The sequence below is a fragment of the Gordonia alkaliphila genome (assembly GCF_023017165.1).
GTDB lineage: Bacteria > Actinomycetota > Actinomycetes > Mycobacteriales > Mycobacteriaceae > Gordonia > Gordonia alkaliphila.
In genome coordinates this window covers 2580396-2695738 of sequence record NZ_JALKBW010000001.1, presented here as the reverse complement: position 1 = coordinate 2695738, position 115343 = coordinate 2580396, and the positions used below count along the sequence as shown (strand labels likewise).

The 115343-nt window shown below is 69.2% G+C and carries 89 protein-coding genes, 3 tRNA genes, 2 rRNA genes and 3 pseudogenes (1 of these 97 only partly in view); 33 read left to right on the top strand and 64 right to left on the bottom strand.

Translation table 11 applies throughout. The features are described from left to right. Positions 1-12: 12 nt before the first annotated feature. Positions 13-237, bottom strand: coding sequence for a DUF3618 domain-containing protein (locus MUG78_RS12195; RefSeq protein ID WP_246995152.1), 225 nt, complete (start codon positions 235-237; stop codon positions 13-15). 135 nt (positions 238-372) lie between these two features. Here MUG78_RS12195 and bcp point away from each other — a divergent pair, with 135 nt between their 5' ends. Both bcp and MUG78_RS12185 read left to right on the top strand, forming a co-directional pair. After that, a complete protein-coding gene (gene bcp, locus MUG78_RS12190) occupies positions 373-846 on the top strand; it encodes a thioredoxin-dependent thiol peroxidase (RefSeq protein WP_246995150.1) in 474 nt (157 codons plus the stop codon). Between the two features lie 9 nt (positions 847-855). Continuing rightward, positions 856-1488 carry a TetR/AcrR family transcriptional regulator gene (locus MUG78_RS12185; protein WP_246995148.1) on the top strand — a complete coding sequence of 211 codons (633 nt, stop codon included), beginning with the start codon at positions 856-858 and terminating at the stop codon, positions 1486-1488. 14 nt (positions 1489-1502) lie between these two features. On the opposite strand, the gene acpS is transcribed toward MUG78_RS12185, so the two are convergent. Both acpS and MUG78_RS12175 read right to left on the bottom strand, forming a co-directional pair. After that, on the bottom strand, positions 1503-1892 hold the full coding sequence (acpS, locus tag MUG78_RS12180; RefSeq protein WP_246995145.1) for a holo-ACP synthase AcpS: 390 nt from the start codon (positions 1890-1892) through the stop codon (positions 1503-1505). Then, positions 1889-11097: pseudogene (locus MUG78_RS12175) on the bottom strand (fatty acid synthase subunit beta domain-containing protein). Before MUG78_RS12175 ends, acpS begins: the two are co-directional and overlap by 4 nt. 294 nt (positions 11098-11391) lie before the next feature. Between MUG78_RS12175 and MUG78_RS12170 the strand changes: the two are divergent. The 4 genes from MUG78_RS12170 to MUG78_RS12155 all read left to right on the top strand — a co-directional run bounded on the left by MUG78_RS12170 (position 11392) and on the right by MUG78_RS12155 (position 13910). Further along, on the top strand, positions 11392-12183 hold the full coding sequence (locus tag MUG78_RS12170; protein WP_246995143.1) for an LppX_LprAFG lipoprotein: 792 nt from the start codon (positions 11392-11394) through the stop codon (positions 12181-12183). Positions 12184-12211: 28 nt separating this feature from the next. Continuing rightward, on the top strand, positions 12212-12604 hold the full coding sequence (locus MUG78_RS12165) for a DUF4189 domain-containing protein (RefSeq protein WP_246995141.1): 393 nt from the start codon (positions 12212-12214) through the stop codon (positions 12602-12604). A gap of 131 nt (positions 12605-12735) precedes the next feature. Further along, entirely contained in the window at positions 12736-13182 is a 447-nt protein-coding gene (locus MUG78_RS12160; RefSeq protein ID WP_246995139.1) for an HIT family protein, read from the top strand. Beyond that, positions 13179-13910: an NAD-dependent protein deacylase gene (locus tag MUG78_RS12155; RefSeq protein WP_246995137.1), complete on the top strand. Its 732-nt coding sequence runs from the start codon at positions 13179-13181 to the stop codon at positions 13908-13910. Before MUG78_RS12160 ends, MUG78_RS12155 begins: the two co-directional genes overlap by 4 nt. Positions 13911-14034: 124 nt before the next feature. On the opposite strand, the gene MUG78_RS12150 is transcribed toward MUG78_RS12155, so the two are convergent. Further along, positions 14035-15771, bottom strand: coding sequence for a DEAD/DEAH box helicase (locus MUG78_RS12150; RefSeq protein ID WP_246995136.1), 1737 nt, complete (start codon positions 15769-15771; stop codon positions 14035-14037). Between the two features lie 154 nt (positions 15772-15925). On the opposite strand from MUG78_RS12150, the gene MUG78_RS12145 reads away from it, so the two are divergent. The 3 genes from MUG78_RS12145 (at position 15926) to MUG78_RS12135 (ending at position 20197) form a co-directional block, all read left to right on the top strand. Continuing rightward, positions 15926-17713 carry an AMP-dependent synthetase/ligase gene (locus MUG78_RS12145; protein ID WP_246995134.1) on the top strand — a complete coding sequence of 596 codons (1788 nt, stop codon included), beginning with the start codon at positions 15926-15928 and terminating at the stop codon, positions 17711-17713. A gap of 98 nt (positions 17714-17811) precedes the next feature. Then, a complete protein-coding gene (gene opgC, locus MUG78_RS12140) occupies positions 17812-18945 on the top strand; it encodes an OpgC domain-containing protein (protein WP_246995132.1) in 1134 nt (377 codons plus the stop codon). Positions 18946-18967: 22 nt separating this feature from the next. Further along, positions 18968-20197 carry a trans-sulfuration enzyme family protein gene (locus tag MUG78_RS12135; protein WP_246995130.1) on the top strand — a complete coding sequence of 410 codons (1230 nt, stop codon included), beginning with the start codon at positions 18968-18970 and terminating at the stop codon, positions 20195-20197. Positions 20198-20225: 28 nt separating this feature from the next. On the opposite strand, the gene MUG78_RS12130 is transcribed toward MUG78_RS12135, so the two are convergent. Next, positions 20226-21776 carry a DUF7782 domain-containing protein gene (locus tag MUG78_RS12130; RefSeq protein ID WP_372493208.1) on the bottom strand — a complete coding sequence of 517 codons (1551 nt, stop codon included), beginning with the start codon at positions 21774-21776 and terminating at the stop codon, positions 20226-20228. Between the two features lie 198 nt (positions 21777-21974). Between MUG78_RS12130 and MUG78_RS12125 the strand changes: the two genes are divergently transcribed. Next, on the top strand, positions 21975-23249 hold the full coding sequence (locus MUG78_RS12125; protein ID WP_246995126.1) for a hypothetical protein: 1275 nt from the start codon (positions 21975-21977) through the stop codon (positions 23247-23249). A 57-nt stretch (positions 23250-23306) separates the two neighbouring features. Here MUG78_RS12125 and MUG78_RS12120 read toward each other — a convergent pair whose 3' ends face one another. From MUG78_RS12120 to MUG78_RS12105, 4 genes are all read right to left on the bottom strand, one after another. Next, positions 23307-24305, bottom strand: coding sequence for a carbon-nitrogen hydrolase family protein (locus MUG78_RS12120; RefSeq protein ID WP_246995124.1), 999 nt, complete (start codon positions 24303-24305; stop codon positions 23307-23309). Between the two features lie 131 nt (positions 24306-24436). Beyond that, positions 24437-24521: transfer RNA gene (locus MUG78_RS12115), tRNA-Leu, on the bottom strand. 25 nt (positions 24522-24546) lie between these two features. Then, positions 24547-26040, bottom strand: a complete 1494-nt coding sequence (locus MUG78_RS18310) for an ATP-binding cassette domain-containing protein (protein ID WP_246995122.1) — start codon at positions 26038-26040, stop codon at positions 24547-24549. Further along, the gene (locus tag MUG78_RS12105; protein ID WP_246995120.1) at positions 26037-27755 is read right to left on the bottom strand and encodes an ABC transporter ATP-binding protein; all 1719 of its coding nucleotides are present in this window, start codon (positions 27753-27755) and stop codon (positions 26037-26039) included. The genes MUG78_RS18310 and MUG78_RS12105 overlap by 4 nt, the downstream gene beginning before the upstream one ends. Positions 27756-27869: 114 nt before the next feature. On the opposite strand from MUG78_RS12105, the gene MUG78_RS12100 reads away from it, so the two are divergent. The 5 genes from MUG78_RS12100 to mmsB all read left to right on the top strand — a co-directional run bounded on the left by MUG78_RS12100 (position 27870) and on the right by mmsB (position 32419). After that, positions 27870-28298, top strand: coding sequence for a transcriptional regulator (locus MUG78_RS12100; RefSeq protein ID WP_246995118.1), 429 nt, complete (start codon positions 27870-27872; stop codon positions 28296-28298). Further along, complete coding sequence (locus MUG78_RS12095) at positions 28295-28675, top strand: DUF3817 domain-containing protein (protein WP_246995116.1); 381 nt, start codon at positions 28295-28297, stop codon at positions 28673-28675. The genes MUG78_RS12100 and MUG78_RS12095 overlap by 4 nt, the downstream gene beginning before the upstream one ends. Positions 28676-28811: 136 nt before the next feature. Then, on the top strand, positions 28812-30362 hold the full coding sequence (locus MUG78_RS12090; protein WP_246995114.1) for a CoA-acylating methylmalonate-semialdehyde dehydrogenase: 1551 nt from the start codon (positions 28812-28814) through the stop codon (positions 30360-30362). A gap of 6 nt (positions 30363-30368) precedes the next feature. Then, on the top strand, positions 30369-31541 hold the full coding sequence (locus MUG78_RS12085) for an acyl-CoA dehydrogenase family protein (RefSeq protein WP_246995112.1): 1173 nt from the start codon (positions 30369-30371) through the stop codon (positions 31539-31541). Between the two features lie 11 nt (positions 31542-31552). Next, on the top strand, positions 31553-32419 hold the full coding sequence (gene mmsB / locus MUG78_RS12080; protein WP_246995110.1) for a 3-hydroxyisobutyrate dehydrogenase: 867 nt from the start codon (positions 31553-31555) through the stop codon (positions 32417-32419). Between the two features lie 30 nt (positions 32420-32449). On the opposite strand, the gene MUG78_RS12075 is transcribed toward mmsB, so the two are convergent. From MUG78_RS12075 to clpS, 10 genes and pseudogenes are all read right to left on the bottom strand, one after another. Next, positions 32450-32941, bottom strand: a complete 492-nt coding sequence (locus MUG78_RS12075; protein ID WP_246995108.1) for a MarR family transcriptional regulator — start codon at positions 32939-32941, stop codon at positions 32450-32452. Between the two features lie 4 nt (positions 32942-32945). Next, on the bottom strand, positions 32946-33596 hold the full coding sequence (gene rdgB, locus MUG78_RS12070; RefSeq protein ID WP_246995106.1) for an RdgB/HAM1 family non-canonical purine NTP pyrophosphatase: 651 nt from the start codon (positions 33594-33596) through the stop codon (positions 32946-32948). Between the two features lie 7 nt (positions 33597-33603). Next, positions 33604-34359, bottom strand: a complete 756-nt coding sequence (gene rph, locus MUG78_RS12065) for a ribonuclease PH (protein ID WP_246995104.1) — start codon at positions 34357-34359, stop codon at positions 33604-33606. Positions 34360-34417: 58 nt separating this feature from the next. Continuing rightward, a complete protein-coding gene (locus MUG78_RS12060) occupies positions 34418-35197 on the bottom strand; it encodes a cyclic nucleotide-degrading phosphodiesterase (protein WP_246995102.1) in 780 nt (259 codons plus the stop codon). 91 nt (positions 35198-35288) lie between these two features. Further along, positions 35289-36605, bottom strand: a complete 1317-nt coding sequence (murD, locus tag MUG78_RS12055) for a UDP-N-acetylmuramoyl-L-alanine--D-glutamate ligase (RefSeq protein ID WP_246995100.1) — start codon at positions 36603-36605, stop codon at positions 35289-35291. Next, complete coding sequence (locus tag MUG78_RS12050) at positions 36586-37938, bottom strand: MurL-like N-terminal domain-containing (RefSeq protein WP_246995098.1); 1353 nt, start codon at positions 37936-37938, stop codon at positions 36586-36588. Before MUG78_RS12050 ends, murD begins: the two co-directional genes overlap by 20 nt. A gap of 22 nt (positions 37939-37960) precedes the next feature. Beyond that, positions 37961-38580: pseudogene (locus MUG78_RS12045) on the bottom strand (rhomboid family intramembrane serine protease). Then, positions 38577-39707 carry a P1 family peptidase gene (locus tag MUG78_RS12040; protein WP_246995096.1) on the bottom strand — a complete coding sequence of 377 codons (1131 nt, stop codon included), beginning with the start codon at positions 39705-39707 and terminating at the stop codon, positions 38577-38579. Before MUG78_RS12040 ends, MUG78_RS12045 begins: the two are co-directional and overlap by 4 nt. Beyond that, positions 39704-40282, bottom strand: a complete 579-nt coding sequence (gene aosR, locus MUG78_RS12035; RefSeq protein WP_246995094.1) for an oxidative stress transcriptional regulator AosR — start codon at positions 40280-40282, stop codon at positions 39704-39706. The genes MUG78_RS12040 and aosR overlap by 4 nt, the downstream gene beginning before the upstream one ends. Further along, positions 40282-40584, bottom strand: coding sequence for an ATP-dependent Clp protease adapter ClpS (clpS, locus tag MUG78_RS12030; RefSeq protein WP_246995092.1), 303 nt, complete (start codon positions 40582-40584; stop codon positions 40282-40284). Before clpS ends, aosR begins: the two co-directional genes overlap by 1 nt. 19 nt (positions 40585-40603) lie before the next feature. On the opposite strand from clpS, the gene MUG78_RS12025 reads away from it, so the two are divergent. From MUG78_RS12025 to glgB, 4 genes are read left to right on the top strand one after another with little or no spacing between them, the layout of a single operon-like run. Continuing rightward, positions 40604-41920 carry a nicotinate phosphoribosyltransferase gene (locus MUG78_RS12025; protein WP_246995090.1) on the top strand — a complete coding sequence of 439 codons (1317 nt, stop codon included), beginning with the start codon at positions 40604-40606 and terminating at the stop codon, positions 41918-41920. Continuing rightward, positions 41917-42507 (top strand): isochorismatase family protein, encoded by a 591-nt coding sequence (locus MUG78_RS12020; protein WP_246995088.1) that lies wholly within the window; start codon positions 41917-41919, stop codon positions 42505-42507. Before MUG78_RS12025 ends, MUG78_RS12020 begins: the two co-directional genes overlap by 4 nt. Next, positions 42504-44606, top strand: coding sequence for an ATP-dependent DNA helicase (locus MUG78_RS12015; RefSeq protein WP_246995085.1), 2103 nt, complete (start codon positions 42504-42506; stop codon positions 44604-44606). The genes MUG78_RS12020 and MUG78_RS12015 overlap by 4 nt, the downstream gene beginning before the upstream one ends. After that, a complete protein-coding gene (gene glgB / locus MUG78_RS12010) occupies positions 44603-46429 on the top strand; it encodes a 1,4-alpha-glucan branching protein GlgB (protein ID WP_246995083.1) in 1827 nt (608 codons plus the stop codon). Before MUG78_RS12015 ends, glgB begins: the two co-directional genes overlap by 4 nt. A gap of 84 nt (positions 46430-46513) precedes the next feature. On the opposite strand, the gene MUG78_RS12005 is transcribed toward glgB, so the two are convergent. From MUG78_RS12005 to MUG78_RS11995, 3 genes are all read right to left on the bottom strand, one after another. After that, a complete protein-coding gene (locus MUG78_RS12005) occupies positions 46514-47377 on the bottom strand; it encodes a tetratricopeptide repeat protein (protein ID WP_246997007.1) in 864 nt (287 codons plus the stop codon). A 47-nt stretch (positions 47378-47424) separates the two neighbouring features. Further along, complete coding sequence (locus MUG78_RS12000) at positions 47425-47862, bottom strand: DUF3817 domain-containing protein (RefSeq protein ID WP_246995080.1); 438 nt, start codon at positions 47860-47862, stop codon at positions 47425-47427. Between the two features lie 73 nt (positions 47863-47935). Then, a complete protein-coding gene (locus MUG78_RS11995; RefSeq protein WP_246995079.1) occupies positions 47936-49129 on the bottom strand; it encodes an acetyl-CoA C-acetyltransferase in 1194 nt (397 codons plus the stop codon). A gap of 90 nt (positions 49130-49219) precedes the next feature. Here MUG78_RS11995 and mce point away from each other — a divergent pair, with 90 nt between their 5' ends. Both mce and MUG78_RS11985 read left to right on the top strand, forming a co-directional pair. Continuing rightward, positions 49220-49702, top strand: a complete 483-nt coding sequence (gene mce / locus MUG78_RS11990; protein ID WP_246995077.1) for a methylmalonyl-CoA epimerase — start codon at positions 49220-49222, stop codon at positions 49700-49702. A 122-nt stretch (positions 49703-49824) separates the two neighbouring features. Then, entirely contained in the window at positions 49825-50859 is a 1035-nt protein-coding gene (locus MUG78_RS11985; protein WP_246995075.1) for a hypothetical protein, read from the top strand. A 123-nt stretch (positions 50860-50982) separates the two neighbouring features. Here MUG78_RS11985 and nucS read toward each other — a convergent pair whose 3' ends face one another. From nucS to MUG78_RS11965, 4 genes are all read right to left on the bottom strand, one after another. After that, the gene (gene nucS / locus MUG78_RS11980; RefSeq protein WP_246995073.1) at positions 50983-51666 is read right to left on the bottom strand and encodes an endonuclease NucS; all 684 of its coding nucleotides are present in this window, start codon (positions 51664-51666) and stop codon (positions 50983-50985) included. A 270-nt stretch (positions 51667-51936) separates the two neighbouring features. Beyond that, positions 51937-54741: ribosomal RNA gene (locus MUG78_RS11975) — 23S ribosomal RNA — on the bottom strand. Between the two features lie 173 nt (positions 54742-54914). Beyond that, positions 54915-54985: transfer RNA gene (locus MUG78_RS11970), tRNA-Ala, on the bottom strand. A 77-nt stretch (positions 54986-55062) separates the two neighbouring features. Then, positions 55063-56511: ribosomal RNA gene (locus MUG78_RS11965) — 16S ribosomal RNA — on the bottom strand. Together the 16S and 23S rRNA genes with 1 tRNA gene alongside form the textbook arrangement of a ribosomal RNA operon. Positions 56512-56539: 28 nt before the next feature. Between MUG78_RS11965 and mftM the strand changes: the two genes are divergently transcribed. Continuing rightward, complete coding sequence (gene mftM / locus MUG78_RS11960; protein ID WP_246995071.1) at positions 56540-57418, top strand: mycofactocin oligosaccharide methyltransferase MftM; 879 nt, start codon at positions 56540-56542, stop codon at positions 57416-57418. Positions 57419-57488: 70 nt separating this feature from the next. Here mftM and MUG78_RS11955 read toward each other — a convergent pair whose 3' ends face one another. The 7 genes from MUG78_RS11955 to murA all read right to left on the bottom strand — a co-directional run bounded on the left by MUG78_RS11955 (position 57489) and on the right by murA (position 66165). Further along, positions 57489-58160 carry a MadR family response regulator transcription factor gene (locus MUG78_RS11955; protein ID WP_246995069.1) on the bottom strand — a complete coding sequence of 224 codons (672 nt, stop codon included), beginning with the start codon at positions 58158-58160 and terminating at the stop codon, positions 57489-57491. Further along, on the bottom strand, positions 58157-59545 hold the full coding sequence (locus tag MUG78_RS11950; protein ID WP_246995067.1) for a MadS family sensor histidine kinase: 1389 nt from the start codon (positions 59543-59545) through the stop codon (positions 58157-58159). Before MUG78_RS11950 ends, MUG78_RS11955 begins: the two co-directional genes overlap by 4 nt. Before the next feature lie 2 nt (positions 59546-59547). After that, positions 59548-60726 carry an iron-containing alcohol dehydrogenase gene (locus MUG78_RS11945; RefSeq protein WP_246995065.1) on the bottom strand — a complete coding sequence of 393 codons (1179 nt, stop codon included), beginning with the start codon at positions 60724-60726 and terminating at the stop codon, positions 59548-59550. A gap of 58 nt (positions 60727-60784) precedes the next feature. After that, entirely contained in the window at positions 60785-62317 is a 1533-nt protein-coding gene (madC, locus tag MUG78_RS11940; RefSeq protein WP_246995063.1) for a MadC family VWA domain-containing protein, read from the bottom strand. 1 nt (position 62318) lies between these two features. Beyond that, entirely contained in the window at positions 62319-63356 is a 1038-nt protein-coding gene (locus tag MUG78_RS11935) for a MadB family AAA-type ATPase (protein WP_246995061.1), read from the bottom strand. 115 nt (positions 63357-63471) lie between these two features. Then, positions 63472-64743 (bottom strand): NDMA-dependent methanol dehydrogenase, encoded by a 1272-nt coding sequence (mdo, locus tag MUG78_RS11930; RefSeq protein ID WP_246995059.1) that lies wholly within the window; start codon positions 64741-64743, stop codon positions 63472-63474. Between the two features lie 165 nt (positions 64744-64908). After that, positions 64909-66165: a UDP-N-acetylglucosamine 1-carboxyvinyltransferase gene (murA, locus tag MUG78_RS11925; protein WP_246995058.1), complete on the bottom strand. Its 1257-nt coding sequence runs from the start codon at positions 66163-66165 to the stop codon at positions 64909-64911. A 141-nt stretch (positions 66166-66306) separates the two neighbouring features. Here murA and MUG78_RS11920 point away from each other — a divergent pair, with 141 nt between their 5' ends. Further along, on the top strand, positions 66307-66897 hold the full coding sequence (locus tag MUG78_RS11920; RefSeq protein ID WP_246995056.1) for a cob(I)yrinic acid a,c-diamide adenosyltransferase: 591 nt from the start codon (positions 66307-66309) through the stop codon (positions 66895-66897). A 15-nt stretch (positions 66898-66912) separates the two neighbouring features. Here MUG78_RS11920 and MUG78_RS11915 read toward each other — a convergent pair whose 3' ends face one another. The 16 genes from MUG78_RS11915 to rpmE form a co-directional block, all read right to left on the bottom strand. Then, a complete protein-coding gene (locus tag MUG78_RS11915) occupies positions 66913-67362 on the bottom strand; it encodes a DUF2550 domain-containing protein (protein WP_246995054.1) in 450 nt (149 codons plus the stop codon). 87 nt (positions 67363-67449) lie between these two features. Next, positions 67450-67827, bottom strand: coding sequence for an ATP synthase F1 subunit epsilon (gene atpC, locus MUG78_RS11910; RefSeq protein ID WP_246995052.1), 378 nt, complete (start codon positions 67825-67827; stop codon positions 67450-67452). Between the two features lie 9 nt (positions 67828-67836). Then, the gene (atpD, locus tag MUG78_RS11905) at positions 67837-69282 is read right to left on the bottom strand and encodes a F0F1 ATP synthase subunit beta (RefSeq protein WP_246995050.1); all 1446 of its coding nucleotides are present in this window, start codon (positions 69280-69282) and stop codon (positions 67837-67839) included. A gap of 29 nt (positions 69283-69311) precedes the next feature. Next, entirely contained in the window at positions 69312-70274 is a 963-nt protein-coding gene (locus MUG78_RS11900; RefSeq protein WP_246995048.1) for a F0F1 ATP synthase subunit gamma, read from the bottom strand. 2 nt (positions 70275-70276) lie between these two features. Continuing rightward, positions 70277-71911: a F0F1 ATP synthase subunit alpha gene (gene atpA, locus MUG78_RS11895; RefSeq protein WP_246995046.1), complete on the bottom strand. Its 1635-nt coding sequence runs from the start codon at positions 71909-71911 to the stop codon at positions 70277-70279. 61 nt (positions 71912-71972) lie between these two features. After that, complete coding sequence (locus MUG78_RS11890; protein WP_246995044.1) at positions 71973-72788, bottom strand: F0F1 ATP synthase subunit delta; 816 nt, start codon at positions 72786-72788, stop codon at positions 71973-71975. Between the two features lie 102 nt (positions 72789-72890). After that, a complete protein-coding gene (locus MUG78_RS11885) occupies positions 72891-73454 on the bottom strand; it encodes a F0F1 ATP synthase subunit B (protein WP_246995042.1) in 564 nt (187 codons plus the stop codon). A gap of 14 nt (positions 73455-73468) precedes the next feature. Next, the gene (locus MUG78_RS11880; protein ID WP_005937765.1) at positions 73469-73717 is read right to left on the bottom strand and encodes an ATP synthase F0 subunit C; all 249 of its coding nucleotides are present in this window, start codon (positions 73715-73717) and stop codon (positions 73469-73471) included. Between the two features lie 106 nt (positions 73718-73823). Further along, complete coding sequence (gene atpB / locus MUG78_RS11875; protein WP_246997005.1) at positions 73824-74642, bottom strand: F0F1 ATP synthase subunit A; 819 nt, start codon at positions 74640-74642, stop codon at positions 73824-73826. Positions 74643-74895: 253 nt separating this feature from the next. Then, positions 74896-75402, bottom strand: coding sequence for a Cg1360 family ATP-synthase-associated protein (locus MUG78_RS11870; protein ID WP_246995040.1), 507 nt, complete (start codon positions 75400-75402; stop codon positions 74896-74898). Positions 75403-75411: 9 nt separating this feature from the next. Further along, positions 75412-76590 (bottom strand): glycosyltransferase family 4 protein, encoded by a 1179-nt coding sequence (locus tag MUG78_RS11865; protein ID WP_246995038.1) that lies wholly within the window; start codon positions 76588-76590, stop codon positions 75412-75414. Positions 76591-76600: 10 nt separating this feature from the next. Beyond that, positions 76601-77851: a serine hydroxymethyltransferase gene (gene glyA / locus MUG78_RS11860; protein WP_246995036.1), complete on the bottom strand. Its 1251-nt coding sequence runs from the start codon at positions 77849-77851 to the stop codon at positions 76601-76603. Next, positions 77848-78507, bottom strand: a complete 660-nt coding sequence (locus tag MUG78_RS11855; protein ID WP_246995034.1) for an L-threonylcarbamoyladenylate synthase — start codon at positions 78505-78507, stop codon at positions 77848-77850. The genes glyA and MUG78_RS11855 overlap by 4 nt, the downstream gene beginning before the upstream one ends. Beyond that, positions 78504-79379, bottom strand: a complete 876-nt coding sequence (prmC, locus tag MUG78_RS11850; RefSeq protein ID WP_246997003.1) for a peptide chain release factor N(5)-glutamine methyltransferase — start codon at positions 79377-79379, stop codon at positions 78504-78506. The genes MUG78_RS11855 and prmC overlap by 4 nt, the downstream gene beginning before the upstream one ends. 89 nt (positions 79380-79468) lie before the next feature. Beyond that, positions 79469-80542, bottom strand: a complete 1074-nt coding sequence (gene prfA, locus MUG78_RS11845) for a peptide chain release factor 1 (protein WP_246995032.1) — start codon at positions 80540-80542, stop codon at positions 79469-79471. Between the two features lie 145 nt (positions 80543-80687). Then, positions 80688-80900 carry a 50S ribosomal protein L31 gene (gene rpmE / locus MUG78_RS11840; RefSeq protein ID WP_246995030.1) on the bottom strand — a complete coding sequence of 71 codons (213 nt, stop codon included), beginning with the start codon at positions 80898-80900 and terminating at the stop codon, positions 80688-80690. A gap of 201 nt (positions 80901-81101) precedes the next feature. On the opposite strand from rpmE, the gene MUG78_RS11835 reads away from it, so the two are divergent. Further along, positions 81102-82277, top strand: coding sequence for a diflavin oxidoreductase (locus tag MUG78_RS11835; protein ID WP_246995028.1), 1176 nt, complete (start codon positions 81102-81104; stop codon positions 82275-82277). 28 nt (positions 82278-82305) lie between these two features. Here the strand turns inward: MUG78_RS11835 and rho are convergent, their stop codons facing one another. The 7 genes from rho to MUG78_RS11800 all read right to left on the bottom strand — a co-directional run bounded on the left by rho (position 82306) and on the right by MUG78_RS11800 (position 91772). Then, positions 82306-84231, bottom strand: a complete 1926-nt coding sequence (rho, locus tag MUG78_RS11830) for a transcription termination factor Rho (RefSeq protein ID WP_372493203.1) — start codon at positions 84229-84231, stop codon at positions 82306-82308. Positions 84232-84444: 213 nt separating this feature from the next. Further along, a complete protein-coding gene (gene thrB / locus MUG78_RS11825) occupies positions 84445-85401 on the bottom strand; it encodes a homoserine kinase (protein ID WP_246995026.1) in 957 nt (318 codons plus the stop codon). 9 nt (positions 85402-85410) lie between these two features. Further along, positions 85411-86496, bottom strand: coding sequence for a threonine synthase (gene thrC, locus MUG78_RS11820; protein ID WP_246995024.1), 1086 nt, complete (start codon positions 86494-86496; stop codon positions 85411-85413). Beyond that, positions 86489-87802 (bottom strand): homoserine dehydrogenase, encoded by a 1314-nt coding sequence (locus MUG78_RS11815; protein WP_246995022.1) that lies wholly within the window; start codon positions 87800-87802, stop codon positions 86489-86491. Before MUG78_RS11815 ends, thrC begins: the two co-directional genes overlap by 8 nt. Continuing rightward, positions 87795-89216 (bottom strand): diaminopimelate decarboxylase, encoded by a 1422-nt coding sequence (gene lysA, locus MUG78_RS11810; RefSeq protein ID WP_246995021.1) that lies wholly within the window; start codon positions 89214-89216, stop codon positions 87795-87797. The genes MUG78_RS11815 and lysA overlap by 8 nt, the downstream gene beginning before the upstream one ends. A gap of 9 nt (positions 89217-89225) precedes the next feature. Further along, complete coding sequence (argS, locus tag MUG78_RS11805) at positions 89226-90878, bottom strand: arginine--tRNA ligase (protein WP_246995019.1); 1653 nt, start codon at positions 90876-90878, stop codon at positions 89226-89228. A 51-nt stretch (positions 90879-90929) separates the two neighbouring features. Next, on the bottom strand, positions 90930-91772 hold the full coding sequence (locus MUG78_RS11800) for a shikimate 5-dehydrogenase (protein ID WP_246995017.1): 843 nt from the start codon (positions 91770-91772) through the stop codon (positions 90930-90932). Between the two features lie 38 nt (positions 91773-91810). Here MUG78_RS11800 and MUG78_RS11795 point away from each other — a divergent pair, with 38 nt between their 5' ends. Genes MUG78_RS11795 through MUG78_RS11785 form a run of 3 tightly spaced genes read left to right on the top strand, consistent with a single transcriptional unit; the run spans position 91811 to position 93508 of the window. Beyond that, positions 91811-92068, top strand: coding sequence for a hypothetical protein (locus tag MUG78_RS11795; protein ID WP_246995015.1), 258 nt, complete (start codon positions 91811-91813; stop codon positions 92066-92068). Between the two features lie 4 nt (positions 92069-92072). Next, entirely contained in the window at positions 92073-93098 is a 1026-nt protein-coding gene (locus MUG78_RS11790; RefSeq protein WP_246995013.1) for a hypothetical protein, read from the top strand. 29 nt (positions 93099-93127) lie between these two features. Then, positions 93128-93508, top strand: a complete 381-nt coding sequence (locus tag MUG78_RS11785) for a hypothetical protein (protein WP_246995012.1) — start codon at positions 93128-93130, stop codon at positions 93506-93508. Positions 93509-93545: 37 nt separating this feature from the next. Here the strand turns inward: MUG78_RS11785 and MUG78_RS11780 are convergent, their stop codons facing one another. From MUG78_RS11780 to MUG78_RS11770, 3 genes are all read right to left on the bottom strand, one after another. Continuing rightward, positions 93546-94091, bottom strand: a complete 546-nt coding sequence (locus MUG78_RS11780; protein WP_246995009.1) for a hypothetical protein — start codon at positions 94089-94091, stop codon at positions 93546-93548. Between the two features lie 190 nt (positions 94092-94281). Next, on the bottom strand, positions 94282-95829 hold the full coding sequence (locus MUG78_RS11775; RefSeq protein WP_246995007.1) for an HNH endonuclease signature motif containing protein: 1548 nt from the start codon (positions 95827-95829) through the stop codon (positions 94282-94284). A gap of 384 nt (positions 95830-96213) precedes the next feature. Continuing rightward, positions 96214-96840: a sigma-70 family RNA polymerase sigma factor gene (locus MUG78_RS11770; RefSeq protein WP_246995005.1), complete on the bottom strand. Its 627-nt coding sequence runs from the start codon at positions 96838-96840 to the stop codon at positions 96214-96216. Between the two features lie 204 nt (positions 96841-97044). Between MUG78_RS11770 and MUG78_RS11765 the strand changes: the two genes are divergently transcribed. Further along, complete coding sequence (locus tag MUG78_RS11765; protein WP_246995003.1) at positions 97045-97536, top strand: cell division protein ZapB; 492 nt, start codon at positions 97045-97047, stop codon at positions 97534-97536. Further along, positions 97529-98758 (top strand): hypothetical protein, encoded by a 1230-nt coding sequence (locus MUG78_RS11760; RefSeq protein ID WP_246995001.1) that lies wholly within the window; start codon positions 97529-97531, stop codon positions 98756-98758. The genes MUG78_RS11765 and MUG78_RS11760 overlap by 8 nt, the downstream gene beginning before the upstream one ends. A gap of 176 nt (positions 98759-98934) precedes the next feature. Here MUG78_RS11760 and MUG78_RS11755 read toward each other — a convergent pair whose 3' ends face one another. The 4 genes from MUG78_RS11755 to MUG78_RS11740 form a co-directional block, all read right to left on the bottom strand. Beyond that, positions 98935-100188 (bottom strand): IS256 family transposase, encoded by a 1254-nt coding sequence (locus MUG78_RS11755; RefSeq protein WP_246996999.1) that lies wholly within the window; start codon positions 100186-100188, stop codon positions 98935-98937. 306 nt (positions 100189-100494) lie between these two features. Further along, a tRNA-Arg gene (locus MUG78_RS11750) sits at positions 100495-100567 on the bottom strand. Positions 100568-100647: 80 nt separating this feature from the next. Next, complete coding sequence (locus MUG78_RS11745) at positions 100648-103245, bottom strand: AAA family ATPase (RefSeq protein ID WP_246994999.1); 2598 nt, start codon at positions 103243-103245, stop codon at positions 100648-100650. After that, positions 103242-104486 carry a metallophosphoesterase family protein gene (locus tag MUG78_RS11740; protein ID WP_246994997.1) on the bottom strand — a complete coding sequence of 415 codons (1245 nt, stop codon included), beginning with the start codon at positions 104484-104486 and terminating at the stop codon, positions 103242-103244. The genes MUG78_RS11745 and MUG78_RS11740 overlap by 4 nt, the downstream gene beginning before the upstream one ends. Positions 104487-104759: 273 nt before the next feature. On the opposite strand from MUG78_RS11740, the gene MUG78_RS11735 reads away from it, so the two are divergent. The 3 genes and pseudogenes from MUG78_RS11735 (at position 104760) to MUG78_RS11725 (ending at position 113214) form a co-directional block, all read left to right on the top strand. Further along, positions 104760-105536: a hypothetical protein gene (locus tag MUG78_RS11735; RefSeq protein WP_372493202.1), complete on the top strand. Its 777-nt coding sequence runs from the start codon at positions 104760-104762 to the stop codon at positions 105534-105536. Next, positions 105533-109291 (top strand): ABC transporter ATP-binding protein, encoded by a 3759-nt coding sequence (locus MUG78_RS11730; RefSeq protein ID WP_246994995.1) that lies wholly within the window; start codon positions 105533-105535, stop codon positions 109289-109291. The genes MUG78_RS11735 and MUG78_RS11730 overlap by 4 nt, the downstream gene beginning before the upstream one ends. A 168-nt stretch (positions 109292-109459) precedes the next feature. Further along, positions 109460-113214, top strand: a pseudogene (locus MUG78_RS11725) (multifunctional oxoglutarate decarboxylase/oxoglutarate dehydrogenase thiamine pyrophosphate-binding subunit/dihydrolipoyllysine-residue succinyltransferase subunit). A gap of 74 nt (positions 113215-113288) precedes the next feature. Here MUG78_RS11725 and MUG78_RS11720 read toward each other — a convergent pair. After that, the gene (locus MUG78_RS11720) at positions 113289-113921 is read right to left on the bottom strand and encodes a TetR/AcrR family transcriptional regulator (RefSeq protein WP_246994993.1); all 633 of its coding nucleotides are present in this window, start codon (positions 113919-113921) and stop codon (positions 113289-113291) included. 99 nt (positions 113922-114020) lie between these two features. On the opposite strand from MUG78_RS11720, the gene MUG78_RS11715 reads away from it, so the two are divergent. Then, on the top strand, positions 114021-115343 hold the 5' portion of the coding sequence (locus MUG78_RS11715; protein WP_246994991.1) for a flavin-containing monooxygenase. Its footprint extends 204 nt past the window's final position; the window shows 1323 of its 1527 coding nt (coding positions 1-1323); the start codon lies at positions 114021-114023; its stop codon lies beyond the right edge, outside the window.

The following is a 115343-nucleotide window of genomic DNA, read 5'->3' as shown; positions in this document are numbered from 1 at the left end:
TCGCGCGGATCGTCAGTTCTTGACGATCTTGCGGACCACGATCACCACGGTGAGGGCGCCGGCGCCGATCAGCGAGAACTTGACCGGCGGGCTGGCCAGAAAGGTCAGCGCCTTGGTCTTGAAGTCGTCGGCCAGTCGCTGCGGGTTGGCCCGCTCGGCCAGCTGGTCCAGGGTCGTCGCCAGCTCTTCGCGCGCCCGCGCGATCTCCTGCTCGATACGTTGGGTCTCGTCGGCCACGCGGTCCTCCAAAAGATGGGTCGGATGTTCGCACGGGGATCTCACCCGCATGAGCAGAAGCCTACCCACCCGCCGCGAAAGAGCAGTTGACACGCTCGCGTTCGGTCGGCCCGTCGGTCCGGTTAGGGTTGATGCATGGCAGCCAATGGACGACTCGAAGTCGGCGACCTCGCCCCCCAGTTCACTTTGCCCGATGCCGACGGCAACCCCGTCTCGCTGTCCGACTACGCCGGACGCAAGGTGCTGGTGTACTTCTACCCCGCCGCGATGACCCCGGGATGCACCAAGCAGGCCTGCGACTTCCGCGACAATCTGGCCGAGCTGAACGAGTCGGGCGTCGCCGTCGTCGGTATCTCCCCGGACAAGCCTGCCAAGCTCGCCAAGTTCGTCGAGCGCGACGAACTGAACTTTCCGCTGCTGTCGGATCCGGAGAAGGAAGTCCTCACCGCGTACGGCGCGTTCGGCGAGAAGAAGCTGTACGGCAAGGTGGTGACCGGCGTGATCCGCTCCACCTTCCTGATCGACGAAGAGGGCCGCATCGCCGCGGCGATGTACAACGTGCGCGCCACCGGGCACGTCGCGAAGATCCGTCGCGACCTGTCCCTGTAGCCGCCCGCCATGACCGCTGATGCCGCGGCGCAACCGCTGGTCCCCCGCAAGCGGCCCGCGCAGGAGCGCAGCCGACGCAAGTTCGAGGACATCCTCACCGCCGCCCGCGAGGTGCTGATCGACGACGGTTTCGACTCGCTCACCTGCGAGCAGATCGCGACGCGCGCCGACGTGCCGATCGGCACGCTGTACCAGTACTTCGCGAACAAGTACGTGATCGTGTGCGAGCTCGATCGCGTCGACACCGCGTCCGTGCGCGACGAGCTGACCGAGTTCGCCGGCGCGATCCCGTCGCTGGAATGGCCGGCGCTGCTGGAGAAGTTCCTCGACCACCTGGCCGCGCTGTGGCGCAACGACCCGTCCCGGCGGGCGGTGTGGCTGGCGGTGCAGTCGACCCCGGCCACCCGCCTCACCGCGTCGTTGAACGAGCAGATCCTGGCCGAGCAGGTGGCCCGGATCCTGGCGCCGCTCACGCCGTCGCAGCGCGCACGCCGCGAGATGATGGCGCAGGTGCTGGTGCACACCGCGTACTCGCTGCTGAGCTTCTCGGTGCAGGACGGCCACGATCACGAACTGACCGTGCAGGAGCTCAAACGCATGCTCGCCGGCTATCTCCTCTTGGAGGAGACAGCCGGCGGCTAGCGATTCGTCGAGGCTCAGGCCTCCAGGATCGCGACGGCGGCGGCGGTGTCGCCGTCGTGCGTCAGCGAGATGTGAATCGTCACGTCGGCGAGGTAGCGCGCCAGGTCGCCGTGCAGGCGCACCTTGGGGCGACCCCAGTTGTCCGAGACGATCTCGACGTCGTTGACCGCCGTCTCCGGCAGCACCGGCGTCTGCGCGTACCGGCTCGACGACCACGCCTTGATGACCGCTTCCCTCGCCGCCCACCGGGCGGCGAGGTGCTGCGCATCCGCACCGCTGCCGGCGGCCGCGTCCCGTCGTTCACCGACGCGGAAGCTCATCAGCATCGTCGAACCCGGCTGCTCCAACTGCTCGGCGAAGCCGGGCACACTGACCACGTCGATCCCGACGCCCACCACGCTCATCGGTACGACCCGGCCTGATCGAGGCGGACCTGCGGATCCAGCAGCAGCGCGGCCTCGGCGTCGTGCTCGTCGACGGCGTCGTCGAACCGACGGTTCGGCGGACGCACGTACGCCGCGTCACCACCGCACATGGCCTCCAGCAGACGCTGGCGACCGGCGCGCAGACGCTCGGCGGACTGCGCGCGGTACTGCTCGCGCTGCTCGGCGGGCAGGCTCGCCAGGAAGGCCTCGGGATGGACGACGGCGATCAGTCCGGAGACGTGTCCGAAACCGAGGCTGGTCAGCAGACCGGCCTTGAGCCCGAAGCGCTCGCCCATCGCGATCGGCGTGCGCGGCCAGACCAGGTGCGGGTACTCGGCCATCTTCTCGTCGACGCAGTCCAGGCTGCGGTTGGGCGGAATGACGCCGTCGCGCAGGACCTGGCACAGACCGATCAGCTGGAAGGCGGCGGCGCCGCCCTTGGCGTGACCGGTCAGCGATTTCTGCGAGACCACGAACAGCGGCGCCCCCTCGGTGCGGCCGATGGCCGACGCCAGACGCTCGTGCAGTTCCGACTCGTTCGGGTCGTTGGCCCGGGTCGAGGTGTCGTGCTTGGAGACGACGGCGACCTCGTCCGGGGTCACGCCCAGCGCGGCCAGCGACGCGGCCAGCGGCGAGTCGACCCCGCCGCGCGCGGCGCCCAGGGCGCCCAGACCCGGCGCCGGGATGGAGGTGTGGACACCGTCGCCGAAGCTCTGCGCCCACGCCACCACACCGAGGACCGGCAGACCCATCTGGGCCGCGACGTCGCCGCGGGCCAGCAGCACGGTGCCGCCGCCGGCGGACTCCACGAAGCCGCCGCGTCGTCGATCATTGGCGCGCGAGAAACGACGCTCCTCGATGCCGCGGGCGGTCATCTTGGCCGAGTCGGCGGTGGCCGACATGTCGCCGAAGCCGACGATGCCCTCGATACCGATGTCGTCGAACCCGCCGGCGACGGCGAACAGCGCCTTGCCGAGGCGGATCTTGTCGACGCCCTCCTCCACCGAGACGGCGGCGGTGGCGCACGCGGCGACCGGGTGGATCATGGCGCCGTAGGAGCCGATGTACGACTGGACCACGTGCGCGGCCACCACGTTCGGCAGCGCCTCCTGCAGGATGTCGTTGGCCTTGGCCTCACCCAGCAGCGTGTCGATGTACAGCGACCTCATCGAGGTCATGCCACCCATGCCGGTGCCCTGCGTGTTGGCCACCAGGCTCGGGTGCACCCAGCGCATGAGCTCGGACGGCGAGAAGCCCGCGGTGATGAACGCGTCGACGGTGGCGACGAGGTTCCACAGGGCCACGCGGTCGACCGACTCGGCCATGTCCGGCGAGACGCCCCAGCGAACCGGGTCGAAGCCGGTGGGGATCTGGCCGCCCACGGTGCGCGAGAGCTCGAACTGACGCGGCACGCGGATCTCGGTGCCCGCCAGGCGGGTCACCGTCCAGTCGCCGGTGTCGCCGGCCGGAGTGATCCGGGTGCGCTCGGGGTCGGCGGCGGCGAAGGCGCGAGCCTGTGCCTCCGACGGCACCGAGAAGCTCAGGTCCTGGTCCAGGAAGACCGACTCGAGCAGCGGCGCGGCGTTGTCGACCATCGCCCCGTCGTCGGCGTAGCGGCGGATGCCGCAGCGCTCGAGCACGGCGTCGTGGTAGCGCTCGGCGATGTCGGACTCGGCGACCGGGTCACCGGACTCGACGTCGTACCAGCCGGGCTTGGGCGCGGTGTCCCATTGCACCAGGCCAATGCTCCACGCCAGCTCCAGCACACCGGCGGCGGACAGCTTCTCGTCCACCTCCATCTCGAAGCGGGTGCGGGCCGAACCGTACGGGCCCACCTCGCCGGCGCCGACGATGACCACCAGGTCCTCGGGGCGGGTGTCCAGCTCGGCCCAGTCGATGCGGTGGCCCAGCTCGGCGCGCGCCGGTGCCGACAGTGCGGCGACCTGCGTGACCTCGGCCTCCGCGGGCGCCTCGTCGACGCGGTCCGCGGCGGCCTGGGCCTGCTCGGCCAGCGCCTTCATGTCCAGCGAAGCCCCGTCCAGGCCCGCGGTGAAGTCGGCCAGCAGCGGCGCGGTCTGCGCCTGGGTGCGGGCCGCCCGAGTGCACAGGTCCACCAGGTTGGCGGCCATCTCCTCGGTGCTCCAGGTGCGCACGCCGGCGGCCTCGACGGCGTCGACCATCACGTCATTGCCGCCCATCAGGCCGGTGCCGCGCACCCACCCGATCAGCGCGTGCGCCAGGCTGGTGCGGCCGTTCCACGAGTCCTCGGCACCCCAGCGGGTGACGAGCGCGTCCAGGGCGGCCTTGCTCTCGCCGTAGGCACCGTCGCCGCCGAACATGCCGCGGTTGGGCGAGCCCGGCAGGACCACGTGCAGGCGACCGTTGATGTCGTGATCGGCGCCGATGGCCGACAGACCACCGATCAGCCGCTCCACCGACCACAGCAGCACCTTCATCTCCAGCTCGGCGCGGGCGCCGGCATCGGTGAGGTCACCGGCCACGCGCGGTGCGGCGAACGGGAACAGCAGGCTCGGCCGCAGGACCGGCTTGACCACCGCGGTGCTGGCACCGAGGTTCTCGGTCTGCTCGGAGCCGAGCCATTCGGTCAGCGCGTCGACGTCGGTGTATGACGCCATGTTCGCCGGTACCACCCACAGTGCGGCGCCGGTGGCGGCGTGCTCGCGGTAGAGCTTCTTGTAGAAGTCCAGGCGCTCGCCGTTCAGGCGCGAGGTGGTGGCCACCACGGTGGCGCCGCCGGCCAGGAGTCGGCCGACGACGGCGGCCGCGATCGAGCCGGCCGAAGCGCCGGTCACCACCGCGATGTCGTCGGCGAACTCGCCGACCACGGTGCGGCGAGCGGCCTCGGCGATGCCCGCGTAGACGTCGGCGTGCGCCGCGCGTCCCTCGGCGCGGGCCTTGCCGGCCCACCAGGTCGCGTGCTCGGCGACGGTCTCGCCGGCGTCCGCGAAACGGTCGACGACGGTCGCGTCGACCTCGGTCAGCCACAGCCGCGCGAGGTCCTCGCGGGCGGTGGCCCAGCGGTCGTCGATCAGCACGGCGCGCTCGGCGTCGAAGACGGGAGCGACGGCGCGCTGCCAGTCCGCCCCCAGCTCGGCGCTGACGCGATCGGCCAGTTCGGCGGCCTCGGTGTCCGACTCCGGCGCCGACGCGGCGTCGGTCAGACCCAGCTTGGCCAGCACGGTCTGCGCGGCCGCGGCCAGCACACCATCCGGGCCGGTGATCTGCTCGGCGAACTCGCCGAGGGCCGCGGCGTCCACCGCTGCCCCGCCGCCACCGGCGGCGGCCGGGATCTCCACGGCGGTGCCGCGGGCGGCGCCGACGCTGCGCACGGCGCGGTCGATCACGGCGTCGAGGGCATCGACGTTGCCGACCGGGCCGTCGAGCAGGTCACCGAGGTCGCCGCCGCGCACGCTAGCGCCGTCGCGGGTGCCCAGGGCGAGGGCCACGAGCGCGTGCTGCGCCCAGCCCGGGCCCAGCTGCCAGGTGCCGGTGACGCGGTCGATGACGTGCGACTGGCGCTTGCCGACCGGGCCGGCGATCTTGCGGAACTGATCACCGACGGCATCGGTGAGGACATCGCCCAGCGGGCGGTAGCCGCGGGCCAGCGAGTTCACCGTGGTCGACAGGGCCGTCATGTCGGCTTCGGCCGCGCCGTCGATGGCTCCGAGGCCGAGCTCGGCACCGACGTCCAGCAGCAGCTGGTTGCGGCGCGAGGACACGCCGTCGCACAGGGCCTCGATGGTGTCGGCGGCACCGATCTGGTCGGTCCGCATCTTGGTCCAGAGCGCGATCACGGCGCGGACCGCGTCGGTGGGACCGAACGCGATGTCGTCCGGGCGCGGGCCGGTCGCGGCGGCGGTCGCCACGGGTGCGGCGGCAGCGGCGGGGGCGGCCGGTGCGGCAGCTTCGGCGGCGGGAGCGGCGGGCTCGTCGAGCTCCTCCGCCTCCGGCTCGGCGCCCGCATCCTGGGCGGTGAGCAGCGCGGCATCGGACTCGGCGTTGACCACCTCGGTGGCCGCGGTGGCGTAGTCGGGCAGCTTCAGCGTGTTGCGCGCCAGGCCGCTCAGCGTGGGCGCGGTGGCGACGCCGACCTCGACGAAGCGCTGCGTGCCCAGACCACCCTGCTCGGGGGCCGAGAACAGCAGATCCTGCGTCTCGATCCACCGCACCGGGCTGGCGAACTGCCAGGCCAGGAGCTCGATGAGGACCACGCGGGTCAGCTCGGCCGGGCGGGACGACCACGACGACCAGTCCGCGAGCACCGCGTCGAGCGGCTCGGACGGCACCAGATCGGCGATCTCGGCGATGAACTCGCGCTCCAGGTTGAACAGGCGCGGCACCAGGTTCGGGATGTACCGGCCCACCAGGATGGCCGGGTCGATGTGCGCGGGCAGCAGCTCGTCGAGCTTGCCGCGGAACTCCGGCACACCGGCGCGCAGCACGGTGGAGTGGAACGGGACGTCGATCCCGGGCACCAGGATGAAGGCACGCTTGCCGCCGTGCTCGGCGACGCGACGCTCCACCTCCTCCTGGAGCAGTTCCAGGCCGCGGACGGTGCCGGCGATCGCGTACTGCGAGCCCAGCAGGTTGAGGTTCACCACCTCCAGGTACTCGCCCACCTGCTCGCCCAGACCGGAGACGAAGCCGATGACCTGCGCGTCGTCGAGCCCGAACTGGCTGGGGCGAATGGCCGCCATGCGGTAGTCGCTGCGGCCCTGCTCATCGCGCGGGACCAGGTGATGCATGGCCGAGCCGCGCTGGAAGACCACCTCGAGGACGGCCTCGAGCGGCAACACCCCGGCGCACGCCGCGAGGGCGTTGTACTCGCCGACCGAGTGGCCGCAGGTGATCGCACCGTCGACGAAGCCGCCGGCTTCGCGCAGTTCGGCGACCTGCGCCACGCCCAGCGTCGCCATGGCGACCTGGGTGAACTGCGTCAGGAACAGCACGCCGTCCGGGTGGTGGTAGGTCTCGCCGTGGGCGACGAGGGTGGTCGGGTTGTCGCGCACCACGGCCAGGATCGAGAAGCCGAGCGCCTCGCGGGTGTGCGCGTCGGCGCGGTCCCAGACGGCGCGGGCGGCCTTGCTGCGCGAGCGCGCGGCCAGACCCATGCCCTTGCTCTGGATGCCCTGGCCCGGGAAGGCATACACGGTGCGCGGTGCGTCGAGCAGCGCGGTCGCGGCCATCACCAGGTCGTCGCCGACCTTCGCGGTCACCTCGATGACGTCGCGGCCGGCGTCCATGCCGACGCGGTCGGCGCGCACGGTGATGGTGTCGCCGAGGCGGACCATGCCGAGGAAGCGGGCGGTCCAGCCGCGGATGGCGCGCGGCGAGGGCACCGGGTTGTCCAGGTCGGCGGCGGTGACCACCTGCTGGGCGGCGGCCGACAGCCACATGCCGTGCACGATCGGCTCACCGAGGCCGGCCAGCTTCGCGGCCAGCGCATCGGTGTGGATCGGGTTGCGGTCACCGGAGACCACGGCGAAACCGGTCATGTCGGCCGGGGCCACGATCGTGGTGGTGCGCACGTGCTTGCGGACGGCGCTGACCTCGTCGGTCGGTGCGCCGCCGGCGCGCCGGGGGTCGGTCAGGTCGGCCGCACCGCTGCGTCCGCGGATGGCGAAGCGCTCGGCGAGGGTGGCGACCGGGGTGCCGTCGGCGTCGGTCAGTTCGACGTCGACCTCCACCACGCGACCGGCCGAGCTGTCGTAGACGTCGGCGAGGCGGGCGACGACGGTCAGGTCGGTGTCCGCGGCGGGAACGGCACCGGCCAGCGCGGTGGCGTGGTCGAGGTGCACGAGGTCGAGCAGACCTTCCACCACGGGCACGCCGGCCTCGGTGGTGGCGGCGCCGAGGACGCTGAACACGGCAGGCCAGCAGGCCGTCACGAGGGTGTCGGGCACGGCGAAGCCGAGCGGCTCGGCCGGGGTGACCGGCGCGTACCGACGCGGCAGGGTGGCGGCGGTGACGCCGCTGTGGTCGGCCACCGAGTCGGCGTGCCAGGCGATGGTGGTGGTCGCGACGCCGTCGGCGACGGGGGTCAGCGACCCGCCCGCGGCCACGGTGAGCAGTTCGCGCATGGCGCCGGCGGCGGCGGCGATGCCGACGCTCGGCACGGCGCCGTCGAGGCAGCCCGCGTCCACCGTCAGCGGGATCCGCACGGCGGTGCCGGCCACCGGGACCGACAGCTCGAAGACCGCCGGGTACTCGTCGACGTCGGACACCTGCACCAGGCGGGCGCCGGTCGGGAGGTGGTCGGCCACCTGGCCGTCGTACACCTCCCAGCCCGCGAGGTCGCCCAGCAGCGCGATCGGGTTGGCCACGATGCGACCGGCCCACGAGACGTCGGCCGATTCCAGCAGCATGGTGATGGGCCCGGCCGAGGGCACCGCGCCGGTACGACGACGCGCATCCGCGGGCCACGAGTGCTCGCCGCCCGCGCGCAGGACGTCGACGACGTGCGCTTCGAAGCGGTTCAGAAGGTCGCCGACCGGCTCGTCGACCTCGGTGATGCCGGCCACGGCCACCGGGCCCGGGATGATGCAGACCTCGTCGGCGCCGTAGCGGGCGTCGTGAGCCTGCCACAGCGAGTCGCTGCGCCACCAGCGGCGCACGTCCTTGTCGACCACCGGCACGAAGTTCACCGGCTTGCCCGGGGTGCGGCACAGCTCCAGGAAGAAGGCCACATCGGCCGGGTGCAGCACGTCGGCCTCGATCGCCGGGTAGGCCTGCGCCAGCTCCGCGATCGCGGTGTGCGGGTTGTCGACGTCACCGTCGAAGAGCGAGTCGAACTCGCCCGAGTCGAGGTGGTGCATGCGCGCCTCGGTGCGGTGCAGCATGTCGGTGAAGCGCTGCGCCCAGGTCACGTCGGCCCACGGCAGGGCCTCGGCGGTGTCGGGGCCGACGGCGAGGTCGGCGTACCGGCCGAGCCACTCGCGGTAGGTCATGGTCGCCACGTCGCCGAAGTACGGCTTGGCGGTGCCGGCCATCGCGGCGATGATCTCGTCGCGGCGTTCGGCGACGGCGTCGGCGTCGCCGGCCACCTCGTCGAGCAGGCGACCGCAGCGCGAGGCGGTGTTGTCGATCTCGTGGATGTCCGCGCCGAGCTGGCTGCGGCCGGAGGCCATGCCGGCCTCGCTGTGGCCGGCGCCGATCCAGGCGTCGCAGCCGCGGGTGTCGGCCAGCAGCTGCTTCACCTCGGGCGCGGTGGTCGCCTCCAGCGTCGCCATGGCGGCGGTGCCGATCAGGATGCCGTCCAGCGGCATCAGGGGGTAACCGTGCCGCGTGGACCACTCACCGGTGAGGTAGTCGGCGGCCCGCTCGGGCGTACCGATGCCGCCGCCGACGCAGACCACCACGTTCGGGCGGTCACGCAGCTCGCCGTAGGTGGCCAGCAGCAGATCGTCGAGGTCCTCCCACGAGTGGTGACCGCCGGCGCGGCCGCCCTCGACCTGCACGATGATCGGGAAAGCGGGCACTTCGTTGGCGATGCGCACCACGGCGCGGATCTGCTCGACGGTGCCCGGCTTGAACGCGACGTAGTGCAGCGCAGCGTCGTTCAGCTCGTGCACCAGGTCGACGGCCTCCTCCAGTTCGGGGATGCCCGCGGTGATGATGACGCCGTCGATCGGCGCACCGGTGGCGCGCGCCTTCTGCACCAGGCGCTTGCCGCCGAGCTGCAGCTTCCACAGGTACGGATCCAGGAACAGCGAGTTGAACTGAACCTCGCGGCCCGGCTCCAGCAGGTCGGTGAGGCGCGCGACGTTGTCGGCGAAGATGGCTTCGGTCACCTGACCGCCGCCGGCCAGCTCGGACCAGTGGCCCGCGTTGGCGGCCGCCGCGACGATCGCGGGGTCGACGGTGGTCGGCGTCATGCCGGCCAGCAGCATCGGCGACCGGCCGGTGAGGCGGGTGAACGGGGTGTCGACGACGGTGCGGCCGTCGGGCAGCTGCGCGAGGCGCGGCGCGTACAGCGCCCACGGCGCCGAGATCTCCGGGACGTTGCCCGGGACGAAGAGGTTGCGCTGGCCGCCGCGGGTGGCGACGGGCACGGCGCCCAGGCCCTGACCGCGCACCAGCGACGACGCCAGGCGGGTCGCCAGGTCGGCGGGACCGAAGTCGAGCAGCCATCGTGCGCCGCTGGCGACCACTTCACCGATCTGGGCCACCCAGTCGACGTGCTCCACGAGCACGGAGTCGGCGTACCGGTGCGCCAGTGCGGGGTCGAGCCCGCAACGCTGCGCCCACTCGGTGACCAGCGCGATGCCGTCGGTCATGTCCGGGTGGTGGAAGGGCACCGTGGTCATCACGTTCTCGAAGACCGGCGCGAACGGCGAGCCGCCGGTCAGCTTGCGCTTGTGCTCGTCGGCCGAGCGGGCGGCCTCTTCCTCGCACAGCACCTGGAAGGCGGCGAGGTGGCGCGGGGCGCCGGAGAGCACCAGCGCGCGGCGGGTGTTCTTCACGGCGATGGCCGGGGCGCCGAGGCGCTGGTCGGCGGGCAGGTTCGACACGTACTGCGCCAGCAGGACCTCGATGTCCTTGGGCACCACCTGCGACACCGACAGCATCGGCGAGGTGTCGGCGTTGCCGGCCAGACCGCGACGGCGTGCGGTGAGCGCGGCGGCCGCACCGATCAGCTGGGCCAGCGCCAGCAGCTGGGCATCGTCGGCGTCCCGGTCGGAGCCGTCGACGTTGAGCGCCTCGGTGGCCAGGACGCCCTGCGAGTGGCCGACGACGGCGATCGGCGGCACCGCGACGGTGTCCAGTCCCTGCTTGGCGAGCGAAGCGATGGTGGCGAGCTGGCTCAGCAGCACGCCGGGCAGCGAGACCGCGGCCTCGGCGAGATCGGCGTCGGCGAAGGCCTGCGGGTCCTCGTCGATCGCATGCATCCAGGCGATCGGGTCGAAGGAGCGCGTCCCGGCGCGCGCCAGGTCCTCCGCGACCGGCGCCAGCAGGCGGCTCGCGTCCTCGACGATCGCGGCCATGGCCGCTTCGAGGTCGGCGTCGATCACCACTTCGGCGAAGGACGGCAGCCAACCGCCGCCCTGTCCGCCGAAGCTCACGGCATAGGCCTCACCCGCGCGGTGAGACGGTCGAGCAGACTCGGTTCCGGTGCGGAGCTTCGGTCGTTACGCGAACGGGAACGGAACTGATCGAGGGTCACAGGCTCTCCTGAAAGGGTGCGCGGGCGGGCGGCAGCGAGGACTCGCTGAACACGGTCAATGATGGCAGCCAAATATGAGGCTTCCCTCATGTTTAGGCCCGACCCGGGCGTATACCCACTGGTAGAACGGCGAGTAAGCGCCATTACCAGGGATTTTCACCCTCCAGAAATCGTTACCATTTCGTTATCTGTGCGGCGTGCCCGGCACTCGATGCCAAAAACCGTACACACCCTCGAAATTGCACTAGCAGTTGCTACATTCAATGGCTACCACCTGACGAATAGGAGCTCTCCATGAAACGTCGCCGCCTCCTCGGAGCGGTCGTGGCGCTCGGCGCAGCCGCCGCCCTGACCCTCACCGCCTGCAGTTCCGATTCCGATGACTCCCAGCCCGCTCCGGCCTCGTCGGACCCCGCGGCGACCGAGTTGCTGAACTCCGCAGCCGACGCCACCGCCGCCCTCACCGGCGCCCATGTGACGATGGCCGTCGACGGCTCCTTCCAGAGCATGAACGCCACTGCGGTGGAAGCCGACGTCAACACCAAGCCCCTCGCGGGCAAGGGCACCGCCACCCTGAACATGGGCGGCACCTCGGTGCAGGCGCCGTTCGTCTACCTGAACGACAACTTCTACGCCAACGTCGACAACAAGGGCTGGATCAACTACGGCGACGGCCGATCCATCTACGACGTCGCGCTGCTGCTGAACCCCGACACCGGCATCCCCAACGTGCTGCGCTCCATGGAGGGCGCCGCCACCGCGGGCGACGAGCAGGTCGACGGTGTGGCCACCACCAAGGTCACCGGCACCGTGCCCGCCAAGGCCATCGCCGGCCTGACCGGCGCCACCGGCGAAAGCGCCAAGGACTCCACCGACGCCGTGGACACCACCGTGTGGATCACCGAGGACAACCAGGTCGCCCGCGTCATCGTGGCCCCCACGAACGAACTGAAGCTGACCGTCGACGTCTCCAAATGGAACACCACCAGCGAGGTCAAGGCTCCGAGCCCGATCGCGACCCCGAGCGCCAAGCCCTCGACTCCCCCGGCCTCCGACCAGCCCACCACCGACAAGGTCGACGGCTGATTCAGCCGCCTCATCCAAGGAGAACGACATGAATCTTCGCGCACGACTCACCGGTGCCGGTCTCGCCGTACTCGGTGCGGCCTCGGTGCTGGCGGTCTCGTCGGCCATCGAACCCGCGCCCGCGCAGGCGGCCAACTACTACGGCGCTCTCGCGCTCTCCCCGTCGACCGGCGCCACCGGCCGCGCGTGGGACTACAGCGACACCACGAGCGCCCGCAACGCCGCCCGCTCGGCCTGCGGCTACTCCGACTGCAAGGTGGTGGCGGCCTTCGTGAACGGCTGCGGCGCCATCGCCCGCGGTGACGCCTATTGGGGTTACGGTGCCGCCGACGACCTCTACACGGCACAGTCGTACGCCCTGTACTACTCGGGCGGCGGCTACATCTACGACTGGCTGTGCACCTCGGGCCACTCCGCCTAGTCGCGCCGACGGACCCGCGAACGGCACCCGGAAGGCAATGCGCTCTTCCGGGTGCCGTCCGCGTTTCGCCCGCGACACGTTCGGCGAGGGGCCCCTCGCCGAGCCGAAAAGCACCTCACGCCGAAAGCACTATGACCCACTGCATCTTCTGTCAGATCGTGGCCGGTACCGCGCCCGCGCACCTCGTCTACGAGGATGAGCACGTCCTCGGCTTCCTCGACATCGCCCCCGTGCGTCCCGGGCACACCCTGCTGGTTCCGCGCGCACACGCCGACGGCCTGGTCGATCTTCCGCCGGAGACAGGCGGGCGGCTCTTTCAGGCCGGCCAACGCGTCGGCATCGCCATGCGCTCCTCGGCGCTGGCCGCCGACGGCGTGAACCTGGCGTTGAACGACGGGGCGGCGGCCTTCCAGACCGTCTTCCACTCCCACCTGCACGTGGTCCCGCGCCATCGCGGAGACAAGGCTCGCTTCGTGACCGGATTCCTCACTCGCCGAGCCGGTGACCTCGCCGCGACGGCGGCCGTTCTGCGTGCGGCGCTGGACGACGCCGGTCCCGCCGAACCGAGCGCGCGATGAGCCCCCTGGACATCGGGCGACGCCTGATCGCGCAGGCCCAGCACATCGTCGTCTTCACCGGTGCCGGTATGTCGGCGGAGAGCGGTGTGCCGACCTTCCGCGACGCCGGCACCGGCTTGTGGGCGCAGTTCGACGTCAGCCAGTTGGCGACGCCGCAGGCCTGGGCGCACGACAGCGAGTTGGTGTGGCGCTGGTACGCCGAACGCGCCGCGGGCGTGCGCGCCACCGAACCCAACTCGGGACACCACGCGATCGCCGCGCTCGCCCGGGACCGCCGCGCCGCCGGCGGATCGGTGCGGGTGGTGACGCAGAACGTCGACGATCTGCACGAACGCGCAGGCCTGGACGAAGTGTGCCACCTGCACGGCAGCCTCTTCGCACCCCGCTGCGATCAATGCAGCCGCCCCGCCGCCCTCGACGCGGCCCTGCGCGCCGAGCTCAGCGCGTGTCCGGCGTGTCCGGGGCGGGTGCGACCGGGGGTCGTCTGGTTCGGCGAGGCCCTGCCCATCCACGCGTGGGACTACGCCGAAGCCGCCTTCGACACCGCCGATCTCGTCGTGGTGGTCGGCACCAGCGGCGTCGTCCATCCGGCGGCCTCGCTCCCGGAGACCGCCGCCCTGCGAGGCGTCCAGGTGATCGAGGTGAATCCGGAGGCCTCCGAGCTCACCCGGGTGAACCTGCGGATCAAGACCACCGCGGCCGAGGGACTCCCCCTCCTGTTCGCCTGACGGTTCAGGCCGCTGGCGTCGTGCACACCGGACGACGCGATTCGGGCCGACGACAGACACGGGCCCGGGCGGTCATCGATTGACGATGTCCGCCCGGGCCCGTGTACGAGGGGTCCGGACCCGCTCAGCCGCGACCGCGGCCGGCGACACGCGGGGGACGCTTGCCCCAGTGGTCCTTCTTGCCGCCCTTGCCGTAGCCGCCCTTGTTACCGCCGCGCTGACGCGGGGCGCCCATGTCCTTGCGGATATCGATCGGGTGCTTGCCGATCCGGGTGTGCTTGAGCATCCCCAGCGTCTCGTTGTCGAGGTCCTCCGGCAGCTCCACCAGACTGAAGTCGTCGCGGATGCTGATGTTGCCGAAGTCGCCGCGGGTGAGGCCGCCCTCGTTGGCGATGGCACCGACGATCGCGCCCGGCGACACCTTGTGCTTGCGGCCCACGGCGATGCGGTAGGTCGCGAAGTTGCCGCCGCCCTTGGGTGCACGCTCCCGACGGTCGCCGCGATCGCGACGGTCGCCGCCGGGCGGGTCCGGCGTCATCAGGAAGCCGCCGTCGCGGGTCTCGAGCGCCAGCGCCGCGGCGATGTCACCGAGGGCCACGTCGTTCTCCCGGGCATAGGCCTCGATCAGACCGCGGAACATGTCCAGGTCGTCGGACTCCAGGTTCCGGGTGATCGACTCGCCGAACTTCACCACGCGCTGGGCGTTGACGTCCTCCACCGACGGCAAGTCGATCTCGGTCAGTTCCTGACGGGTGGCGCGTTCGATGGCGCGCAGCAGGTGACGCTCCCGGGGCGAGACGAACAGCAGTGCGTTGCCCGAACGGCCGGCGCGGCCGGTGCGGCCGATCCGGTGCACGTACGACTCGGTGTCGTGCGGGATGTCGTAGTTGACCACGTGCGAGATCCGGTCCACGTCGAGGCCGCGTGCGGCGACGTCGGTGGCGACCAGGATGTCGAGGGTGCCGTCCTTGAGCTGGTTGATGGTGCGCTCGCGCTGCGCCTGCACCATGTCGCCGTTGATCGCCTGTGCGGACAGGCCGCGGGCGCGCAGCTTCTCGGCCAGTTCTTCGGTGGCCGACTTGGTGCGGACGAAGACGATCATGCCGTCGAACGTCTCCACCTCGAGGACGCGGGTCAGGGCGTCGAGCTTGCGCTGGTGCGAGACCTGCAGATACCGCTGGCTGATGTTCGACGCGGTGCTCGTCTGCGCCTTGACCTTCACTTCCTGCGGATCGTTGAGGTACTTGCGGGCCAGGCGACCGATGGTCGGCGGCATGGTGGCCGAGAACAGCGCCACCTGCTTCTGGTCGGGGGTGTCGGCCAGGATCCGCTCGATGTCCTCGGCGAAGCCCATGCTGAGCATCTCGTCGGCCTCGTCGAGCACCAGGTACGACAGCTCGGACAGATCGAGCGTGCCCTTGTCCAGGTGATCGATCACGCGCCCGGGGGTGCCGACGATCACCTGCGCGCCGCGGCGCAGGCCGGACAGCTGGATCCCGTAGCTCTGGCCGCCGTAGATCGGCAGGACCTTCACCTCGGGCATCTTCGACGAGTAGCGTCCGAAGGCCTCGGACACCTGCAGGGCCAGCTCGCGGGTCGGTGCGAGCACCAGTGCCTGCGGCTTCCGCGCGGATGTGTCGAGTCGGGACAGGACCGGGATGGCGAAGGCCGCGGTCTTACCGGTGCCGGTCTGGGCGAGGCCGACGACGTCGCGCCCGGCCAGCAGGGGCGGGATGGTGGCCGCCTGGATGGGCGAGGGCGTTTCGTAGCCGACCTCGTCGAGGGCCGCCCGTACCCGCTCGTCGATGTCGAAGTCGTCGAACGAGCCGGTCGCTGAACTGGTGTTGTCGGCGCCGCTCATGCGCGCTCATAAGTAGTCATCGTTTGCTGATTCTACCCCCCGAATGCCCTGTGACATGCACCACTTGACTCGCTGGTAGGGTTCCCTTCACGAGGTTCGCCCGAACCGAGCACTGCACACGCACCATCACATCTCTTTGAGGGGATCGCACGCCATGCAGGAGTACACCACTCCCTCCACGCTGACCGTCGGCGACGACGTCACCACCATCACGCGGATTCAGCAGCTCCGCCGCACCAATCCGGCCATGCCGGTGTTTCGCCGCCTCGGCGACTCCGGCCACTGGCTCACGGTCACGGCGCAGCAGTTCGCCGAGGAAGTCGACGCGGTGGCGAAGGGCCTGATCGCCTCGGGCGTCACCCCCGGCGACCGGGTCGCGCTGCTGAGCTCGACCCGCTACGAGTGGAGCCTCATCGATTACGCCATCTGGCGTGCCGGCGCCACCACCGTGGCGATCTACGAGACCTCCGCCCCGGACCAGGTGGAATGGATCCTCACCGACTCGGGCACCAAGCTGCTGATCGTCGAGGATGCCGATCAGCAGACCCGCCACGGGGCCGTGATCGCGGCCGCGGACGCGCTGAACGAGACCCTGGTGATCGACGGCGGTGCCATCGCCGAGCTGTACAAGCGCGGCGCCGACATTCCCGACTCGATCCTCGACGCGTGCGAGGAGGCCGCCAAGTCCAGCGACGCGGCCACCCTGATCTACACCTCGGGCACCACCGGCCGCCCGAAGGGCGTGGTCCTCACGCACGCCAACTTCATCGCCGAGGCCGCAGCGGTGCGCGACTCGGTGGGCCCGGGCCTCGCCGAGGGCAAGTCCACCCTGCTCTTCCTGCCCCTCGCGCACGTCTTCGCCCGCGTCATCGCGGTCGGCTGCATGGAGAACGGCGTGGTGCTGGGGCACACCAGCGACCTGCCCAACCTCGTCGAACACCTCGGCGTCTTCAAGCCGCACTACGTGCTGTCGGTGCCGCGCGTCTTCGAGAAGGTCTACAACTCGGCGCACCAGAAGGCCGTCGACGGAGGCAAGGGCAACATCTTCGACAAGGCCACCGACACGGCCATCGCGTACAGCCGCTCCCTCGACTCCGGCGGCCCCGGCCTGATGCTGCGCCTGAAGCACACGCTCTTCGACAAGCTGGTCTACGGCAAGCTGCGCGCCGCCCTCGGCGGACAGTGCGAAGCGGCGGTCTCCGGCGGCGCCCCGATGGGTGAGCGCCTCGGCCACTACTTCCGCGGCGTCGGCATCCCGGTCTTCGAGGGCTACGGCCTCAGTGAGACCACCGCGGCGGTCACCGCCAACAACGTCGAGCACAGCCGCATCGGCTCGGTGGGCCGCCCGGTGCCGGGCGTGTCCATCGGCATCGCCGAGGACGGCGAGGTGCTGCTCCGCGGACCGGTGGTCTTCACCGGCTACTGGCAGAACGAGGCCGCCACCGCCGACGCCATCCGCGACGGCTGGTTCCACACCGGCGATATCGGCCGACTGGAAGACGGCTACCTCTTCATCACCGGCCGCAAGAAGGAACTGATCGTCACCGCCGGCGGCAAGAACGTCTCCCCCGCGCAGCTGGAGGACACCATCCGGGCGCACCCGATGGTCAGCCAGTGCCTCGTGGTGGGCGACCAGAAGCCGTTCATCGGCGCGCTGCTCACCATCGACCCGGAGGCCGCCCCCGGCTGGCTCGAGCGCAACGGCCTGCCCGCCGATACCTCGATGGAGGAACTGGCCAAGAACCCGAACCTGCGCGCCGAGTTCGAGACCGCGGTGGCCGAGGCTAATGCCAAGGTCTCCGCCGCCGAGCAGATCAAGAAGTTCGACGTCCTCGCCACCGACTTCACCATCGACTCCGGTGAACTGACGCCGACGATGAAGCTCAAGCGCAATGTGATCCACGACAGCTACAAGGTCGCGATCGCGAACCTGTACTCGTAGCCATCGGGCCACATAAGTAACAACTGCAACACGAGCCACACCAGTAACGGCGCGTCGTCCCGGTCACCGGGGCGGCGCGCCGTTACCGTCGGGCCACCATGAGTCGAGATCTGGCCATCGATGCCACCCGCGGCCTGGCGATCTGGAGCATGATCAGCCTCCACTTCGCCAACGGCATGCTGATCGCCCTGCCGACCCACGCCTTCCCCCTGGTCGACGGTATGAGCGCTTTCGTGCTGCTCTCCGGCCTGGTGCTGGGCCTGGTGTACCGCGGATGGACGCAGCGCCACGGCCTGCAGTTCGCCTATCAGCGGCTGGCGCAACGCCTGCTGGTCCTCTACGTCGCACAGGTCGTCATCTCGCTGGCGGCGGTGGCGACGGCCACCCTGCTATCCGGCCGGGAGTACTTCCTGGTCGCGCGTCTCCCCGGCGACGCGCCGTTCTTCCAGCAGCTCTGGTGGGCGCTGACGCTGCGCTTCCTGCCCGGCGGCGGCAACATCCTGGTGGTCTACCTGGTGCTGATGACGTTCGCCTTCGCCGTGGTGCCGTTGCTGATGCGCGGCCGGTGGACCTGGGTGCTCGCGGCGTCCGGCGCGCTGTACGTGGTCAGCCAGGTCGCACCGGCCTGGTGGATGTATCTCAATGCGGCCCCGGACGGCGGGCCGATCCAGAACTGGGCCGCATGGCAGGTGTTGTTCATCCCGGCGATGGTGGTCGGCTGGCAGTGGGAGCAGTGGCAGGTGCGCCGCCGTCTCGACGCTGCGCTCCCCCGCCTGACGGCGTTGACCGTGCTGGTCGGCGTGCTGCTGGCGCACGGCCTATGGATCGAGCGCTGGCTGTGGCAGGCGCCCGAGCTCCTCGGCAAGGTGGAGCTGGGCCCGCTGCGCGCGCTCGCGTCGTGGCTGGTGGTGGCGTGCGTGTACGCCGTCTTCGGCCGCCTTCTACAGTGGATGCGTCGCGACTGGTTGCGGCCGCTGGTCTCGGTCGGGACGCGCAGCCTGGACGCTTACGTGATCCAGGCCGTCGCCCTCCTGGCCCTCCCGACCCTGTTCGCACCCCGTCCCTGGGGTGCGGGCCTGTCGACGCTGATCGTCCTGGCGGTCTTCGCCACCTGCTGGGGTTGGGCGGAGTTCCGCCGACACCGGGGTGTGGACAAACTGCATCGCCTGCCGGCGATCCTGGCCGACGCCGCCGCGACCCCGCAGCGAGGGGCGACTCTCGTGCGGGCCTGATCCACCCGAGAAGGAGTTCGCCATGTCCCCGCAGCGCCCGCACACGCCCCGTCCGGACCGGTCCGTTCCGGCCACCCTCGCCGACGACACGCTGAGCGTGCACGGCGGGAACCACGTCCACGGCGAGGGCGAGGCCATCCGGGTGCCGATCACCATGGCCAACTCCTATCGGCTGCCCTACGACCCGTCGACCATGGACTGGTCGGATCCCGATCACCTGGTCTACACGCGCAACACCGGTGTCAATCAGGTTGCGCTGCAACGGAAATTGGCCGCGATGGAACACGGCGAGGATGCGCTCGCTCTGGCGTCCGGGGTGGCGGCGCTGCACGCGGTGTTCTTCACACACCTGCGCACCGGCGATCACGTGGTGGTCTCCGACACCACCTACGAGGCCACCTACAAGCTCTGGACCACGCTGCTGCCGCGCAAGTACGGCATCGAGGCGACCTTCGTCGACATCACCGATCTCGACGCGGTCGCCGCCGCGATCCGCCCCACCACCCGACTCATCGCGTGCGAAGTGATCGCCAACCCCACCACCAAGGTCGCCGACATCCCGGCGCTCGCCGCGTTGGCGCACAGCCGCGACGTGCTGCTGATGGTCGACTCCACCTTCACCCCGCCGCCGCTGCTGCGCCCGCTCGAGGCCGGCGCCGACCTGGTGGTGCATTCCCTCACCAAGTACATCAACGGCCACGGTGACGCCATGGGCGGCGCGGTGATCGGCCGCGCCGAACTCATCGAGCCGATCCGGGCCGAGGCCATGGTCGACGTCGGCGGCGTGCTGTCACCGTTCAACGCCTGGCTGATCGTCCGCGGTTCGGTGACGCTGCCGCTGCGTCTGGCCCGCCACCAGGAGTCGGCACTGACGCTGGCCCGGTTCCTGGAGGCCGACGATCGGATCGCCTACGTCGCCTATCCCGGACTCGAGAGCCACCCGCAGCACGCGACGGCGCAGCGATTGTTCGACGGCCGGGGCTTCGGCGGGATCCTGGCCTTCGCGCTCGACGGCGGCCCCGACCTGCAGAACCGGTTCGTCGACGAACTCCGGGTGATCACCTCGGCGGTCTCGGTGGGACACGACGAGTCGCTCATCGTCCACGTGGGCACCTCCGGGCCGCGCGTGGCCGCCTACCCCGAGGGCTTCCGCACGCTGGGCCACCTGCGCTTCTCGGTCGGTTTGGAGGACGTCGACGACCTCCGCGCCGACCTCGCCGCGGCCCTCGACGCCGTCGTGGGCCCGGCCTGAGCGCCCTTCCAACCGGCGGGCGCGACGGCTATCCGGCGACGAACAGGATGCCGCGGGTGATCGCCTCGCGCACCACCGGCAGGGTCACCTCGGCGAGCGCGTCGGCGTCGACCCCGTGGAAGTCCGCGAGCAGTCCGATCAGCGCGCTCAGCGGCACTTCACCGCGGCAGCCGGCCAGCAGGGCGGTCATCACCTCGTCGACGGGCAGCACGGCCCCGGGACCGCCGGGGCGGGTCACCGCCGCCGAGATCTCCTGCCAACCGTCCGATCCGGGCAGCGACTGCGCTTCGAGGAAGACCGGCGAGGTGCTGAGCGAAGCGGCCAGCAGGTCGTCGTCGGACGTGGTGCGCAGGAAGTCCCGCCGCGCCCACCAGGCCTGTACTTCGAAGCCGGTCACTTCCTGGCCGGCCGCGGTGATCTCCTCGATCACCACGTCCGGTTCGCGGTCGGTATCGGGCTTGCGCAGCGTCACCAGCCCCATCCCGATGCCGACGATCTGTTCACGTTCGAACCAGTCGAGCCAGAGCGCGCCGCGTTCGGCGGCAGCCTCCGGGGTCTCGCCCGCGTCGGCGATCCACAGCGAGATGTAGCTGATCGGATCGGCCAGCTCGCGCTGCACCACCCAGGCGTCGAGGCCGCTGGCCCGCACCCACTCCCCGATGCGGGCCTGCCAGTCGTCGACGTCGTGCACCACCCAGTTCGCGAGCAGCTGGGCCACGCCGCCGGGCGCGAGGTGGTCGGCGACCTGCTCGATCAGCCGGCGGCTGATGCCGTCGCCGGCGATGCCGGAGTCGCGATAGATGTAATCCTGGCCGCCCGCGCCCACCACGAACGGCGGGTTGGCGACGATCAGATCGAATCGCTCGCCGGCCACCGGCTCGAAGAGGCTGCCTCCGCGCAGATCCCAGGACATGCCGTTGAGCTCCGCGGTGACCCGCGCGAGGGCCAGTGCCCGCGGATTGGTGTCGGTGGCGACGACGGTCTCGGCGTGCGAGTCCAGGTGCAGCGCCTGAATGACGCAGCCGGTGCCGAGGTCCAGGGCGCGCGCGGCCGGGGTGCGCACCACCGCGTGCGCCAACGACATCGACGCGCCCCCGATCCCGAGGACGTGGTCGTGCGCCAGGGTGGCCGCGCTCAGGAGCGCGTCCTGATCGCTGACCACCAGGTATTCGTGATCGTCGCTGCCGTGCGGCCGGATGTCGAGGACCGCGCGGAAGCCGCCGTCGGCGGCGGCGAGGACGCCCTGTTCCACCAGGATCGCCGGGGCGATCGGCGCGAAGGCCGCGCGCACGTGCGCCTCGGGTTCCAGGCCGCCCAGCAGGAACAGCCGGATCAGCGTGGCCAACGGGCGACGAGCCTCGTCGGCGCGCTCGGTCGCGCGCAGGGCCGGCCACCACGTGCCGACGGTCAGCGCCGCACCCGCCTGCTCACCGAGCAGATCGGCAATGCCGGCGGCGGTGAAGTCGCGCTCGCGGAGCGCGGTCCCGAGGGCCTGCACGACGGACTGGTCACGGAGCGGAAGCGAGGTCACCGGCCCGAGCCTACCGGCCACCGCAGATTCACCGAATATTCCGCCCATACCGGAGAGTTACCAGGAGCGCCAGGACCGGATCGCCCGGCAGAAGACGCCGTTCTTCCGACCCCGGTCTCGCCCTGCTCCCGCCCGGATCGTGCGCCGCACTCGGCCCCCTCGTCGCCGTCGTCGCCGACCCAGCCGTCCCGACCGTCCGAGTCGACCGAAACCATCTGTGTCAGTGGCGAATTCGCCACCCTCGGCGTGATCTACGAGTCGATCGTGCAGTCCGCGCTGCCCGGCCTGCCGCCGCAGGTGCGCAGCACCGTCCTCGCGCAGCACCCGCAGATCAAGTCCGAGATGGAACGGATCACCGTCTCCACGCTCGCCCTGTCCGAGCATCCGCGGACGCTCGGGGCGAGCGCCGACGACCCGTCGACCAAGTACCGTTCGCCGCAGTCGCAGGCGATCGTCTCGGGGCTGCTCAAGATCCGCGACGGCAAGCAGAACGAGGCCATCCCGGTCGCCAACATCACCCTGTCGCAGGCGGTGGAGTCGGCGTGGCTGTACTTCTTCCTCGGCGTGCTGGCGCCGGCCCGCATCGGCGTGGAGATGGCGCCCAACGTCTTCGATCTGAGCGGCGCGGTGATCCCGGAGCTCGGCTTCCCGTCGTACAGCATGCTGCTGACCATCGGTTTCGCCGTGTTCCGGCTGGGGCTGACCCAGCTGTACTCGGCCATCAGCGAGTCGATTCTGGACAACTGCATGGCCCGCGTGACGCCCGAGCAGAAGGCCCTCGCCGGTAAACCCAGCGAGGACGTGGTCTACGACATCCCGATCCATCCGATCATCGCCGGCATCGCCGACCAGCTCGCGCTCGCCGATTCGGAGACGTGCACGCCGATCGGCGACCTGACGCTGGCCCGCATCGTCGGCCGCGTCAGCGATGCCGCACAGCAGCAGGCCCCCGATGCGGCGGCAAAGCGGCGGATCCAGGCGCAGACCAAGCAGGTGCTGCGGCAGATGAAGTCGGTGCGCATCCCGCACAACCTGATTCCGGCCGATCCGGCGGACTGGTCCACCGTCGAAACGATGGGCTCCTACATCGGCGGCGCGATCCCCTACGTGGGCGGGGCGCCGCTGGACATCCTGATCGGCCTCGGCCACAACCTCGGTACGGGCGCCGACCTGGGCGCGACGGTGCCGATGACCGAGCTGACGGTCACCAAGTCGCTCACCGCCACGTACTTCACCTACTACCTGTCGGTGCACCTGTTCACCGAAATCGGCTCGGCGCTGGTCGACCCGATCCGGGCGGGCGACGCGCTGCTGATCTCGCCGTTCCGGATCATCGGCAACGCCCTGAACGTGCCGCTGGTCTACGGCCTGGTGACCTACCACGACGTGGTGCGGTCGATGTGCCTGCGCGAAGACGACACCACCGGCACCGGCCTCGGAGCGGAGAAGGACAAGCGGGATCCCGCAGCGCCGTCGACCGCATCGTCCACCGCGCCCCGGCGGCAGACCGTCGGCCGCTGACGCCGACACCAGCGGCCCGAACCTGCGAACAGTTCGCGCCGCTGGTGGGGTGAACCGCTACACGCGGCCCGCCGCCGCTAGCCCGAACGCGCGCCCGCGGTCGCGGTAGTAGCGCGTGGCGCAGGCGTTCTGCTGGTGCCAGTAGAGCCGCAGCGCCAGCGGGAGCCGCGGGGTCCAGAAGTCGTCGTCGATGGGCAGGCGCGGCTGCTGCGCGCCGAGCTCGACGTCGGCCACCACCACGCCTGGTCCCTCGGCGGTGTTGCGGGCGGTCAGCACGGTGCCGTCGGCCGCGACGATCTGCGTGGCACCTACATAGCGGGTCGTGTACGGCGCGGTCCGGGCCATTCCCGGCACCAGCAGGAAGTCGGTGGCGAACTCGCCGCAGTGCGAGGCCTGCAGCACGGGCGCGCCCACGCGGCGGGCGAACTCGCTCGGCGCGTTCTCCGACAGGTAGCGGTTGTACTGCGCGAGCGGCCCGAAGGTGCGGTCCACCGCGCCGCCCCAGTTCTCCGGCACGCTCCACCAGTGCGTGCCGGTCATCACCACGTCGACGCCGCGCAGACGTCGCGCGGTTTGATTGCGAATCAGTTCCCAGCACACCGCCGCCCCGACCGCGCCGTCGGCGGTGGCGAAACGGCCGTCGTCGTGCCCGGGTCCGTAGAAGGCGTTCTCCCACATCGTCGGCAGATCCTTGTCGTGCCGGTGCACGGTGCCGTCGGGTTCGACGAAGTGGTAGCGGTTGTAGATCTCGTCGCCGTCGGCGATCAGCAGGGAGCCGCCGATCCGCACCCCGTGCTGCGTCGCGGTGCGTACCAGCAGGTCGACGGCCGGGTTCTCCGGCGGCAGCACGCTGCGGTGGGCGTCGGGCAGGAACGGCAGCGGCGACGTCGCGAACTCCGGGATCGCGATCCACTCCGCGCCCCGATCCAGCGCCTCCGCGATCAGCGTCTCCAGGCGCCGCAGGTTCTCCCGGACGTCGCCGACCACGCCCTGGAACTGGACGGCGGCGGCGCGGACGGTACGCACCTGGTCACTGACGGGCTCAACCTTCTCCACGCCCCCATCCTCGCAGAGGCACGCACTTCCGCGAGAGGCCGCCGTTCCCGCGAAAGGTTCTGGTTCCCGCGGGCGCCCCGCCGGGCCGCGGGAACCGAATCGTCTCGCGGGAAGGTGGCCGACGGGGCTTCTGGTGCGCGAGAAGGGACTTGAACCCTCACGTCCGAAGACACTGGAACCTAAATCCAGCGCGTCTGCCAATTCCGCCACTCACGCTTGCCGGTCCAGCGTACGCGGGCGCCTACAGCTGCCAGTTCTCGGCCTGTTCCCACCGCTGCGCGAGGTCGGCCAGCAGACCGCCGCGGGCCCACAGCTCGGCGAACGTCCCGGTCTCGACGACGCGCCCGGCGTCGAGCACCACCACCTGATCGACGGTCGCGAGCACCGCGGGCCGACGCGTCACCAGCACGACGGTCCGCGTGCCCCGCAGCCGTCCCACTTCCGCGACCAGTGCGGGGTCGGCGGCGTCGTCGACCAGCAGCAGGCCGGCGGGTTTGCCCAGCACGCGGTCCCGACCGAGGTCCGCGAACGCCACCGCGGTCCGGGCGCGACGCTCGGCCAGGAGCGCGGGCTCGCCGTCGAAGAGCACCGTGCCCGCGCTCTGGCGGCGCAGTCCGGACAGCACCTCCAGCAGCGTCGACTTACCCGATCCGGAGCCGCCGACCACCGCGGTGACACTGCCGGCGGGCAGTTCCAGGTCGATCCCGTCGAGCGCCGGCGGGCGGCCGGGGTAGGCGAACCGCAGCTGCGACAGCGTCACCGCGCACGGGCGTTCCGGCGCCGGGATCGGGGCGAGGACGGCCTCGGCCCGCTCGGCCTCCACCAGCGCGCGCAGCTGCGCCAGCATGCTCGTCGCCGACGCCAACGGCGCACTCAACAACGACAGTGCGCCGGTGGTCTCCACCACCCGGAACAGCACCACGGCCATCGCCGCCGCGGTGACCCCGGACATCGATCCGGACAGGTACAGCCCACTCACCACCGCGCCGAAGACCAGCAGGACCACGATCAACACCGACGACAGCACCAGGTGACTGGGCAGCTGCCAGGCCAGCAGGTGCAGGCTGCGGCGGCGCGAGGCCTTGACCACCGCGGCCGTCGCGCGCGGGCCGGATTGGTCGCCGCGGCGGGCGGGTTGGGTCCACGCGAACTCGAGCACCGGGTCGTCGACGTCGGTGAAGGCCGACTCGGCGGCAGCCAGCGCACGACTGGTCGCCGCGACCGCACCGGCCAGCGCCAGACCGCCGACCAGCGCGACCAGCGACAATTGCCACGCGACGGCCAACAGCATCAGGGACAGCAGCGGCGTCAGGGCCAGCGCGTGCAGCAGCGGCGAGCCCAGCAGGACCACGGCCGTCACCGATTCCGGTACCGCCGTGGCCAACAGTTCCCGCAGGCGCGCGGCCCGCGTGCCGGCCAACTCGTCCACGCCCAGGCGGCGAATCGCCGCCGGCCCCGCGGTCTCGATCGCATCGATCAGCCCGAAGCCGACGCGCAGCCCGAACCGCGCCGCCGCATTGTCGGCCAGCCAGGTCGCCACCAACTGCCCCACCAGCAGCCCGACCCACGGCCAGGCCTGCGACGGCGCGGCGCCGAACAGCGCGTGCAGGACCGGAATCAGCGTCATCACCGACGACGCCTGCAGGAGCGCCGACAGCAGGGTCAACCCCACGAAGGCCACCCGGTCCCGGCGTCCGGCGGGTCCGGTGACGGCGGCGATGTCGGAGTAGATCACGCGAGCTCCCCCACTTCGCTGCGGTACCGACGCGCGTACTCCCCGTCGGCGGCCAGGAGTTCGGCATGGCTGCCCTGCTCCATGATGCGGCCGCCGGCCAGGACGACGATCAGGTCGGCCCCGACCGTCGGGCGCAGCCGGTCGGCCAACACCAGCACGGTGCGTCCGACGACGAGCCGCGAGATGCCCTCCCGCACCTCCCACGTCGAGTCCGGATCCGCGGCCGTCACCGCCTCGTCGAGGATCAGCAGGCGCGGGTCGGCCAGCAGCACGCGTGCCAGTGCCAGTCGCTGCCGCGCCCCGGCCGACAACCGGTCCGGCACCACCACCGTGTCGAAGCCGTCCGGCAGTCGGTCGATGAGTTCGGTCAGGTGCGCGCCGCGCGCCGCCTCGGCGATCTCCGCGCGCGTGGCTTCGGGCCTGCTCACCGCGAGATTGTCGGCGACGGTGCCGGGCACCACGCGCACACTGCGGTGCAGGACGCCGATCTGTCGGCGCAGTTCGGATTCGTCGTAGTCGCGCACATCGGAGCCGTCGAGCACCACGGCGCCCGCGTCCGGGTCGCGCCAGCGCGCGGCCACCGCGGCCAGCGCTTCGCGGCCGCCGTCGGCGGGGCCGACGATCGCCGTCACACCGCCGGGCACGCAGGCCAGGCTCACGTGATCGAGGCCGCCGGCCTCCCCGGTCGACACCACCACGTCGTGCAAGGTCACCACGGCCGGGCAGTCCGCGGGCGGCAGCTCCACCGGGCGCGCGGCCCGCGCCAGTTCCTCCGTCGCCAAGAAGCGGTCCAGCCGGGCGGCCGCATCGCGGCCCTCCCGCAGACCGTTGGGCGCGTACGCCGCCGCCAGGATCCGATCGCCGAACGAGGTGCCGAGGATCAGGAAGGGCACGATCGCCGCCGCGGACATCCACCCCGTCACGATCAGACCGGTGCCGACCACCACCACCAGCACCATCGCCGTCATCGGGCGATTCAGTTGCAGCAGGATCGCCTTGCTGCCCAAGGTCCCGCTCTGCCAGGTCTTCAGAAAGCGGGACATCTGCGACAGCTCGCCGGGCAGATCCACCACGGCGTCGTCGCCGTAGATCCGGCTCACCGGCTGCGCGCGGATGTACTCCTCGGTGACCTCCGGGAGCTTCCGGTCCCACTCCAGCATCTCGGTCAGCCGCGACTGATCCCGGAAGGCCAACACCATCATCGCCACCAGATAGCCGCCCACCGGGATCAGCAGCACCAGGGTCAGCGTCCAGTTCACCGTGAAGAGGTAGCCGAGCATCGCCAGCGGCGTCACCACCGTGACCACCACGTCGACCACCGCGTGCGTGACGAGGTAGTGCAACGCGTTCACATCGTCGTGCACTAGGGTGCGCAGCCGGACACGGCGGCGCGACAGAAACCAGGCCAGCGGCAGCCGCACCAGCTTGTCGAGAATCGTGCGGCGCAGCGCCGCGGCGAAGTATTGGTCGTAGAAATGGAGCAGGGTGAGCAAGATCGCACCCGCTGCCACACCGACCACCAGCACCCCGGCCCCGACCGACGCCAACCGCACCAGACGGTCGCGGCCGGCGCCGTCGATCAGGTCCCGCGCGAGGTCGGCGAACAGCACCAGCGGCAGCACGGTCAGGCCTGCGAGCACCAGCGCAATGAGTCCGGACAGCGCGAACGCCGGTCGCGCCCGACGCAGCACCGTGCGCTCCGCATCGCTGGCCATCGCGTGCTCTCCTTCTCCCCGCCGGTCGCTGGGCGCCACCCTACCGACCGCGCACGGCGACGGCGGACTCGCCGCGGAACAGGTCACACGCATGCAACAGGTACCGTCGAGGGTGTGGAGAACACCCCCCAGAAGCCGAAGAAGCGGCACCGCCCGGCGCTGATCGCGCTCGTGGTGGTGGCCGCGCTGGTGTGCGTCGGCATGGGTTGGTGGCAGCTCGATCGCTTCGAGTCCGCCTCCGGCACCGCGCAGAACCTCGGTTACGCACTGCAGTGGCCGGTCTTCGCGATCGCCTTCGTGTGGGCCTACCGCCGGTTCGTCATGCTCGAAGCCGACCCCGACTCCGTCGAAACCGAACGCAGCCGCAGCGGCCCCACCGAGATCCCCGCCGGGATCCTGCCGGAGCGGCCGACCGCCGCCGACCCGTCGGTCGCGGCGCTCGACGACGACGCTGACGATCACGCGCGCTCCGACTACAACCGCTATCTCGCCGGATTCGGCGGCGAGTCCGACGCCCGCCCGCTCGAAAAGGATCAAGAGTGACCGACACGCCCGAAACCAGCACCGCGCCCGCCACCGGGTCCACCGACCAGCCGCGCGTGACCGCGTCGGCGGCGTCGATCCGGACGTCCCTGCAGCGCTTCCGCGTGATGGCGTACATCACCGGCGTCTGGCTGCTGGTGCTGGTGGCCGAGATGATCGCCAAGTACGGCTTCGGCGTGGAGGGCCTCGAGTGGATCGGCCCGGTGCACGGCGCCATCTACTTCCTGTACTTCCTGATGACCCTGGACCTGGCGATGAAGGTCCGCTGGTCGGTGTGGAAGACCTTCCTGACCGTCCTCGCCGGCACCGTTCCGCTGCTGTCGTTCTGGGTCGAGCACATCCGCAACATCGAGGTGCGGGACCGCTTCCTGTCCTGACCTGCTCTTCGAGCCCGTCGACTGCGGGGCGTCCACTGCGGTGGGCGCCCCGCTTGTCGTTTACCCGGACGCCTTCCTTCCATGTACTCGAACGTCCCCCTTCCATTTACTTGGATGTCCTAGTATATTTCCTCGCATGGCTGATCTTCGTTCCATTCCCCACTTCCTCAACGGCACCCGCGTCGACGCTCCCGACGCCCGACAGGCCGATGTCTACGATCCGAACTCCGGCACCGTCGTGGCGACCGTGCCGCTGGCCTCCACCGCCGACGTCGCCGCCGCCGTCGACTCGGCCGCCAAGGCCCAGCGCGAATGGGCGAGCTGGAACCCGCAGCGCCGCGCCCGCGTCCTGATGCGCTTCGTGGATCTGGTGAACGCCGAGATCGACGAACTGGCCACCACCCTGTCGCTGGAGCACGGCAAGACCCTCGCCGACGCCCGCGGCGACATCCAGCGCGGCCTCGAGGTGATCGAGTTCGCGATCGGCATCCCGCACCTGATCAAGGGCGAGTACACCGAGGGCGCCGGCTCCGGCATCGACGTGCACTCGGTCCGCCAGCCGCTCGGCGTGGTCGCCGGCATCACCCCGTTCAACTTCCCGGCCATGATCCCGCTGTGGAAGGCCGGCCCGGCCCTGGCCTGCGGCAACGCCTTCATCCTCAAGCCCAGCGAGCGCGATCCGTCGGTCCCTGTCCGCCTGGCCGAACTGTTCACCGAGGCCGGTCTGCCCGACGGCGTCTTCCAGGTGGTGCACGGCGACAAGGAGTCGGTCGACGCCCTCATCGAGCACCCCGACGTCAAGGCCCTCGGCTTCGTCGGCAGCTCCGACATCGCCCAGTACATCTACACCGGCGCAGCCGCGCAGGGTAAGCGCTCGCAGTGCTTCGGCGGCGCCAAGAACCACGCCATCGTGCTGCCCGACGCCGACCTCGACATGGTCGCCGACGCGCTGCTCGGTGCGGCCTACGGCAGCGCCGGCGAGCGCTGCATGGCCCTGTCGGTGGCCGTTCCGGTCGGCGCCGAGACCGCAGACCGCCTGCGCGAGAAGATGATCGAGCGCATCGCCGGCCTGCACGTCGGCCACAGCCTCGACCCGCGCTCGGACTACGGCCCGCTGGTCGCGCAGTCCGCGCTCGACCGCGTCAACCACTACCTCGACCTCGGCGTGCAGGAAGGCGCCGACCTCGTGATCGACGGCCGCGGCACCGGTGCCGCCGACGCCGACTTCGAGGGCACCGACCTCACCAAGGGCTTCTTCGTCGGACCGAGCCTGTTCGACCACGTCACCCGCGACATGGCCGTCTACACCGACGAGATCTTCGGACCGGTACTGGTGATCGCCCGCGCCGACGACTACGAAGAGGCGCTGGCCCTGGCCAACGACCACCAGTACGGCAACGGCGTCGCGATCTTCACCAACGACGGTGACGCCGCCCGCGACTTCGCCGCGCGCGTCGAGGTCGGCATGGTCGGCGTCAACGTGCCGATCCCGGTGCCGGTGGCCTACCACACCTTCGGCGGCTGGAAGCGTTCCGGCTTCGGCGACCTCAACCAGCACGGTCCGACGTCGATCCAGTTCTACACCAAGACCAAGACCATCACCTCGCGCTTCCCGTCGTCGGCGGTGCGCACCGGTCAGGTCAGCGCTTCCGAGGGTGCCGAGTTCGTCATCCCGACGATGAAGTAGCCGACGATGCACGGATACACCGACGCCGACCTCTCCGCCGACGATCGGGAGATCGTTGCTGCCGCAGCCGATTTCGCGGACCGCAAGATCGCGCCCCACGCCCTGAAGTGGGATGCCGAGTCCCACTTCCCCGTCGACGAGCTGCGCCAGGCCGGGCAGCTCGGCATGGGCGCGATCTACTGCGACGTCGAGCACGGCGGCTCCGGCCTCCGTCGTCTCGACGGCGTACGGATCTTCGAGCAGCTCGCCTACGCCGATCCGGCGGTGGCGGCCTTCCTCTCGATCCACAACATGTGCGCCTGGATGGTCGACGCCTACGGCACCGATGCCCAACGCGCACAGTGGATTCCACGCCTGGCCACGCTCGACACCATTGCCAGCTACTGCCTCACCGAGCCCGGCGCGGGCTCGGATGCGGCGGCGCTGACCACCCGCGCTCGTCGCGACGGGGACGACTACGTCCTCGACGGGGTGAAGCAGTTCATCTCCGGCGGCGGCCGGTCGGACCTGTACGTGGTGATGGCTCGCACCGGTGAGGCCGGACCGAAGGGCATCTCCACCTTCCTGGTGGAGGCCGACAGTCCCGGCCTGAGCTTCGGCCCGTCCGAGGTCAAGATGGGCTGGCACGCCCAGCCCACCGCCCAGGTGATCATGGAGCAGGTGCGCGTCCCGGCGTCGAACCTGCTCGGCGCCGAGGAGGGTCGCGGCTTCGGTATCGCGATGAACGGCCTCAACGGCGGACGTCTGAACATCGCCGCCTGCTCGCTGGGCGGCGCGCAGGCCGCGTTCGACAAAGCGGCGTCGTACGTCGCCGACCGCAAGGCCTTCGGCAACGCGCTCCTGGACGAGCCCACCATCCGGTTCACGCTCGCCGAGATGGCGACCGCGCAGGCGGCCGCCCGGCTGCTGCTGGCGCGCGCCGCGCAGTCGCTCGACGACGGCGAGCCGGACAAGGTGGAGCGCTGCGCGATGGCCAAGCTCCACGTGACCGAGAACTGCCACCGGGTGGCCGATCAGGCGCTGCAGTTGCACGGCGGGTACGGCTATCTCCACGAGTACGGCGTGGAGAAAATCGTGCGAGATCTGCGCGTGCACCGCATTCTGGAGGGCACCAACGAAATCATGAAGGTGGTGATCGGGCGCGCCATCGCCGATCGCCACCACACCACACGACGATGACGGAGCAGCACATGACCATTGCATTTCTCGGGCTCGGCAATATGGGCGGCCCGATGGCGGCCAACCTGGTGAAGGCCGGCCACGACGTGATCGGCTTCGACCTCTCGCCGGCGGCCCGCGCCACCGCCGCCGAGCACGGTGTCGTGGTGGTCGAGGCCATCCCCGACGCGGTCTCCACCGCGGACACCATCATCACCATGCTGCCCAACGGCGCCATCGTGCGGAGCTGCTACGAAGAGCTGCTGCCCTTCGTGCCGACGGGTGCCCTGCTGATCGACTCGTCGACCATCTCGGTCGACGATGCGCGCGGCCTGCACACCCTGGCCGCCGAACGCGGTCTGGAGCAGATCGACGCCCCCGTCTCGGGCGGCGTCAAGGGTGCGACGGCGGGCACGCTCGCCTTCATGATCGGCGGCACCGACGAGGCCGTCAGCGCGGCCCGCTCGGTTCTGGACCCGATGGCCGGGAAGATCATCCACTGCGGCGGCTCCGGTGCCGGCCAGGCCGCCAAGCTGTGCAACAACATGCTGCTGGCCGTCCAGCAGATCGCGGTCGCCGAGGCCTTCACGCTCGCCGAAAAGCTCGGTCTGGCCGATCAGGCGCTCTACGACGTGATCACCGGCGCCACCGGCAACTGCTGGGCCATCGAGAGCAACTGCCCGGTGCCCGGCCCGGCACCCGCGTCCCCGGCGAACAACGATTTCGCTCCCGGTTTCGCGGCCGCGCTGATGAACAAGGACCTCGGTCTGGCGATGGACGCCGTGGTCTCCACCGGAGCTCGGGCACCGCTCGGCGAGCACGCGGCGCAGATCTACCGCGTCTTCTCCGACCGCTTCCCGAACCTGGACTTCAGCGCCGTGATCAACACCCTGCGCTGATTTCGCTCCGCGACGCCGGCGACTGCTGCTTCAGTAGTCGCCGGCGTCGCGGCGCAGCGAGTCGATCGCGCCGATCAGCGCGTGCACTTCGGCATCGTCCATGCCGGGCCGCGCGAAGACCTCGTCGTTGAGCACCACGGAGGCGCGCTCCACGAGCTCGCGCCCGGCATCGGTGATCTCCACCAGGGTCACCCGACCGTCGCTGGGGTGGGGTTCGCGGCGCACCAGCCCGGCGTCTTCGAGACGTCGGATGCCGTGCGTCACGCTGCTCACGTGCACCTGCAGTCGGTCGCTGGCCTTGGTGATCGGCAACGAACCCGAACGCGAGAAGGCCAGCAACCGCAGCAGCTCGAAGCGGGAGAAGCTCAGATCGAAGGGGCGCAGCGCTGCTTCCACGCGTGCCAGCAGAATCTGATGTGCGCGCATCACCGAGGTCACCGCGGTCATCCCGACGGCGGCGTCGGTCCAGCCCGCGCGTTCCCAGTTGGCGCGCGCGGCGGCGATCGGATCGTCGGCTGTCACACCCTCACCCGCCCGCGCTGTCGGGGACGTCGGGGCTGTCGGGCTCGCTCGCCAGGGCCCGCAGCACCGGCACCAGCTCGGCCAGCGCCTTGCCGCGGTGGCTGAGCGAATCCTTCTCCGCCGCAGTCAGTTCCGCGGACGTGCGCCCGGCCGCGAGGTGGTCGTCGGGGACGAACAGCGGGTCGTAGCCGAAGCCGCCCGCTCCGTGGAGCTCGGTGACGAGGCGGCCGCGCCACTCTCCGCGCGCCACCGCCGTCTCCCCCGCCGGGTGCACCAGCGCGCACACCGAGACGAAGGCCGCGCCGCGGCGTTCCGCGGGCTGCTCGCGCAGCTGCGCGAGGAGCAGGTCGTTGTTCGCCGCATCGCCGCGGCCGCCGCTCCACCGCGCCGACAACACGCCGGGCATGCCGTTGAGCGCGTCGACGGTGAGTCCGGAATCGTCGGCCAGCGTCGGCAGGCCGGTTGCCGCGACCCCGGCGCGGGCCTTGATCAGTGCGTTCTCCTCGAAGCTCGCACCGTCCTCGACCGGCTCCGGGTAGGCGTCGACGTCGCTCAGCCCGAGCACCGTCAGACCGGTGATACCGGCCGCCTCCACCACGCGGCGCAGCTCGGCCAGCTTCTTGGCATTGTTGCTGGCCAGCAGGACCTTGGTCATCGCAGGGTCACTCGGCGGACGGAAGCTCGCCGGGGTACGGCAGGGCCAGCGCCTCGCGCTGCGCGACGACGAGCCGATCCACGCCTTCCATGGCGACGTCGAGCAGCTTGTCGAGGGTGCCGCGCGGGAAGGTGGCCCCCTCGCCGGTGCCCTGGATCTCCACGAAGGTGCCGGCGTCGGTGGCCACCACGTTCATGTCGACCTCGGCGCGAGAGTCCTCCTCGTAGGGCAGGTCCAGGCGCACGCGCCCGTCCACCACGCCCACGCTGACGGCGGCGATGATGCAGCTCAGCGGCTGCGGGTCGGTCAGCTTGCCGGCCGCCCCGAGCCAGGTGACGGCGTCGGCCAGCGCCACGTAGGCGCCGGTGATGGCGGCGGTGCGGGTGCCGCCGTCGGCCTGCAGCACGTCGCAGTCGATGGCGATGGTGTTCTCACCGAGGGCGGCGAGATCGATGCACGCGCGCAGCGAGCGACCGATCAGGCGGCTGATCTCATGGGTGCGCCCACCGACCTTGCCGCGCACCGACTCTCGGCTCGACCGCTCGTGGGTCGCGCCGGGCAGCATGGCGTATTCGGCGGTGAGCCAGCCCTCCCCGGAACCCTTGCGCCAGCGCGGCACGCCCTCGGTGACCGACGCCGTGCACAGCACGCGGGTGTTGCCGAAGGCGACGAGAACCGATCCCGCCGGATTGCTGGTGAAACCTCGGGTGAAACTGATGGGCCGCAGCTCGTTGTCGGCGCGGCCGTCTGCTCGTGTGCTCACGTCGTCGATCCTATCGTGAGCCCGCGGCACGCACCGGGGGCGCCGGGAGCGTGCCGCCTCAGCCGGGGAAGGGCGGGCGCACTTCGATGACCTGCCCCTGGTGGACCACCTGCAGCGGGCCCTGATAGTTGGCGCTGGCCTCGTCGAGGATGGTGTCGACGTCGGTCCACGGCACGATGTGAGTCAGGGCCAGCGACCGCGCCCGCGCGCGGGTCGCGAGCATTCCGGCCTCCACCCCCGACAGGTGCATGTCCGGGGGGCGGACCGTCGGCTCATGCGTCCAGGAGGCTTCGCACAGGAACAGGTCCGCGTCCCCGGCCAGGTCGACGACGATGTCGGAGTAGCCGGTGTCGCCGCTGTAGGCGAAGACCTCCCCATCCGGACCGGTCACCCGCAGGCCGAACGTGCACGGCGGATGGTTGACCTGGAACGGTTCGATGTGCAGGCCGTTCAGCGTCACCGGCGATCGATCCACCCATTCGTGGACGTCGTAGGTGTCGGTGATGTCGTCGATCTCTCCCGGATACTCGGAGGAGGCGGCGCCGATCCGCAGGGCGGTGCCGGGCGGGCCGTACAGGTGCGAGCGTTCGGCCGCGGGAGTCGGCGCCCAGCGCCGCCACACCAGCATGGCCGGCAGATCCAGGCAGTGATCGGCGTGCAGGTGCGACAGCAGCACCGACACCTTGTTGGGGTCGGCGTGCTCCAGCAATTCCCCGAACACGCCGTGCCCGCAATCGATCAGCACGGGATCGTGACCTTCGGCCTGCAGCAGATAGCCCGAGCAGGCCGCGCCGGGCCCGTTCACACTGCCGGAGCACCCCAGGACCGTCAATCGCATGGGCTCCACTCTGCCACGCCGCCGCAGCCGCGCCGCGCCAAACCCCGGGCCTTCCTCAAATGGGGTCGCTCCCCGATCCCGCGGCTGCGGGTCACAGCTGGTCGACAGCGGCGATGAACGCGGCGGCCTTGGCCTCGAAGTTCACGTAGGCGTCGTAGCTCGGGGCGCCCGGAGACAGCAGCACCGCGTCGACGTCGAGCGCGGCCGCCGTCTGCACGGCGGCCGTCAGATCTGCGGCCGCATGCACGCGGTCGGGCTGCGCGGCCGCATAGTCCCGCCCGATCTCGGCGCCGTTGGACGGGATCTGAATCAGGTCCACCGCGCGTGCTCCGGACAGCAGGAAGTCGTCGAGCTCGCGATAGGAGATGCCCCGGTCCAGACCGCCGACGATCACCGCCACCCGCTGCTGCGCCGGCATCGCGGTCAGCGCCACCACCACGCTCTCCGCAGTGGTCGCCAAGGTGTCGTCGATCCAGCGTTTCCCGCCGACGGTGCGCACCACCTCGAGGCGATGCGGCAACGCGGTGAACGAGTCGAGCGCGTCGGAGATCTCCGCCGCGGTCAGCTGCCGCCCCAGCGAGGCTTCGACGGCGAGCACCGCCAACTGGCCGTTGGGCTGATTGTGCGGATACCGCATCGTCGACCGCGGATCGATGGTCTCGATCGCCGGCCACCGGTCGGCGATCGCCTCCTCGGTGAGGATCACCGGCGGGTAATCCACTGCGGGACCGGACAATGCGCGGAGCTGGGCCAGCGCCTCGTGTTCGCAGATCAGCGTCTGCGCTCCCCGATCGAAGATGCGGGCCTTGGCGCGCACGTACTCCTCGACGCCGCCGTGGAAGTCGAGATGGTCCTCGCCCAGGTTGGTGACCACCGCGATCCGCGGCGACCGCGCGATCGCCGCGCACTGCTGGCTGGAGATCTCCGCCACCACCGTCAGATCCGGATCGTCCGGCACGTCCAGCAGCGGCAGCCCGATGTTGCCCGCGGCCACGGCCGACCCGCCGACCCGGTTCAGCACGTGGGCGGCGAAGGAGACCGTGGTGCTCTTGCCCTTGGTCCCGGTCACGCCGATCACCGTGTCGGCCGCGGCCGACAGGAACAGGTCGGTGGCCGACGACATCGGCGTCGTCGACGCGCGCAGTTCCACCGCGACCGGATGGAACCAGGGCACCCCGGGGCTGACGAAGACGCGGTCGCAGGCGCGCAGCGCCGCCAGGTTCTCGTCTCCGGAGAGCAACCGGATCGGCGGCCCGAAGTCGGCGGCATCGGCGGGTAGCACGGAGTCGACGACGATCACCTCGTCGGCACCGCTGGCGACGGCCGTCTGCGCTACCGCACGACCTTCCCGGCCGAAGCCCCAGACGCCGACGCGGGCGCCGCCGAGCTCAGTGCGATACGAGCGCATCGAACACCGGCGAGTAGTGGGCGGGGACGTTGCCCGCGCCGACGATCGGCGCCTTGTTCGCGGCGATCTCGTCGAGCCGCGAACGCAGCCCGGACAGCTCGGACACCACGTCGTCGCCGCGCCAGGCGTCGTCGTCCATCAACTCGACGAAGGCCTCGGCGACCTCCGCGTAGTCGCCGACGCACTCGAACGGCTTGTGCTTGTCCAGTCCGGCCAGCTCGCGGTAGAGACCGAGGTTCGTCGCATGATCGAGCGGGTCGACGGCGAAGATCTCGGTGAGCCGCGCCTTGTCGATGCGCGGCGCCAGGATCACGAACACGAACAGGCACTTGGCGCATTCGCCGCACCAGCGCGCACGACGCCGCGTCGGGTCCAGCGCGAAGGAGCGGTTGCAGCTGATGAACACGTCGAAGTACTCGGGGTGATCGGCGAACCGCGCGGCGATCTCCGACTCGGGCAGCGCCCGCAGCAGGGAGAAGTAGCGGTCCGACGACATCCCGTACTCGGCCAGCGTCTTCCGCAGCAGCGTTTCGTAGACGATGCTCTTGGACCACTGGTGGTTGATGTCGAAGCCGTGCCACACCAGGTTCTCGATGTCGGCGGACTGCTCGTTGGAGAAGATCACCGAGCCCAGCCCCATCAGGTCCGCGGCGATCAGGCCCACCACGCTGTTGATCGCGGTGACCGGGATGTGCCCGTTGTAGGCGCCCGCGGCGTTGAGCTCACCGATCTTGGGGTCCAGGCGACGGCGCATGCGCACCGCCCGCAGACCGCTCACGCCGATGGTGTCGTCGATCGGCTGGTACTGGTTGACGCTGAACAGCACTGGCTCGAAGCCGCCGGCCTTGAGCGCCTCGATGGTGACGATGGAGTCCTTGCCGCCGCCGACCGCGACCAGCGGCGCCGCGCCGATGTCCCACGCGCGGGGCGCGGACTCGATCACCCGATCGGTCACCTGCTCGGCGACGAGAGTCGGCACCAGGGCGTCGGGCAGATCGTTCTCATAGGCGAACTCGCCGAGCCCGCCGCGGATCACCGCGGCCAGGTAGTCCACCTCGAACTGCGCCACCGGGAAGCGGATCTCGACCGTCGACGGTGCCGCCGTTTTGTAGTAGCTCACGCACGCCGACAGCGCGAGCAGACGCATGAGCGACGGATTCGGCGCACCGGTGGCGCCGGTGTCGGTGAAGTCGAAGACCTCGGTGAAGACGATCGGCTCGGCGTTCGGCCCCTCGAGCGCGTAGTGGGTTTCGATCCGACCGTCGGCGGCGTCGTAGCCGGTCAAGGCGAAAACGGTGAAGTCTTCGGGAGCAAAGGCCCTGGGCAACGTCATGTTTTCCAGCGTACCCGGTGGGTCACCGCGCCCCGGTCGTCACCTGCTCGAGCTGCCCGCGCGGTGCGCGACGGTCTGCGGAGGCCAGCATCCAGGCGGCCAGCACGCCGCCGATGGCGCCGAACAGGTGCCCCTGCCAGCTCACCGAGCCGCCCTGCGGCAGCACTCCCCACAGGGTCCCGCCGTAGACGACGAGCAGCGCGAGCCCGCCGAGCACCTGCAGGAAGCGCCGGTTGAACAGCCCGCGCACGATCAGATAGGTGAGCCAGCCGAAGATGATGCCGGAGGCGCCCACGGTGACGGTCCCGGCGGGCGCGATCAGCCACACCCCGAACCCGGATACCAGCCAGACCACCGCGGTCACCGCCAGGAAGCGGCCCGCCATGAGCAGGATGAAGCCCAGGATCGCGCCGGGAAGCACGTTGGCGATCAAGTGTGCGAAATCGACGTGCAGGAACGGCGCCCACAGGATGCCGGGTAGGCCGACACCGTCCGCGGCACGATGCCGTCCTGATCGAGCGAATAGTTCAGGGCGGCGTCGAAGGCTTCGACGACGAACAGGCCGACGACGATCACCGCCATGATCACCGCGTTGCGCTGCCACCGGGGCCACGCCGCAGGTGCGGGCGCGGTGTCGGTCATGGTGTCTCGCGCGGGGGTGTCTGGCGCGAGGGGGTCTCGCGCAGCGCCGAGCCGAGCACGTCCCGGTAGGCCGGTACGGTGCCGACCGCGGTGGCGGCGAGCACCGCGGACACCACCGCGCGCTGGGTCACCGTCGCGGCCGCCGCGCACAGTGCCGCGACGACGGGTGCGTCCGCGCTCATCCCCGGCGGCATCGGCACGGCCGACTCCGGATCGGCGGTCGCCGTCCCGGTGGCCACCGCGAACAGCGTGTCGCCGTCCATCGGCGAGTGCGCCGGCCGGATCGCCCGGGCCAGGCCGTCGTGCCCGGACATCGCCAGGCGGCGGGTGTCGGCCACCGACAGCCGTGCGTCGGTCGCGATCACCCCGATCGTCGTGTTCAGGACGGTGCCCTTGGCCAGCAGCGCCGCGTGCGCGGCCACCTCGGCCGGATCGGGGTCGACGAGTCCGTGGTGGACCAGGTCGTCGCGTCCCCAGGGCAGGCCGGTGTCCGGGTCGATCACCGCGCCGACCGGGTTGGCCACCACCAGCGCGCCGACGGTCATGCCGCGGGCGGGGCCCTCGTCGAGGGTCGACGACGCGGTGCCCACGCCGCCCTTGAGCGCACCGGCCCGCGCGCCGGTTCCGGCGCCGACGGTGCCGATCGCGAAGTCCGCGGTCGCCGCGCCCAGCGCATACGCACCGGCGCCCGCGCCCGGGCGTTGCGCCCAGCCGCCGACCGGCAGGTCGAAGATCACCGCGGCCGGCACGATCGGCACCACGTGGCCCAGCAGATCCATCGGCAGCCCGCGACCGGCTTTCTCCAACGCCTCCATCACGCCTTCGGCGGCGGCCAGCCCGTAGGCGCTGCCGCCGGTGAGAACGATCGCGTGGGCGCCGAGCACGGTGTTCACCGGATCGAGCAGGTCGGTCTCGCGGGTCCCCGGACCGCCGCCGCGGACGTCGACCGCGGTGGTCGCGCCGTCGGGTACCGCCACCACCGTGGTCCCGGTGGCCCAGCCGGCCCCGGCCTCAGTGAGCGTGCCGATCGTCACCTCGGCGTCGAGTCGCTGCCAGTGGCCCACCGTCATCCCGGCCACGTCGGAGAGGCGATCTCCCGGGCGCGACGGCACTCCCGCGGCGGTCACGGCGCCATCAGGGCTTCGACGAGCAGTTCCTGCACCACGGTCAGCCACTGGTAGACGTCGAAGTGTCCGGCGTGCGGATCCTCCGGGTCGGGACACTGGTAGTCGTCGGTGATGCCGAGCATCGCCCCCAGGGCCAGCCGCACGTCGTTCAGCGCGGTGAGCCACTCGTGCGCCTCGTCGCAGGTGAGGGCCACATCGCCGCCGCCGTCGGGCAGCGTGTCGAGCACCACGCGCCCGGCTTCGAGTTTGGCGGCGATGATCTGCGGCTCGTTGAGGCTGCGCAGGGCGCCGTTGACGTCGGCCACCACGGTGCCGACCGCCCACAGCTCGTCCTGGTCGGGACGGTGAAAGTCCGGCAGCAGACGGCCCAGCGTCAGATCGCGCGGCGCGGTGGTGTGCCCGGTCCGGATGCCGGTGAGCTCACTCAGCGCGTCCTGCGGGGCCGACGTGTCCCGTTCGGTGAGGATCTCCGTGGTCGAATGCACCATCGAGGCGATCAGCTGACACTCGTAGGTCTCCAGGTTGGAGCAGATCCGCAGTTCGTCGCCGCTGCCCCGGCGGGACCACGTCCGCATCAGGAATCGTGCTGCATCGTCGCCCACAGACCGGCCGCATGCAGCTTGCGGACGTCGCCTTCCATCTGCGCGCGGTCCCCGGCGGAGACCACGGCCTTGCCCTCGTGATGCACCTGCAGCATCAGCTGATTCGCCTTCGGCTCGGAATAGCCGAAGACCTTCTGGAAGACGTAGGAGACGTAGTTCATCAGATTAACCGGATCGTCCCAGACGATCGTCACCCAGGGGCGATCCACTACGGCTACGGGTTCGGCGACCGCCGTACCGGTGCCGGTACCGGGTGCCGCTTCTTCAAGCGCCATGAGTTATAGGGTAGCGAACGTGACCAGTACCGCGCTGCTGACCGATCAGTACGAGCTCACCATGGTCTCCGCGGCGCTGGCCGCCGGGACCGCGGACCGACGGTGCGTCTTCGAGGTCTTCGCCCGACGACTGCCGGACGGCCGCCGCTACGGCGTGGTGGCCGGCACCGAACGACTCCTCGACGCGCTCGCCGACTTCCGCTTCGGCCCGGCCGAGCGCGACGCCGTCCGCGACGTGGTCGACGAGCGCACCCTCGACTGGTTGACGGACTACCGCTTCACCGGCGACATCGACGGCTACGCCGAGGGCGAGCTGTACTTCCCCGGCTCCCCCGTGCTGACCGTGCGCGGCGGCTTCGCCGAGGCCGTGATCCTGGAGACCCTCACCCTGTCGATCCTCAACCACGACAGCGCGATCGCCTCGGCCGCGGCGCGCATGGTCTCGGCCGCCGCCGGCCGGCCGATCATCGAGATGGGCTCGCGCCGCACCCACGAGCGCGCGGCCGTCTCCGCCTCGCGCGCCGCCTACCTGGCCGGCCTCACCGCCACCAGCAACATGGAGGCCGCCCGCACCTACCGCGTGCCGAGCGCGGGCACCGCGGCGCACGCCTGGACGCTGCTGTTCGCCGACGCCGACGGCCCCGACGAGCGCGCCGCCTTCGCCGCCCAGATCGCGCAGTACGGCACCGACACCACGCTGCTGGTGGACACGTACGACATCACCGCCGGTGTGCGCAATGCCATCGAGGTGGCCGGGCCCGACCTGTACGCGGTGCGCATCGACTCCGGCGATCTCGGCGTGCTGGCCCGGCAGGTACGTCAGCAACTCGACGACTTGGGCGCCACGTCGACCAAGATCGTGGTCTCCGGCGACCTCGACGAGTACGCGATCGCCTCGCTGCGCGCCGAGCCCGTCGACGTCTACGGCGTCGGCACGTCCCTGGTGACCGGCAGCGGCGCCCCGACCGCGGGCATGGTCTACAAACTGGTCGAGGTCGACGGCGTGCCCGTCGCCAAACGCTCCAGCAACAAGCAGAGCCAGGGCGGCGCCAAGCGCGCGGTGCGTACCGCCCGCGACACCGGCACCGTGGTCGAGGAGATCCTGTACCGCGACGGCACCGAACTCCCCGACTCGGTCGCGGGTAGCCTGAATACGCGTGCACTGCAGATCCCGCTGGTCCGCGGCGGCGATCGGGCGGCCGACGTTCCCACGCTCAGCGAGGCGCGCAGCCACCTGGCGCGCGGCCTGGTGAGTCTGCCGTGGGAGGGGCTCGGTCTCAGTCACGGCGATCCGGCGATCGGCACGCGCTACCTCAACCCACCGGAGGCCCCATGAGTCACGCTGCGCACCGCGCGCTGATCGTCGTCGACGTCCAGAACGACTTCTGCGAGGGCGGCTCCCTGGCCGTGCGCGGCGGCGGCGCCGTCGCCGGCGCCTGCACGCAGCTGATGCCCGAGTACTCGACGGTGGTCGCCACCCGCGACTATCACATCGATCCGGGCGAGCACTTCTCCGCCACCCCCGACTTCGTCGACTCCTGGCCGCCGCACTGCGTGGCCCACACCGACGGGGTGGGTTTTCACCCGGAGCTCGACACCGAGCCCTTCGCCGCGGTCTTCTCCAAGGGCGCCTACAGCGCCGCCTACTCCGGCTTCGAGGGTGCCGACGCCGACGGCACGTCGCTGGCCGACTGGCTGCGCCGGCACCGCATCACCGCGGTCGACGTGGTGGGCCTCGCCGCCGACCACTGCGTGCGCGCCACCGCCCTCGACGCCGCACGCGCGGGCCTGACCACGCGCGTGTTGCTCAACTTCACCGCCGCGATCTCGCCGACCACGTGGGCGCGCGCCGAGGACGAGCTGCGCGCCGCGGGCGTCGAGTTCGACGGCGAGCTGCTGTACACGGGCGCCGACAGCGAGTGAGCTCCCTCCCCGACGTCCCCTCCCTCCTGGCCTCCGCGGTGACCGCGCTCGGCGGTGCCGAGCGCGCCGGACAGATCGCGATGGCCACCGCGGTGGCCGAGGCCATCGACGACGGCCACCACCTGGCCGTGCAGGCGGGCACCGGCACCGGTAAGTCGCTGGCCTACCTGGTACCGGCCCTCCGGCACGCCGTCGACACCGGCGAGACCGTGGTGGTCTCCACCGCGACCATCGCTCTGCAGCGCCAGCTGACCGACCGCGACCTGCCTCGCCTCAGCGACGCGGTGACCGGTCCGCTGGGCCGCACGCCCGCCTTCGCCATCTTGAAGGGGCGCGCGAACTACCTATGCCTCAACAAGATTCACTCCGGCGCCGCCGAGGAACCGGAGACCGAGCTGTTCGACGCCTTCGAACTGTCGCGCATGGGCCGCGACATCACGCGGCTGCGGGAATGGTCGTCGGACACCGAGACCGGGGACCGGGACGACCTGAGCCCCGGCGTCGACAATCGGTCCTGGCGCCAGGTCAGCGTGAGCTCCCGCGAGTGCATCGGCGCCGTCGCCTGCCAGTTCGGCGAGGACTGCTTCGCCGAGGCCGCCCGCCGTCGTGCCGCGGAGGCCGACGTGGTGGTGACCAACCACGCCATGCTCGCCATCGACGCGATGAGCCCGGCCACCATCCTCCCCGAGCACCGAGTAGTGGTGATCGACGAGGCCCACGAGCTGGTCGACCGCATCACGTCGGTCTCGACCGAGGAGATCTCCGGCGTCGGCCTCACCTATGTGAGTCGCCGCGCGGGCAAACTCCTCTCCACCGAGACCGCCGAGACACTCGCCGGCGTGGCCGAGCAGCTCGAGATCCTGCTCGACGAGGCGCGGGTCGGCGAGTGGACCCGACTGCCCGGCGGGGCCGCGGAACTGCTCGCCGGTCTACGCGACCGACTCTGGGAGGCGCGCACCGAGATCGCCCCGAGCTCCGGCGGCGCTGGTGCGTCCGCCGGCGACCCGGACGCCGCCGCGGCCCGCCAGATGGCGATCAGCGCGATCGAGAACCTGCACGACACCGCCGTCCGGATCCTCGGCGTCTTCGCCGAAGCCGACGTGACCAAACGGCGCGACGTGGTGTGGGTGGCGGAGGAACGGCTGCGCGGCGGCGACACCCGTCGCTCGTTGTACATCGCACCGCTGTCGGTGGCCGGGCTGCTGCGCACGTCGCTGTTCACCGACTCCACCGTGATCCTCACGTCGGCGACGCTGACCATCGGCGGCAACTTCAACGCGTTGGCCCGCACCTGGGGGCTGCCGCCGCACGAGAACCCCGACGAAACCGCCGCTGTGAAGGGCTCGGGAGCCAAGAGCACCGGCGGCCAGACGGCCGAGGGTAAGGACAAGGTCGCCGAGTTCGCGGGCGCGAGTCAGAAGATCTGGCACGGCCTCGACGTCGGTTCCCCGTTCGACTATCCGCGCGCCGCCATCCTCTACGTGGCCCGCAAGCTCGCCCCGCCCGGCCGCGACGGCCCGGCTCCGGCCACCCTCGACGAGATGGTCGAGCTCATTACCGCGGCAGGCGGACGCACCCTGGGGCTGTTCTCCTCGATGCGCGCGGCCACCCAGGCCGCCGAGGCGCTGCGCGAGCGCGTGCCCTTCCCCATCCTCTGCCAGGGCGAGGACACCACGTCGACGCTGATCGAGAAATTCGCGGCCGACGAGCCCACCTGCCTGTTCGGCACGCTGTCGCTGTGGCAGGGCGTCGACGTCCCCGGCCCGTCGCTGCGCCTGGTGATGATCGACCGCATCCCGTTCCCGCGGCCCGACGACCCGCTGCTGGCCGCACGGCAACGCGACATCGATGCGCACGGCGGCAACGGCTTCCTGGCCGTCTCCGCCAATCACGCCGCGCTGCTGCTCGCGCAGGGTGCGGGCCGACTGCTGCGGTCCGACGGTGATCGCGGCGTGGTGGCCGTGCTCGACTCCCGGCTCGCCACCGCCCGCTACGGCGGCTACCTCGTGGCCGGGCTGCCGCCGTTCTGGCGCACCACCGACCCCGCGCCGGTCCGCGCCGCCCTGCGTCGGCTCGCCGCGGGCACCCCGCGATCGTGAGCGATCGCGCGCCGATCTGGGAACGACAGGGATCCTTTCCCCGGTCCGAGGGCGACGGCACCGATTTCGCCGTGTGGGCGCCCAATGCCCGCGCGGTGACCGTCTTCGGCGACTTCGACGACTGGCGGGGCGTCGACCATCCGATGACCCGCGACGCCGACGGCGTGTGGTCGGCCACCGTCACCGACGCCGGCCCCGGAACGCAGTACAAGTACCGCATCACCGGCGCCGACGGGGTGGTCCGCGACAAGGCCGATCCGCTGGCCCGCGCGGCGCAGTGCCCGCCGGAGACCGCCTCGGTGGTCACCGCCCCGTCGTCGTACGTCTGGCACGACGACGCCTGGCTGGACCACCGCGCGTCCGTCGACCACGCGGCCGCACCGATGTCGGTCTACGAGGTGCACCTGCCGTCGTGGCGGCCCGGCCTGGGGTATCGCGAGGTCGCCGTCGACCTGGCCGACCACGCGGTGGCCCACGGCTTCACCCACGTCCAGTTGATGCCGATCACCGAGCATCCCTTCGGCGGCTCGTGGGGCTATCAGGTCGGTTCGTTCTTCGCCCCGACCGCGCGGCTGGGGACGCCGGACGACTTCCGATTCCTGGTGGACCATCTGCACGGCCGCGGTCTGAGTGTGCTGCTCGACTGGGTGCCCGCCCACTTCCCGAAGGATCCGTTCGCGCTCGGCCGCTTCGACGGCACCCCGCTCTACGAGCACGCCGACCCGCTGCGCCGCGAACAACCCGACTGGGGCACCTACGCGTTCAATCTGGGCCGCGCCGAGATCCGCGAGTTCCTGATCGCCAGCGCCGTCTACTGGTGCACCGAGTTCCATCTCGACGGTCTGCGCGTGGACGCCGTCGCCGCCATGCTCTACCTGGACTACTCCCGCGAACCCGGCCAGTGGCGGCCCAACGCGCGCGGCACCCACGAGAACGACGAGGCCGTCGACTTCCTGCGCGCGCTGAACGACGCCGTGCACCGCACGGCCGGCGGCGCGGTGATGATCGCCGAGGAGTCGACGGCATGGCCGGGGGTCACCGCGCCCACCGCCCGCGGCGGCCTCGGCTTCGACTACAAGTGGAATCTCGGCTGGATGAACGACGTCCTCGACTTCGTCTCCCGCCCGCACGCCGAGCGTCGTCGAGCACAGGAACGCCTGGTCTTCTCGCTCACCTACGCGACCGCCGAGCGCTTCGTCCTGCCGCTCAGCCACGACGAGGTGGTGCACGGCAAGGGCACGCTGTGGTCGCGACTGCCGGAGGGGTCCGATCGGGCCGCCGGCGTCCGCGCTCTGCTCGCGTACCAGTGGACGCACCCCGGAGCCAAGCTGCTGTTCATGGGGCAGGAGTTCGGGCAGAGGGGCGAATGGTCCGACGTCGACGGCCCCGCCTGGGGGCTGCTCGACGATCCGCAGCACGCCGGCATCGCACAGGTCGTCGCCGACCTCAATCGGCTCTATCGCGAGTACCCCGCGCTGCACGCCCGGGACAACGACGCCGACGGCTTCTCCTGGCTCGACGCGACCGACACCACCAACAGCGTGATCGGCTTCCTACGCCTGGGCGCGCAGCCGACCGCCCCCGGTCAGACGGTGGCCTGCGTCTTCAACTTCTCCGACCGCGATCTGCACGACTACCGGCTCGGGCTCCCCCGCACCGGCCGCTGGCGCGAGATCTGCAACACCGGGGCCCTCGATTACGCCGGTCGCGGCGTCGGCAATCTCGGCGCGGTGCACACCGAACCGGTGCCGAGCCACGGCCGCCCGGTGAGCGCACGCTTCACCCTGCCCGCCGAGTCCGCGGTCTTCTTCACCCCGGAGTGAATCAGTGCCCAACGACTCGGGCCGACGTGTCGCCACGTCGGCCCGAGTCGTTTGATACTGCCGGTCGTCGTTACTGGCCGTCGATCAGTAGAGCGCTGCCGCGAGCTTGCGGCGTGCGGCCACCACCAGCGGGTCGGCCGGGTCGAAGAGCTCGAACAGCTCCAGCAGCCGGGTCCGCGCGCGGTCCTTGTCGTCGCCGAAGGTACTGCGAACCACCGCGAGGATCCGCTCGAACGCCGCCTCGTTCTGCTGACTGAGCAGCAGTACGTCGGCCGCCGCGAACTGGGCGTCGAGGTCGCCGGGCGCCGCCAGGTCGACGATGCTCGGGTCGTGCGCCTGCGCCCGCAGAATGAACTCGAGGTTGCGCACGGTGGCGCGGGCCTCGGGATGATTCGGTTCGGACTCCAGGATGGTGCGGTACACCGCGAGCGCGCCGTCGACGTCGCCGTCGTTCATCAGCTGCTCGGCCGCGACCATGCGCGGATCGTCGGGCTCGGCCGCGGCGTCCGCCGGGGCTCCGCCGCCCACCTTGCTCAGGATCTCGTCGATCCAGCCCTGGATCTGCGATTCCGGCTGCAGGCCGTTGAACGCCGACACCGGCTGTCCACCGGCCAGAGCCACCACCATCGGTACCGACTGCGCGCCGAAGGCCTGCGCGATGCCGGGGCTGGCATCCACGTCGACCCGGGCCAGCGTCCACTGTCCGCCGGCACGCTGCGCCATCGCGGCCAGCAGGGGCGACAGCTGCGCCGACTCAGGCGACCAGCCCGCCCACAGCTCCACGATCACGAGCTGACGCGCCGAGCGGTTGATGACCTCGGACTCGAAGGTGGCATCCACCACGTCGACCACTGCGCCACCGCCCGCTGCGGGGGCGGACGCGCCGCCACCGGCCCGACCGGCGTCGGCCTTGGCGGCCAACGCGCTCAGGTCCACGGCGCCGGACATGGCCGCCGCAGCCTGCATACCCGCCGCCTGGCGATTCCTGGGATTCGTCACACCGTCACTCTTTCATGCCCGCCTTCGACATCGTCGATCCCGGTCGCCGCGGCGGCGTTCTCGTGCAGGTGACCCGCACGCTGGGCCCACCACTCGAAGATCAGCGTGAAGAACGGCGGGATGGCCGACAGCAGTGCGAGCACGGTGACCTTCCAGTTCCATTCCAGCTCCACCGCGGTCCAGAACGCGATGGCCACGAAGGCGACGAACGCGATGCCGTGCAGCATGCCCGGCACCATGGTGGCCGCGTCGATACCGGCGCCGTACTTGACGCCCATGCCGATGATCAGCAGGCCCCAGGTGATCGCCTCGATCAGCGCGATCAGTCGGAAGCGCGACGCGGGATGCGTCAGGTCCAGCCAGCGGCTGGCCCAACTGGCGTTGTCCTCGGTGGTCGTGGTCTCGGGGGTCGTGGTCTCGGGGGAAGTGCTCATGTATGCGTCATCCATCGTTGTGTATCGGTGTTGCTCAGTGTTGCAGCGGAGGTTCCCGTCGCCGGGGACGGGATCAGGCCTTGGGCACGCGCACGATCAGGGCGTCGCCCTGGCCGCCTGCGCCGCACAGCGCGGCCGCGCCGACGCCGCCGCCGCGACGCTTCAGTTCATTGGCCAGGTGCAGCACGATGCGGGCGCCGGAGACGCCGATCGGGTGACCCAGCGCGATCGCGCCGCCGTTGACGTTCACGAGCTCCGGATCCACGCCGAGCTTGCGGGTCGACGCCAGGCCGACGGCCGCGAAGGCTTCGTTGATCTCCAGCAGGTCCAGATCAGTCGGAGCGATGCCCTCGCGGTCGCAGGCCTTGGCGATGGCGTTTGCGGGCTGCTCCTGCAGGGAGGAGTCCGGGCCGGCGACGACGCCGTGCGCGCCGATCTCGGCCAGCCACTCCAGGCCCAGCTCCTCCGCCTTGGCCTTGCTCATCACCACGACGGCGCAGGCGCCGTCGGAGATCTGCGAGGCGTTGCCCGCGGTGATGGTGCCGCCCTTGCGGAATGCCGGGCGCAGGCCGCCGAGCGACTCGACAGTGGTGCTGGCGCGCACGCCCTCGTCCACCGCGAAGGAGACGGGGTCGCCGCCACGCTGCGGGATCTCGACGGGCACGATCTCGTCGGCGAAGGCACCGCTGGCCGCACCGGCCGCGGCCAGGCGGTGGCTGCGTGCGGCGATCTCGTCCTGCTGCTCGCGAGTGAAGCCGTCGGTGTCGTTGAAGTCCTCGGTCAGGCCGCCCATCGGCTGATCGGTGAAGGCGTCGTGCAGACCGTCGAACGCCATGTGGTCGACGAGCTCGGTGTTGCCGTACTTGAAGCCGCCGCGGCTGCCGGGCAGCAGGTGCGGGGCCTGGGTCATCGACTCCTGGCCACCGGCCACCACGCACTCGAACTCGCCGGCGCGGATCAGCTGATCGGCCAGTGCGATGGCGTCGATGCCCGAGAGGCACATCTTGTTGATGCTCAGCGCGGGCACGTCCCAGCCGATACCGGCCTTGACGGCGGTCTGCCGCGCGGGCATCTGGCCGGCGCCGGCGGTGAGAACCTGGCCCATGATCACGTAGTCGACCGCGGAGGCCGGGACGCCGGAGCGCTCCAGCGCACCCTTGATCGCGATCGCGCCGAGGTCGACGGCGGAGAAGTTCTTGAGCGAACCCATCAGACGACCGAACGGCGTACGTGCGCCCGAGACGATGACGGTGGTGTTATCGGACATGAGGGGACTCCTGAAAAAGGTGGGACTCTACACACCCTGTGACAAGGACCTCGTGACAGGGCACTTTGGGGTCAACGCTACCGTGATCGCATGAGCAATTCAGCATCGGAAGACGTGAACCGCACCACTGGTGCACTGGCGAATGTGGCCGACCTGGTGGTCGGTATCGACCACGTCGGGATCGCCGTGCCCGACCTGGATGTCGCGCTCGAGTGGTACCGCACCAACCTGGGCTTCGAGAACCTCCACGAGGAGGTCAACGAGGAGCAGGGCGTGCGCGAGGCCATGGTCGGACCGGCCGGCGCCACGGGTGCGCTGATCCAGTTGCTGGCACCCCTCAACGAGCAGTCGACGATCGCCAAGTTCCTCGACCGCAGCGGTCCGGGCCTGCAGCAGATGGCCGTCCGGGTGACCGACCTCGACGCCGTCACCGCGGTCCTCACCGGCAACGGCGCGCGCCTGCTGTACCCGGCACCCAAGCGCGGCACCGCCGACTCGCGGATCAACTTCGTGCACCCGAAGGACGCCGGCGGCGTGCTCCTGGAACTCGTCGAGCCGGCCGCCGGACACTGACCCGAACCGGCTCCGGCGGGCTCCGGAGTCGAGTCACACCAGCCACACCGTTACCAAAACGCAGCACAACACGCCGCGCGTGATACACCCGGTGACGGTGTGGCGGGCCTAATGTTGCCCACATGTCAGCTCCCGGTCAGCGTCAAAGCCCCTTCCCCATCGTCATGCGCGGCTACGACCGCGATCAGGTCACCGACCACATCCGCCAGCTCGAAGCAGATCTGGCGATGATGGCCTCCGACCGCGATTCGGCACACGCCCATGCCGATGAACTCCTCGGTCATCTCGAGCAGGCCCGCGGACGCGTCCGCAGTCTGCAGAACGACGTCGACGCGCTGTCCGCGCCGCCGACCACGGTCACCGGCATGAGCGAGCGCCTCTCCCGCATGCTGACCCTCGCCACCGAGGAGGCTGAGGAGATCCGCTCCACCGCCCGCGACGAGGCCGCCGAGATGGTCTCGGTGGCCCGCCAGCAGGCGGCCGACCTTCGCAGCGATGCGTCCAGCGATGCGGCGCGCACGATAGAGCTAGCCGGCCAGCAGGCCGACAAGACCGTCACCGACGCCGAAGCGCGCGCCGCCGAGATCGATGCCAACGCCGAGAAGGTGCGCGAGTTCTCCGCACGGGACCGCGCCGAGGCCGAACGTCAGATCGCCGAAATGCTCGCCACCGCCAAGGACCGCGCCGCCGCACTCGTCGCCGCCGCCGAAGACGACGCCGCCGGTCTCCGCGGTGCCGCGCACCACGTCGCCGCCGCCCGTCTGGCCCGCTCCCGCGACCTGGCCCGGGCCGCCAACGACGCGCACACCCAGATCCTGGAGCACCTCGGTGCTCTCGGCGAGCACATCGCCGCGCTCCCCGGCGCCCTCGACCTGTCCGAGGACGAGCAGGCCCTGGTGGCGACCACCGACGCCGACGACCTCGAGCTGCTCAACCGCACCCTGGTGGGCCGCGATCGATTCGAGGCCGACGCCCTGGTCCCGGGTGTGGAGAGCACCGATGTCCTCGACGCCGTCGACAGCGCGTACGACGAGATCGGCTACGGGGACCGCGAGTACGGCGACAGCAAGTACGGGGACGCCGAGTACGACGATCGCGACCTTCTCGCCGACTTCACCTCCGGCAAGGACGACGGACCCACTCGCGCCACCGCCTGATCCGCCCACCCGGGCAGACAGCTGCCCTCTCCCCTGACACGCCAACGCCCTCCCGGATCTTCGGTCTGGGAGGGCGTTCGCGTGTCGGTGCCCGGTGACCGGGTCGACGCCGCACAGGTGGGCTCAGAAGAGCCGGAACTCGGTGCTCTCCGTGCCGCGGAGACGGTCGTAGTCGAGGGTCACGCAGCGGATGCCACGATCGGTGGCCAGCGTTTTCGCCTGCGGCTTGATCTGCTGAGCGGCGAAGATGCCGGACACCGGGGCCAGCGTCGCATCGCGATTGAGCAGTTCCAGGTAGCGGGTGAGCTGCTCGACGCCGTCGATCTCGCCGCGTCGCTTGATCTCCACCGCGACGGTCTGCCCGTCGCCATCCCGGCACAGGATGTCCACCGGCCCGATGGCGGTCATGTACTCGCGGCGGATCAACGTGTAGCCGTCGCCCAGGGTCTGCACGTGCTCGGCCAGCAGTTCCTGCAGGTGCGCTTCCACGCCGTCCTTGACCAGACCGGGATCGATGCCGAGTTCGTGCGACGAGTCGTGCTCGATCGCGTTCACGGTGATCCGCAGTTGCTCCCCGGCCTTGTTCTCCACCACCCAGACGGCCTGTGCGTCACTGCCGTCGGGCGCCGGCTCCTCGGTGAGCCAGCAGGGCGGGCTCATCCAGTTCAGCGGCTTGTAGGCGCGGTCGTCCGCGTGCACGCTGACCGAACCGTCGGACTTGATCAGCAGCAGCCGGCGGGCCATCGGCAGATGAGCGGTCAATCGGCCGACATAGTCGACCTGGCATTCAGCAATCACGAGGCGCACGCCAGACAGCCTAACGCCCGCCCCTGCGCCCGCGGGAGCCTCCCCGGTGCGCCACGGCCCTGCCGCGGCGTCCCCACGCACCTGCCCTCTCCGCGGCCACAGTCACTCCGCACTCGGAACGGCGCCGCCGCGCCACATGCGCGGCACGACGACGCACAGGCGGCACCCGCACCAAAGGCGGCAGTCCACACCAGAGGAGACGCCCCGGCGGCCGCTTCTGGTGCTGGCTGCCGCCACTGTTGGGTACTGCCGCCTTTACCGTCGACGACCGGGGTGTACCCGCTGTGTCGGTAGAGCCTGCACACGATGCTAGGCTTCGCGCTTAGATGCTTTCAGCGCTTATCCTTTCCGTACTTCAGCTACCCAGCTATGCCCTTGGCAGAACAACTGGTACACCAGCGGTACGTCCATCCCGGTCCTCTCGTACTAAGGACAGGTCTCCTCAATTTCCTACGCCTGCGACGGATAGGGACCGAACTGTCTCACGACGTTCTGAACCCAGCTCGCGTACCACTTTAATGGGCGAACAGCCCAACCCTTGGGACCTACTACAGCCCCAGGATGTGATGAGCCGACATCGAGGTGCCAAACCTCCCCGTCGATGTGGACTCTTGGGGAGATCAGCCTGTTATCCCAGGGTAGCTTTTATCCGTTGAGCGATGGCCCTTCCATGCGGTACCACCGGATCACTAAGTCCGACTTTCGTCCTTGCTCGACCTGTATGTCTTGCAATCAAGCTCTCTTCTGCCTTTACACTCTACGTACGATTTCCGACCGTACTGAGAGAACCTTTGAGCGCCTCCGTTACTCTTTAGGAGGCGACCGCCCCAGTCAACTGTCCACCTGACAGTGTCCCACTACCTGATTCAAGGCAGCTGGTTAGAATCCCAGTACTACAAGGGTGGTATCCCAAGGATGGCTCCACACAGACTGACGTCCATGCTTCATAGCCTCCCACCTATCCTGTACATGTAGCACCGAGACTCAATGTCAAGCTACAGTAAAGCTCCATGGGGTCTTTCGTCCTGTCGCAGGTAACCGGCATCTTCACCGGTATTACAATTTCACCCAGTCTGTTGTTGAGACAGTGCCCAAATCGTTACGCCTTTCGTGCGGGTTCGGAACTTACCCGACAAGGAATTTCGCTACCTTAGGACCGTTATAGTTACGGCCGCCGTTTACTGGGGCTTAAGTTCACTGCTTCGGTTACCTAACAGATCCCTTAACCTTCCAGCACCGGGCAGGCGTCAGCTCCTATACATCGTCTTGCGACTTAGCAGAAACCTATGTTTTGGTAAACAGTCGCTTGGGCCTATCTCTGCGGCCATGTTTCATGGCACCCTTCTCCCTAAGTTACGGGTCATTTTGCCGAGTTCCTTAACAACAGTTCTCTGGCTGGCCTTAGGATACTCTCCTCACCCACCTGTGTCGGTTTGCGGTACAGGCACCTTTAACCTCGATAGAGACTTTTCTCGACAGTGTGAAATCAGCTACTTCGCTACTACTAAATTTCGCTCCGCATCGTACCCCCAGCATTATTCTAACGGATTTGCCTACCTGAACTGCCTCATACTTGCCCGCACATAACCAACAGTGCGGTGCAGCTTATCCTACTGTGTCATCCCATTTCTCAAACGGTTATTGGTGGTACAGGAATATCAACCTGTTGTCCATCACCTACGCCTTTCGGCCTCGGCTTAGGTCCTGACTAACCCAGGCGGACGAACCTTCCCCTGGAAACCTTGGGTTTACGGCCTGTGGATTCTCACCACATCTCGCTACTCATGCCAACATTCTCACTTCTATACAGTCCACATCACTCCTTACGGTAATGCTTCAATCCGTATAGAAAGCTCTCCTACCCATCATAAATGATGCCGTAGCTTCGGTAGTACGTTTTAGCCCCGGAAATTTTCGGCGCAGGATCACTCGACCAGTGAGCTATTACGCACTCTTTAAATGAGTGGCTGCTTCTAAGCCAACATCCTGGTTGTCTGTGCAATCCCACATCCTTTACCACTTAACGTACATTTAGGGACCTTAGCTGACGATCTGGGCTGTTGCCCTTTTGACTATGAATCTTATCACCCACAGTCTGACTCCCAAGCATAAGAATACGGTATTCGGAGTTTGATAGTCTTCGGTAAGTGCAATACCCCTGAGGACATTCAGTGCTCTACCCCGTTTCTCTAAAAATCTTGAGGCTAGCCCTAAAGCTATTTCGGAGAGAACCAGCTATCTCCGGGCTCGATTGGAATTTCACCGCTATCCACAGGTCATCCCCGAGCTTTTCAACGCTCGTGGGTTCGGTCCTCCACGAAAATTTTACTTTCGCTTCAACCTGCCCATGGATAGGTCGCCCGGTTTCGGGTCTACGTCAACTAACTATACGCCCAGTTAAGACTCGCTTTCGCTGCGGCTCCACACCTTAGTGCTTAACCTTGCTAGGTAACGTAACTCGTTGGCCCGTTCTACAAAAGTACGCAGTCACACAAATAATGTGCTCCTACAGCTTGTAAGTGTAGGGTTTCAGGTTCTATTTCACTCCCTCCTGGGTTCTTTCACCTTTCCCTCACGGTACTATACGCTATCGGTCACTAGGTAGTATTTAGGCTTGGAGGATGGTCCCTCCTGCTTCCCACAGGGTTTCACGTGTCCCGTGGTACTCTGGATCATATCTGAGATTTCTTTTTTGAGCTACGTGGCTTTTACACTTTATAGCGGAGCTTTCCAACTCTCTTCACTCTACAATAGCCTCTTCCTTATGATATGTCCGCAACCCCAGTGAAGAAAACTTCACTGGTTTGGCCTGTTCCGCGTTCGCTCGCCGCTACTTACGGAATCGAATTTCTTTCTCTTCCTCCGGGTACTTAGATGTTTCAGTTCCCCGGGTTCCCCTCGCATAGCTATGTATTCACTATACGATACTTAGACATTACTCTAAGTGAGTTTCCTCATTCGGAAATCTTGGGATCACAGTTTACGTGCAACTCCCCCAAGCTTATCGCAGCTTATCGCGTCCTTCATCGGCTCCTAGTGCCAAGGCATTCGCCCTACACCCTTAATAACTTGACCAGTTATTAAAATGCTTCGCCAATGTCTTTGTCTTCATATACATTCAAAATCCCATTGCTCATCTTCTTTATATGATATATTTTTTAAAGAGTTTATCTTCTTCTTTATATAATGTCATATCACTAAATGTTATGCAGTTTTCAAAGTACTAGTACTTAACAAGTAAGTACAAATGGTGGAGATAAACGGATCAACCGTTGACCCCTGCGTGCAAGGCAGGTGTCTCCAGCTGAGCTATACCCCCATATGTTTTTTCAACAAAATATATTATAATCACTTTGTCGATCCTTAAAATTTAAACAGTAGGTTAATTCTCCCTGAAAAGGAGGTGATCCAGCCGCACCTTCCGATACGGCTACCTTGTTACGACTTCACCCCAGTTATTGATTTCACCTTCGACACTCGCTTCCCAAAAGGGTTAGCTAAGTGGCTTCGGCACCCAACTTCCGTGGTGTGACGGGCGGTGTGTACAAGACCCGGAACGCATTCACCGCAGCATTCTGATCTGCGATTACTAGTAACTCCAGCTTCATGTAGGCGAGTTTCAGCCTACAATCCGAACTGAGAATGGCTTTAAGGGATTAGCTCGGCCTCACGACTTGGCTGCCCTCTGTACCACCCATTGTAGCACGTGTGTAGCCCTAAGCATAAGGGGCATGATGATTTGACGTCATCCCCACCTTCCTCCAGGTTATCCCTGGCAGTCCCTCTAGAGTGCCCAACTTAATGCTGGCAACTAAAGGCAAGGGTTGCGCTCGTTGCGGACTTAACCCAACATCTCACGACACGAGCTGACGACAACCATGCACCACCTGTCACTTCTGTCCCGAAGGGAAAAATGCGATTAGGCATCGGTCAAAAGGATGTCAAGCTTAGGTAAGGTTCTTCGCGTTGCTTCGAATTAAACCACATGCTCCGCTACTTGTGCGGTCCCCGTCAATTCCTTTGAGTTTCACTCTTGCGAGCGTACTCCCAGGCGGAGTACTTAATGCGTTAGCTGCGGCACCGAGGGGGTAACCCCGACACCTAGTACTCATCGTTTACGGCGTGGACTACCAGGGTATCTGATCCTGTTTGCTCCCCACGCTTTCGTGCCTCAGTGTCAGTTACAGTCCAGAAAGCCGCCTTCGCTACTGGTGTTCCTCCTAATATCTACGCATTTCACCGCTACACTCGGAATTCCACTTTCCTCTCCTGCACTCAAGTTTTCCAGTTTCAAGAGCTTACTACGGTTGAGCCGTAGCCTTTCACTCCTGACTTAAAAAACCACCTACGCACCCTTTACGCCCAGTAAATCCGGAATAACGCTAGCCCCCTACGTATTACCGCGGCTGCTGGCACGTAGTTAGCCGGGCTTCCTCCTCAAGTACCGTCATTATCTTCCTTGAGGACAGAGTTTTACGACCCGAAGGCCTTCATCACTCACGCGGCGTTGCTGCATCAGGCTTTCGCCCATTGTGCGCGGAATATTCCCCACTGCTGCCTCCCGTAGGAGTTTGGACCGTGTCTCAGTTCCAATGTGGCCGATCACCTCTCAGGTCGGCTACTGATCGTCGCCTTGGTAAGCCATTACCTTACCAACTAGCTAATCAGACGCGGGTCCAGATTGTCATACCGCGATTCCGAATTTCTAGAAGAAACTTGGTCGCTGACGACTTGGACTAAGTTACACAGGGCCGAACGGGAACACAACTCGACTGGTCAGGGCGGTTTCGGTGGCATGACCTGTCCTATCGGTCAGTCACCGCGCCTGATCGGACAGTTCCCGACCGCCCTGCCCTGGACTTAGCGTTTGTGCATGAACGGACCGACTCCGACCAGCACCGCGCTCACCGAGGCCGACGTGTCGCCGGTGACGGACTCCGAGCTCGTGCACAGCCGCGACGTGGTGCGGCGGTACAGCGCCGAACGCGACGTCCAGGTGCACACGGGTGCCGACCGCTTCCGTGTCCGCTCCACGCCCGAGTCGCTGCGCCTGCATCACCCACTCACTGCGGACACGATCAGCGACCAGACGGTGGTCGCCGGCCTGTGCGGTCTCGTCGACGAGGGTCTGATCGTCGGACAGGACGAGTTCGAGCAGGTCTTCACCGAGGTGGTGCAGTCGTGCCACGTCGATCCGGCCGCGGCGTGGCGGCACTTCTACCGCAATTCGGTGCGGGAACTGCGCGGTACGGACGGTGCGTTCAGTCCCGTGCACCGACGCGCACGCTCGCTGCTGGTCGGCGACTCCGTGCTCGAGGTGGGTTCCTGCTTCGGACTGCTCGCGTTGCAGTGCGCCCAGGACGGCCTTCGGGTGAGTGCCTGCGACATCTGCCCGGGTGCGCTGGAGCTGCTCGACACGGCCGCGGCCGACTTCGGGGTTCCGCTGGCGACGTCGCTCGCCGACGCCCGGTCGCTGCCGTATGCCACCGACTCGTCGGACACTGTGACGCTGATCCACCTGTTGGAGCACCTCGACGGCCCCGACGTGACGCGCGCGATCGACGAAGCGGTACGGGTGGCGCGTCGACGCGTAGTGATCGCGGTGCCCTACGAGGAGGTGCCGAACGAGCACTTCGGACACCGGCAGCGGTTGACCGAGGCCGACCTGCACCGATGGGCTGCCGACCGGCCGGACTGCTCGGTCGAGATCTTCGACGACCACGGCGGCTGGCTGGTCCTGGAACCGCGCTGACGGAGTCGCCCGGGCTTGAAGCCCCCGGCCAGGAGCCCTCGACGCGAACCGCCTCTCGGGCTCGAGGCCCTCAGATGAGGCCGCGCTTGCTGGCGACGTAGACCGCGTCGGTGCGCTTGGAGACGCCGAGCTTCCGGATCAGGTTCCGGATGTGGAACTTCACCGTCGACTCGGAGATGTAGAGCCGGCGCCCGATCGCCGGGTTCGACAAGCCGTCGGCCATCAGCCGCAGCACTTCGCGTTCGCGGTCGGTGAGTTCGGCGGCCACCTCGCGCTCCCCTGCCATCGCGCGCATCACGCTCAGCGAGCTCCGCGGGTCGAAGGCGCTGCCGCCGTCGGCGAGGGCCCGGATCGCGCGCACGAGTTCGGTGGTGTCGACGTCCTTGACCACGTACCCACGCGCACCGGCGCGGACCGCGCGGACCACCAGGTCGTCGTCGAGGAAGGTGGTCAGCACCAGGATCGACAGGTCCGGGTTCCACCGGTGCAGTTCGGCGATCAGGCGCATGCCCTCGTAGTCGGTGCCCGCGGTGAGTTTCAGATCGACCACCACGACGTCCGGGCGCGCATGCGCCACCTCGGTGAGGGCGCCGTCGTAGGTGCCGGCCTCCCCGACCACGGCGATGCCGTCGTGTCGGTCGAGCAGCGCGCGCAGACCCTCGCGGAGGACGGCGTGATCGTCGACCAACACGGTGCGGATCGTCGGTGCCCCGGCCACAGCCTCGGTTCCGTCTTCGGTCATGCCGATCCCCTTTCCCCGATATCCCTGGCCCCGATCTCACTGACCCCTATCCCGGTGTCCCCGAGCGGGATCTCCACCGCGATGCGGATGCCGCCGGCCCGGGATCGGCGGATACGCAGCGAGCCGCCCAGTTCGCCCGCCCGCGAGGCCATGTTGGCCAGGCCCCGACGACGACCGCCGGCGACGTCCCCGGCCGAGGCCGCACGCAGCAGGCTGCGCAACCGGCCCGGATCCCCGATGCCGTCGTCGTCCACCGCCAGCAGAATCCGATCGTCGGTGTACCCGAGGCTCACCGTGACGTGACCGGCATCCGCGTGCACGGCGGCGTTGAACAGCGATTCGCCCGCGATGCGCAGCACCGCGTGCTGGATCTCGCCGGGCAGTTCCCGCGGCCGGCCGCGCACCGTCACGGTGGCCGCGGTCTGCGCGGGCATGTGCAGCTCGCACAGTCGATCCAGGGCCTCGGCGATGCTGGCCGACGGGTCGCTCGCGTCGTTGAGCGTGTAGATCACGTTGCGGAGCTGACCGACCGCTTCCCGCGAGAGCAGCATCGCCTTGTCCAGGTGGTCGGCCACCTCGGCGTCGACGTGGCCGCGGCACAGCTCGATCTGCAGCCCCGCCGACAGCACCGACTGCCCCACCGAGTCGTGCAGTTCCCGGGCGATCCGGCTGCGCTCGGTGTTCAGCAGCGCGGTGCGCTGGACCGCCGACAACTCGCGCTGGGTGCGCTCGAGTTCGGCGTTGCGGTCGGCGAGCTCGGTGGCGCGTCGCCGCGTCTCGAAGAAGAGTTCGGCGTTCACCATCGCCACCGCCGTCTGGCGCGCGAGGATCTGCAGGACCTGCAGGTCGGCCTGGTCCACCTGCCGCTCGGGCGGCGTCCAGGCCGACAGCCCGCCGACGAGTCGGCCGCGATAGGCGATCGGGACGTGCAGGTGGTGGTCGTCGACGATCGGTGCGGCGAGCACGGCCCGTTCGCCGCGCAGCAGGTCGATCAGTCGGTTGAGCACCTCGACCGGCAGTTCGGTCGGTGCATGCGCGATGCTCACGCCTTCGAAGGCCAGGATGCCCCGCTCCGGGGCGGCGATGAGGTGGCGCGGCGCCGCCTGTTCCAGCTGGCCGTCGGCCAGGGCGAAGACCACCCACTGCGCGGTGAGGTGCTCCCGGACCGTCTCGACCACGTCGACGACGAGGCGTTCGGGCCCCTGATCGGTCTGCGCCAGCGCCCCCGAGATGCCTTCGAGCGCCGCCATCACGCGGTGCAGGCGCGCCTCGCTGCCGCGGTACTGGGCGTAGTGCCCGCCCTTGACGCTGCTCAGCCCGACCAGGCTGGCGAGGTCGTCGCCGGGGGCGGTCTCGTCGCGGGGTGCGGGGCGCGGAATGTTCACGTCTACAGCGCCGCCCGGTAGACGTCCAGGATGCCGACCGCCTCGGGGCGGCGCGGGTTGGTCATCATGCAGGAATCGGCCAACGCGCGCTCGGTGAGCAGCTCCAGGTCACCTGCCCGCACACCGAGCGGACTCAGCGTCGACGGCATCCCCACCCGCTCGGCGAGGCCACCGATCTCGTCGGCCAGTCGGTCGGCCACGGTGCGGTCGCCCCCCGTGTCGGAGAGTCCGACGGCGCCGGCCAGGACCGCGAAGTCGTCGGCGCACACCTCGGCGTTGTACCGGACCACGTGCGGCAGCAGCACCGAGTTGACCGTGCCGTGCGGCGCATCGCAGTAGCCGCCCACCGGGTGGCTCATCGCATGCGCGGCACCGAGGATCGCATTGGTGAAGGCCATGCCGGCCCGCGTCGCCGCCAGCGACATCTCCGAGGCGGCGTCGGCGTCGTCCGGGCTCTGCACGAGGCGTTCCAGATTGGTCCACACCCCGGTGAGCGCATCCACGGCGAGCGCGTCGGTGAGCCGCCCGCGGGCAAGCGAGACGAACGCCTCCACGCAGTGGGTGAGCGCGTCCATCCCGGCCTGCGCGATCACCTCAGGCGGTGCGGTGGACACCAGTTCCGGGTCGATCACCGCCACGTTCGGCACCAGGGTGCGACCGACGATGGTCACCTTGGTGCGTCGCTCGGTGTCGTTGATGATGCAGAACTGCGAGACATCGGCGCCGCTGCCGGCCGTCGACGGGATCGCGACCAGCGGCGGCAGCGACACCGCGGCCTTATCGATCCCCTCATACTCCAGAATTTCGCCGCCGTTGGCGGCCAGCACGGCGACGCCCTTGGCGGTATCGATCACCGAACCGCCGCCGAGCGCCACCAGCCCGTCCGCGCCGTGGTCGGCGTAGGCCTCGCGACCGGCGATCACCTCGCTCGACCGCGGGTTGGGAGTCACATCCAGGTAGGCGGCCGGCTGCAGGCCGCGGCGGCGCAGATCGTCGAGCAGCCGTTCGAGCCACGGCGTCCGGGCAAGATTTCGATCGGCGACGACCAGCGGCCGTTCGACGCCGAGCGCGGCGACCGCGTTCGCGGCCTGCGCCAGCGCCCCGGGACCGAAGAGGATCTCCGGGGTCTGGAACTTGGTCAACCGGTGCAGCCCCTGCCCGCGCGGCGGGATAGACAACATCGACGTGCACCTCCTGTGCGCTGGTCCCCGAGCGTTCACCGCCGGGGCCGCCGAAGTCTCATCGCAGCGCGGCCCCGAGTTCGTCGCAGCGCTCCAGGACCTCGGCCCCGTCGCGTGCACTCACCACTGCCGCACATTGTTCCGCGTAATCGCCCAACGCACACCCGGTCTGGGACCAATAGCGTTCCGGTTCCGGTGTCAGCCACGCGACGCGGTAGGCGCGGCGGGCTACTTCGTCGAACAGGTCCGTCCGCGGATCGAAGGCGTTGTGCCGCGCGTCGCCGACCACCAGCACGCTGGTCCGCGAGGTGATCAGGTCGCCGTACTCGTCGAGCAGCTCGTGCCACATCCGCCCGTAGTCGCTGGTCGCCGAGAGATCCAGACCGTCGGCCGCCAGTACGGCCGCCAGCGCGCCGTCGGGCGAGGCGCTGCGCAGGGCCGGTGTCACCCGGACCGGGCGGTCGACGAAGGCGACCACCTCGCACCGGTCCCCGAATTTGTGCAGGGTCTGCGCCAGCCGCAGGATGAAGCCGGTCACCGGGCGGACCGAGATCGAGACGTCGACCAGGACCAGCAGCCGCACCGGACCGGGAGTGGTGCGGCGCCGCCACAGCTCCAGCGGCACCCCGTCGGTGGCGACCGCCGCCCGCATGGTGCGCCGGAAGTCGAGGCGACCGGCGGTGGTGAGCCGGCTGACCCGGCGCGGGGCGCCGCGCATGCGCTGCACCAGTCGATGGCAGGCGCGGTCGATGTCGGCCTGGTCGCGGTGGACGCGGGTGGGCGGATCGTCGACGGTGCTCAGCACCGCGGCACCGGCCAACCGGTCGGTGAGAGCTTCCACGAAGCGGGTGAGCGCCTCCTCGAGTTCGGCGATCGCCGCGGCGTCGAGTCCGGCCGCACCGTCCACGCCGTAGGCGTGCCGGCCGTCGCTCGCGTCCAGGGCACGCAGCAGCGCCGCCGCGTCGGCGAGGTTCAGCGTGGTGCCCTCCACCCGCGTGGCGGCCGCGGTCAGCTCCCCGACCTGGGAGGCGTCCGCGTGCTCTACTTCCACGGTGTAGGTGACGCCGCCGGAGACACTGGAGTTCTCGGTGTCCACCTGGAGTTGCTCGGCGCCGCCGGAGACCGAGAAGTCGTTCTCCTCGCGGTGGGCGCTCTGCGCGTTCCGTTCGCGGGCGTCCGGATCGTCGGCCATCAGGTCGCCGATCTCGACGGTGTGCTCGTCGGCGCCGATCATCCGGCCGCCGCCGCTGAACTCCTCGTCCCAGTCGATGTCGTCGGGCAGGCCCGACAGCAGGCCGCGGACCCGCGGCAACTCGTCGTCCTCCGCGTCGGCGTGGTGGCCGAGGAAGAACAGGGCGAAGGCCTCCTCGAAACCGTCGCGCTCGTAGCCGTACTTCACGGTGACCGCGCGCAACGCGGTGCGCAGCTGCTCCAGATCGGCGCCGCCGACCAGGTCGAGCACCCGGCAGATCTCGATCACCTCGGCGGGGCTGGCCTGCACCGAGAACAGCCGGAGCACCCGGCCGAACTCCACCGCCAACCGCACCAGGAGCCGGTCCGGCCCCGTCTGCACGTCGTGCGCGGCGAGCATGTCAGCTCCGCGCGGAGCTGCGTGCGCGGCCGGCGCCGAAGGCGCGCTCGGTGACGGTGCCGCCGGGGCTGCTCCCGTCCACCCCCACCGCGATCCGGTTCTGCTCGGCGGCGTCGACGGCCAGCACGCGCCGGACGTGGTCCAGATCGGTGCCGAACTTCACCAACAACGACAGCAACGCCGGATCCTGGCCGCCGATGCGCTCGCCGGTCGACGTGTCACCCACGTCGGCCAGGCGCGACGCGGCGCGGGCCGCGTCGATCACCTCGGCGATCGACGGGCTCTTACGCAGCGGCAGCTCGCGCAACCGCCGGGCCAGATCAACGACGTCGGCCACCACCGACTCCTCCACCTCGGGGGCCCGCACCGCGACGATGCGGCGTTCCCGTTCGGCGTCCGGATAGTCCACCTGGAAGTGCAGGCAGCGGCGTTTGAGCGCCGGCGACAGCTCGCGGGTGTCGTTGGAGGTGAGGATCACCCACGGCGCCGAGCGCGCGGTGAAGGTCCCCAGTTCGGGCACGGTGACCTGCCGTTCGGCGAGCACCTCCAGCATCACCGCTTCCATCGCCTCGTCGGTGCGGTCCACTTCGTCGACCAGCAGCACGGTCGGCGTCTCGGCGATGATCGCCGCCATCAGCGGTCGCGGCACCAGGAAGTCTTCGCTGTAGACGCCCACCTCGGTCTGCGCGAGGGCCGCACTGGCCTCGGCGAGCGAGTCGTAGGCGGCGAGCTCCGCGCTGATCCGGTCGCGCAGCATCTGGACGTGCAGCAGCTGACGGGCGTAGTCCCACTCGTAGAGGGCGCGGGAGTCGTCGAGCCCCTCGTAGCACTGCAGGCGGATCAGTGACCGCCCGGAGGCGGCGGCGAGTGCCTTGGCCAGTTCGGTCTTACCGACACCGGCCGGGCCTTCGAGGAGTAGCGGCCGGTCGAGCACCGTGGCCAGGTGCACCACCACCGCGAGGTCGTCGGGAATCAGATAGCCCTGCTCGGCGAGTGCCGCGGACAGTGCTGTGGCGGTGGCGAATTCGGTGTCGGTCATCATGTCCCTCGGTGTGGTGTGTCCTCGGTGATCGGGTCGAACGAAGGGAGCAGACCGCCGACCCCGCGTCGGGGGAATGCGGGATCGGCGGTCCGCACCTGCGCGGCCAGGTCGGTCAGTAGCTGTCGACCATTGCGTGGCGGACCATCGGAATCATCGACTCGACGGTGCAGGTGCGCGGATTACCGGGCGTGCACCAGTCACCCATCATGTGCTCGGAGATGGCCCGGATCTGGGCCTCCGAGGTGTCGACGCCGTCGCCCTTGCCCGCGTACTTGCCGGTGTTCATCCGGTTCTTCTCGTAGCTGTTGACGTTCAGCTGACCGAAGTTGTCCGGAATACCGAGATCCTTGGAGATGCGGATGGCTTCTTCCACCGCGGCGTCGGCCGCCTGCACCGTGCTCATCCGGGAGGTGTCCACGCCCAGCAGCGCGGCGATGTCGGCGAACCGTTCGTAGCGCGCCGGCAGGTTGTACTCCCACACGCGCGGCAGCGCGATCGCGTTGTTCAGACCGTGGTGGCTGTCGTAGAACGCGCTGAACGCGTGCGAGAGCGAGTGGACCAGGCCCAGACCGCCGGAGTTGAAGGCCTGCGCGGCGATGTACTGCGCGTGCATCATGCCGGTGCGGGCTTCCAGGTTGTGCGGCTCGTAGACGGCGGTGCGCAGGTGGTCGCGGATCAGTTCGATCGCGTACTTGGCATTGCCGAGCGACGGCGCGAAGTCCAGCCGCGAGACGTAGGGCTCACTGCAGTGCGCCAGCACGTCGAACCCGCAGAACGCGGTGAAGTGCTCGGGGCACGAGTAGTAGAGCAGCGGGTCGTCGATCGCGAGATCCACCAGGCAGGTGTCGTCGAAGGCCACCCACTTGTGCGGGTTCTCCATGTCGGAGGTGTCGGTGATGACGTACGCCCACGAGGTCTCCGAGCCGGTGCCGGCCGTGGTGGAGACGGCGATGTGCTTCGGGTTCTCCTTGTTGGTGGCCTTGGAGAAGCCTTCGAATTCGTTGATGTTGCGGCCGTCGTGGGCGATCACCATGCGGGCGCCCTTGGCGGCGTCGTGGCTGGATCCGCCGCCGACGGAGATGATGCCGTCGCACTTCTCCGACTGGTAGCGCGCCGCCGCGTCCATACAGTTGTAGTCCTTGGGGTTGGACTCCACCTCGTCGAAGACGACGACGTCGACGCCCTGCCACTCGATCTTGCCCTTGATCTCGTCGATGATTCCCGAGCCGCGCAGACCGGTGGTCATCAGCAGCACGCGAGTCATGCCGAGGTCCTTGGCCTCGACGCCGATCATGTCGTGCGCACCGACCCCGAGTTTCGCCTTCGGGAACGGGTGGAACTCCTTGATCGGGAAGTCCCAGATCTGATTCAGCTCGATTGCCATCGGATGTCTCCTTGTCGAACAGTCGTCGGCGGATGTCTTTGTGACATCCCCAGACTGTCGCCCAGGTCACACCCTCGACAAGGGTCCCTGACCGCTTGCGCGGCCGGTCGGTCCCACCGGTCAGTGGCGGCCCTGTCCGACCGGACAGGTGACCGCCCTCAGAAGCTAGTCGCTGATGCGCTCGATGACGCCGCCAAGGCGGCGCAGGTGCTCTTCGAAGTGCGGGTAGCCGCGATCGATGTGCTCGATGTCGTGCACCTCGGTGACGCCGTCGGCCACCAGCCCGGCCAGCACCAGACCGGCGCCGGCCCGGATGTCGCTCGACCAGACGGGCGCGCTGGAGAGCTGCTCCACGCCGCGCACCACCGCGTGGTGACCGTCGGTGCGGGCGTCGGCGCCCAGGCGCACCATCTCCTCGACGAAGCGGAAGCGCGCCTCGAAGACGTTCTCGGTGATCAGCGACAGTCCCTCGGACACCGTCGCCAGACCGATCGCCATCGGCTGCAGGTCCGTCGGGTAGCCCGGGAACGGCAGGGTCGCGGTGTCCACCGCGCGCGGCCGGTCGTCCTGGCGGACCCGGAAGCCGTCCGGCAGTCGATCCACCCGGGCGCCCGCATCCTCGAGCTTCTTGAGCACCAGCGCCAGGTGCGCCGGGTCGATTCCGAGCACCGTCACGTCGCCGCGCGTCATCGCCGCCGCGATGCCCCACGTGCCGGCCACGATGCGGTCGCCGACCACGTGATGCGTGGTGGGGGTCAGCTCGGCCACGCCGGTCACCGTGAGGGTGCCGCTGCCGATGCCCTCCACCCGGGCGCCCATCTGGTTCAGCATGGTGCATAGATCGACGATCTCCGGCTCGCGGGCCGCATTGTCGATGGTGGTGACGCCCTCGGCCAGCACCGCCGCCATCAGAATGTTCTCGGTGGCGCCCACCGACGGGAACTCCAGGCTGATCGCCGCGCCGGTCAGCGCCTCCGCCTCCGCCACCACGCAGCCGTGCTCGATGGTGCTGTGCGCGCCGAGCGCCCGCAGACCCGACTGGTGCATGTCCAGCGGCCGCGAGCCGATCGCGTCGCCGCCGGGCAGCGCCACGACCGCACGCTTACAGCGCGCCATCAGCGGGCCCAGCACGCAGACCGACGCCCGGAACTGCTTCACGGCATCGAAGTCGGCGTGATGGTCGGGCAGCTCCGGGGAATCGATCAGCACGGTGTCGCCGTCGATCTCCACCTGTGCTCCGAGACCGCGCAGGACCTCCGCCATCAACGGCACATCGGCGATCACCGGCACGTTGGACAGCACGGTACGCCCGTGCGCCAGCAGTGCCGCGGCCATCAGCTTCAGCACACTGTTCTTTGCACCGACCACAACCACCTCGCCGGAAAGGCGGGCTCCCCCGGTCACCAAATAGCGATCACTCACGGCGCTAGCTTAGGGCACCGAGAGCCGAGGCCGCCGATCGACGACGCCGACGCGCCTCTCCCGCCCCGGAAGCACGGGACCGACGCACGCGTGACCGACGCGCGAACACCTCCTCGGGACGGCCTGGCGTACCGTCGACCCATGGCTGTCCACTTGACGAAGATCTATACCCGCACCGGAGACGACGGCACCACCGGTCTCTCGGACTTCTCCCGCGTCCCCAAGAACGACCCGCGCGTCGCCGCCTACGCCGACTGCGACGAGGCGAACGCCGCCATCGGGCTGGCGCTGACCCTGGGCGGAGACGTCCCGGCCGACATCGCCGCGGTGCTCGCCACCGTGCAGAACGACCTGTTCGACGCGGGCGCCGACCTGTCGACGCCGATCGTGGAGAACCCGAAGTATCCCCCGCTGCGCATCGAGCAGGGCTACATCGACGGGCTCGAGGCCTGGTGCGACAGCTTCGGTGCGGAACTGACCCCGCTGGACTCGTTCATCCTGCCCGGCGGCACGCCGCTGTCGGCGCTGCTGCACCAGGCCCGGGTGATCACCCGGCGCGCCGAGCGTGCGGCGTGGACCGCCGTGGAGGCTTTCCCGGACGACACCGGCGTGCTCCCCGCGAAGTACCTGAATCGCCTGTCGGATCTGCTGTTCATCCTCGGCCGCGTGGCGAACGTCCGCGCCGGCACCAGCGATGTGAAGTGGGTTCCGGGCGCGAACCGGAATCGCTGACCGACTCCTACCGAATCAGCGCCCGCCGCGGCGGCGAGACCGTCGCGGCGGGCGCGATTCCAGCCAGGACGAGAACGCCGTGACCAGGATCGGCGACATGGCGATCTCGTAGTCGCCGGAACCGGGACCGGTACCGGTGACGTGCAGTTCGAGCACCACCATGTCCGGGTCCATGATCTCCAGTTCGGTGCCCTCCGGGGCACGTCGACCATGCAGCTCCACGTGCCGCCGCGGCAGGGCCGCCGTCGGCCCGGGCAGCAGCGCCGTCAGCCGGTAGTAGACCAGGGCGAATTCGGTGTAGTGCACCGACCCGTGCCGCCACCCGCGATCGCTCTCGGCGGGCAGGGCCCGCAGGATCACCGGGGTGCCGGCGCGCCGCACCTCGCGCACCCGATAGATCAGACCGGCCAGCAACAGCACCGCACCGACGACCAGCGCCAGGACCAACCAACCCCACCACGGCATTCGGTGCACCCTTCAGATAGTGAAAACGTCACCAGCCGCCCCGCCAGGCGGGACGGCTGATGACGTGAATCATGTCAGACTCGGTCGCTAACTCACAGCTTCGACGGCACGAATCCGAGAACGAGCCTGCAGGTACGCTGCCGACCCCTCCTCTGCCGCCTCGAGAGCAGCGCGTTCGGCCGCCAGATCGATCTCGTCCGCGAGCTGTGCGGACTCGGCCAGCACCTTCGCGTCGGTACCGGTCACGTTCAGGAAGCCGCCCTGAGCCGCGATCGCCAGCTTGCTGCCGTCGGCCATGGTGACCACGACGCAGCCACCGGGCGCGAGCTCGGAGAAGAGAGGCGCGTGGCTGGCCAGGATCCCGACCTCGCCGTCGGTGGTCTGCGCCCGCAGGAACGTCGCATCCCCGGAGTACAGCACCTGATCGGGCGAGACGACGTCCACTCGGAAGGTCTTGTCAGCCATGGTTCGCGACTACTTTCCGGCGATCTTCGCGGCAGCGGCCTCGACGTCGTCGAGTCCACCGCAGCTGTTGAACGCCTGCTCGGGCAGGTGATCGAACTCGCCCTTGCACACGCGGTCGAAGGCGTCGATGGTGTCCGCGAGCGGCACGACCGAGCCGACCTGGCCGGTGAACTTCTCGGCGACCAGGAAGTTCTGGCCGAGGAACTTCTGGAGACGACGGGCGCGGCCCACCGTGACCTTGTCCTCTTCGGAGAGCTCGTCCATACCGAGGATGGCGATGATGTCCTGCAGTTCCTTGTACTTCTGCAGGATTCGCTTGACCTCGTTGGCGACGCGGAAGTGCTCGTCGCCCACGATCGAGGCCTCGAGGATACGCGAGGTCGAGGTCAGCGGATCCACGGCCGGGTAGATACCCAGCTGCGAGATCGGGCGCGAGAGCTCGGTGGTCGCATCCAGGTGCGCGAAGGTCGTCGCCGGCGCCGGGTCGGTGTAGTCGTCGGCGGGGACGTAGATCGCCTGCAGCGAGGTGATCGAACGGCCCTTGGTCGAAGTGATGCGCTCCTGGAGTTCACCCATCTCGTCGGCCAGCGTCGGCTGGTAACCCACGGCCGAAGGCATACGACCCAGCAGGGTTGAGACCTCGGAACCGGCCTGGGTGAACCGGAAGATGTTGTCGATGAACAGCAGCACGTCCTGGTGCTGCACGTCGCGGAAGTACTCGGCCATGGTCAGGGCCGACAGGGCGACGCGCATACGCGTGCCTGGGGGCTCATCCATCTGACCGAAGACGAGGGCGGTGTCCTGAAGGACGCCCATCTCTTCCATTTCCAGGTGGAGGTCGGTGCCCTCACGGGTACGCTCACCGACGCCGGCGAACACCGAGGTGCCGGAGAACTCGCGAGCGATACGGGTGATCATCTCCTGGATCAGAACGGTCTTGCCGACACCGGCACCACCGAACAGACCGATCTTGCCGCCCTTGACGTACGGGGTCAGCAGGTCGATGACCTTGATACCGGTTTCCAGGATCTCGGTCTTACCCTCGAGCTGGTCGAAGGCCGGGGGCTTGCGGTGGATACCCCACTGCTCGCCGTCGCGACCGGTACCCGGTGCGTCCAGGCAGTCGCCCAGAGCGTTGAAGACGTGACCCTTGACGACGTCGCCGACGGGCACCGAGATCGGCTTGCCGGAGTCGGTGACGGCGGCACCGCGGACGAGTCCGTCGGTGGGCTGCATGGAGACGGTGCGCACCACGTTGTCGCCGAGGTGCTGGGCGACCTCGAGGGTCAGCACCTTGGCCACGGCCGGGAGGGTGACCTCGGCGTGGAGAGCATTGAACAGGGCCGGCACGGCGCCGCGCGGGAACTCGACGTCGACGACCGGGCCGATGACCCGGGCGACGCGACCCGCGGTCGCCGAGGCGGCGGCGGTCGGGTCGGTGACTGCTGCAGTCATGGTTTTTTCTCTTTCCTCGATATGTCTTGTCAGTGCGCGAGCGCTTCGACGCCGCCGACGATCTCGCTGATTTCCTGGGTGATCTGCGCCTGGCGGGCCGCATTGGCCTGACGGCTCAGGTTCTTCTCCAGCTCCGTCGCGTTGTCGGTGGCCGCCTTCATGGCGGTACGACGTGCGGCGCTCTCCGAAGCAGCCGAGTCGAGCAGCGCGGCAAAGATCCGCGCGGCCACGTACTTCGGCAGCAGAGCGTCGAGCAGACCGTTGGGGTCGTCGCCGCCGAACTCGATGTCGGCCTGCACGCCACCGGCGGCGGGCGACTCGTCGAGCATGTCGCGGCCCAGATTCATCTGTTCCAGCTCGAAGTCGACGTCGATCGGCGCCATGCGGCGCACCACCGGCTGCTGCGACAGCATGGACACGAAGCGCGTGTAGACGATGTGCAACTCGTCGACGCCCTCGATGTCACCGCTGCCGTCCGGCAGGGGCACGTTCTCGCCGCTGCCGGCGAGGAACGAGTCCACCAGGTGCTTCACCGCGGCGGCGCCGTCGGCGAAGACGGGCTGCTGCGAGAAACCGGACCAGCTGCCGGCGACCTCGCGGTCACGGAAGGTGTAGTACCCGATGCCCTTGCGGCCCATCACGTACAGCACTGGCGTCTTGCCCTCGGAGCGGAGCAGCGACAGCAGCTCTTCGGTCTCCTTGAGCACGTTCGAGTTGTAGCCGCCGCACTGACCGCTGTCGCTGGTCACGACCAGGACCGCGGCGCGCTTCGGATCGTGCCGTGCGTTGAGCAGCGGAATCTGGTCCAGGTTCGCCCGCGACGCGAGCGACGTGACCACCTCCGTGATCTCCTCGGAGTACGGACGAGCGGCAGCCACCCGCGCCTGCGCCTTGGTGATGCGCGACGTCGCGATCAGCTCCTGCGCCTTCGTGATCTTCTTGGTCGACTCGATCGACCGGATCCGCGAACGCAGTTCCCGAATGGAAGCCATGACTACTTCGTCTTCTTCGTCACTCGGATCGTCTCGGACTCGACGTCTTCAGCGGCCATGGGATCGGCTGCGACCTCGACGACACGCGAGCCGTCCGAGGCGATGAAGCCGGCCTTGAAGTTGTCGGTGGCCGTCGCCAGCGCGGCCTTGTCGTCGGCGGACAGCTTCTTGCCGCCGGCGATGTTGGCGTAGACGCCCTTCGCACTGTGGTGCAGGTCGCCGAGCAGTTCGCTCTCGAAGCGACGGACGTCGGCGACGGGCACCGAGTCCATGAAGCCTTCGCCGCACAGGTACAGCGAGACGATCTGGTCCTCGACGGCGACCGGGCTGTACTGGTCCTGCTTGAGCAGCTCTACCCAGCGGGCGCCGCGCTCGAGCTGAGCCTTCGACGCGGCGTCGAGGTCCGAGGCGAAGGCCGAGAAGGCTTCCAGCTCACGGAACTGAGCCAGTTCCAGACGCAGCGAACCGGAGACGTCCTTCAGACCCTTGGTCTGAGCGGCGCCACCGACTCGGGAGACCGAGATACCGACGTTGATCGCCGGGCGGACGCCCTTGTTGAACAGGTCCGACTCCAGGAAGACCTGGCCGTCGGTGATCGAGATGACGTTGGTCGGAATGAACGCCGAGACGTCGTTGGCCTTGGTCTCGATGATCGGCAGACCGGTCATCGAACCGCCGCCGAGCTCGTCGGACAGCTTCGCGCAACGCTCCAGCAGACGCGAGTGCAGGTAGAAGACGTCACCCGGGTATGCCTCGCGGCCCGGCGGGCGACGCAGCAGCAGCGAGATGGCGCGGTAGGCCTCAGCCTGCTTCGACAGGTCGTCGAACACGATGAGGACGTGCTTGCCCTGGTACATCCAGTGCTGACCGAGGGCCGAACCGGTGTACGGAGCCAGCCACTTGAAGCCGGCCGAGTCGGACGCGGGGGCGGCGACGATGGTGGTGTACTCCATCGCTCCGGCCTCTTCCAGCGCGGTCTTGACGCCGGCGATGGTCGAGCCCTTCTGGCCGACGGCGACGTAGATGCAGCGAACCTGCTTCTCCGGATCACCGGTCGCCCAGTTGTCCTTCTGGTTCAGGATGGCGTCGATGCAGACCGCGGTCTTGCCGGTCTTACGGTCGCCGATGATCAGCTGGCGCTGGCCGCGACCGATGGCGGTCATGGCGTCGACGGCCTTGATACCGGTGGCGAGGGACTCCTCGACCGGCTGACGCTCGAGCACCGAGGCGGCCTGCAGTTCGAGGACGCGCTCTTCGTCGGACTCGATGGTGCCGAGACCGTCGATCGGCTGGCCCAGCGGGTTGATGACACGTCCGAGGAACTTGTCGCCGACCGGCACCGACAGCACGTTGCCGGTCCGCTTGACTTCCTGGCCCTCTTCGATGTTCTCGTAGTCACCCAAGATGACGGCGCCGACCGCATCCAGGTCGAGGTTCAGCGCGACGCCGCGAATTCCACCGGGGAACTCGAGCAGCTCGTTCGCCATGGCGCCGGGCAGTCCGCTCACGTGAGCGATGCCGTCGCCGGTGTCGGTGACGAGGCCGATCTCTTCACGAGTGGCCTCCCCGCGCACCTCCTCGGTGTAATTTGCGATCGCGCTCCGAATCTCATCGGAGGAGATGGTCAACTCGGCCATATTCCTGCCTGCTCTTCCTGGGCTTGCTTAAAGGGTTGGGGAATCGTTGTTGCTTGGGTGGTCACCGCAGGCTGCGGCGCAGGGCCGCCAGCTTGCCGGCGATACTTCCGTCGATGCGTTCGTCGCCCACGCGGACCACGACGCCACCGAGAAGCTCGGGGTCGATCTCGACGTGCAGGGTGACCGGCGCGCCGTAGATGCCCGACAGCTTGTCGGCCAGTTCGGTCCGCTGCTGCGCGGACAGTTCGCCGGCGGAGGTGACGTAGGCGACCTTGCGGCCGTTGGCGCCGGCGGCGAGCCCGGAGAGCTCGTCGATGACGTCGCCGGGCGCGTCGGCGCTGGTGGTGACGGCCTGCACGGCGAGACGACGGGTCACGTCGTCGACCTTACCGGCGATCAATCCGTCGAGGAGTCCGGCGCGATCGGCCTGCGACCGCGTGCGGTCGGACAGGGCCTGCTCGAGTTCGGTGTTCTCCTTGACCGTCCGGCCGAGCAGGAACAGCTCTTCCTCGACCGTGTCCAGGCGACCGTCGGCCTTGGCCGAAGCCAGCATGGCCTCGCGACCGAGCTCCTGCAGAGCGGAAGCCAGATCGCTGTCGCTGGACCAGGGGCGCGCGGCGGCCGAAGCCACCGTGGTACGCGTGACCTCGCTGACCTTGCCCTTCAGCACGTCGCGAGCGACGTCGGCGCGGGCGGCGGTCGGCGTGGCCGAGTCGGCCAGAGCAGTACGCAGCGCACGATTGTCGGACACGGTCTGGGCGAACGAGAGCAACTCGTCACCGATGGTGACCGCCTCCGCGCTCGGAACACCGCGCAGGGCGGCTTCCAGCTCGACGCGGGCGCCTTCGAGGGCTTCGCGGCTTGACGCTGCGTACATCTACCTACATTCCTTCTAGTGGCATGGCACGACGGAGACGGTCACAGGTACGGCGAAGATCTCTCCGCCGCCCTGCACCTGACTCCGCCATCATCGGAACTCTTACTTCGCGGCCTGATCGGCGACGTCGTCGAGTTCCGCGAGGAACCGATTGACGGTGCCGGCCTGCTTGGTGCCGTCGGACAGCTCGGACGCGACCAGCTTCTCAGCGAGGTCGACCGACAGGCGGCCCACGTCGCCGCGCAGTTCGGAAACGATCTGCTGACGCTGGGCAGCGAGCTGAGCAGCGCCGTTGGCGATGATCCGGTCGCTTTCCGCGGTGGCCTGGGTCTTCATATCGGCGATGATCTGCGTGCCCTGCTGGCGCGCCTCATCACGGATACCGGCCGCCTCTTCACGGGCACCGGCGAGCTGCTCGCGGTACGCCGTGAGCGAAGCGTTGGCTTCGGCCTGTGCGGCCTCGGCGCGCTCGATGCCGCCCTCGATGGTCTCGCGACGCTCGTCCAGGACCTTCTGGTAACGCGGGATCACGTACTTCCAGAAGACGAAGAGAACGACGGCGAAGGCGACCAACGACCAGATGATGTCGTACCACGCTGGCAACAGCGGGTTCTGATTGTCCGTGCTCTCCTCCGCGAGGAGATACAGGTCAGTGGTGTTGATCATGTCGGTGTCTCAGATCAGAAGATGAAGCCGACGACGATACCGATCAGCGCCAGTGCCTCGGAGAGTGCGATACCCAGGAACATGGTGGTGCGGATCTGGCCGGCGAGCTCGGGCTGACGGGCGATACCTTCGATGGCCTTGCCGGCCACGATGCCCACGCCGATGCCCGGGCCGATGGCGGCCAGGCCGTAACCGATGGCACCGAAGCCGGAGCCTTCGAAGGTGGTGGTGGTGTCGGCGAGAGTCTGGGCGATGTAGCTCATCTTTTCGATTCCCTTTTCTTTCTTGGTGGCTCCCCGCCCGGGCGGACGAGTGAGTCAGTTCTGGGGGTTTGGAGGAGCCGCTCGGGGTTGACCGGCTCCGGGAGGTTTAGTGCTGGTCCGCGTGCAGCGACTGGTCGATGTAGACCGCGGTCAGCAGCGCGAAGATGTAGGCCTGCAGGCCGATGACCAGCAGCTCGAAGAAGGTGAAGCCGACGCCCGCGAGCAACGCGAAGGGGGCGAAGACGACGTGCCAGGTACCACTGAACAGGAAGTACTGGGTGGCTGCGAAGAACAGCACCAGCATGATGTGACCGGCCAGCATGTTGGCCATGAGTCGAATGGTCAGCGTGAACGGACGCAGGACGAAGGTCGAGATGAACTCGATCGGGATCAGCAGCGGCTGAATGGCCAGCGGGACGCCGGGCAGCACGATCGAGGACTTGATGAAGCCGAAGAAGCCGTACTTGGCGATACCCACCCAGAGGTAGGTGATGTAGGCGACGGCGGCCATCACCAGCGGCATGCCGATGCGCGCGTTCGAGGAGATGTTCAGGAACGGCACGATCGACGAGAGGTTCAGGAAGATCGTGGCGAAGAAGATCGAGGCGATGATGGCCAGGAACTTGCGGCCGTTCTCCTTGCCCAGGATCTCTTCGGCGATGTTGATCCGCACGAAGTCGAGCATGGACTCGGCGACGTTCTGCACACCGCGGGGAATCACCTTGGGGCTGCGCATCGCGAACGCGAAGCCGGCTGCCACCAGCACGGAGATCACGACCCGCATGATGGTGATGCGGTTCAACTCGAACACGGTGCCTTCGAACAGGACCGCGGGCGGGAAGAAGTCGTTCAGGCTCGGCGTGTGGAACTCTTCGGCGGCGAGGAGCAGACCCTGCTCATTGAGCTGGGTCGCAGTGGCCAGGATGACGCTCAGCGTTCTCTCCCGTGTTCGGGACCGAGGAGCCCCGTGGACTCTCGGTTCGATCGGCTATCGGTGCGGGCACAGTGCGGCCGCAGCGCGTTGAGGCGTTGCTTCCGCAGTGGTGGTGCGTGCAGAACTTTATCAAGGCGAACCCGGGTGAAACCAATCCGGCCCCCGCGGCGAGCTCGTTCCTCGGTGCGATCCGCTCCTACTATCAGAGGTAGTAGCAGGTCAGCACCCGGAATTATGGTACTCGTCACTTACCCGTCGGTGGTGAGTCTTCGCCGACCTCGCTGCCGGAGGCTTCCGGCTCGACGTACGGCGAGTTGGTGCTCATCACGCCCCAGACCTCGGAACCGAGCACCGCGACGATGGCGCCGATCAGCATGCTGACCAGGGCGCCCTTGGAATAGAAGTCCATGTTCGCCAGTACCGCCATCACCACCAGCACCACCACCATCTTGAGGAACCACGACCCCATGACCGTGGCCATGGTGATCGACGGCGACATCTTGGCGGTGGCCATGATCGAGATGACGGTCAGCAGAATGAAGCTGCCGCCGACGCCGGCGCCGATGAGGACGCCCCAGACCCCCGGCAGTCCGTCGATCGGCCACCAGATCACCAGCCCGATCAGGGTCAGCGCGAGCAACCCGAGCAGGCCGTAGCGCAGCCCGTTCTTGAGGGGGGCCAGGGAGTCGTAGACGGTCTCGGCTACGTCCCCGTCGGGCGACAGATTCGGATTCTCGGCATTCGTGGACACGCGCCAAGGCTAGCGAGTGGCGAGCCTGCGACTCAACCGAGGAGCGAAGGTGGCGGCCAGCGCGATCAGCAAGCCGACGAAGAAGAAGGGCGCCACGGCCAGCGGGGAGAACAGCGTGCACGCGGCCACCGACAGCGCCAGCACCCCCACCCACAGGTAGATCAGCAGTGCCACGCGACGCGAGGAGTGGCCCAGTTCCAGGAGCTTGTGGTGCAGGTGCATCTTGTCCGGAGTGGCGAAGCTGACACCCGCGCGCGTGCGGCGGATCACCGCCAGCACCATGTCGAGCAGCGGGATGAAGACCACCGCGGCCACCAGGATCAGGGGCGACAGCAGGGTGAACATGTCGGCGGTGCCGTACGCGCTCAGCGCCGGGCGGCCCGACGCGCTGGTCGACGCCGCGGCCAGCATCAGGCCGATCAGCATGGCGCCGGAGTCGCCCATGAAGATGCGTGCCGGGGAGAAATTGTGCGGCAGGAAGCCCAGGCACGCACCGGCCAGCGCGGTGGTGATCAGCGCAGGCGAGTAGTAGTTCACGTCGCCGCCCTGATCGTGCAGCAGACCGAGCGAGAAGATGAGGATCGCGATGGACGCGATCAGCCCGAGACCCGCGGCCAGGCCGTCGAGGCCGTCGACGAAGTTGATGGCGTTGATCGTGGTGACCGTGATGACCACGGTGAGCAGGCCCGCCTGCAGCGGGTCGAGCACCACGGTGCCGATGTCCGCGAACGGCACGTAGACCACGTACCAACTGACCCCCAACACCACGAGCACCCCGGCTGCGGTGATCTGGCCGACGAACTTGGTGAGGGCGTCCAGCCCCCACCGATCGTCGATCACGCCGACCAGCACGATCACCAGGCCGGCGGTGATCACCGCGATCATGTCGGGTGTGTAGGCGAACCCGCGGTTGAGGGCGGGCAACTGCGCCGCGAGCGCGATCGCGCACACCACGCCCAGGTACATGCCCACTCCCCCGAGGCGCGGGGTGGGGATCAAGTGCACGTCGCGTTCACGCGGGACGGCGACCGCCCCGGCACGGACCGCGAAGACGCGGACCAGCGCGGTGATCAGGTACGTGATGCCGGCGGCGGTCAGCCCGACCAGCGCCAGCTCGCGCAGCGGAACGCCGACCCCGCCGACGGAGTCCAACGCGAGCAGCTGCACGCCGCTTCCCGATCCAGTCACGCCAGACAGGCTACTCGGCACGCAGCGCCGCGAGTTCGGCCGCCACGACGTCGTGTCGGGCGCGATCGTCGGTGGGCGCGTCGAGGGCGACGCGCATCAGGTCGGCGAGGGCCGGAATCTGCGCGGCCCGCAGGCCTTCGGCGACCGCGGCCGCCGTGCCGAAGCGGATCGCCGAGCCCTCGGTGACCGGCGCGGCGTCGAACGGGGTCACCGCCTTGTCGACGATGATGCCGCTGGCCGCCAGGCGGGCCGCGGCCTCGCGGCCGGTGAGTCCGAGCGAGCTGACGTCGACGATGCCCAGATGGGTGTCGGTGCCGCCGCCGACCGGGCGCAGCCCGTGCGCGGCGAGCGCGGCCACGAGGTCGCGCGCGGTGCCCGCCACTTCGCCGGCGTAGGCCTGGAACTCCGGGGTGGCCGACTCGGCGAAGGCCACCGCCTTGGCCCCGACGGCGTGCATCGCCGGGGCACCCTGCAGGAACGGGAAGACTGCGCGATCGAGGGCTTGAGCGTGCTCGCCGCGGGCCAGCAGCAGACCACCGCGCGGTCCGCGGATCACCTTGTTGGTCGCGACGGTCACCACATCGGCGTACGGAACCGGGGAGGCCAGCACACCGCCGGCGACGAGACCCGCCAGGTGCGCGGCGTCGACCCACAGGATGCATTCGGCCTCGTCTGCGATGGCGCGCAGTCGCGGCAGATCCCAGAGGCGGGTGTACGAGGTGCCGCCGACGACCAGGATGCGCGGGCGATGGATCATCGCGAGCTCGTGCAGCTTCTCGTAGTCCACCTGCTCGGTGTCGCGGCGCACGCCGTAGTTCACGACGTTGAACCAGCGTCCGGACGAGTTGGCGCGGGAGCCGTGCGTCTGGTGGCCGCCGTGGCGCAGGCTCAACGAGAGCAGCTGATCGCCCGGTTTGGCGAAGGCGGCCAGCACGGCCAGGTTCGCGAGCACCCAGGACAGCGGCTGCACGTTTACGTATTCGGCGTCGAACAGCGCGCGGGCGCGGGCGCGGGCGAGCTCCTCGACCTCGTCGACCACCGCGCAGCCACCGTGGAAGCGGCGGCCCGGGTAGCCCTCGGCGTACTTGTCCGACAGCACCGACGCCATGGCGGCCCGCACAGCGGGGGTCGCCACCGACTCGGCCGCCAGCAACTGCAGGCCGGAGTCGCGGCGCCGCTGTTCGCGGGCGATCAGCTCGGCCATCGCGGGGTCGGCGGCGGCCAGCGCCCGCTGGTGGTCGGTCAGGTCGGCGTCGGTCATTGCGGTCTCCGCAGGTCGGCCGGATCCACGTCGAGCACGTCGGCGATGGCGTCCACGGACACCGCGCCCTCGCGCAGCACCACGGGATCGGCGCCGGTGAGGTCGACGATGGTGGAGGCCACCGCGTGATCGGCGGGACCGCCGTCGAGGTAGACGGCGACCGAGTCGCCGAGCTGCGCCCGGGCGTCGCCCACGGTGGCGGCCGGTGCGCTGCCGGAGACGTTGGCGCTGGAGACCGCCATCGGTCCCACTTCGCGGAGCACCTCGATGGCGACCGGGTGCAGCGGCATCCGCAGCATCACGGTGCCGTCGGTGTCGCCGAGGTCCCAGGCCAGCGACGGCGCCTGCTCCACCACCAGGCTCAGACCGCCCGGCCAGAACGACTGCACCAGTTCCCGGGCCTGCGGGCTGACGCGCTGCACCAGGCCGTCGACGGTGTGCCACGAGCCCACCAGAACCGGCACCGGCATGTCGCGGCCGCGGTGTTTGGCGGCGAGCAGCGCGCTCACGGCTTCGGAGTCGAAGGCATCGCAGCCCAGGCCGTACAGGGTGTCGGTGGGCAGAACCACCAGTCGGCCGGCCCGCGCGGCGCCGACCGCGGCGTGCAGCCCGGCGGCTCGTTCTTGCGGGTCACTGCAGTCGTAGACGGCGCTCACGGTTTCCATCCTTGCACGGTCGCCGGGTCGGCCCGGCGCGCGGTGACATAACGCGGACGTCCGGCCAGATCGCGGTGACCGACGACCTCGGTGAACCGGCCGTCGGCGACGAAGACGTCGACCGTTGCGGCCGCGGTGGTGTCGTCGTGCTCGAGCGCCACCACCCCGCCGGGCCGCAGGCCCTCGGCGAGTAGCGGAACGAGTTCGACGATCAGGTCCATGCCGGTCTCGCCGGAGAAGACCGCCTCCGCCGGGTCGTGCGCCACCTCCGGGGACACCGGCGCGGCGGCGGGCACGTACGGCGGGTTGCAGACGATCACGTCGACGACGCCGAGCTCGGCCCACACGTCCGGGTCGGTGACGTCGCCGGCCACCACCCGCACCCGGTCGGCCACCGACGACGGTTGCGCCGCCGCATTGCGCCGCAGGTAGTCGAGCGCCGACGGCGACCGTTCCACCGCGACCATCGCCGCGCGCGGCACCGCGGTCGCGACGGCCAGCGCGAGGGCACCGCTGCCCGAGCAGAGGTCGACCACGCGGACCGCCGCCCCGGGCTCGGCGACGTCGGCGCACGCGCGGGCGGCCCACTCGACGAGCAGTTCGGTCTCCGGGCGCGGGACGAACACTCCCGGCCCCACGGCGAGTTCCACGCCGGCGAACGAGGCCTCGGCGGTCAAGTGCTGCAACGGGATTCGCTCCGCGCGGCGGGCGATGAGGGCGTCGTACGCGGCAGCCTGCGCGGCGGTGGGATCGTCGGCCAGGATCAGCCGCCCCGGCTCGATGCCGAGCACGTGGGCCAGCAACCAGCCGGCGTCGGTGGCCGCGGCATCGATGCCCGCGGTGGCCAGCGCCGCCGCGCCCCGGGCGCGCAGCGCCGTCGCAGAAGGGTTCGAGGCAGAAGGGTTCGAGGCAAAAGGGTTCGAGGCAGAAGGGTTGGCGCCCGAACGATCAGACGGCGAGGTCACTGCTCCTCGAGTCGCGCCTGCTTGTCGGCCTCCACCAGCGCGTCGAGCAGGGCTTCCATCTCCCCGGAGAGCACCGCGTCGAGGTTGTTGGCCTTGAAGCCGATGCGGTGATCGGAGATGCGGTTCTCCGGGAAGTTGTAGGTGCGGATGCGTTCGGAGCGGTCCACGGTGCGGATCTGCGCGGCGCGGCCGGCGGCGGCCTCGGCGGCCTTCTCCTCATCCGCGGCGGCCTGCAGCCGGGCGGCGAGCACCTGCATGGCGCGCGCCTTGTTCTGGATCTGGGAGCGCTCGTTCTGACAGGTCACGACGATGCCGGTGGGCAGGTGCGTCAGGCGCACCGCCGAGTCGGTGGTGTTCACGCCCTGTCCGCCCTTGCCGGAGCTGCGGTACACGTCGACGCGCAGGTCGGAGTCGTCGATCGCGATCTCGGCGACCTCGTCGGGCTCGGGGTAGATGAGCACCCCGGCGGCCGAGGTGTGGATGCGACCCTGCGACTCGGTGACCGGCACGCGCTGCACGCGGTGCACGCCGCCCTCGAACTTCAGGCGGGACCAGACGCCGTCGCGGGACGCCTCGCGCGCCTTGATCGAGAGCGTCGCGTCCTTGTAGCCGCCGAGATCGGATTCGGTGACGCCCAGCACGGTGGCCTTCCAGCCGCGGCGCTCGCAGTACCTCAGGTACATCCGGACCAGGTCGGCGGCGAACAGCGCCGACTCCTCTCCCCCGGCCCCGGACTTCACTTCGAGTACCACGTCGTCGCCGTCGTGCGGATCGCGCGGAGCCAGCAGGTCGGTCAGCGCTGCGTCCAGTTCCGCCACCGTGGCCTCCAGCGCCGGCAGCTCCTCCGCGAAGCTCGGATCAGCTTCGGCGAGTTCGTGCGCGGCCGCCAGATCCTCACGGGCCGCGGCCAGCTTGGTGTACGTAGTCATCACCGGGCCCAGCTCGGCGAACCGTTTGCCGACTCGACGCGCGGTGGCGGGATCGTCGTGCAGCGACGGATCCGAGAGCTGCTGCTCCAGTCCCTGGTACTCGGCGAGGATGTCGTCGATCGCGGTGGCCTGCCTGCTCACGTGTACTGCGCTCCTGAACTCGCCGGTGCGGCGACTCGCGGGATGAAACGTCGAAAAGGGGTACCGGGACGACGAACGACACCCGGATGCGAACGACGCCCGGCCGCCGATCGGTGAAGATCGTGAGCCGGGCGTCGCGGGAAAGCTACTTCTGGCGCTTGCCGTACCGCTTCTCGAAGCGAGCGACGCGGCCGCCGGTGTCGAGGATCTTCTGCTTGCCGGTGTAGAACGGGTGGCACTGCGAGCAGACTTCCACGTTGATCCGGCCGTCCTTGGCAGTGCTGCGGGTCTCGAAGGTGTTGCCGCAACCGCAGACGACGGTGGTCGCCTCGTACTGGGGGTGAATGCCTTGCTTCATGGGGTCCTTAATGTTCGTGGCCGCCGGGTCATCGGGCACAGAGCGCCGATGTGAACCGGAACCGGACTGACCGGTCGATTATTCCACAGGACGGCGGCGGGTGCTAAATCACACCCGTCGGCGTTAACGCCTCGACCGGTTGCCCGCGACTATTCTAGTAGTGCACCCTTACCCGCCGACGACCCCGGGAGACGCCCTCCGATGACCACGCCCAGCGGCAGTTCCGACCGCCCCGCCCGCAAGACTCGCTGGTCACGGCGCAATCCCTACTCGGCGCGGGTGATCGAGAACAACCTGCTGACGGCGCCGGAGAGCGACAAGGAAGTGCGCCACCTGATCCTCGACATCGCCGACGCCGGACTGGAGTACCAGCCGGGCGACGCTGTCTCGGTGCTTCCGCAGAACGCACCCGAGCTCGTGGCGGCGATCATCGCCCGCCTCGGCGTCCCCGCCGACACCGAGATCACCGACCGCAAGGGCAGCCAGAGCCTGACCGCCGCCCTGACCCACGGTTTCGAGATCACGTCGGTCTCCCCGTACCTGCTGGACCACCTCGCGACGACGCTGCACAACGAGGTCGCCACGGCGCTGCTGGCCGGCGACCGCGCCGATCTCGAGGCGTGGGCGCGCGGCCGCGACGTGCTGGATCTGCTGGCGCTGGAACCGGAGTGGTCCCCCACCCCGGAGGCGCTGCTGGCCGAACTGCGGCCGTTGACCGCCCGCACCTACTCCATCTCGTCGGCGCCCAGCGTGCACGACGGCACGCTGCACCTGACGCCGGCGACGGTCCGCCACTACGCCACCGACGAGTGGGGCGCCGGCCGCGACCGCGGCGGAGCCGCCTCCACCTACCTCGCCGACCGCGTGCAGCCCGGCGACAGCGTGGGCGTGTACCTGACCCCGAATAAGAACTTCCGCCTGCCCGAACCGGACACCGACATCATCATGATCGGGCCGGGCACCGGGATCGCCCCGTTCCGCGGCTTCCTGCACGAGCGCGCCCAGGACGGCGGCAGCGGACGCAACTGGCTCTTCCACGGCGCGCGCCACCGGGACCAGGACTTCCTGTACCGCGAGGAGATCTCGAGTCTCCACTCCGACGGCGTGCTCGACCGCCTGGACGTCGCCTTCTCTCGCGAGCAGGAGGAGAAGGTCTACGTCCAGCACCTGATGGACGGCCACGGCGCCGACCTCTACCACTGGCTGCGCGACGGCGCGGTGCTCTACGTGTGCGGCGACGCCACCGAGATGGCGCAGAGCGTCGACGACGCACTGGTGGCGATCATCGTCGCGAACGAGGGCCTGCACGAAGAAGCGGCCCGTGCGCGACTGGAGGAACTCCGCGCGCAGGGCCGCTATCTTCGGGACGTGTACTAGTCCTGTACCGGACTAGTCCTGGTCGGTACTAGTCCTGATCGAGGGATCCGGGTGCGGTCTTCTGCACCTGCATGAGGAACTCGACGTTGTTGCGCGTCTTCTTCAGCTGCGACAGCAGCAGGTCGATGGCCTGCTGGCTGTCCAGGCCGCTCAGGAGACGACGCAGCTTGTGCATGATCGAGAACTCCTCGGGCGAGAGCAGCAGCTCGTCCTTACGCGTACCCGACGGGTTCACGTCGACGGCCGGGAAGATGCGCCGCTCAGAGATCTTGCGGTCGAGCTTGAGCTCGGCGTTGCCGGTGCCCTTGAACTCCTCGAAGATCACCGTGTCGCCGGTGGAGCCGGTCTCGACCATCGCGGTGGCGATGATGGTCAGCGACCCGCCGTTCTCGATGTTGCGGGCGGCGCCCAGGAAACGCTTCGGCGGGTACAGCGCCGTCGAATCCACACCGCCGGACAGGATGCGGCCCGACGCCGGGGAGGCGTTGTTGTAGGCGCGACCGAGGCGGGTGATCGAGTCGAGCAGCACCACGACGTCCTTGCCCTGCTCCACCAGGCGCTTGGCGCGCTCGATGGCCAGTTCGGCGACGGTGGTGTGATCGGACGGCGGCCGGTCGAAGGTGGAGGCGATGACCTCGCCCTTCACCGAGCGCTGCATGTCGGTGACCTCTTCGGGCCGCTCGTCCACCAGCACCACCATGAGGTGGCATTCGGGATTGTTGGTGGTGATTGCGTTGGCGATGTCCTGCAGGATGGTGGTCTTACCGGCCTTGGGCGGCGAGACGATCAGCGCGCGCTGCCCCTTGCCGATCGGCATGATCAGGTCGATCACGCGGGTCGACAGACGCTCCGGCGTGGTCTCCAGACGCAGCCGCTCGTTCGGGTACAGCGGGGTGAGCTTGGCGAAGTCCGGGCGCTTGCGGGCCTGGTCCGGCTCGCCGCCGTTGACCGTGTCCAGCCGCACCATCGGGTTGAACTTCTGCCGCTGGTTGCCCTGCTGCTGCTGGTCAGTGCCCTCGCGCGGCACCTTCACCGCACCGGTGATCGCGTCGCCGCGGCGCAGTCCGTAGCGGCGGACCATGTTCATCGACACATAGACGTCGTTCGGTCCGGGCAGGTAACCGGAGGTCCGGACGAAAGCGTAGTTGTCGAGCACGTCGAGGATGCCGGCGACGGGTGCGACGACGTCGCCCTCGTTCAGCTGCGGCTCACCCTGGTCGCCACCGCGATCGCGGCCGCGACGGTTGCGCTCGCGCACGCGACGGCCGCGGCGACGACCGCCGCCTTCGCCGTCGTCGTCGGAGTGCTGATCCTGGTTGCGCTGCTGGTGCTGCTGCCCGCCCTGGTTCTGCTGGCCCTGATTCTGCTGGCCACGGTTGCGGTTGCCCTGCTGCTCGCCCTGGCTCTTGTCGCCGGCGTTCTTGTCACCCGAGTTCCGGTCGCCCTGGTTGCGGTCGCCCTGGTTGCGGTCGTTCCGGTTGCGCCGGTTGCGGCCGCCCTCGGAGGACTGTTCGCCCTGGTCGGCGCCGTCGCCCCTGCCGCGACGCTCGCCGGTCGGGGCGTCGCTCTTGGGTGCATCGTTCTTGGGTGCGTCGTTCTTGGGTGCATCACTCTGAGGAGCGTCTGCCTGCGGGGCCTCGGTCTTGCGGGCCTCGGTCTTCGGGGCGTCCGCCTGCGGGGCCTCGGCCTTCGGGGCGTCAGCCTTGGGCGCCTCGGTCTTGGGCGCCTCGGTCTTGGGCGCCTCGGCCTTGGGCGGCTCGGCGGCGGGGGCCGCGGCCTTGCGCGCCGCGCCACCGCTCTGGTGGGTGCGGATGGCGTCAATCAGATCGCCCTTGCGCATGCCCGAGGTGCCTTTGATGCCCAGCTCACCGGCCAGACCGCGCAGCTGCGGCAGCAGCATGGAGCTCAGACCACGCGGGGCGGCGGCGGGGGTGCTCAGGTCCGTATCGGTCACGGATATCCTTTCGTTCCCTACGGCAGACGCCGCGGGGCCCACTGGAAGCAGTGGTATGGAGGTTCTCGATGCTCTGCCGCGGCGAGAAGATGCGACCGGTCCCGTACGTCAACGGCGTGTTTCCGAGAGAAAGGACGGCCGCGCCGGTGACTCGTGAAGAAGCGAGCGCGAAATTCTGCGCGGCGGAACGGCCCCAGTGTAGCACCATCGACGTCAGGGCAGCGTCGACACACCCTCGCCGATCAGCAGCGGCGTCATGACGAACCCGTGCTCGGCGGCCACCGCTGCGTCGTCGGCATCCAGCTCGGCGGTCCCCAGCACCAGCACCGCGGGGCCCGCACCGGACACCGTCGCGGCATGACCGCGGGCCCGTAGCGCGGTGACCAACGCATGCGTGTGCGGCAGGGCCGGAGCGCGATAGTCCTGGTGGAGGCGGTCTTCGGTGGCCGCGAACAGCAGATCCGGATCGTCGGTGAGCGCCACCACGGCCAAGGCCGCGCGGCTGACGTTGAAAACCGCGTCGGCGCGCGGCACGTCGTCGGGCAGCAGGCCGCGGGTCACCGTCGTCGACGATTCGAACTCCGGCACGAACGCCGTCGCCACCACCGCGGGATGCGTGTCGACCCGACGCGCGAAGTAGCCGCCGTCCTCGGTCATCCAGGTGACCACGCCGCCGCCGAGCACGCTGGCCGCGGCATTGTCGGGATGGCCTTCGAACTCGCCGGAGAGCTGCACCAGTTCTGCGTCGGTGAGTCCGGGTCGTCGTCCATCCGCCGCGATCAGTGCCGATGCGGCGGCCAGTCCCCCGACCACCGCTGCGGCTGACGACCCGAGGCCCCGCGAATGGGGAATCACATTGACGCACGTCAGGTGCAGTCCGGCCGCCGAGACGCCGGCGAACTCCAGTCCGCGCGCCACGGCCCGGGCCACCAGGTGGCTGCCGTCGCGCGGCACCTGATCGGCCGCCGCACCGGACACGTTCACCACCACGCCGTCGTCGGTGGTCTCCACCGTGACCTCGTCGTAGATGCCCAGGGCCAGACCGAGACAGTCGAAGCCGGGACCCAGGTTGGCCGACGACGCGGGCACGCGCACACGCACGCGCAGACCGGCGGCCAACGCCAGATCGGTGTCCGGTGCGCCGGCCCGGATCGCGGGAGAAGCACTCATCGGCGGCGTCTACCCCACACCGAGGGCGCTGGCGACGGCGACCGGATCCACCTGAATCGCCTGCACCTGCGGCATGTCCTTGAGCGCCGTGTCCGGGTCCTTCAGTCCGTTGCCGGTCACCGTGCACACCACGAGCGAGCCCGGCTTGACCCAGCCTTCGGCGTGCGCGGCCAACAGACCGGCGACGCTGGCGGCCGAAGCCGGCTCCACGAAGACGCCGACCTTGCCCGCGAGCAGACGGTAGGCCTCGAGCAGCTTCTCGTCGGTGGCGGCGCGGAACTGGCCGTTCGACTCCTCCTTGGCGGCGACGGCCTGGTTCCAGCTGGCCGGCGCACCGATGCGGATGGCGGTGGCGATGGTCTCCGGGTCGCTCACCGGATGGCCGAGGACCAGCGGGGCGGCACCGGCGGCCTGCACGCCGAGCATGCGCGGCAGGGAGTCGATGATGCCGTCGGCGTGGTACTCGCGGTAGCCCTTCCAGTACGCGGTGATGTTGCCCGCGTTGCCGACCGGGAGCGCGTGCACGTCGGGGGCGCGGCCCAGGACGTCGACGATCTCGAAGGAAGCGGTCTTCTGGCCCTCGATGCGGGCCGGGTTCACCGAGTTCACCAGTTCGATCTCGTCGAACTCGGAGGTTACCTTGCGGGCCAGCTCCAGGCAGTCGTCGAAGTTGCCCTGCACCTGGATCACCTTGGCGCCGTGCATCACGGCCTGCGCGAGCTTGCCCATGGCGATCTTGCCCTCGGGGATCAGCACGGCGCTAGTGATGCCCGCGCGGGTGGCGTACGCGGCGGCCGAGGCCGACGTGTTGCCGGTGGAGGCGCACAGCACGGCGCGCTTGCCGTTGTTGACGGCCGTGGTGACCGCCATCGTCATGCCGCGGTCCTTGAACGAACCGGTCGGGTTGAGGCCCTCCACCTTCAGGTACACCTCGCACCCGGTGAGTTCGCCCAGGTACGGCGCGTGGATCAGCGGGGTGCCGCCCTCGAGGAGGGTCACGATCTCCCAGTCGTCGCCGACCGGCATTCGATCGCGGTAGGCCTCGATGAGGCCGGGCCAGCCGCGGTGCACGGGGTCGTGGGTCTGCTTAGTCATTGGTTCCCTCCAGGCGGAGCACGCTGGACACCTTGATGACGGAGTCCATTTCTTCAAGTGCGGCAACAGTTTCCGACTGTGCGCGGTCGGTGGCGCGATGCGTGACGACGATCAGGCGCGCGTCTTCGCCGGCGCCCTCCTGGCGCACGGCCGAGATGCTGACGCCCTGCTTGGCGAACTCGCCGGCGACCTGCGCCAGCACGCCCGGCCGGTCGGCGACGCGCATCGACACGTAGTAGCGCGTCTGCGCCTCGTCGATCGACGCGATCGGCAGCGAGGCGTAGGTCGATTCCAGCGGTCCGCGGCCGCCGTTGACGCGGTTGCGCGCGGCCATCACCAGATCGCCCATCACGGCGGCGGCGGTCGGCGCGCCACCGGCGCCCTGGCCGTAGAACATCAGGCGGCCGGCGTTCGCCGACTCCACCACCACGGCGTTGAACGCGCCGTTGACGGTGGCCAGCGGGTGCTCGTTCGGGATCAGCGCCGGGTAGACGCGGGCCGAGATCCGCTCGGTGCCGTCGGCGTCGGTCATCCGCTCGCAGATGGCGAGCAGCTTGACGGTGCAGTCGAACTGGGCGGCGGCTTCCAGGTCGGCGGGCTTGATCGCGGTGATGCCCTCGCGGTACACGTCGTCGGCCGTGACCCGGGTGTGGAAGGCGATCGACGCGAGGATCGCGGCCTTCGCGGCGGCGTCGTAGCCCTCCACGTCGGCGGTCGGATCGGCCTCGGCGTAGCCCAGACGTCCGGCCTCGGCGAGCACCTCGTCGTAGTCGGCGCCGGTCTCGGCCATCTCGGACAGGATGAAGTTGGTGGTGCCGTTGACGATGCCGGCCACGCGGTTCACCGAATCACCGGCCAGCGATTGCGTGAGCGGGCGGATCACCGGGATCGCACCGGCCACCGCGGCTTCGAAGTACAGGTCCACCCGGTGCCGGGCGGCAGCCTCGGAGAGTTCCCCGGCGTGCACGGCCATCAGCGCCTTGTTGGCGGTGATCACCGACTTGCCTGCTTCGAGGGCGGCGCGGATCAGCGTGCGGGCCGGCTCGATGCCGCCGACCAGCTCCACGACGATGTCGACGTCGTCGCGGGCCACCAGGGCCGCCGGATCGGTGGTCAGCAGTGCCGGATCGATACCCGGACGCGCCTTGGCCGCGTCGCGCACCGCGACGCCGCGCACCTGCACCGGGGCGCCGACGCGGGAGCGGATGTCGCCGGAACTCTCGGTGAGGATGCGCACCACCTCGGCACCCACGTTGCCCATGCCCAGAACCGCTACGCCGATCGGGCGTGCGCCGCTGTCACTCATTGCCTACCTCCAGGCTCAGGAAGTCCTCGACACTCTCCCGGCGCAGGATCGCGCGCGAGGTGCCCTCGTTCACCGCGACCACGGCCGGTCGCGGCGCCATGTTGTATCGACTCGACATCGAATAGCAATACGCGCCGGTCGCGCCCACCGCGAGCAGATCGCCGGGCGCCAGGTCCTCGGGCAACCAGCAGTCGCGGATCACGATGTCGCCGCTCTCGCAGTGCTTGCCCACCACGCGGCAGACCACGGCGCTGGCCGTCGACTCGCGCGAGGCCAGACGGACGTCGTACTCGGCGTCGTACAGCACGGTGCGGATGTTGTCGCTCATGCCGCCGTCGACGGAGACGTAACGGCGCACGGTCTTGCCGTCGAGGGCCACGTCCTTGATGGTGCCGACGCGGTACAGGGTGATGCCTGCCGGTCCGGCGATGGCGCGGCCCGGTTCGACGGCGATCAGCGGCATCGGCAGCCCCAGGCGCGTGGATTCGCGTTCGACGATGGCGGCCAGCGCGTCGGCGAGGATCTTGACCGGCGGCGGATCGTCGCTCGGGACGTAGGCGATGCCCAGTCCCCCGCCGAGATCCAGCACTCGGATCTGGCTGGTCTTCTCGACGCCGAACTCGGCGACCACCTCGGCCAGCAGCGACAGCACCCGCTGCGCGGCCAGCTCGAAGCCGTCGATCTCGAAGATCTGCGAGCCGATGTGGCTGTGCAGACCCACCAGGCGCAGGTTCTCGGTGGCGAAGACAGCGCGGATCGCGTCCATCGCCACGCCGCCGGCCAGCGCGAAGCCGAACTTCTGGTCCTCGTGCGCGGTGGAGATGAACTCGTGGGTGTGCGCCTCGACGCCGGGCGTCACGCGCACCAGCACCTCGGCCACCACGCCGCGCTCGCCGGCGAGCCGATCGAGGCGCTCGATCTCGATCATCGAATCGAGGATGATGTGGCCGACGCCGGCGGCCAGCGCCGCGTCGAGCTCGGCCTCGCTCTTGTTGTTGCCGTGCAGCGCGATGTGCTCGGCCGGGAAGCCGGCGTGCAGCGCGATGGCCAGTTCGTCGCCGGTGCACACGTCCAGGGACAGCCCCTCGGACTGCACCCACTTGGCGACCTGCACCGAGAGGAAGGCCTTCGACGCGTAGTGCACGCGGCCGTACGGACCGAATGCGGCCTGCATGTCGGCGCAGCGCGAGCGGAAGTCGGCCTCGTCGTACACGAACAGCGGGGTGCCGTAGTCCTGCGCGAGCTGATCGACGGTCACCCCGGCGATCTCGAGAACGCCGTCGGCGTTGCGAGAAGCGTTGCGCGGGAAGACATTTGCGGGGATCTCGGCCATCGCCTCGGGAGAGCTCGGCCGTTCCGCGAGATGCGGAGCAGCGAGGATCTCGGCGTGCCGGGGGCCTGCGGGGTGTGCCATGGAGTTCCCTTACATCCGTTCCGGAGCGGTGATGCCGACCAGTTCCATACCGTTGGCGAGGACCTGGCGGGTGGCGGCGCAGAGTGCCAGGCGCGCGGAGTGCACGTCGGTGGCCTCCTCGTCGCCCTGCGGCAGCACGCGGCAGTGCGCGTAGAAACGATGGTACGAGCCGGCCAACGACTCCAGGTAACGCGGAATCCGGTGCGGCTCACGCAGTTCCGCCGCGGTGGACACCACTTCGCCGAAGTCGCCGAGGGTGCGGATCAGCTCGCCCTCGGCCGGTTCGACCAGCAGATCCAGGTGCGACTGATCGGCCTGCAGGCCGTGCTCGGCCGCGTTGCGGGCCAGCGCGCACAGCCGTGCGTGGGCGTACTGCACGTAGTACACCGGGTTGTCCGAGGACTGCTTACGCAGCAGATCGATGTCGATGTCGATGTTGACGTCGATCGACGACCGGATCAGCGCGTAGCGGGCGGCGTCGACGCCGACGGCCTCGACGAGGTCGTCGAGGGTGATGACGGTGCCCGCACGCTTGCTCATCCGGACCGGCTTGCCGTCGCGGACCAGGTTCACCATCTGCCCGATGAGGACCTCGACGTGGTCGGCGTCGTAGCCGAGCGCGGCGGCCGCGGCCTTGAGGCGCACCACGTAGCCGTGGTGATCGGCGCCGAGCATGTAGATGAGGTGGTTGAACCCGCGGTCGTGCTTGTCCTTGAGGTAGGCGATGTCGCCGGCGATGTAGGCGGCGTTGCCGTCGCTCTTGAGGACCACGCGGTCCTTGTCGTCGCCGTAATTGGTGGACCGCAGCCACCACGCGCCGTCGTGCTCGTACAGGTTGTCGCTGGCCTTGAGCTCGGCGATCGCCGCCTCCACCAGGCCGCGGTCGAACATCGAGTTCTCGTGCGTGTACACGTCGAAGACGGTGCCGAAGTCACTCAGGGTGGTCTTGATGTGCGTGAACATCAGGTCCACGCCGATCGACCGGAAGGTCTCCAGGCGCTCGCCCTCGGGCAGTTCCAGCACGTTCGGCACCGCGGCGATCACCTGGTCGGCGATCTCGGAGATGTAGTCGCCGGCGTAGCCGTCCTCGGGGGTCGGCGCACCGGAGGCCGCCGCCTCCAGGGACCGAGCGAAGCGGGTGATCTGCTCGCCGTGGTCGTTGAAGTAGTACTCGCGGGTCACCGCGGCGCCGCGCGCGGCCAGCACGCGACCCAGTGCGTCGCCGACGGCCGCCCAGCGGGTGCCGCCGAGGTGGATGGGCCCGGTCGGGTTGGCCGAGACGAACTCCAGGTTCACCACGGCGTCGGAGAGTTCGTCGCCGCGGCCGTAGGCCTCGCCCTGCTCCAGGATGGTGGCGACGGTGACGTTCTGCGCGGCCGCGGCCAGGCGCAGGTTCACGAACCCGGGACCGGCCAGATCGGCGTCGGCGATGCCGTCGGAAGCGCGCAGCTCCTCCACCAGCCAGCCGGCCAGTTCGCGCGGATTCACACCGGCACGCTTGCCCACCTGCAACGCGATGTTGGTGGCGTAATCGCCGTGCTCAGGGTTGCGCGGACGCTCCACCACCACGGTGTCGGGGATCAGCGAAACGTCCAGTTCGCGCGCGGAGAACACTGCCAGCGTCGCAGTGCGGATCAAAGCTGCCAGATCGGTGGGAGTCACGGCTCCCCATCCTATTGTTTTCCCCCCGCTCGGCGACAATCGGATGCCCGATCAGGACCGACGCGAGTACTCCGACGCCTCGGCGACCAGTTCCGGCGACGGCGTGATCCCGGTGTACAGCGCGAACTGGGCGGCCGCCTGGCCGGCGATCACCGCGTCGCCGCTGATCACCGGCTTGCCCGCGGCCCGGAGTGCACGCACCAGCGGAGTGTCCGGCGGCAGAGCGACCACGTCGAAGCCGGCGCGGGCCGCCTCGATCACCGCCGTGGGGAACGGCAGCTGCTCCGCGGCGTCGCCGCTCATGCCCATCGGCGTGGCGTTCACGAGCAGGTCGGGCCGGTCGTCGTCGGCCAGCGCGCTGCGATAGGCGAAGCCGTAGCGGCCGGCCAGGTCGGTACCGGTCTGCGTGTTCCGCGCCACCACCGTCACCTCGCTGAAACCCGCCTCCCGCAACGCGGCGACCACCGCCTTGGCCATGCCACCGCTACCGGCCACCGCGACCGACCACGAACGATCGAAATCGGAGTCGGCGAGCAGGTCGGCGACCGCCTGGAAATCGGTGTTGTAGGCGTGCAGCACGCCCGCCTCGTTGACGATGGTGTTCACCGAGTCGATGGCGGCGGCCGACGGTTCGGTCACATCCACCAGCTCCAACACCGCTTCCTTGTAAGGCATGGAGACGGCGGCGCCGCGGATCGGGAGCCCGCGGATTCCGGCGACGGCCGCGGCGATGTCGGTGGGCGCGAACGCCTTGTAGACGTAGTTCAGGCCGAGCGCGTTGTACAGGTAGTTGTGGAAGCGGGTGCCGATGTTCGACGGCCGCGCGGCCAGCGAGACGCACAGGACGGTGTCGCGATCCAGAACACGGGCGTGCGACGACTCAGATGAACTCATGCGTCGAGCCTACGATCTGCCGTGGCATGATCGGGCGCATGCGTGTGAGCGGGTTTCTCGTCGTCATGGTGGCCCTCGGGGTGGTGGGCGTGGTGTGGATGATCGCCGACATCGTCAACCTCGGCTGGGGCGGCGTCCCGGGCAGCACCTACGCCTGCGGCGTCCTCGGCGTGCTCCTGATCGGCTTCGCCATGTACCGCGAGTTCGGCGGTCAGCCGTTGATCTCGTCGGTCCCCGGCCACGAGAGCCAGGCCCAGCAGTTCGAGGAGCAGCAGCGTCGCGACGGGCTGCGCTGATCCGATGACCTCCCCCACGATCGCCGAGCAGCTGCTCGACGCCCAGGTGAGCTGGACGCTCGCGCGCCTGACCGGCGACGAAGTCCCCGTCCTGGTGACCGCCGTGGTCGACGATGCCCTGGCCACCGCCGCCGCGGTGACGATCGGCGAGCTCGTCGACCCCGCGGAAGTGAAGACCCTGGCCCGGCTGGCCGCCACCCGCGCACCGGCCAGCTCCGCCGCGACCACGCTCGCCGAGACCGCCGCGCAGATCCTGTCCGACGGCCCCGCCGACGAGTACACGCTCCGCGAACTGATCGACCGCGAGAACGTCGAACGCCTCACCGACGAGATGCTGGCGCTGACCCCCACCCTGGCGAAGGCGCTCGACGACCTGACCAGCAGCCCGCTGGTGGCATCACTGGCTTCGCGTTTCGTCGGCCGCATCGTGAACGACGTCCTGGCCGGCAACCGCGCGGTGGCCGAGCGCATCCCCGGGGTCGGTTCCCTGATGAATCTGGGCACTTCGGTGGCGGGCAAGGCGATCGGCAAGACCGGCGAGCAGTTCGAGCAGCTGTTCGGCGACACCGCCGCCAAGGGCGCCGAGTTCGCCATGAGCCGCCTGAACAAGATCATCATCGCCACCCTTGACGACCCGCAGACCCGCACCGCGGTCCTCGAGGTGTTCGACCTGTACGCCGACCGCCCCGCCGGTCACGGCGAGCGCCTGCTCCCCTACGACGACGCCCTGCGCGTGGCCGGCCTGGGCCAGGACCTCGCCATCACCGCCGCCGCGAGCGCCCCGGTGCTGGCGCTGCTGGACGCCTTCGTCGACGGCTTCTTCGCGACCTACGCCGATCATCCGGCGGCGGTGCTGATCGAAGACATCGACCTCACCCGCGACGACCTCGTCGAACGAGCCGTGGCGATGGCACCGCGCCTGCTGGCGGCCGCCGCCGCCAGCGGCGAGCTGGAGAGGGTCGTCACCGAGCACCTCGCGCCGTTCTACGCCTCGCCAGAAGTCGCCGCCATCCTGGGTGCGCAGGTTTAGCGAAACCGCTTTCGGGGTACCCGGGTCACATGGCTGCCAACAACACCCACCCGAATCCGAACGCGCGTGCCCCGGCCGATCCCCCGCGCCCCGATCCACCGATGACGCCCGGGCAACGCGACGTCGAGAAGCGCTGGGGCGATCCCGCCGGGTACCGCGGGCCGATGCTCTACGCGGTCCTCGTGGTGGTGATCGCGATGGTCTTCCTGCTGCTGTTCGCGCTGCTCGACGGCATGCTCGCCATGGCGGTGGCGGTACCGGCCACCTTCCTGATCGGCGGCCTGGGCGCCCTCGGTCTGGGCATGTCGACGTATATGCGACGTCGTTCCTGGGTCGGCTGGGAGGGCACTGCCTGGTTCCTGCTCGTCCTCATGCTCGTCGCGCTGCCACTCCCCGCAATGGCACTCTGACCGGATCCAGCCCCGCGCCGATCGAACCCGACCCGGCTCACGCGGGCGGGTTGATGGTCCGCGCGCTGGCGACGTAGCCGACGATCGGGCTCACGCGCAGTTCCACATGGGCGTCCACCGCCAGGTCCCGGCGGGTTCGCGCGCTGCGGATCGTCCATCGCTGTGGGCCGTCCGGCGTGTGGCAGACCAGTTCGTAGCGGGAACGACGACGGTCGAGCCCGGAGTCGCGGCGCTCGAAGATCGCCTCCTGGACGATGCCCGGCAGGACGTCGCCCATCCGGCGTTCGCGGATGCTCACCACGCGCCCGGTCACTCGACGGCGCAGCACCAGATCGAGGACGCCGATCACCACCTGTGCGGCGCCGAGCAGCACCGGCACCATCGCGACGACGATCAACGCCGTCCCCCAGCCGGTCGGTGCGGTGGGTTCCAATCCCACCGTTGCAGCGTCGGTGTCCGACAGCAGATCGCCGCTGCGCAGCCGCCATCCGATCCAGACGATCGCCGCACCGACGGCCAACTTGATCAGACCCCGCAGCACCAGGCCCCCGGGGGCGCGCCCGCTCCAGGGCCGGAGGGACACCCCCGCTCGATGCGACCATTGTTCGACCGAACCGAACGACATGACTGCTCACCCTGCCTTCGCTGTATCGCGACCATACCGAGGAAATGACGAAATAAGGCGAATGTCCGTTTTCGTCTCGACGACAGGTCCCGCTTCGCCGCGCCTGCCGCCGAACGCGCAGGGGGCAGCGTCCACCTGACCCTGGTGGTCAGGCGGCGGGGTGGTGTGGGGTGCTCGAGTGGCCCTCGTGGCCGTTGTGGTCGACCGAATCGGCGTGATCGTCGTCGGTGCTGGCGCGGGCCCGGTGCGGCGCGAACTGCTCGGGGTGGAACACGGGGTTGACCTGCCACGCGCCCCCGCGGCCGGCGGGGCGCCACGCGACGCGCCCGGCGCGGGCGCCGCGTTCGAGGATGACCGACTCCCACTGGCCCCACTTGTCGCCGGAACTGCGGTTATGACGGCCGCAGGCGCCGCCGAGGTGGTCGATGTCGGTGAGTCCGCCGCGGGACCAGTCGGGCATGTGGTGCGCCTCAGTCCGAACGAACGGCACCGAGCAGCCCGGCCCGGTGCAGCCGCGGTCGCGCGCGAACAGCGCGAGGCGTTGGGCCAGGCTCGCGAACCGACGGGCGCGCCCCAGGTACAGGCACTGCCCGGTGGCCGCGGAGAACACGGCGAGGTGGGGTACGGCGTCGGCGGCCAGCTTCACCAGATCGGAGATCGGCAGGCGCGCGCCGGTGGCGGTCCACGCGATCCCGGCCTGCCGGGCCAGATCCTCGTCGGTCACCGTCACCACCACCTGCGACGGGATGCGGTCGGGCGCGGGCTGACCGGCCAGCGCGAGCGCCCATTCGCAGAGTGCCTCGAGCGCATCGTGTTGGCGTTGACCGATGGTGCGGTCGTCCCGGGCCGCGGCGGCAGCCAATACGGCGGGGTCCAGGCCGGGCTGATCGGCGGCGCCGCGCGGGGATTCCGGGTCGTCGGGGTTGTTCATGCCTGCCGCCGCCCACTGGTGCAGCACCACTTCGAGCTTGGCACGCAGCGTCGGAGTGAGCAGCGCCCGGACCTTGCTCATCATCTGCCGGTTCTGCGGCTGCAGGTGGAAACCGCGTTGACGGCGACGTTCGCGGTCGTCGGTGAGCGTGCCGTCGGGGTCGAGCCAGGCGAGGATGCGGTTGCCGACCGTCACCAGCGCACCCGGATCCAGTTCCCGGGCCGCCGCGGCCAGCATCGTTTCGGCCTGGGCGCGCTCGTCGGGCGCGATGCGGCTGGGCAGCCGATCCATCGCCTCCGCGATCACCGACACGTGTTCGGCGCCGATCTCTCCGTCGGCCACCGCTGCGGCGGTATCGGGCAGCGCAGGCTCGAGCTTCTCGCCGGTCATCGCGGTGAACCGCGCAATGCCGGTGGCGGTGACCTTGCGACGACGGGCTTCGCCGTCGCCGAGGCGGACCCCACGGGCGTACAGCGAGTGGACCGACATGAATCCGGCGGTCGAGTCGACGTCGCGGTCGGAGACCTCCAGATACAGCGCGGCGTCGAAGACCTCGCCCCGCCGACGGGTCTGCTCGCGCAGCTCCAATACGTCGAGCAGTTCCGATTCCGCGTGGCCGGACAGCGCTCCCGACAGGCTCGCGGTCGCCAGCCGCTTCTCGGCTTCGTCGTGGACCGCCAGCAATTGGGCGACGGAGAGTTCGGAGAGGATGCGCCGCAGTCCGGTGGCGTCGAATCCGGCGTCGTTACTCGCGAATCCGCTCACAGCGACCCCCTCCTTCCTTTTCTCGCATTAATGTAACGCGCGCCTACGACAATTCATTCCGCCCCAGGAAAGTCATTTTTCCGACTCCCAGAGAATCATTCCGCAGCCCTAACATAGCCATAATCTACCTCGCGCCTCGGACAATTTAGTGCCGCACAACGACACATCGACGCTCTCGTTCCGCCTGTTCACAGCCCCATCACTCCGACCCATACGGTACGTCACCGTGCCGACAATTCCCGTATTTGATGGCGGCTGATTTTGCCTCAAGTTCGATTTAATCAACGAATTACGTAAGGGCATATTATATACCCAGGAGCCGACAGAAATGGCACCCGATTACGGCTTCTGCACAGAATGCTCCGCGATATTATCGCCGCACCATCACGACAATGCGGGATTCAGTTCCGACCGCAGAGCATTAAGCGTTGTGCGCAACCGCCGCGAGACATGCACCTGCGAGATGCCCACGGTCTCAGCGATCTCCCGCTGCGACTTTTCGTCGCGGAATCGCAGACGCAGGATGCGCCGGTCCGTCGACGCCAGCACCCGGAGTGCCGGGGCCAGAGCCAATCGGTCGTCAACCGCCCGGTAGCCGGGGTCCGGTGCGCCGAACCCGTCCGGGCGGGCGGCATCCAGGGACACGACCGTCACCAACTCACCCTGCTCCCGCAATCGTCGGGGCACCCGGATGGTCGGCACCCGGTCCCGGAAGTGCCGCCGCACTTCGCCCATCACGGTGGGGACGGCGAACGACAGCAGGTCCGCGCCCGCGGCGGGATCGAAGCGGTCGACGGCCTGGATGACGCCGACGCGCGCCACCTGAAGCAGGTCATCGAAAGGCTCCCCGCGGCCGCTGTAGCGGCACGCGATGTGCTCGGCGAGCGGGAGACACAGCACGATCGCCCGGGCCCGCAGGCGGTCGCAGTGCTCGTCGCCTGCGCCGCATGCGGCGCGCTCGCGCAGGAGCTCCGCCGCGCGGGCGTATCGGTCGTCATCGAGTGTGGTCATCGCCGCCGCCATAGCCGGGCCGTCGACCTACCGGCGGCAGGCCGAACCGGTACTTCCGACGCTACCGAGACCCGACTCCGTCGACAACCTGCGAAGACACCTGGCACAAGCACTACCTGCCGGACAGAATCGGTCCTGACCATTGCGCCCTCCGCGCTCGTTCACCAGGCAACCGCAACGCACGGCACCGCTATCGGTAGCACCATGGGGCTGTCCGGTGCCGCCGCGACGTCCGCAGGCTTAGCGACTATCGGCGGCGGTTCACTCGCCGCTGGCGGATTCGGCGTCGCTGGCGGCACCATCCTCATTTCGGGCATCGGAGGCGTTGCTGGTGCAGGGGCGGCCGCCACCGGGACCCGATACAGTCCACTGGCTTCGCGCTCAGTGACGGCAGATGCAATCAAGCTCGACCTCGTGGCACGAGTTATCATCGCCGATTCGCCAGACCGCGATGAGAAGATGAGGCGCGTCGTCGAGAGTCTTCAGGAGTCGATCAATGCGCTAAGCGATCGGACCAAGCTTCTAGCCGAGAAGATCGCTGAACTCAAGAAGGAGAAGGCTGTAGCCGACGCTGAGAACAAGGCCCTCAAAGAGACGATCAAAGCGATGAAGTCCGAAAAGGTCGAAACGCAAGCAGCCCAAACGGCGCTGACCGTGGTGCGTGACCGACTGCCGGAGTTTACCCGCTGTGAATGACGACATCGAGCGCAACTTGGACACACAAGCGCGCCGGCTGGCCGATCTCGACGCGCTCATCAGCGCCGCTCTCGACGACGACCTGGAAATCGAGATTCCGGAGAGCCCTCGACGCCAGACATACACGGAACTCACCGCGTACAACGACGCGCTCCGCAACGAGCGCGACTGGACAGACATCGACCTCGATGCCGTATTGACCGACCAGCAGCGCGCCGCATGGGAGTTGTGGAGGACCAAGCACCGCCTGGAGTGGAGGCACGGCGACTACCTCGCGGTTGGTGCGGTTGGTTTCGTCGGGCTCCTATGCACATGGTTCGACGCCTCGATCGACCGCGCGCTAAGGGATCGGCTAAGGACTCTGACCGAGTCTTCATTGGTCCAGCGCTGGGAAGCGGCTGGCAAGCGTCTCCCGATCGACTACATGGGGCCTGGCTTCGGCGGCCGTGCGCACCGCGTCAAAGCTGCAGGCCATGATCTTGCCCGCCCAATCGAGGCGATCCGTCAAGTCATGGCGGGCGAGTTCCGCGGGATTCGGTGGCAGAACGGGATAGCAGCCCCCATCGTCAACGGCGCGTACCAGGGAAACATCCCGTTCACTGAGGCAGCGCTCCGACTCGGCCAGCATCTTCTGGCTGATGTCATCACCCCGATGAGCTTGCCCATCCCAGGCATGTCCCTCCTATACGAGAGCAATAGCGAAGCCCTTCGGAAGTTCGCTCTCCACTCCTATAGCGGGCTTGAGGCCGGTGGCGGCTGGAATGTCCGCAGCGGGCTGGCCACACCGAGTATGACGGTCGTCATGACAGAACTGCTTATCCGCACCTATGTCCACGCCAAGGCTTACCAGAGGACGGGAACCGCCGAACTCGACTGGCCGCAACAACGACGTCGCACGGAGCTACTACTTGCTGCGCATGGGCTGGTCTCGGCAATCTCCCTCGGAAAGGTCACAGCCCAGATCGCTGCACACGGTGCAGCCGGCAATTTCTGGCGAGCCGCACATCCATCACACGTCCGGCACGCGAACATCCCAGCACTCCTGCGCACGGGAACACTCGCTGCGACGGTGGTGACAGATGCATACCGCGCGTCGAAGATCCCCGGTGCTCGCTCATGGGACGAACTATTCGTAGCGACCGCCCAGCCATGGCAGCTCGACCTTGTGGGTCGATTCGAATGTTCAAGTGCCCTAACCGATCTTCCGCTCGATGTCAGCTAGCCGAGTGTGACTTGGTCAAGCCAGACTTTCGCCGCTGTCTGGGGGGACTCGAGACCGACCTGACTCCTTCGCTCAAGAACGCCCAGAACTGCGACCATGGGATAGTGCCCCTTGGGGTGGTGGACTTCGGATCGGGCGTAGAGTCACGCGTTCTGATCAACGAGTCGTTGTGAACGCTATGCGATTTGGGCTTGCGCGTCCAGGAGTGCGGCGGCCTTGTCCTTCTCGGCGAGGACCTCGCGTAGCTCGTCCATGGAGACCTCGGACATGTATCTGCGGGTGACTTGCCATTCGTCGTGTGCGTCGATCACGACGGCGGTCGCGAGTCGGAGGAACGCGGCGGGGTTCGGGAAGATCTCCACGACGTCGGCGCGTCGTTTGATTTCCTTGTTCAGTCGCTCGATCGGGTTGTTCGACCAGATTTTCTGCCAGTGCGGCTTCGGGAACGCTGAGAATGCCAGCACGTCGGTTTTCGCGTCCCGCATCATCGCTGCCGCCTTGGGGAACGGCCCGTCGAAGGTGTTGGCGACTTGATCCCATTGCGCGGCAACATCTTTCGCTTCGGTGTGAGCGAAGATAGTCCGCACTCCGGCGGTAACGACGGGCTGCTGTTTCGCCGCGACCGCTCCGTGCAGGTTCCTCATGAAATGGACGCGGCACCGTTGCCACGTGGCACCCGTAAACTGTTGTGCCACAGCGGTTTTCAATCCTGCATGGGCGTCAGAGATGACCAGATGCACCCCGTGCAGCCCACGGGCCTTCAGGCTTGCCAGGAACTCGCGCCAGAACTCGTACGATTCGCTCTGCCCGACAGCGGTACCCAGGACCTCGCGGGTCCCGGTGATCGACACACCGGTAGCCACTACCAGCGCCTGGGAGACCACGTGCGCGCCGACACGGACCTTGCAGAACGTGGCGTCACAGAACACATACGGGAACTCGGTGTGGGTCAGTGAACGCTCCCGGAACTCGGCGATCTCAGCGTCGAGACCTGCACAGATCCGGGATACCTCACTCTTGGAGACACCGGAGTCCACGCCCATGGCCCGCACCAGATCGTCGACACTGCGGGTCGAGATACCCTGCACATAGGCCTCCATGATCACCGCGTAGAGGGCCTTGTCGATCCGGCGGCGTCGTTCCAGCAGGACCGGGAAGAACGACCCAGCCCGCAGCTTGGGAATCTTCACCCGCACATCACCGGCCGGCGTTGAGATCGTCTTGGGTCGATGCCCGTTTCGGACCGTCGTTCGGTCCGCCGAGCGCTCGTAACGGCCGGCGCCGATCGCCGCTGTCGCCTCGGCCTCGATCAGGGCCTGCAAGCCGGCCCGCAGGATCTCCGGGAGCACTCCGGCAAGACCGAGTTCGTCGGATCGGAGTGTGCCGAGTTCAGTCAGTTGCTCGAGCAGGGCAGAATGGTCGTGGGTCATCGCGTGATTGCCTTTCAGTTGAGTCACTTGTGAGGTAACTCACTGATCATCACGCGATGGCCCACCCCAACGGCGACACCAAGCTCTCCGGCGTGTCCACCGCCCTCAGCGAGCCACCAAACCCCACCACTCCAGGGGACTCACCCGACCATGGCCTCCTCTCAGCGCGGCCACGCGCGTTTGTCTGCGCTATATCCACCCATTCTTCGACCACATGTAAGTCGGCGACGGTGGCACGACGGGCACAAATCTGGCACAAACGCCACTGGTCAGGACCGAAATCGGTCCTGACCAGTGTGTTCTCTGTGCCCCCCGCAGGATTCGAACCTGCGACCTTCTGCTCCGGAGGCAGACGCTCTATCCCCTGAGCTAGGGGGGCTCATTGGGGCGTGAGCAACATTAGCGCACCGGTGGCGAGCGCCCCAAAACCGGCCCCCGTTCGGCGGGGCGCGGGCCCGGTCAGACCGCCACGACGGTGGCCTGGCCGACGTCGGCGTAGCGCTTAGGCGTGCAGGTCAACACGATGATCTGAGCGGCACCGGCGGCAGCGCCCAGCACCTGCGCCATCGACGTCAGGCGCTCCGGATCGGTGTAGCCGAGCGTGTCGTCGAGGATCACCGGCACGCCGTCGTCCTCGTCGACGATCAGGGCGCACGCCAGCCGCGCGATCAGGCCGAGCTGTTCGCGCGCTCCCCCGGACAGCGCGTCGACGGGCACCGTGACGCCGTCGAGGGTGCGGGTGGCCACAGTGAAGTCCTCGCGCACCTCGAACCGCACCGAGTCGCCGAAGACGGGCGCGGCGAGCTCCTCCAGGCGCCGCGTGAACGGCGCGACGTACCGCGAGCGGCTCTCGCTCCGGGTGCGCTGCAGCGAGGTGTACAGCAGGCGGGCCCCCTCGGCCCGCTCGGTGACCCGCGCGAGCTCGTTCTCGGCGGCTTTCGCCGTCGCCTCGGCCTCCGCCAGATCATCGAGGCGGTTCTCGGTGCGGCACATCTCCAGCACGGTGCGCAGCTGCGTCCGCTGATCCCGCAGCCGCGCGACGTCGCCGACGATGCGGTCCAGCCGTTGCTGCGCCTCGGCGGCGGCGTTCTGCAGGCCCGCCAGATCGAGGTGATCGGCGGCGGCGCGGGCCGCGTCCACCGCGGCAAGCGCCTCGGTGTGCGCATCCTGCGCCGAGACCAGGGCACCGCGCAGGGCTTCGTCGCTGTGCTGCGCACGCTTCTCCAGCAGGGTGGCCCGCTGCTGCCGGGCACCGGCCGCATCGCGTTCGAGGCCCGCGGCCAGCACGTCCATGCGTGCGCGCGCATCCGAAGCGGCCGCGCGCTCTGCCGACACCTGCTGCTGGGACCGCAGGAGTCGCACGTTGAGTTCGGCCACCGCTTCCTGCAGGTCCGTGGTCGGCCGCAGGTTCTGCTCGGCCGTCTCCTCCGGCAGTCCGGCGACGAGCCGCTCGCGCTCGTCCGCCAGCGCCTCCTCGGTGGATCCGGCCAGCACGCGGTGTCGTGCCTGGTCGACGTCCTGCAGGTCGCGCTGCGCGGAACTTCGCGCCGCGGCCCGCACGGCCACCTCGGACAAGTCGTCGACGCCGCATACGGCCACCAGGTCGGCGGCCTGCGCACGCAGGTCGGCCAAATGGTCGGCCAACACCTGCGTGTCGGCGGCGCCGCGTACCACCACGCGCACACCCGGCGCCTGGACCACCGTCTCGCCGACGGCGCTGAACTCGGCGGCGCCGGTCACCGGTCGGCCGTCCACCAGCACCTCGACCTCGCCCGTCGGCGCCACCTCGACGGTCGCGGCGACGGCCTCGACGCGTGCGGCCGCGGCGACGATCTCGCGATCGAGCTGCGTCGCCGCTGCCACGTGCGTGTCGGTCACCGGGTTGCCGGCGATCGCGTCGACGTGCCCAGCGCGCCGCGCGGCCAGGTCGGCCGCCTCGGCGAGCGCCGCCTCGATGGCGGCGATACGCGTCCGATCGGCCCCGGCTTGTACCGCGCGCTGCGCAGCCACGAGCTCGGCCTGCGCGGCCGTCAGTTCAGTATGGAGCGCACGAGCTTGCGCGTCCGCGGTCTGCGCCCGCGCGTCCGCCGCGGCCGCGGTCGCCCGCGCCTCGTCGAGCAGCGCCTGATCGGCGAGCTGCTGTCGATCCAATTCGGCCAGCCGTGTTTCGGCGGCTGCCCGGTCACGTACGTCGCGCTCGGCCACGTCCACCGCGATGGCTCGCCGCTCGGCCCGCTCGCGCGCCTGATCGACGACGGCCGCGACCTTCTCGGCCTCCGCGACCCGTTGGCTGCAATTCGCCGACTCCACCGTGGCGTGCACTTCGTTGTCGGTGGCCTGCCGGTAGGCCCGTTCGACGTCCGGAAGCTGCGCCGTCGCCTGCTCGGCGTTACGCAGCAGCGCGAGCCGCTCGTCGACGTCGCCGCGCGCCGCCGCAGCGGCCGCGCGGGCCGCAGCCAGCTCCGCGGCGGGTTTCCCGGACTTCTCCGTGAAGTAGCGCCGGTACTCCTTACCGGCCGCGGCGATCAGCGCCCCGGAGTCGCCGTCGTCCTCGGCGTCGTCGTCCGGGGTGGGTCCGGCGGCGCGGTCCAGGGCCTTCGCCAGCGCCGAGGAGTCGGTCAACTGCCCCAGGTCGGGTGCGCCCGACTGCATCAGGCGCAGCGCCTTGTACAGCGAGTCGTCCATCGACTGCCCCAGGATCTGCTCCACCCGCTCGTGGGCTTCGCGGCCGGTCAGTTGCTCGCGCCGCGGCTCGGTGATGGTCAGCGCGGTCTCGGCGCGCTTGTTGAACCGCTTGAAGTACTCGAAACGCCACGCGCCGCAACTGATCTCGGCGAGCACCTCGGAGCCGACGTCGCGCCCGGCGGGCTGCACCGCCTTCACCGCTGCGCTCTTACTGCTCGCCTGCGTCTGCAGGAGCAGGTCGAGTGCCTCGATCATCGACGACTTGCCCGCCTCGTTGGCGCCCTCCACCACGGTGACACCCGAGGCGGCGAACTCCACCTCGCGCTCGGCGATCCCGCGAAAGTCCTTGAGTCGCAGTCGATGCAGTCTCATGCCGAGACCCCCGAACCGGCCAGCCGGAACAGCAACGACAGTGCGCTGCGCGCGGCCGCCGCTTCCGCGGCGTCGTCGGAGCCGGCCGCCGCCACCAGTTCGTCGGCGGTCTGCGCGGCGTACCCGCTGAGGCCGAGCCCGGCGACGTCGGAAGGATCGGCGACCACGGTCAGTTCGTGATGGCGCTCCCAGATCCACAGCGCTGCAAGACGTTCGCCGAACTCGGCGAAGAGCTCGTCGAAGGCGGCGGCGTCGGCCACGCCGAGCGTGCCGACCAGGGCCAGCTTGACCACCGTGCGCGACTTGTCCGGCAGCGCCGTCAGCTCCTCGCGCAGGGCGGCGAGGTCGGCGGCGCCGTTGACGTCGCGGCGGATCGTGGTGAACCGCCACTGCCCCACCTGATGCGGCGCCACGCTGACCGCCGACTCCTGCCCGCGGCGCAGTGTGACCGCGAGGACCTGTCCCGAGTCGTGTTCGACGTGATCGAAGTCGGTCACCTCCGGCGCACCCGAGTACCAGATCCGACCCGAGTCGCCGATGGACGTGACCGAATGGCGGTCGCCGAGCGCCACGTAGTCGACGAGTCCGGTGTCGACGGCGGCCTGCAGCGTGCCGACCGCGACCGTGGCCGGATCGGCGGCCGGACTGAACTGGTCCACGCCGCCGTGTCCCACCACGATGCGCAGGTCGTCGGCGGGCGCCAGGCGCCCCAGCTGGTCGGCGATCAGGTCGCTCTCCGGACGCTTGCTGGTCCACGGCGCCGCTACCAGGCTCACGCCGTCGCGCACCCGCACCACGCCGGCGTGGTCGAGCACGTGCACGTTGTCCGGGCAGGCGCGCACGAACGTCTCGCTGCGGTAGATCGACGTGGAGTCGAGCGGATCGTGATTGCCGGGCAGCAGGTACACCGGGACCGGATAGTCGCCGAGCGCATCCAGGGTGCGCCGGATGACCCGGGAACTGGCCTTCGGATCGTCGAAGACGTCGCCGCAGACCACGACGAACTCCGCGCCCACGGTCTGTGCCAGCGTGCCGATCGCGACGACCGCATCCGCGCGGGCCGCGTCGTAGGTGTGCTGCGCCTGACCGCCAAGGAAGTGGCGACCCATCCCGAGCTGCCAGTCGGCGGTGTGCAGGAAGGTGACTTCCCGCTCGGCGCCGGGCTCCCCGGCCGGCGCAGCGGCAGCCGCGGCCGGCTGGTGGTCGTCGAAATCGGGCAAGTCGAACAGCGAGGCGGTCATCGTCGGCCCCCTTTCCTTCTCGATCGGCTCGTCATGACGATCGTATGAGCGAGTACCGACAATCCCGGTCAGGCCGGGCCGGGCCGATCGCTGCCGGAACCCCCGCGTCGGCATCCACGCCTACTCTGGACGCAAGAATCGTCGACCGGCGTGACGCACGCCACGTCGGCGATCGGGAATCATCGGCGGCGACCGCGATGTTGGAATGCTGTTGCGCACTCGCCGCAGCCGACGACCTCGTCATCGGGGTCACGCGACAGGAGGGAGCCGAACATGTTGCGCAAGAAGAAGAACGAGGTCGCGGTGCAGTCCGGCGCCGACGGCACGCCGGCCGCCGGTACGACGCCCGCCGTCGGCAGCGACTCCCGCACCGTCGGCATGGTCGCCAAGATCCTGGAGAAGGCGCACCGCCTGCAGGAACCCGCGGTCACCAAGTACGTCGCGCGGATGCGCGCCAAGCACCCCGATGACTCCCCCGAACAGCTGATCGCGCGCTTGGAACGGCAGTACCTCAACGCCGTCACCGTCTCCGGCGGCGCGGTGGGCGCGGCCGCGTCCATCCCGGGCGTCGGCACCATCACCGCGATCTCGGCGCTCTCGGTCGACACCGCGCTGTTCATCGAAGCGTCGGCGCTGCTGGCCCTGGCCACCGCGGAGGTGTACGGCATCTCCCCGCACGAGGTGGAGCGCCGCCGCGCCCTGGTGCTGTCGGTGGCCCTCGGCGAGGAGGGCATCGCCGCCCTCGGCAAGGTGGCCGGCACCCGCGGCACCGATGCGATCGCCCGCCTGTCCGGCGGCGGCATGTCGTCGAGCCACCTGGCCTCGCTCAACCGCATGCTGACCAGCAAGCTCATCAAGAAGTTCGCGGTGCGGCGCGCACCCATCCTGGCCGGGAAGCTGATCCCGGGCGGCATCGGTGCGGCCGTGGGCGGAGCGGGCAACCGCGCGCTGGGCACCCTGGTCCTCCGCAATGCGCGCACGGCCTTCGGTCCGCCCCCGCGCTTCTGGGACATCGACGGTCAGGTGGTGCAGGCGGACGTGCGCCGTTGACGGGCTGGCTCGCGCAGCTGGGTGCGCGCTGCTGGCGGCATCGCGGGCTGGTGCTGGTCACCGCGGCGGTGACCCTCGGCGCCGTCGCCGCCGACCTCGTGACGCCGCTGCTGGCGCGCTCGGCGATCGACCACGCCACCGGCGCCGCCGTCGGCGGGGTCGCTCTATCGGTGCTGGTCATCGCCCTGGTGGTGGCCGCGGTGATCCGCTACGCCTGCCAGTTCGGGCGACGCTACGCGGCGGGCAGACTATCGATCGTGGTCCAGGACGGTCTGCGCCGCTCCATGCTCGACACGCTGCTCCACCTCGACGGCCGCTCGCACGAGCAGATCCGCACCGGACAGGTGGTCTCGCGGTCGATCTCCGACCTCCAGGTGGTGCAGAGCCTGCTCGCGATGGGGCCGATGGCCCTCGGCGGCGCGGTCCAGGTGGTGCTGGCCTTGGGCATCATGGCCTGGCTGTCCCCGCTGCTGACCGTGATCACCCTCGCGATCATCCCGCTGGTCGCCCTCGTCGCCTATCGCGGCCGACGCCGCCTGTTCGCCGCCAACTGGTCGGCGCAGCAGGCCGCCGCCGAACTGGCCGGGCACGTCGAGGAGACGGTCACCGGCGTACGCGTGGTCAAGGGCTTCGGCCAGGAACGACGCGCCACCGACGAACTCGCCGACCACGGACGCACCCTGTACCGCCTGCGACTGCGCGCCGCCCGCCTCTCGGCCCGCTTCACCCCCACCATGGCCGCCATCCCGCAACTCGGCATGGTGGCGGTGATCGTGGTCGGCGGCTGGCTCACCTACACGGGTTCGATCACCGCGGGCACCTTCCTCGCCTTCTCCACCTACCTGGCGACCATGACCGGGCTGGCCCGCATCCTGACGAACCTGGTGATCGCCGCCCAGATGGCCGCCGCCTCGGCCACCCGCGTGTTCGAGGTGGTCGACCATCCGCGCGACCCGGCACTGGCCAACGGTGCCACCCTGCCCGACGGCCCGCTCGGCGTCGCCCTCACCGGCGTCGGCTTCGCGCACGGCGAGCGCACCATCCTGTCCGACGTGGATCTGGTCGCGGCGCCCGGCGAGTGCATCGCCGTGATCGGCGGCCCCGGATCCGGCAAGTCGACGCTGGCCGCGCTGCTCGAGGGCAGTTACCGCCCGGACCGCGGCACCGTCGCCCTCGTCGCGGAGTCCGGGCAGGCCCACGACCTCGCCGACCTCGCCCCCGACGCCCTGCACTCGGCCCTGTCGGTGGCCTTCGACGAACCGTTCCTCTACTCCGACACCATCGCCGCCAACGTGGCCCTCGGTCCCGATCCGGCGCCCGACCCGCACGCCCCGGAACTGCGCGCCGCCACCGATCAGGCCGCCGCCACCGCCTTCATCGACGCCCTCCCGGACGGCTTCGCCACGCGCGTGGGCGAACGCGGCCTCACCCTGTCCGGCGGCCAGCGCCAGCGCATCGCCCTGGCCCGCGCCTTCTACGCCGCACCGCGCGTACTGGTGCTCGACGACGCCACGTCCGCGGTGGACGCCGTGACCGAGGCGCAGATCCTCGGCCACCTGCGCGAGCGCGGCACCACGATGGTGGTCTTCGCGCACCGTCGCTCCACCCTGTCCATCGCCGACCGGGTCCTCGTGCTCGACGACGGGCGCATCGTCGAGTCCGGCACCGTCGACGAACTCGAAGCGCGCAGCCCGCGCTTCCGTGCCCTCATGTCGCTGCCCGGCACCGCCGAGCAGGATGCCCAGGCCGCCGCCGCGGTCGCGCGGCAGCAGGCAATCGGCGTCGATCAGCTCTGGCGGCCGGACGCGCCGTCGGCCGCGGAACCTGCCCGCGCCGCGACCCCGGCGCCGCGTCCCGGCCCGGGCCGCGGCGGCGGAGGCGGCGGCAACATGTCCAGCGCCCTCGGCGCCATCGCCGCCACCCCGGAACTGCTCGCGGCGGTCGACTCACTGCCGCCGGCCACCGAGGATCCCCGCGTCGACGTGGCGGAGCAGCGCCGCGAACGCCGCGACTTCTCCCTGCGCCAGATCCTGCGCCCGGTCCGCGGTCTGCTGGCCCTGGTCCTGGCCGCGGTGGCCCTGGACACCCTCATCGGCCTGGGCTTCCCGTCGCTGGCCCGCATGGTGCTCGACGCCGGGACCTCGGGCCGCGCCGACCTCCTCTGGACCGCCCTCGGGATCGGCCTGGCACTGGTCGCCGCGGGCGCCCTCGTGGCCGCGATCAACACGCTGCTCTCCGCCCGCGCCGGCGAACGCGTCCTGTACGGCCTGCGTATCCGCAGCTACGCCCACTTGCAGCGACTGGGCCTGGACTATTACGAACGCGAACTGTCCGGCCGCATCATGACCCGGATGACCACCGACGTCGACGCCCTGTCCGGGTTCATCCAGACCGGGCTCACCTCGGCCGCAGTCGCGGTGCTCACCCTGTTCGGTGTGTTCGGCGCGCTGCTGCTCACCGACTGGCAGCTCGGCCTGCTGGTGCTGCCGCTGTTCCCGATCCTGGCCGTGGCCACCGTGTGGTTCCGGCGCGTCTCCGGGCGCGCCTACACCCGCACCCGCGAACTGATCTCGGCGGTCAACGCCGACTTCCAGGAGAACATCGCCGGTCTGGGCACCACCCGCGCCTACCGGCACACCGCGGTGGCCCGCGCGCAGTTCGACGAACTGTGCAGCCGCTGGGTCACCGCCCGGATGACGTCCCAGCGCGCCGTCGCGACGTACTTCCCGTTCATCATGTTCTGCGCCGACCTCGCCGCCGCCGGCGCCATCGGCTTCGGCGCCGCGCAGATCGCCGCGGGCCGACTCTCCGCGGGCACGCTGGTGGCCTTCGTCCTCTATCTCGCCATGCTCTTCGGTCCGGTCCAGCAACTGACCAGCGTCTTCGACGCCTACCAGCAGGCCGCCGTGGGCCTGCGGCGGATCCGGGACCTGCTGGCCACCCCCAGTTCGCTCGTCGAAGCCGGCGACGCGCACGTGCCGGTGCCGCCCGGCCGCGCTGACGTCCGCCTCGAGCAGGTCGGTTTCGCCTATGCCGGCGCCGAGTCCGACGCCCTGGGCCGGATCGATCTGCACCTGCCGCCCGGTACCTCGCTGGCCCTGGTCGGTCCGACCGGCGCCGGCAAGTCCACCATCGTCAAACTGCTCGCCCGCTTCTACGACCCGGTCCGCGGCGCCGTCACCTACAACGGGGCCGACCTCCGCAGTCTCGACCTGCACCGGTACCGCGCCCGGCTGGGCGTGGTGCCGCAGGAACCGCACCTGTTCGCCGGCACCGTCGCCGAGAACATCGCCTACGGCAGGCCGAACGCCGACCGCACCGCCATCGCCGAGGCCGCACGTCGCGTCGGGGCCGCGCAGATGATCGCCGACCTGCCCGGCGGCATGAACTTCGCGATCTCCGAACGCGGGCGCAGCCTGTCCTCGGGCCAGCGCCAACTGATCGCGCTCGCGCGGGCCGAACTCGTCGAGCCGGAACTGATCCTGCTCGACGAGGCCACCGCCACCCTCGATCAGGCCACCGAGGCGCAGGTGCTGGCGGCAGGCTCGGCCCTCGCCCGGCGACGCACCAGCGTGATCGTCGCCCACCGGTTGGCCACTGCCGCCCGCGCCGATCGCATCGCCGTGGTGGAGGCCGGCGCGATCGTCGAATTCGGCTCCCACGCCGAGCTGCTGACAGCCGATGGCCCATATGCCCGACTCTGGGCCGCGGGCGTCGCCCCCGAGGAGGCCCCTGTGGCCACCGCCACCGGGTGATTCTGACCACTTACCGCAACGATTGCGCCGTCGACAGAGAAGAAGAGGTCGAGGACCGCGTGTGAACGCGTAACATCGAGAGTCGGTCGGACCCGCCCGTTACCACGCTCCCGGGGCCGACCGACATGCAGACCCAGACCGGATATACCTAAGAGGCGAGACGACGCTGTGAGTAGTTCCCCATCCGAGACCGACTACGGACAAAACGAGTGGCTGGTCGAGGAGATGTACCAGCGATTCCAGACCGACCCGAGCTCGGTCGATCCGAGTTGGCACGACCTGCTGAAAAACTACAAGCCCACCGACCTCAACGGCGCGCCCCCGGCCGCCCCCGACCACCCGGCTACTCCGGCTGCTCCGGCCGCCGCCGCAGCGCCGATCACCGCGCCGCGTCGGCCAAGCCGCTGCTGACGCTGGATGCCGAGCCCGAGCGCATCGCTCCCCGTAACGTCGCCCCGGCACGCGAAGCCGCCGCCACCAAGGCCGCCTCCGGCGTCAGCCGCACCGCGTCGTCGGCCAAGCCGTCGAGCGAGCCGGCCGCCGACGAGACCAAGGTGATCCGCGGTCCCGGCGCCGCCATCGTGCGCAACATGTCCGCCTCCCTCACGGTGCCGACCGCCACCAGCGTCCGGGCCATCCCGGTGAAGCTGATGATCGACAACCGCGTCGTCATCAACAACCACCTCGCCCGCACCCGCGGCGGCAAGGTCAGCTTCACCCACATCCTCGGCTACGCCATCGTGCAGGCCCTCAAGTCGTTCCCCGCGATGAACCGCCACTTCGCGGAGATCGACGGCAAGCCCAACGTCGTCACCCCCGCCCACACCAACCTCGGTCTCGCCATCGACCTGGTGGGCAAGGACGGCAACCGCACGCTCGTCGTCGCCGCCATCAAGCGCTGCGAGACCATGAGCTTCGGCGAATTCTGGGACGCCTACGAGGACATCGTCCGCCGCGCCCGTCAGGGCAAGCTCGGCGCCGACGACTTCGCCGGCGTCACCATCTCGCTGACCAACCCGGGCACCATCGGCACCGTCCATTCGGTGCCGCGCCTGATGCCCGGCCAGGGCACCATCGTCGGCGCGGGCGCCATGGAGTACCCCGCCGAGTTCCAGGGCTCCAGCGACGAGCAGCTCGCCGACATGGGCGTCGGCAAGCTGATGACGCTGACCTCCACCTACGATCACCGCATCATCCAGGGCGCCGAGTCCGGCGACTTCCTGCGCGTGATCCACAACATGCTGCTCGACGACGCGTTCTGGGACGAGCTCTTCGTGGCGCTGCAGATCCCGTACGAGCCGGTCCGCTGGCGTCGGGACATGCCCGAGGGCCGGGTGGACAAGAACACCCGCGTGCTCGAGCTGATCGCCGCCTACCGCAGCCGCGGCCACCTGATGGCCGACACTGACCCGCTGATGATGGACAAGGAGGCCCGGATCGCCCATCCGGACCTGGACGTCCTCAGCTACGGCCTGACCCTGTGGGACCTCGACCGGACGTTCAACGTCGGCGGCTTCCACGGCCAGGACACGATGAAGCTGCGCGACGTGCTGTCGATCCTGCGCGACGCCTACTGCCGCCACATCGGCGTGGAGTACACCCACATCCTCGATCCCGAGCAGCAGCAGTGGCTGCAGGAACGCGTCGAGGTGAAGCACACCAAGCCGCCGGTGGCCGAGCAGAAGTACATCCTATCCAAGCTCAACGCCGCCGAGGCCTTCGAGACCTTCCTGCAGACCAAGTACGTCGGCCAGAAGCGCTTCTCGCTGGAAGGCGCCGAGTCGGTCATCCCGATGATGGACGCGGTGATCGACCGCAGCGCCGAGCACAGCCTGCAAGAGGTCATCATCGGCATGCCGCACCGCGGCCGCCTCAACGTGCTGGCCAACATCGTCGGCAAGCCCTACTCGAAGATCTTCACCGAGTTCGAGGGCAACCTGGGCACCACGCAGCTGCACGGCTCGGGCGACGTGAAGTACCACCTCGGCGCCGAGGGCAAGTACTACCAGATGTTCGGCGACAACGAGATCAACGTCTCGCTGACCGCCAACCCCAGCCACCTCGAGGCCGTCGACCCGGTACTGGAGGGCATCGTCCGCGCCAAGCAGGACATGCTCCCCGAGGATCAGCAGTTCGACATCCTGCCGCTCATGCTGCACGGCGACGCCGCGTTCGCCGGCCAGGGCGTGGTGGCCGAGACGCTGAACCTGTCCATGCTGAACGGCTACCGCACCGGCGGCACCGTCCACATCGTGGTCAACAACCAGGTCGGCTTCACCACCGCACCCGAGCACTCGCGCTCCACCGAGTACTGCACCGACATCGCCAAGATGATCAGCGCGCCGGTCCTGCACGTCAACGGCGACGACCCGGAGGCCTGCGTGTGGGCCGCGCAGCTCGCCGTCGACTACCGCGAGCGGTTCAACCGCGACGTGGTGATCGACCTCGTCTGTTACCGCCGCCGCGGCCACAACGAGGGCGACGATCCCTCGATGACCCAGCCGGCCATGTACGACGTGATCGACAACCTGCGCAGCGTCCGTAAGAGCTACACCGAATCGCTCATCGGCCGTGGTGACATCTCCACCAAGGAGGCCGAGGACGCCCTGCGCGACTACCAGGGCCAGCTCGAGCGGGTCTTCGTGGAGGTCAAGGAACTCGACCGCTTCCGCCCGGAGCCGTCGCCGCCGATCACCGAGGACCAGCAGCTGCCGGTCAAGCTGGTGACCGCGGTGCCGCAGGCCGCGCTGACCAAGATCGGCGAAGCCTTCGTCAACGTGCCCGAGGGCTTCACCCCGCACCCGCGCGTCAAGCCGGTCCTGGAGCGTCGCCACGAGATGTCGACCCAGGGCGGCGTGGACTGGGCCTTCGCCGAGCTCCTCGCGCTGGGCACCCTTGTCGAAGAGGGTCAGACCGTGCGCCTGTCCGGTCAGGACTCGCGTCGCGGCACCTTCACCCAGCGCCACTCGGTGCTGATCGACCGGGAGAACGGCTCGGAGTACACCCCGCTGAACACCCTGGCGCCGAACGGCCCGGGTCGCTTCATGGTGTACGACTCGCCGCTGTCGGAGTTCGCCGTCCTCGGCTTCGAGTACGGCTACGCGATCGGCAACCCGGACGCACTGGTGCTCTGGGAGGCGCAGTTCGGCGACTTCGTCAACGGCGCGCAGTCGATCATCGACGAGTTCATCAGCTCGGGCGAGGCCAAGTGGGGCCAGCGCAGCGACGTCGTGCTGCTCCTGCCGCACGGCCATGAGGGTCAGGGACCGGACCACACCTCCGGCCGTATCGAGCGCTTCCTGCAGCTGTGCGCCGAGGGTTCGATGACCGTCGCGCTGCCGTCGACCCCGGCGAGCTACTTCCACCTGCTGCGTCGTCACGTGCACGACGGCATCAGCCGCCCGCTGGTGGTCTTCACCCCGAAGTCCATGCTGCGCAACAAGGCCGCCGTCTCGCCGATCGAGGAGTTCACCGAGGGCAAGTTCCTGTCGGTGCGCGACGATCCGCACTTCGCCGACGACATCAACGGCGTCTCCGGCGGCGGTGACCGGTCCACGGTCAAGCGCGTGCTGCTGGTCTCGGGCAAGCTCTACTACGAGCTCGCCGCCCAGCAGGCCAAGGAGAAGCGCGAGGACATCGCGATCGTCCGCCTGGAGCAGCTGTACCCGGTGCCCCACCGTCGTCTGGCACGCACGCTGGAGCAGTACCCGAACGCCACCGACTTCGTGTGGGTGCAGGAAGAGCCGGCCAACCAGGGTCCGTGGCCGTTCCTGGGTCTGTGGCTGCCCGACCTGCTGCCGGAGATGCTGTCCGGGCTGCGTCGTATCTCGCGTCGCGCGATGGCTGCGCCGTCGTCCGGTTCGGCCAAGGTGCACGCCGTCGAGCAGGCCGAGATCATCGACTCGGCGTTCTCGATGGACTGATCCCTATCTGAGCGAGTGCCGCTCCACGTCTTCGGACGTGGGGCGGCATTCGTGCATCCGGGGCCCGGACGAGCTCAGTCGGCGACGAGCGAGGCCGCGCCGGCCAGCGCGGGCAGCGAACCCACCAGGACACCGAGCACCTGCTCGCGCGTGAGCTTCGGGTCGGTGATCCAGCGGATCATCACGTCCTCGACGAACGCGGTCCAGCCGCGCACCGCCATCTCCACCGCCCCGGTCACCTCGATGCCCAGGACCGGCGCATGGTGCAGGATGCGGCGGGTCATCTCCGAACGGGTGGACTCGGCGACATTGCGCATCGCCGGATCGGTGCTCAGTGAACCGCGGAGCACCGCGATGAACTGATCGCCGTTCTCGGCCACGTAGTCGATATACGCCGTCATCGACGCGGTCAGCATGACGAGCGGATCGTCGACGTCCTCCGGCGGCAGGGTGCGCGCCTGCATCTCCTCCGCCCACTCCTGCACCAGTGCCAGGTGGAAGTCCTGCTTGGACTCGAAGTAGTGGAAGATCAGTGCCCGCGACACCCCGGCGCGCTCAGCGACCGCTTCGATGGTCACGGTCTCCAGCGGCTGCTCGGTGGCCAGCTCTTCGCCCAGGTCCAGCAGTTGACGACGACGTTGCTGCGGACTCATGCGGGTCCGACGCGGCGCGGCAGACCCGCCGGTCGCGGTGTCGGTGGTCGTCATGCCCTCACCCTAAGCCACTATTGACACCCGCTCAACAACTATTGACCAACATTCAACAACCTATTGACGGGCCGTCAACACGTCCTTATGGTGAGAACCATGACAACACACGATGTAGAGATCGCGATCGTCGGGGCCGGCTTCTCCGGGCTCGGCGCAGCCGTCAAACTCGCCGAGAACGGGTTCGACGACTACCTGATCCTCGATCGCGGCGCCGACTTCGGCGGCACCTGGCGCGACAACACCTACCCGGGCGCCGCGTGCGACGTCCCCTCGCACCTGTACTCGTTCTCGTTCGCGCTCAACCCCGAGTGGAGCCGGTCGTACTCGCATCAGCCGGAGATCCACCGCTACATCAACGGTGTCGCCGCCCAGCACGGCGTCGCCGAGAAGACGTGGTTCGGCACCGAGGTCCGCCGCGCGGCGTGGGACGAAGAGTCGCTCAGCTGGATCATCGACATCGAGCGCGACGGCGACGTCGATCAGGTCCGCGCCAAGCACATGATCGGCGCGGTGGGCCCGCTGTGCGAGCCGAACCTGCCCGACATCGACGGCATCGACGGCTTCGAAGGCACCCTGGTCCATTCGGCCCGCTGGGACCACGACTACGACTTCACCGGTAAGCGCGTCGCCGTGATCGGCACCGGCGCCTCGGCCATTCAGATCGTGCCGCAGCTCGGCAAGATCGTCGGGCACCTCGACGTGTACCAGCGCACCGCACCGTGGATCATCCCGCGCAACGAGCGCCCGTACCTGCCGGTGGAGAACTGGGCCTTCAAGCACGTCCCCGGACTGCAGGCACTGATCCGCGGCACCATCTACACCGCGAACGAGACCGTCGCCGCCGGCATGACCTACGCCCCCAAGGCCCTCAAGCCGGTGGAGGCGCTCTGCAAGGCCAACATCTTCCGCGGCATCCGCGACCCGAAGCTGCGCGAGGCCGTCACGCCGACGTTCGCCGTCGGCTGCAAGCGCATCCTCAAGTCCAACGAGTGGTACCCCACCCTGGATCGGCCGAACGTCGACCTGGTGACCTCCGGCATCGCATCGATCACCGCCGATGCGATCGTCACCGCCGACGGCGTGGAGCACCCGGTGGACGCCATCGTCGTCGCGACCGGCTTCCACGTCACCGACTCCCCCGTCTTCGACACCATCGTCGGCACGGGCGGCCGCAGTCTGGCGCAGGTGTGGGACGAGACCGGCATGCAGGGCTACAAGGGCACCTTCGTCCACGGCTTCCCGAACCTGGCGCTGCTGGTGGGCCCGTCGACCGGCCTCGGCCACACCTCGATGGTCTACATGATCGAGTCGCAGCTGAACTACCTCGTCGACTACCTGCGCAAGACCCGCGCGGCGGGCATCGTCCGCACCGACGTCAGCGCGGCGGCACAGGACCGTTTCAACGAGAAGCTGCAGCGC

Coding starts and splice junctions, on each gene's coding strand:
- mdo (WP_246995059.1), bottom strand. CDS start 64,743: ATGGCAATCGAGCTGAATCAGATCTGGGACTTCCCGATCAAGGAGTTC.
- madC (WP_246995063.1), bottom strand. CDS start 62,317: ATGCTCGCCGCGCACGACGTGCAGACGGGGCCGGACCGGCTCCTGGTG.
- MUG78_RS11915 (WP_246995054.1), bottom strand. CDS start 67,362: ATGCCGTGGTGGGGTTGGTTGGTCCTGGCGCTGGTCGTCGGTGCGGTG.
- MUG78_RS11885 (WP_246995042.1), bottom strand. CDS start 73,454: ATGATCAACACCACTGACCTGTATCTCCTCGCGGAGGAGAGCACGGAC.
- MUG78_RS11985 (WP_246995075.1), top strand. CDS start 49,825: ATGTCAGCTCCCGGTCAGCGTCAAAGCCCCTTCCCCATCGTCATGCGC.
- MUG78_RS12105 (WP_246995120.1), bottom strand. CDS start 27,755: ATGGCCAGCGATGCGGAGCGCACGGTGCTGCGTCGGGCGCGACCGGCG.
- MUG78_RS11790 (WP_246995013.1), top strand. CDS start 92,073: ATGACCTCCCCCACGATCGCCGAGCAGCTGCTCGACGCCCAGGTGAGC.
- MUG78_RS12020 (WP_246995088.1), top strand. CDS start 41,917: ATGAGTCACGCTGCGCACCGCGCGCTGATCGTCGTCGACGTCCAGAAC.
- acpS (WP_246995145.1), bottom strand. CDS start 1,892: ATGAGCGTGGTGGGCGTCGGGATCGACGTGGTCAGTGTGCCCGGCTTC.
- MUG78_RS11745 (WP_246994999.1), bottom strand. CDS start 103,245: ATGAGACTGCATCGACTGCGACTCAAGGACTTTCGCGGGATCGCCGAG.
- MUG78_RS12185 (WP_246995148.1), top strand. CDS start 856: ATGACCGCTGATGCCGCGGCGCAACCGCTGGTCCCCCGCAAGCGGCCC.
- MUG78_RS12050 (WP_246995098.1), bottom strand. CDS start 37,938: ATGACGTTGCCCAGGGCCTTTGCTCCCGAAGACTTCACCGTTTTCGCC.
- MUG78_RS11900 (WP_246995048.1), bottom strand. CDS start 70,274: ATGGCTTCCATTCGGGAACTGCGTTCGCGGATCCGGTCGATCGAGTCG.
- MUG78_RS11920 (WP_246995056.1), top strand. CDS start 66,307: ATGGCTGTCCACTTGACGAAGATCTATACCCGCACCGGAGACGACGGC.
- MUG78_RS12165 (WP_246995141.1), top strand. CDS start 12,212: ATGAATCTTCGCGCACGACTCACCGGTGCCGGTCTCGCCGTACTCGGT.
- MUG78_RS12150 (WP_246995136.1), bottom strand. CDS start 15,771: ATGAGCGGCGCCGACAACACCAGTTCAGCGACCGGCTCGTTCGACGAC.
- lysA (WP_246995021.1), bottom strand. CDS start 89,216: ATGGCACACCCCGCAGGCCCCCGGCACGCCGAGATCCTCGCTGCTCCG.
- MUG78_RS12170 (WP_246995143.1), top strand. CDS start 11,392: ATGAAACGTCGCCGCCTCCTCGGAGCGGTCGTGGCGCTCGGCGCAGCC.
- MUG78_RS12160 (WP_246995139.1), top strand. CDS start 12,736: ATGACCCACTGCATCTTCTGTCAGATCGTGGCCGGTACCGCGCCCGCG.
- mce (WP_246995077.1), top strand. CDS start 49,220: ATGAGCAATTCAGCATCGGAAGACGTGAACCGCACCACTGGTGCACTG.
- MUG78_RS12145 (WP_246995134.1), top strand. CDS start 15,926: ATGCAGGAGTACACCACTCCCTCCACGCTGACCGTCGGCGACGACGTC.
- MUG78_RS11740 (WP_246994997.1), bottom strand. CDS start 104,486: ATGACCGCCTCGCTGTTCGACTTGCCCGATTTCGACGACCACCAGCCG.
- MUG78_RS11835 (WP_246995028.1), top strand. CDS start 81,102: ATGACCACGCCCAGCGGCAGTTCCGACCGCCCCGCCCGCAAGACTCGC.
- atpC (WP_246995052.1), bottom strand. CDS start 67,827: ATGGCTGACAAGACCTTCCGAGTGGACGTCGTCTCGCCCGATCAGGTG.
- mftM (WP_246995071.1), top strand. CDS start 56,540: ATGAACGGACCGACTCCGACCAGCACCGCGCTCACCGAGGCCGACGTG.
- MUG78_RS12090 (WP_246995114.1), top strand. CDS start 28,812: ATGGCTGATCTTCGTTCCATTCCCCACTTCCTCAACGGCACCCGCGTC.
- MUG78_RS12135 (WP_246995130.1), top strand. CDS start 18,968: ATGTCCCCGCAGCGCCCGCACACGCCCCGTCCGGACCGGTCCGTTCCG.
- thrC (WP_246995024.1), bottom strand. CDS start 86,496: ATGACTAAGCAGACCCACGACCCCGTGCACCGCGGCTGGCCCGGCCTC.
- MUG78_RS11785 (WP_246995012.1), top strand. CDS start 93,128: ATGGCTGCCAACAACACCCACCCGAATCCGAACGCGCGTGCCCCGGCC.
- mmsB (WP_246995110.1), top strand. CDS start 31,553: ATGACCATTGCATTTCTCGGGCTCGGCAATATGGGCGGCCCGATGGCG.
- MUG78_RS11765 (WP_246995003.1), top strand. CDS start 97,045: ATGGGGCTGTCCGGTGCCGCCGCGACGTCCGCAGGCTTAGCGACTATC.
- rdgB (WP_246995106.1), bottom strand. CDS start 33,596: ATGACCAAGGTCCTGCTGGCCAGCAACAATGCCAAGAAGCTGGCCGAG.
- MUG78_RS11955 (WP_246995069.1), bottom strand. CDS start 58,160: ATGACCGAAGACGGAACCGAGGCTGTGGCCGGGGCACCGACGATCCGC.
- opgC (WP_246995132.1), top strand. CDS start 17,812: ATGAGTCGAGATCTGGCCATCGATGCCACCCGCGGCCTGGCGATCTGG.
- MUG78_RS11935 (WP_246995061.1), bottom strand. CDS start 63,356: ATGACCGACACCGAATTCGCCACCGCCACAGCACTGTCCGCGGCACTC.
- MUG78_RS11755 (WP_246996999.1), bottom strand. CDS start 100,188: ATGACCCACGACCATTCTGCCCTGCTCGAGCAACTGACTGAACTCGGC.
- MUG78_RS11880 (WP_005937765.1), bottom strand. CDS start 73,717: ATGAGCTACATCGCCCAGACTCTCGCCGACACCACCACCACCTTCGAA.
- MUG78_RS12085 (WP_246995112.1), top strand. CDS start 30,369: ATGCACGGATACACCGACGCCGACCTCTCCGCCGACGATCGGGAGATC.
- bcp (WP_246995150.1), top strand. CDS start 373: ATGGCAGCCAATGGACGACTCGAAGTCGGCGACCTCGCCCCCCAGTTC.
- MUG78_RS11945 (WP_246995065.1), bottom strand. CDS start 60,726: ATGTTGTCTATCCCGCCGCGCGGGCAGGGGCTGCACCGGTTGACCAAG.
- MUG78_RS11800 (WP_246995017.1), bottom strand. CDS start 91,772: ATGAGTTCATCTGAGTCGTCGCACGCCCGTGTTCTGGATCGCGACACC.
- MUG78_RS11735 (WP_372493202.1), top strand. CDS start 104,760: ATGTTGCGCAAGAAGAAGAACGAGGTCGCGGTGCAGTCCGGCGCCGAC.
- MUG78_RS12060 (WP_246995102.1), bottom strand. CDS start 35,197: ATGCGATTGACGGTCCTGGGGTGCTCCGGCAGTGTGAACGGGCCCGGC.
- MUG78_RS11890 (WP_246995044.1), bottom strand. CDS start 72,788: ATGTACGCAGCGTCAAGCCGCGAAGCCCTCGAAGGCGCCCGCGTCGAG.
- MUG78_RS12000 (WP_246995080.1), bottom strand. CDS start 47,862: ATGAGCACTTCCCCCGAGACCACGACCCCCGAGACCACGACCACCGAG.
- atpA (WP_246995046.1), bottom strand. CDS start 71,911: ATGGCCGAGTTGACCATCTCCTCCGATGAGATTCGGAGCGCGATCGCA.
- MUG78_RS11795 (WP_246995015.1), top strand. CDS start 91,811: ATGCGTGTGAGCGGGTTTCTCGTCGTCATGGTGGCCCTCGGGGTGGTG.
- clpS (WP_246995092.1), bottom strand. CDS start 40,584: ATGGCGCTTGAAGAAGCGGCACCCGGTACCGGCACCGGTACGGCGGTC.
- MUG78_RS12130 (WP_372493208.1), bottom strand. CDS start 21,776: ATGGGCGGAATATTCGGTGAATCTGCGGTGGCCGGTAGGCTCGGGCCG.
- MUG78_RS11770 (WP_246995005.1), bottom strand. CDS start 96,840: ATGACCACACTCGATGACGACCGATACGCCCGCGCGGCGGAGCTCCTG.
- murD (WP_246995100.1), bottom strand. CDS start 36,605: ATGCGCTCGTATCGCACTGAGCTCGGCGGCGCCCGCGTCGGCGTCTGG.
- MUG78_RS11995 (WP_246995079.1), bottom strand. CDS start 49,129: ATGTCCGATAACACCACCGTCATCGTCTCGGGCGCACGTACGCCGTTC.
- MUG78_RS11815 (WP_246995022.1), bottom strand. CDS start 87,802: ATGAGTGACAGCGGCGCACGCCCGATCGGCGTAGCGGTTCTGGGCATG.
- rpmE (WP_246995030.1), bottom strand. CDS start 80,900: ATGAAGCAAGGCATTCACCCCCAGTACGAGGCGACCACCGTCGTCTGC.
- thrB (WP_246995026.1), bottom strand. CDS start 85,401: ATGAGTGCTTCTCCCGCGATCCGGGCCGGCGCACCGGACACCGATCTG.
- MUG78_RS12155 (WP_246995137.1), top strand. CDS start 13,179: ATGAGCCCCCTGGACATCGGGCGACGCCTGATCGCGCAGGCCCAGCAC.
- MUG78_RS12005 (WP_246997007.1), bottom strand. CDS start 47,377: ATGTCCGGCGCCGTGGACCTGAGCGCGTTGGCCGCCAAGGCCGACGCC.
- glyA (WP_246995036.1), bottom strand. CDS start 77,851: ATGACCGACGCCGACCTGACCGACCACCAGCGGGCGCTGGCCGCCGCC.
- aosR (WP_246995094.1), bottom strand. CDS start 40,282: ATGCGGACGTGGTCCCGCCGGGGCAGCGGCGACGAACTGCGGATCTGC.
- MUG78_RS11720 (WP_246994993.1), bottom strand. CDS start 113,921: ATGACGACCACCGACACCGCGACCGGCGGGTCTGCCGCGCCGCGTCGG.
- atpD (WP_246995050.1), bottom strand. CDS start 69,282: ATGACTGCAGCAGTCACCGACCCGACCGCCGCCGCCTCGGCGACCGCG.